The sequence below is a fragment of the Caulobacter sp. 602-1 genome (assembly GCF_003931565.1).
In the GTDB taxonomy this organism is placed as follows: domain Bacteria; phylum Pseudomonadota; class Alphaproteobacteria; order Caulobacterales; family Caulobacteraceae; genus Caulobacter.
The window spans coordinates 280,071-395,413 of sequence record NZ_RRYI01000003.1 but is presented as its reverse complement, the minus strand read 5'-3'; the positions used below and the strand labels follow the sequence as shown (position 1 = coordinate 395,413).

99 protein-coding genes (2 of these 99 cut by a window edge) are annotated in these 115,343 nt (G+C 68.2%); 64 read left to right on the top strand and 35 right to left on the bottom strand.

From position 1 onward, the window contains the following. A protein-coding gene (locus EIK80_RS10765) for a PAS domain-containing methyl-accepting chemotaxis protein (protein WP_125156982.1) crosses the window boundary here: on the bottom strand, window positions 1-345 show its 5' end (the start). 1,347 nt of this gene lie to the left of the window's left edge; 345 of the gene's 1,692 nt are visible here — the first part of the coding sequence; its start codon is at window positions 343-345; the stop codon falls past the left edge of the window. 375 nt (window positions 346-720) lie between these two features. On the opposite strand from EIK80_RS10765, the gene pstC reads away from it, so the two are divergent. The 6 genes from pstC (at window position 721) to EIK80_RS10735 (ending at window position 8,196) form a co-directional block, all read left to right on the top strand. Beyond that, window positions 721-2,154, top strand: coding sequence for a phosphate ABC transporter permease subunit PstC (gene pstC / locus EIK80_RS10760; RefSeq protein WP_125156981.1), 1,434 nt, complete (start codon window positions 721-723; stop codon window positions 2,152-2,154). Then, window positions 2,147-3,445 carry a phosphate ABC transporter permease PstA gene (gene pstA / locus EIK80_RS10755; RefSeq protein ID WP_125156980.1) on the top strand — a complete coding sequence of 433 codons (1,299 nt, stop codon included), beginning with the start codon at window positions 2,147-2,149 and terminating at the stop codon, window positions 3,443-3,445. Before pstC ends, pstA begins: the two co-directional genes overlap by 8 nt. Before the next feature lie 58 nt (window positions 3,446-3,503). Then, window positions 3,504-4,346 carry a phosphate ABC transporter ATP-binding protein PstB gene (gene pstB, locus EIK80_RS10750; protein WP_125157341.1) on the top strand — a complete coding sequence of 281 codons (843 nt, stop codon included), beginning with the start codon at window positions 3,504-3,506 and terminating at the stop codon, window positions 4,344-4,346. Window positions 4,347-4,371: 25 nt separating this feature from the next. Next, a complete protein-coding gene (phoU, locus tag EIK80_RS10745; RefSeq protein WP_125156979.1) occupies window positions 4,372-5,064 on the top strand; it encodes a phosphate signaling complex protein PhoU in 693 nt (230 codons plus the stop codon). Window positions 5,065-5,083: 19 nt separating this feature from the next. Then, complete coding sequence (gene phoB, locus EIK80_RS10740) at window positions 5,084-5,776, top strand: phosphate regulon transcriptional regulator PhoB (RefSeq protein ID WP_125156978.1); 693 nt, start codon at window positions 5,084-5,086, stop codon at window positions 5,774-5,776. A 518-nt stretch (window positions 5,777-6,294) separates the two neighbouring features. Continuing rightward, window positions 6,295-8,196 (top strand): methyl-accepting chemotaxis protein, encoded by a 1,902-nt coding sequence (locus EIK80_RS10735; protein ID WP_125156977.1) that lies wholly within the window; start codon window positions 6,295-6,297, stop codon window positions 8,194-8,196. A 92-nt stretch (window positions 8,197-8,288) separates the two neighbouring features. On the opposite strand, the gene EIK80_RS10730 is transcribed toward EIK80_RS10735, so the two are convergent. Beyond that, a complete protein-coding gene (locus EIK80_RS10730) occupies window positions 8,289-9,101 on the bottom strand; it encodes a LytTR family DNA-binding domain-containing protein (protein WP_125156976.1) in 813 nt (270 codons plus the stop codon). Window positions 9,102-9,124: 23 nt separating this feature from the next. Next, a complete protein-coding gene (locus tag EIK80_RS10725; protein ID WP_233586551.1) occupies window positions 9,125-9,811 on the bottom strand; it encodes a hypothetical protein in 687 nt (228 codons plus the stop codon). A gap of 104 nt (window positions 9,812-9,915) precedes the next feature. On the opposite strand from EIK80_RS10725, the gene purD reads away from it, so the two are divergent. The 3 genes from purD to EIK80_RS10710 all read left to right on the top strand — a co-directional run bounded on the left by purD (window position 9,916) and on the right by EIK80_RS10710 (window position 13,644). Continuing rightward, window positions 9,916-11,199 carry a phosphoribosylamine--glycine ligase gene (purD, locus tag EIK80_RS10720; RefSeq protein WP_125156975.1) on the top strand — a complete coding sequence of 428 codons (1,284 nt, stop codon included), beginning with the start codon at window positions 9,916-9,918 and terminating at the stop codon, window positions 11,197-11,199. A gap of 67 nt (window positions 11,200-11,266) precedes the next feature. Continuing rightward, window positions 11,267-12,349, top strand: coding sequence for a phosphotransferase (locus tag EIK80_RS10715; protein WP_125156974.1), 1,083 nt, complete (start codon window positions 11,267-11,269; stop codon window positions 12,347-12,349). 8 nt (window positions 12,350-12,357) lie between these two features. Beyond that, window positions 12,358-13,644 (top strand): amidohydrolase family protein, encoded by a 1,287-nt coding sequence (locus tag EIK80_RS10710; protein WP_125156973.1) that lies wholly within the window; start codon window positions 12,358-12,360, stop codon window positions 13,642-13,644. Window positions 13,645-13,780: 136 nt separating this feature from the next. Here EIK80_RS10710 and lpxK read toward each other — a convergent pair whose 3' ends face one another. Genes lpxK through EIK80_RS10680 form a run of 5 tightly spaced genes read right to left on the bottom strand, consistent with a single transcriptional unit; the run spans window position 13,781 to window position 19,583 of the window. After that, on the bottom strand, window positions 13,781-14,788 hold the full coding sequence (gene lpxK / locus EIK80_RS10700; RefSeq protein WP_125156972.1) for a tetraacyldisaccharide 4'-kinase: 1,008 nt from the start codon (window positions 14,786-14,788) through the stop codon (window positions 13,781-13,783). Further along, window positions 14,785-16,044: a 3-deoxy-D-manno-octulosonic acid transferase gene (locus EIK80_RS10695; protein WP_125156971.1), complete on the bottom strand. Its 1,260-nt coding sequence runs from the start codon at window positions 16,042-16,044 to the stop codon at window positions 14,785-14,787. Before EIK80_RS10695 ends, lpxK begins: the two co-directional genes overlap by 4 nt. Then, window positions 16,041-17,030 carry a cation diffusion facilitator family transporter gene (locus EIK80_RS10690; RefSeq protein ID WP_125156970.1) on the bottom strand — a complete coding sequence of 330 codons (990 nt, stop codon included), beginning with the start codon at window positions 17,028-17,030 and terminating at the stop codon, window positions 16,041-16,043. The genes EIK80_RS10695 and EIK80_RS10690 overlap by 4 nt, the downstream gene beginning before the upstream one ends. Before the next feature lie 31 nt (window positions 17,031-17,061). Continuing rightward, window positions 17,062-17,763 carry a lysophospholipid acyltransferase family protein gene (locus EIK80_RS10685; protein ID WP_125156969.1) on the bottom strand — a complete coding sequence of 234 codons (702 nt, stop codon included), beginning with the start codon at window positions 17,761-17,763 and terminating at the stop codon, window positions 17,062-17,064. Next, window positions 17,760-19,583 (bottom strand): ABC transporter ATP-binding protein, encoded by a 1,824-nt coding sequence (locus EIK80_RS10680; protein WP_125156968.1) that lies wholly within the window; start codon window positions 19,581-19,583, stop codon window positions 17,760-17,762. The genes EIK80_RS10685 and EIK80_RS10680 overlap by 4 nt, the downstream gene beginning before the upstream one ends. Window positions 19,584-19,727: 144 nt before the next feature. Between EIK80_RS10680 and EIK80_RS10675 the strand changes: the two genes are divergently transcribed. Further along, window positions 19,728-20,393: a tyrosine-protein phosphatase gene (locus EIK80_RS10675; RefSeq protein WP_125156967.1), complete on the top strand. Its 666-nt coding sequence runs from the start codon at window positions 19,728-19,730 to the stop codon at window positions 20,391-20,393. A 142-nt stretch (window positions 20,394-20,535) separates the two neighbouring features. On the opposite strand, the gene EIK80_RS10670 is transcribed toward EIK80_RS10675, so the two are convergent. From EIK80_RS10670 to obgE, 8 genes are all read right to left on the bottom strand, one after another. Beyond that, window positions 20,536-20,769, bottom strand: coding sequence for a DUF4170 domain-containing protein (locus EIK80_RS10670; protein ID WP_199743444.1), 234 nt, complete (start codon window positions 20,767-20,769; stop codon window positions 20,536-20,538). 20 nt (window positions 20,770-20,789) lie between these two features. Further along, window positions 20,790-21,569, bottom strand: a complete 780-nt coding sequence (locus EIK80_RS10665) for a 3'(2'),5'-bisphosphate nucleotidase CysQ (protein ID WP_125156965.1) — start codon at window positions 21,567-21,569, stop codon at window positions 20,790-20,792. Further along, window positions 21,566-22,897, bottom strand: coding sequence for a TldD/PmbA family protein (locus EIK80_RS10660; RefSeq protein ID WP_125156964.1), 1,332 nt, complete (start codon window positions 22,895-22,897; stop codon window positions 21,566-21,568). Before EIK80_RS10660 ends, EIK80_RS10665 begins: the two co-directional genes overlap by 4 nt. Before the next feature lie 58 nt (window positions 22,898-22,955). After that, window positions 22,956-23,357: an MAPEG family protein gene (locus tag EIK80_RS10655; RefSeq protein ID WP_125156963.1), complete on the bottom strand. Its 402-nt coding sequence runs from the start codon at window positions 23,355-23,357 to the stop codon at window positions 22,956-22,958. A gap of 82 nt (window positions 23,358-23,439) precedes the next feature. Next, the gene (locus tag EIK80_RS10650) at window positions 23,440-25,221 is read right to left on the bottom strand and encodes a M14 family metallopeptidase (protein WP_125156962.1); all 1,782 of its coding nucleotides are present in this window, start codon (window positions 25,219-25,221) and stop codon (window positions 23,440-23,442) included. Between the two features lie 54 nt (window positions 25,222-25,275). Continuing rightward, window positions 25,276-26,811 (bottom strand): UbiD family decarboxylase, encoded by a 1,536-nt coding sequence (locus tag EIK80_RS10645; RefSeq protein ID WP_125156961.1) that lies wholly within the window; start codon window positions 26,809-26,811, stop codon window positions 25,276-25,278. Between the two features lie 21 nt (window positions 26,812-26,832). Then, entirely contained in the window at window positions 26,833-27,963 is a 1,131-nt protein-coding gene (proB, locus tag EIK80_RS10640) for a glutamate 5-kinase (protein ID WP_125156960.1), read from the bottom strand. After that, on the bottom strand, window positions 27,960-29,024 hold the full coding sequence (obgE, locus tag EIK80_RS10635) for a GTPase ObgE (RefSeq protein WP_125156959.1): 1,065 nt from the start codon (window positions 29,022-29,024) through the stop codon (window positions 27,960-27,962). The genes proB and obgE overlap by 4 nt, the downstream gene beginning before the upstream one ends. Before the next feature lie 217 nt (window positions 29,025-29,241). Between obgE and EIK80_RS10630 the strand changes: the two genes are divergently transcribed. Further along, window positions 29,242-30,201 (top strand): hypothetical protein, encoded by a 960-nt coding sequence (locus EIK80_RS10630; protein WP_125156958.1) that lies wholly within the window; start codon window positions 29,242-29,244, stop codon window positions 30,199-30,201. 4 nt (window positions 30,202-30,205) lie between these two features. Here EIK80_RS10630 and EIK80_RS10625 read toward each other — a convergent pair whose 3' ends face one another. From EIK80_RS10625 to rplU, 3 genes are all read right to left on the bottom strand, one after another. After that, window positions 30,206-30,739 carry a GNAT family N-acetyltransferase gene (locus tag EIK80_RS10625; protein ID WP_125156957.1) on the bottom strand — a complete coding sequence of 178 codons (534 nt, stop codon included), beginning with the start codon at window positions 30,737-30,739 and terminating at the stop codon, window positions 30,206-30,208. 191 nt (window positions 30,740-30,930) lie between these two features. Next, window positions 30,931-31,200, bottom strand: a complete 270-nt coding sequence (gene rpmA / locus EIK80_RS10620) for a 50S ribosomal protein L27 (protein WP_096052697.1) — start codon at window positions 31,198-31,200, stop codon at window positions 30,931-30,933. Between the two features lie 31 nt (window positions 31,201-31,231). After that, window positions 31,232-31,801 carry a 50S ribosomal protein L21 gene (gene rplU, locus EIK80_RS10615; RefSeq protein WP_125156956.1) on the bottom strand — a complete coding sequence of 190 codons (570 nt, stop codon included), beginning with the start codon at window positions 31,799-31,801 and terminating at the stop codon, window positions 31,232-31,234. A gap of 202 nt (window positions 31,802-32,003) precedes the next feature. Between rplU and EIK80_RS10610 the strand changes: the two genes are divergently transcribed. Further along, window positions 32,004-32,633, top strand: coding sequence for a hypothetical protein (locus EIK80_RS10610; RefSeq protein ID WP_125156955.1), 630 nt, complete (start codon window positions 32,004-32,006; stop codon window positions 32,631-32,633). A 58-nt stretch (window positions 32,634-32,691) separates the two neighbouring features. Further along, on the top strand, window positions 32,692-33,822 hold the full coding sequence (locus EIK80_RS10605) for a GTP-binding protein (protein ID WP_125156954.1): 1,131 nt from the start codon (window positions 32,692-32,694) through the stop codon (window positions 33,820-33,822). Here the strand turns inward: EIK80_RS10605 and EIK80_RS10600 are convergent. Next, window positions 33,819-34,574, bottom strand: a complete 756-nt coding sequence (locus tag EIK80_RS10600; RefSeq protein ID WP_125156953.1) for an EF-hand domain-containing protein — start codon at window positions 34,572-34,574, stop codon at window positions 33,819-33,821. The two genes, EIK80_RS10605 and EIK80_RS10600, sit on opposite strands and share 4 nt — an antisense overlap. 131 nt (window positions 34,575-34,705) lie before the next feature. Then, window positions 34,706-35,155 (bottom strand): biopolymer transporter ExbD, encoded by a 450-nt coding sequence (locus tag EIK80_RS10595; RefSeq protein WP_125156952.1) that lies wholly within the window; start codon window positions 35,153-35,155, stop codon window positions 34,706-34,708. A 263-nt stretch (window positions 35,156-35,418) separates the two neighbouring features. Between EIK80_RS10595 and EIK80_RS10590 the strand changes: the two genes are divergently transcribed. Further along, window positions 35,419-36,450 (top strand): WD40 repeat domain-containing protein, encoded by a 1,032-nt coding sequence (locus EIK80_RS10590; protein WP_125156951.1) that lies wholly within the window; start codon window positions 35,419-35,421, stop codon window positions 36,448-36,450. A gap of 10 nt (window positions 36,451-36,460) precedes the next feature. Here the strand turns inward: EIK80_RS10590 and EIK80_RS10585 are convergent, their stop codons facing one another. Beyond that, a complete protein-coding gene (locus EIK80_RS10585; RefSeq protein ID WP_125156950.1) occupies window positions 36,461-37,123 on the bottom strand; it encodes a nitroreductase in 663 nt (220 codons plus the stop codon). Between the two features lie 119 nt (window positions 37,124-37,242). On the opposite strand from EIK80_RS10585, the gene mtgA reads away from it, so the two are divergent. Further along, complete coding sequence (mtgA, locus tag EIK80_RS10580; protein ID WP_125156949.1) at window positions 37,243-37,920, top strand: monofunctional biosynthetic peptidoglycan transglycosylase; 678 nt, start codon at window positions 37,243-37,245, stop codon at window positions 37,918-37,920. Window positions 37,921-37,928: 8 nt separating this feature from the next. Continuing rightward, a complete protein-coding gene (locus EIK80_RS10575) occupies window positions 37,929-38,474 on the top strand; it encodes a GNAT family N-acetyltransferase (RefSeq protein ID WP_125156948.1) in 546 nt (181 codons plus the stop codon). A 64-nt stretch (window positions 38,475-38,538) separates the two neighbouring features. On the opposite strand, the gene EIK80_RS10570 is transcribed toward EIK80_RS10575, so the two are convergent. Continuing rightward, a complete protein-coding gene (locus tag EIK80_RS10570) occupies window positions 38,539-39,321 on the bottom strand; it encodes a TOBE domain-containing protein (RefSeq protein WP_125156947.1) in 783 nt (260 codons plus the stop codon). A 68-nt stretch (window positions 39,322-39,389) separates the two neighbouring features. On the opposite strand from EIK80_RS10570, the gene modA reads away from it, so the two are divergent. Further along, complete coding sequence (modA, locus tag EIK80_RS10565) at window positions 39,390-40,160, top strand: molybdate ABC transporter substrate-binding protein (RefSeq protein ID WP_125156946.1); 771 nt, start codon at window positions 39,390-39,392, stop codon at window positions 40,158-40,160. A 2-nt stretch (window positions 40,161-40,162) separates the two neighbouring features. Next, on the top strand, window positions 40,163-40,837 hold the full coding sequence (gene modB / locus EIK80_RS10560) for a molybdate ABC transporter permease subunit (protein ID WP_125156945.1): 675 nt from the start codon (window positions 40,163-40,165) through the stop codon (window positions 40,835-40,837). Window positions 40,838-40,894: 57 nt separating this feature from the next. On the opposite strand, the gene EIK80_RS10555 is transcribed toward modB, so the two are convergent. Beyond that, entirely contained in the window at window positions 40,895-41,536 is a 642-nt protein-coding gene (locus EIK80_RS10555) for a TetR/AcrR family transcriptional regulator (RefSeq protein ID WP_125156944.1), read from the bottom strand. Between the two features lie 421 nt (window positions 41,537-41,957). Between EIK80_RS10555 and EIK80_RS10550 the strand changes: the two genes are divergently transcribed. From EIK80_RS10550 to EIK80_RS10535, 4 genes are all read left to right on the top strand, one after another. Further along, complete coding sequence (locus EIK80_RS10550) at window positions 41,958-43,136, top strand: efflux RND transporter periplasmic adaptor subunit (protein ID WP_125156943.1); 1,179 nt, start codon at window positions 41,958-41,960, stop codon at window positions 43,134-43,136. Window positions 43,137-43,298: 162 nt separating this feature from the next. Next, window positions 43,299-46,481, top strand: a complete 3,183-nt coding sequence (locus EIK80_RS10545) for an efflux RND transporter permease subunit (protein WP_125156942.1) — start codon at window positions 43,299-43,301, stop codon at window positions 46,479-46,481. Beyond that, window positions 46,481-47,890 (top strand): efflux transporter outer membrane subunit, encoded by a 1,410-nt coding sequence (locus EIK80_RS10540; RefSeq protein ID WP_125156941.1) that lies wholly within the window; start codon window positions 46,481-46,483, stop codon window positions 47,888-47,890. The genes EIK80_RS10545 and EIK80_RS10540 overlap by 1 nt, the downstream gene beginning before the upstream one ends. A gap of 115 nt (window positions 47,891-48,005) precedes the next feature. Then, window positions 48,006-50,171 (top strand): hypothetical protein, encoded by a 2,166-nt coding sequence (locus tag EIK80_RS10535; RefSeq protein ID WP_125156940.1) that lies wholly within the window; start codon window positions 48,006-48,008, stop codon window positions 50,169-50,171. Between the two features lie 15 nt (window positions 50,172-50,186). On the opposite strand, the gene EIK80_RS10530 is transcribed toward EIK80_RS10535, so the two are convergent. After that, entirely contained in the window at window positions 50,187-50,927 is a 741-nt protein-coding gene (locus EIK80_RS10530; RefSeq protein WP_233586549.1) for a LytTR family DNA-binding domain-containing protein, read from the bottom strand. A 146-nt stretch (window positions 50,928-51,073) separates the two neighbouring features. On the opposite strand from EIK80_RS10530, the gene EIK80_RS10525 reads away from it, so the two are divergent. The 14 genes from EIK80_RS10525 to EIK80_RS10460 all read left to right on the top strand — a co-directional run bounded on the left by EIK80_RS10525 (window position 51,074) and on the right by EIK80_RS10460 (window position 71,419). Then, window positions 51,074-51,634, top strand: coding sequence for a DUF2306 domain-containing protein (locus EIK80_RS10525; RefSeq protein ID WP_125156938.1), 561 nt, complete (start codon window positions 51,074-51,076; stop codon window positions 51,632-51,634). A 33-nt stretch (window positions 51,635-51,667) separates the two neighbouring features. Further along, window positions 51,668-52,114 carry a DUF2141 domain-containing protein gene (locus tag EIK80_RS10520; protein WP_125156937.1) on the top strand — a complete coding sequence of 149 codons (447 nt, stop codon included), beginning with the start codon at window positions 51,668-51,670 and terminating at the stop codon, window positions 52,112-52,114. A gap of 12 nt (window positions 52,115-52,126) precedes the next feature. Then, the gene (locus EIK80_RS10515) at window positions 52,127-53,590 is read left to right on the top strand and encodes a carotenoid oxygenase family protein (protein WP_125156936.1); all 1,464 of its coding nucleotides are present in this window, start codon (window positions 52,127-52,129) and stop codon (window positions 53,588-53,590) included. Between the two features lie 79 nt (window positions 53,591-53,669). After that, window positions 53,670-54,377 (top strand): TetR/AcrR family transcriptional regulator, encoded by a 708-nt coding sequence (locus EIK80_RS10510; RefSeq protein ID WP_125156935.1) that lies wholly within the window; start codon window positions 53,670-53,672, stop codon window positions 54,375-54,377. 198 nt (window positions 54,378-54,575) lie between these two features. Next, a complete protein-coding gene (locus tag EIK80_RS10505) occupies window positions 54,576-56,816 on the top strand; it encodes a TonB-dependent receptor (RefSeq protein ID WP_125156934.1) in 2,241 nt (746 codons plus the stop codon). A gap of 90 nt (window positions 56,817-56,906) precedes the next feature. Further along, window positions 56,907-58,232, top strand: coding sequence for an MFS transporter (locus tag EIK80_RS10500; protein ID WP_125156933.1), 1,326 nt, complete (start codon window positions 56,907-56,909; stop codon window positions 58,230-58,232). A gap of 97 nt (window positions 58,233-58,329) precedes the next feature. Then, complete coding sequence (locus EIK80_RS10495) at window positions 58,330-61,704, top strand: glycosyltransferase (RefSeq protein WP_125156932.1); 3,375 nt, start codon at window positions 58,330-58,332, stop codon at window positions 61,702-61,704. 73 nt (window positions 61,705-61,777) lie between these two features. Further along, the gene (locus tag EIK80_RS10490) at window positions 61,778-63,388 is read left to right on the top strand and encodes an esterase family protein (protein WP_125156931.1); all 1,611 of its coding nucleotides are present in this window, start codon (window positions 61,778-61,780) and stop codon (window positions 63,386-63,388) included. A gap of 61 nt (window positions 63,389-63,449) precedes the next feature. Next, the gene (locus tag EIK80_RS10485; RefSeq protein WP_125156930.1) at window positions 63,450-64,136 is read left to right on the top strand and encodes a hypothetical protein; all 687 of its coding nucleotides are present in this window, start codon (window positions 63,450-63,452) and stop codon (window positions 64,134-64,136) included. Between the two features lie 278 nt (window positions 64,137-64,414). After that, window positions 64,415-65,614 carry an ADP-forming succinate--CoA ligase subunit beta gene (gene sucC / locus EIK80_RS10480; RefSeq protein ID WP_125156929.1) on the top strand — a complete coding sequence of 400 codons (1,200 nt, stop codon included), beginning with the start codon at window positions 64,415-64,417 and terminating at the stop codon, window positions 65,612-65,614. After that, window positions 65,615-66,499, top strand: coding sequence for a succinate--CoA ligase subunit alpha (gene sucD, locus EIK80_RS10475; protein ID WP_125156928.1), 885 nt, complete (start codon window positions 65,615-65,617; stop codon window positions 66,497-66,499). A gap of 173 nt (window positions 66,500-66,672) precedes the next feature. Then, complete coding sequence (locus EIK80_RS10470; RefSeq protein WP_125156927.1) at window positions 66,673-69,636, top strand: 2-oxoglutarate dehydrogenase E1 component; 2,964 nt, start codon at window positions 66,673-66,675, stop codon at window positions 69,634-69,636. 57 nt (window positions 69,637-69,693) lie between these two features. Continuing rightward, a complete protein-coding gene (odhB, locus tag EIK80_RS10465; protein WP_125156926.1) occupies window positions 69,694-70,926 on the top strand; it encodes a 2-oxoglutarate dehydrogenase complex dihydrolipoyllysine-residue succinyltransferase in 1,233 nt (410 codons plus the stop codon). A 148-nt stretch (window positions 70,927-71,074) separates the two neighbouring features. Further along, window positions 71,075-71,419: a DUF3088 family protein gene (locus tag EIK80_RS10460; RefSeq protein ID WP_125156925.1), complete on the top strand. Its 345-nt coding sequence runs from the start codon at window positions 71,075-71,077 to the stop codon at window positions 71,417-71,419. On the opposite strand, the gene EIK80_RS10455 is transcribed toward EIK80_RS10460, so the two are convergent. Next, window positions 71,416-72,102, bottom strand: a complete 687-nt coding sequence (locus EIK80_RS10455; protein ID WP_125156924.1) for an AcvB/VirJ family lysyl-phosphatidylglycerol hydrolase — start codon at window positions 72,100-72,102, stop codon at window positions 71,416-71,418. The two genes, EIK80_RS10460 and EIK80_RS10455, sit on opposite strands and share 4 nt — an antisense overlap. 264 nt (window positions 72,103-72,366) lie before the next feature. On the opposite strand from EIK80_RS10455, the gene lpdA reads away from it, so the two are divergent. Beyond that, a complete protein-coding gene (lpdA, locus tag EIK80_RS10450; protein ID WP_125156923.1) occupies window positions 72,367-73,767 on the top strand; it encodes a dihydrolipoyl dehydrogenase in 1,401 nt (466 codons plus the stop codon). A 74-nt stretch (window positions 73,768-73,841) separates the two neighbouring features. Continuing rightward, window positions 73,842-74,219 (top strand): hypothetical protein, encoded by a 378-nt coding sequence (locus tag EIK80_RS10445; protein ID WP_125156922.1) that lies wholly within the window; start codon window positions 73,842-73,844, stop codon window positions 74,217-74,219. Window positions 74,220-74,341: 122 nt separating this feature from the next. Here EIK80_RS10445 and EIK80_RS10440 read toward each other — a convergent pair whose 3' ends face one another. The 3 genes from EIK80_RS10440 to EIK80_RS10430 all read right to left on the bottom strand — a co-directional run bounded on the left by EIK80_RS10440 (window position 74,342) and on the right by EIK80_RS10430 (window position 78,090). Continuing rightward, entirely contained in the window at window positions 74,342-76,327 is a 1,986-nt protein-coding gene (locus EIK80_RS10440) for a methyl-accepting chemotaxis protein (protein WP_125156921.1), read from the bottom strand. 144 nt (window positions 76,328-76,471) lie between these two features. After that, the gene (locus EIK80_RS10435) at window positions 76,472-77,416 is read right to left on the bottom strand and encodes a tyrosine recombinase XerC (protein ID WP_125156920.1); all 945 of its coding nucleotides are present in this window, start codon (window positions 77,414-77,416) and stop codon (window positions 76,472-76,474) included. After that, window positions 77,413-78,090 (bottom strand): DUF484 family protein, encoded by a 678-nt coding sequence (locus EIK80_RS10430; protein ID WP_125156919.1) that lies wholly within the window; start codon window positions 78,088-78,090, stop codon window positions 77,413-77,415. The genes EIK80_RS10435 and EIK80_RS10430 overlap by 4 nt, the downstream gene beginning before the upstream one ends. A gap of 125 nt (window positions 78,091-78,215) precedes the next feature. Between EIK80_RS10430 and EIK80_RS10425 the strand changes: the two genes are divergently transcribed. After that, the gene (locus tag EIK80_RS10425) at window positions 78,216-80,375 is read left to right on the top strand and encodes a primosomal protein N' (RefSeq protein ID WP_125156918.1); all 2,160 of its coding nucleotides are present in this window, start codon (window positions 78,216-78,218) and stop codon (window positions 80,373-80,375) included. Between the two features lie 10 nt (window positions 80,376-80,385). Here EIK80_RS10425 and EIK80_RS10420 read toward each other — a convergent pair whose 3' ends face one another. Next, window positions 80,386-81,987 (bottom strand): MDR family MFS transporter, encoded by a 1,602-nt coding sequence (locus EIK80_RS10420; RefSeq protein ID WP_125156917.1) that lies wholly within the window; start codon window positions 81,985-81,987, stop codon window positions 80,386-80,388. Window positions 81,988-82,061: 74 nt separating this feature from the next. Continuing rightward, window positions 82,062-82,850, bottom strand: a complete 789-nt coding sequence (locus EIK80_RS10415) for a TerC family protein (RefSeq protein WP_125156916.1) — start codon at window positions 82,848-82,850, stop codon at window positions 82,062-82,064. 130 nt (window positions 82,851-82,980) lie between these two features. On the opposite strand from EIK80_RS10415, the gene EIK80_RS10410 reads away from it, so the two are divergent. From EIK80_RS10410 to EIK80_RS10380, 7 genes are all read left to right on the top strand, one after another. Beyond that, window positions 82,981-84,078, top strand: a complete 1,098-nt coding sequence (locus EIK80_RS10410) for an acyltransferase (protein WP_125156915.1) — start codon at window positions 82,981-82,983, stop codon at window positions 84,076-84,078. Window positions 84,079-84,145: 67 nt separating this feature from the next. Further along, window positions 84,146-84,847, top strand: a complete 702-nt coding sequence (locus tag EIK80_RS10405; protein WP_125156914.1) for a CHAP domain-containing protein — start codon at window positions 84,146-84,148, stop codon at window positions 84,845-84,847. Between the two features lie 141 nt (window positions 84,848-84,988). Continuing rightward, complete coding sequence (locus tag EIK80_RS10400) at window positions 84,989-85,948, top strand: magnesium transporter CorA family protein (RefSeq protein WP_125156913.1); 960 nt, start codon at window positions 84,989-84,991, stop codon at window positions 85,946-85,948. A 122-nt stretch (window positions 85,949-86,070) separates the two neighbouring features. Beyond that, window positions 86,071-87,309 carry a pentapeptide repeat-containing protein gene (locus tag EIK80_RS10395; RefSeq protein WP_125156912.1) on the top strand — a complete coding sequence of 413 codons (1,239 nt, stop codon included), beginning with the start codon at window positions 86,071-86,073 and terminating at the stop codon, window positions 87,307-87,309. A gap of 67 nt (window positions 87,310-87,376) precedes the next feature. Then, a complete protein-coding gene (locus EIK80_RS10390; RefSeq protein ID WP_125156911.1) occupies window positions 87,377-88,138 on the top strand; it encodes a MipA/OmpV family protein in 762 nt (253 codons plus the stop codon). 75 nt (window positions 88,139-88,213) lie between these two features. Then, complete coding sequence (locus EIK80_RS10385; protein WP_125156910.1) at window positions 88,214-89,641, top strand: alpha/beta hydrolase; 1,428 nt, start codon at window positions 88,214-88,216, stop codon at window positions 89,639-89,641. A gap of 270 nt (window positions 89,642-89,911) precedes the next feature. Beyond that, on the top strand, window positions 89,912-91,111 hold the full coding sequence (locus tag EIK80_RS10380; protein WP_199743442.1) for an MFS transporter: 1,200 nt from the start codon (window positions 89,912-89,914) through the stop codon (window positions 91,109-91,111). Here the strand turns inward: EIK80_RS10380 and EIK80_RS10375 are convergent. Continuing rightward, window positions 91,108-92,061, bottom strand: a complete 954-nt coding sequence (locus EIK80_RS10375; RefSeq protein WP_125156909.1) for a LysR family transcriptional regulator — start codon at window positions 92,059-92,061, stop codon at window positions 91,108-91,110. The two genes, EIK80_RS10380 and EIK80_RS10375, sit on opposite strands and share 4 nt — an antisense overlap. A gap of 393 nt (window positions 92,062-92,454) precedes the next feature. Here EIK80_RS10375 and EIK80_RS10370 point away from each other — a divergent pair, with 393 nt between their 5' ends. The 16 genes from EIK80_RS10370 (at window position 92,455) to EIK80_RS10295 (ending at window position 111,499) form a co-directional block, all read left to right on the top strand. Continuing rightward, window positions 92,455-92,547, top strand: a complete 93-nt coding sequence (locus EIK80_RS10370) for a potassium-transporting ATPase subunit F (RefSeq protein ID WP_125156908.1) — start codon at window positions 92,455-92,457, stop codon at window positions 92,545-92,547. 13 nt (window positions 92,548-92,560) lie between these two features. After that, window positions 92,561-94,270, top strand: a complete 1,710-nt coding sequence (kdpA, locus tag EIK80_RS10365) for a potassium-transporting ATPase subunit KdpA (protein WP_125156907.1) — start codon at window positions 92,561-92,563, stop codon at window positions 94,268-94,270. A 40-nt stretch (window positions 94,271-94,310) separates the two neighbouring features. After that, window positions 94,311-96,371, top strand: a complete 2,061-nt coding sequence (gene kdpB / locus EIK80_RS10360; protein ID WP_125157338.1) for a potassium-transporting ATPase subunit KdpB — start codon at window positions 94,311-94,313, stop codon at window positions 96,369-96,371. Between the two features lie 137 nt (window positions 96,372-96,508). Further along, the gene (locus tag EIK80_RS10355) at window positions 96,509-97,213 is read left to right on the top strand and encodes a TorF family putative porin (RefSeq protein WP_125156906.1); all 705 of its coding nucleotides are present in this window, start codon (window positions 96,509-96,511) and stop codon (window positions 97,211-97,213) included. Between the two features lie 12 nt (window positions 97,214-97,225). After that, window positions 97,226-97,804 carry a potassium-transporting ATPase subunit KdpC gene (kdpC, locus tag EIK80_RS10350; RefSeq protein WP_125156905.1) on the top strand — a complete coding sequence of 193 codons (579 nt, stop codon included), beginning with the start codon at window positions 97,226-97,228 and terminating at the stop codon, window positions 97,802-97,804. Further along, window positions 97,805-100,507, top strand: a complete 2,703-nt coding sequence (locus EIK80_RS10345; RefSeq protein ID WP_125156904.1) for a sensor histidine kinase KdpD — start codon at window positions 97,805-97,807, stop codon at window positions 100,505-100,507. It begins immediately after the preceding gene. Between the two features lie 4 nt (window positions 100,508-100,511). Then, window positions 100,512-101,195, top strand: a complete 684-nt coding sequence (locus EIK80_RS10340) for a response regulator (RefSeq protein ID WP_125156903.1) — start codon at window positions 100,512-100,514, stop codon at window positions 101,193-101,195. A 149-nt stretch (window positions 101,196-101,344) separates the two neighbouring features. Then, window positions 101,345-102,175 carry a DUF4118 domain-containing protein gene (locus tag EIK80_RS10335; protein WP_125156902.1) on the top strand — a complete coding sequence of 277 codons (831 nt, stop codon included), beginning with the start codon at window positions 101,345-101,347 and terminating at the stop codon, window positions 102,173-102,175. Between the two features lie 272 nt (window positions 102,176-102,447). Then, window positions 102,448-104,862, top strand: coding sequence for a TonB-dependent siderophore receptor (locus EIK80_RS10330; RefSeq protein WP_125156901.1), 2,415 nt, complete (start codon window positions 102,448-102,450; stop codon window positions 104,860-104,862). A gap of 61 nt (window positions 104,863-104,923) precedes the next feature. Continuing rightward, on the top strand, window positions 104,924-106,228 hold the full coding sequence (locus EIK80_RS10325; RefSeq protein ID WP_125156900.1) for a CynX/NimT family MFS transporter: 1,305 nt from the start codon (window positions 104,924-104,926) through the stop codon (window positions 106,226-106,228). A 24-nt stretch (window positions 106,229-106,252) separates the two neighbouring features. Next, on the top strand, window positions 106,253-107,317 hold the full coding sequence (locus EIK80_RS10320; RefSeq protein WP_125156899.1) for an LLM class flavin-dependent oxidoreductase: 1,065 nt from the start codon (window positions 106,253-106,255) through the stop codon (window positions 107,315-107,317). Between the two features lie 20 nt (window positions 107,318-107,337). Continuing rightward, window positions 107,338-107,982 (top strand): cysteine hydrolase, encoded by a 645-nt coding sequence (locus tag EIK80_RS10315; RefSeq protein ID WP_125156898.1) that lies wholly within the window; start codon window positions 107,338-107,340, stop codon window positions 107,980-107,982. Window positions 107,983-107,985: 3 nt separating this feature from the next. After that, window positions 107,986-109,371, top strand: coding sequence for a peptidase M20 (locus tag EIK80_RS10310; RefSeq protein ID WP_125156897.1), 1,386 nt, complete (start codon window positions 107,986-107,988; stop codon window positions 109,369-109,371). Further along, window positions 109,371-109,865, top strand: a complete 495-nt coding sequence (locus EIK80_RS10305) for a flavin reductase family protein (protein ID WP_125156896.1) — start codon at window positions 109,371-109,373, stop codon at window positions 109,863-109,865. Before EIK80_RS10310 ends, EIK80_RS10305 begins: the two co-directional genes overlap by 1 nt. A 15-nt stretch (window positions 109,866-109,880) precedes the next feature. Next, window positions 109,881-110,693, top strand: a complete 813-nt coding sequence (locus EIK80_RS10300; protein WP_125156895.1) for a TauD/TfdA family dioxygenase — start codon at window positions 109,881-109,883, stop codon at window positions 110,691-110,693. Continuing rightward, window positions 110,690-111,499, top strand: a complete 810-nt coding sequence (locus EIK80_RS10295; protein ID WP_125156894.1) for an NAD(P)-dependent oxidoreductase — start codon at window positions 110,690-110,692, stop codon at window positions 111,497-111,499. The genes EIK80_RS10300 and EIK80_RS10295 overlap by 4 nt, the downstream gene beginning before the upstream one ends. Here the strand turns inward: EIK80_RS10295 and EIK80_RS10290 are convergent, their stop codons facing one another. Genes EIK80_RS10290 through EIK80_RS10280 form a run of 3 tightly spaced genes read right to left on the bottom strand, consistent with a single transcriptional unit; the run spans window position 111,500 to window position 113,721 of the window. Beyond that, a complete protein-coding gene (locus EIK80_RS10290) occupies window positions 111,500-111,985 on the bottom strand; it encodes a VOC family protein (RefSeq protein WP_125156893.1) in 486 nt (161 codons plus the stop codon). It abuts the gene before it with no gap. Window positions 111,986-112,007: 22 nt separating this feature from the next. Continuing rightward, on the bottom strand, window positions 112,008-112,841 hold the full coding sequence (locus EIK80_RS10285; RefSeq protein WP_125156892.1) for an oxidoreductase: 834 nt from the start codon (window positions 112,839-112,841) through the stop codon (window positions 112,008-112,010). A gap of 22 nt (window positions 112,842-112,863) precedes the next feature. Continuing rightward, window positions 112,864-113,721: a TauD/TfdA family dioxygenase gene (locus EIK80_RS10280; RefSeq protein ID WP_125156891.1), complete on the bottom strand. Its 858-nt coding sequence runs from the start codon at window positions 113,719-113,721 to the stop codon at window positions 112,864-112,866. A 272-nt stretch (window positions 113,722-113,993) separates the two neighbouring features. Here EIK80_RS10280 and EIK80_RS10275 point away from each other — a divergent pair, with 272 nt between their 5' ends. Both EIK80_RS10275 and ygiD read left to right on the top strand, forming a co-directional pair. After that, window positions 113,994-115,217, top strand: coding sequence for an aromatic ring-hydroxylating dioxygenase subunit alpha (locus EIK80_RS10275; protein WP_199743441.1), 1,224 nt, complete (start codon window positions 113,994-113,996; stop codon window positions 115,215-115,217). Next, window positions 115,214-115,343, top strand: partial view of a 4,5-DOPA dioxygenase extradiol gene (ygiD, locus tag EIK80_RS10270; protein WP_125156890.1) — the start only. The gene runs 674 nt beyond the window's last position; only the first 130 of its 804 coding nucleotides appear in the window; it begins with the start codon at window positions 115,214-115,216; its stop codon lies off the right edge, out of view. The genes EIK80_RS10275 and ygiD overlap by 4 nt, the downstream gene beginning before the upstream one ends.

Below are 115,343 nucleotides of genomic sequence, written 5' to 3'. Positions count from 1 at the left end.
GAGGATGCGCACGACCTTGCCGCGGCCGTCGCAGATGGGATTGTAGGTGGCCTGGATCCAGACCTCGACCCCGCCCTTGCCCACGCGCAGATATTCCCGGGACTCGAACTCGCCGCGGCCGAGCTTGCGCCAGAAGGCGGCGTAGTCTTCGCTGGCCACTTGGGCCGGGTCGACGAACAGGCTGTGATGGCGCCCGACGATCTCGTCGAGCCGATAGCCCATGGCCGCGCAGAAATTGGCGTTGGCGGAGAGGATCGTACCGTTCGGATCGAATTCGATCGTCGCCAGTGACTTGTCGAGCGCGGCCAGAGTTTCCTGGGCGAGGACATGCGAACGCTTGAACATGACGCCGTCACGCTTCCTTTTGGTTGCGAAGAGGGGCAACTGACGATCACGCGGTCAACAACTCCTGAATGGGCGACCCCGCCAAGCCCCACTTTGAGCCCTCGTCGGCCCCGGCCCATTATGACTTGGGGTAATGGTTTGAATAAGAAGGAGAAATTTTGGGCTCTGGCCGAGCGGGGAGCTCTGCGGCATATCGTCCAACCACGTTCGCAGACCGTTGTTTAGCGGCCAGGACGGTGACGGCTCGCGCACTGTCGTCAAACTGTCATATATTCGTCGCATAAGCTCAGCGCCCGCCCGGCATAGATCGGGGCGGGGGAAGGCGCGCGATCCTGCGGGGCCTTCGACACACTTCGCGCAAGATTAGCCTCACGCATGCTGACCTGGCTCTCGCTCATCGTCCTGACGCTATTCTCCGGCCTGGCTTTCGCCGCCGGGCGTCGTCGCGCCGTGGCCGCCGCCGGAGGCCGCGCCCGCGTCCTCCACTCCTTGCCGGACTACTACGGGACCTACGCGGCCCTGTGGGCCGGCGTTCCCGCCGCGCTTCTGCTGCTGCTGGGAACCGCCTTCGGCGGCCGCGTCGAGGACGCGATGCTGCAGACCACCCGGCCAGCGGCGGTCTCCGCCCTGGACCCGGACCGCCAGAACGTCTTCTTCAGCGACGCCCACGCGATCGCGGCCAAGCAGGCCCCGTCGGAAGTGGCCTACGAAGGCGACTTGAAGGTGGCGCTAGACGCCAAGGTCGCCGAAGCCAAGCGCATCGGGACGATGTTGAACTTCGGCATGCTGGCCGGCGCCGGCGTGCTGGCCCTGGCCGGCTTCCTGCTGGCCTTCCCGCGCATCAACCCCGACTTCCGGGCCCGCAACCGGGTCGAGGGCTGGACCAGTATCCTGCTGATCGGCTGCTCGGTCGCGGCCGTCCTCACCACCCTGGGCATCGTGCTCTCGCTGGTCTGGGAAAGCTGGCGCTTCTTCCAGAGCGTCAACCCGCTGTCGTTCCTGTTCGGCACGGAGTGGAGCCCGCAGATCGCCATGCGCGCCGACCAGGTCGCCTCGGCGGGCGCCTTCGGGGCCGTGCCGCTGTTCGCCGGCACCTTCCTGATCATGTTCATCGCCATGCTGGTGGCGGCTCCGGTCGGCCTCTACTCGGCGATCTACCTCTCGGAATACGCCAGCCGGACCGTCCGCGGCGTGGTCAAGCCGCTGCTCGAAATCCTGGCCGGCGTCCCGACCGTGGTCTACGGCTTCTTCGCCGCCCTGACGGTGGGCCCTCTGTTCCGCGCCGGCTTCAACGCCATCGGCGCGGCCCTGCCGGCCGGCCCGCTGGCCACCTACCTGATGGAAGTCCAGAACCAGATGGCCCTCGTGGCCGGGGTGGTGATGGGGATCATGCTGATCCCGTTCGTCTCCTCGCTGTCGGACGACATCATCAACGCCGTGCCGCAGTCGCTGCGTGACGGCAGCTACGCCATGGGCGCCACCAAGTCGGAGACGGTCAAGAAGGTCGTCCTGCCGGCCGCCCTGCCGGGCATCATGGCCGCCATGCTGCTGGCCGTGTCCCGCGCCGTCGGCGAGACCATGATCGTGACCATGGCCGCGGGCCTGCAGGCCAAGATGACGGTCAACCCGCTCGACACCGTGACCACGGTCACCGTCCAGATCGTCACCCTGCTCACCGGCGACCAGGAATTCGACAGCCCCAAGACGCTGTCGGCCTTCGGCCTGGGCCTCACCCTCTTCGTGGTGACGCTCTGCCTGAACATCATCGCCCTGCGCATCGTCCAGAAGTACCGGGAACAATATGACTGACGCGACCCTCGGCGCGACCGCCTCGCGCTCCGCCGCCTCGACAGCCATGCAAGCCCGGCTGAAGAAGCGCCATGCCGCCGAACGCACCTTCAAGGCCCAGGGTCTGGCCGCGATCATCGTCGCGCTGGTCTTCCTGGTGGTGCTGGTCGGCCGTATCGTGGCCCAGGGCTACACGACCTTCGAGACCCATACGCTGAGCGTGCCGGTCTACCTGAACCCCGAGCGCATCGACCGCTCGGACCTCTCGGGCGTCAACTACGACTACATCGTCGCCGAGGCGATGATGAAGAAGCTGGGCGTGCAGGACGACGACCTGGGCACCACCTCGACCAAGGTCCAGGACCTGCTGTCGCGCGACTTCGGCTTCCAGCTCCTGAACAAGCTGAAGGCCGACCAGTCGCTGATCGGCAAGACGATCACCGTCACGGGCCCGCTGAAGGCCGACGCCGACCTCTACTTCAAGGGCCAGATCAAGCGTTCGACCGCCGAGGGCGACCGCAAGCTCGACAACCAGCAGCTGGACTGGCTGGACAAGCTCGAGAAGGACGGTTCGGTCAAATCGGGCTTCAACTTCGCCTTCTTCACCAACTCCGACTCGACCGAGCCCGAGCAGGCTGGCGTGCTGGGCGCGGTGGTTGGTTCGGCCATGATGCTGATCATCACCGCCCTGATCGCCGTGCCCGTCGGCGTGATGGCCGCCACCTACCTGGAAGAGTTCGCCCCGAAGAACCGCTGGACGGACATCATCGAGGTCAACATCAACAACCTGGCCGCCGTTCCGTCGATCGTCTACGGCCTGCTGGGCCTGGCTCTGTTCATCAACTGGCTGAACGTGCCGCGCTCCTCGCCGCTGGTTGGCGGCCTGGTGCTGGCCCTGATGGCCCTGCCCACCGTGATCATCGCCACCCGATCGGCGCTGAAGGCCGTGCCGCCCTCGATCCGCGAAGCCGCGCTCGGCGTCGGCGCGTCGAAGACCCAGACGGTCTTCCACCACGTGCTGCCGCTGGCCATGCCCGGCGTGATGACCGGCGCCATCCTGTCGCTGGCCCACGCCCTGGGCGAGACCGCCCCGCTGCTGATGATCGGCATGGTCTCGTTCGTGCCCGGCGTGCCGGAAGGCTTCACCGGCGCGGCCACCGTGCTGCCGGTTCAGGTGTTCATCTGGGAGAACGCGTCCGAGCGGGCCTTCCACGAACGCACGGCCGCCGCCATCATCGTCCTGCTCGTCTTCATGATCGTCATGAACGCCGCGGCCGTCATCCTGCGCCGCCGCTTCGAACGCCGCTGGTAGGTTTCACATGACCCAGATCCTGAACCCCAACGCCTCGCCCCTTCTTCGCGGACACGCCATGACCGTCCAAAGCCCCGACGACAACGCCCACACGCCGGTGATCCACACCACCGTCCCGCACGCCCAGGCCGCCGCCTCGGTCGGCGAGGCCAAGATCAAGGCGCGCGACGTCAGGGTCTTCTACGGCGAGAAGCAGGCCCTGTTCGATGTCAACATCGACATCCCGGCCAAGTCGGTCACCGCCTTCATCGGCCCGTCGGGCTGCGGCAAGTCGACCTTCCTGCGCTGCATCAACCGCATGAACGACACCATTCCCTCGGCCCGCGTCGAAGGCGTGATCGAGATCGATGGTTCGGACGTCAACGCCAAGAGCGTCGACCCGGTGGTCCTGCGCTCGCGCGTCGGCATGGTGTTCCAGAAGCCGAACCCGTTCCCGAAAACCATCTTCGAGAATGTCGCCTACGGCCCGAAGATCCATGGCCTGGCCACCGGCAAGGCCGAGCTGGAAGCCATTGTCGAGAGCAGCCTGAAGAAGGCCGGCCTCTGGAACGAGGTCGCCGACCGCCTGCATCAACCGGGCACGGGTCTGTCGGGCGGCCAGCAGCAGCGCCTGGTCATCGCCCGCGCCATCGCGGTGTCGCCGGAAGTGATCCTGATGGACGAGCCCTGCTCGGCCCTCGATCCGATCGCCACCGCCAAGATCGAGGAGCTGATCGACGAGCTGCGCAGCCAGTTCTGCATCGTCATCGTCACCCACTCGATGGCCCAGGCGGCCCGCGTCTCGCAGCGCACGGCCTTCTTCCACCTCGGCAAGCTGGTGGAGAGCGGCCCGACCGAGGAGATGTTCACCAATCCTCGCGACAGCCGCACCCAGGACTACATCACCGGCCGCTTCGGCTGACCAGGCGCGCGGGAGCGACACACAGATGACCGAACATACCGTCAAGTCGTACGGCGAAGAGCTGGCCCACCTCACGGCCGAGGTCACCCGCATGGGCGGCCTGGTCGAGGCCCAGGTGGCCGACTGCATCGCCGCCATCGCTCGCCGCGACGGGCCCCTGGCCCAGGCCGTGGTCGCCGGCGACGAGCGCCTGGACGTCCTCCAGGCCGAGATCGAGCGCAAGGCCTTCAAGCTGATCGCCCTGCGCCAGCCGATGGCTGTGGACCTGCGTCACGCCGTCGCCGCCCTCAAGATCTCGATGAGCCTCGAGCGCTGCGGCGACATGGCCAAGAACATCGCCAAGCGCGCGCTGATCCTGACCGAAGCCGACCCGATGACAGCCCTGACCCGCTCGATCGAGCGCATGGGCCGTCTGGTGCAGAGCCGCCTCAAGGACGTTCTGGACGCCTATACGAGCTCGGATCTGCAGCGCGCCATCGGCGTGTGGAGCCGCGACGAAGAGGTCGACGAGCACTACAATTCGATCTTCCGTGAACTGCTCACCTACATGATGGGCGATCCGCGCACGATCAACGCCTGCGCCCACCTGCTGTTCGTGGCCAAGAACCTCGAGCGCATCGGCGACCACGCCACCAACATCGCCGAAATCATCCACTTCGAGCTGACGGGCGACGAGCTGATCTCGCAGCGCCCGAAGCTGGACGTGCTCTCGCAATAACTCCTAAAGGCGGCCTGAAGTGACTCCGTACGTTCTGGTGGTCGAGGACGAAGACGCCCTGGCCACCCTGCTGCACTACAACCTCGACAAGGAAGGCTATCGCGTCGGCGTGGCCGGAGACGGCGAGGAAGCCCTGATCATGGCCAACGAGCGGGCTCCGGACCTGGTCATCCTCGACTGGATGCTGCCGAAGGTCTCGGGCATCGAGGTCTGCCGCCGCCTGCGCGGCCGGTCGGAAACCCGCAACGTGCCGATCATCATGCTGACGGCGCGCGGCGAGGAGAGCGACCGGATCCGCGGCCTCGACACCGGCGCCGACGACTATGTCGTCAAGCCGTTCTCGATGGTCGAGCTGACCGCCCGCGTCCGTGCGGTGCTGCGTCGCATCCGCCCGGGTCTGGCCGACGATCGCATCACGGTCGGCGACATCATCATCGATCGGGTCGCCCACCGCGTGAAGCGGAACGGCAAGGAGATCCATCTCGGCCCGACCGAGTTCCGCCTGCTGGACTATCTGATGCAGCACCCGGGCCGGGTGTTCAGCCGCGAGCAGCTGCTGGACGCCGTCTGGGGCTCGGACGTCTATGTCGAGGCGCGCACGGTCGACGTCCACATCGGCCGCCTGCGCAAGGCGCTGAACGGCTCGTCGGACGGCGACCCGATCAGAACGGTGCGTTCAGCCGGCTACTCGCTGGATCTCGACGCGGCCTGATTTCGTCCGTGCGCGGTCTGGGCTGCTGAAGCCCCGATCTTATCGCGTTTCGCGCGCGAGCCGCTGTGCTCCGGCGGATCGGTCTGCCCTATCGCATCGCCTTTGGGCCAAGGCGCGCGCCGTTTCGTCGGCGCGCGCCTTGCCGCGTCTGTTTCTCGTGCGCGCCTTCCCTTGAAGGTGGTGAGGCGGAATGTCGCTATCCTGGGGGTTGTTGAATTCACCGTTCGTTAAGCGTGCCCGGAAGAGGTTAGCGAAAGTATTTATCGCTGTCTCTGACCGAAAGTTGGCCGATATTTCAAACCCTGTGGCGGCGATTAACGTGAGAATGCGTATTTCGCTCCTTCGCGGTTTGAAGTTTCACTGATGTTTGCGGGTAAACGTCTCGTGAATTTCTGTGTCTTGAGAGGGCGATTTCAGTATTCGGGAGGTTTTCATCGTGTCTGATTCAGGCGTGCGCGGACCTCTTGTCGTCATTTGTCCAATCGTCCCCCAAGCCTGAACGCGGGCCGGAGTCTCCCATGCGCATGACGATCAAGCTCAAACTTGCCCTGACCATCGGGGCGCTCATTCTGATGATGGCGGGCGCGACCCTGTTCGGCATGCGCGAACTGTGGGTCCTGAACGCGGGCCAGAAGGCCATGGTCGAAGGGCCAGTCGCTCAGCTGCAGCGGAGCCAGTCGATAAGCATCGCGCTGCTGCAACTCGTCCGCGCTCAGAAGAACATGGTTCTCACGGACGACGCCGACGAACTGCGGAGTCAGAACGCCAAGGCTGACGCCAACAAGGAGAAGGTCCGGACCCTTCTGGAAGCGGGGCTTGGCCATGCCACCATCGAGGGAAAAGCCAAGTGGGAGGCCTTGGCGCGGGACTGGGCGCTGTTCGCCGAAAGCGACGATGGCATGCGCGGCGAGATCCTGGCTGGACGTCGTGATCGCGCCATCGAGCAGATGCACACCTCTCAACGCAAGATCACCAACAGCATCACCCGGACCGTCGATGAGCTGGTCGAGACGCAGGCGGCGCGTCTGGTCGCGGCGGAAGCCGCCAGTGACAAGGCCTATGCGGTCTCGCGCAACACCTTGATCGCGGTGGTGCTCGCATCGACCCTTCTGGGCGCGGCGGCGGCCATCTGGATCGGCCGCACCATCGCTCAAGGCTTCTGGAAGATCGATGGCCTGGCCAAGGCGGTGGCCCTCGGCGATCTCAACCAGACCGTGACGGTCAAGACCAATGACGAGATCAAGGACCTCGTCGAGACCATCAACCGCATGACCGAGAATCTGCGGGCCACGGCCGCGCTCGCCGATCAGGTAGCGTCCGGCGACCTGTCGGTCGAGGTCAAGCCGCTATCGGACAAGGACATTCTGGGTCATTCCCTGCGCGGCATGGTCGCCAACTTGCGCGAGAGCGCCAGCGTCGCCGATCAGGTCGCCGATGGCGATCTCACCGTCCAGGTCAAGCCGCTGTCGGACAAGGACGTCATGGGCCTGGCGCTGGAGCGCATGATCGAGCGTCTGCGCGGCGTGGTCTCCGACGCCATCTCGGCCTCGGATAACGTTTCAAGCGGAAGCCAGGAGCTCTCGGCCGCCTCGGAGCAGGTGTCGCAGGGCGCGACCGAACAGGCCTCCTCCGCCGAAGAGGCTTCGGCCTCGATGGAACAGATGGCCGCCAACATCAAGCAGAACGCCGACAACGCCGCCCAGACCGAGAAGATCGCGCGCCAGTCGGCCCAAGACGCGGAAATCTCGGGTCAGGCCGTGGCCAAGGCGGTCGGCGCCATGCAGACGATCGCCGAGAAGATCACCATCGTGCAGGAGATCGCCCGTCAGACCGACCTGCTGGCGCTCAATGCCGCCGTCGAGGCCGCCCGGGCCGGCGAGCACGGTCGCGGCTTCGCCGTCGTCGCCTCGGAAGTGCGCAAGCTGGCCGAGCGCTCTCAGACCGCCGCCACCGAGATCGGCGAGGTGTCTTCGGAAACGGTCAAGGCCGCCCAGTCGGCCGGCGATCTGCTGACCTCCCTGGTGCCCAACATCCGCAAGACCGCCGAACTGGTCTCGGAGATCAGCGCCGCCTGCCGCGAGCAGGACATCGGCGCCAGCCAGATCAACGAGGCCATCCAGCAGCTGGACAGGGTCACCCAGCAGAACGCCTCGGCTTCCGAGGAGATGTCGGCCACATCGGAAGAACTGGCGGCCCAGGCCGAGGAACTGCAGACCTCCATCGCTTTCTTCCGCACCGGCGACGAAGAGCGCGCACGCCGGCCGCGGAGCCGCGCCGCCGCCAAGCGCCCGGCCGCGCCCGTCCGCAAGGCCCCGGGTCGTTCGGTAGCCGCCCAACAGGCCCGCGCCAACGGGTTTGCCCTGGATCTGACCCAGGGCGGGGCGGACGCCGACGACGCCGACTTTCGCGAGTACGCCTAAAGCGGCGCGCGCCGTTCGGCCCTGACCGGCCGGGTCGCGCGCGCGCCACGCCCCGTTTCCGTCCGCGAACGTCGCGGGCGGAAGCGTTGCGTTCAGCGTCCAAGGCGCGCCAGGAGATCGTCGCGGTAGGTGCGGCTGGTCACCACCTCGGCGCCGCTGTCCAGGGTCAGGCGCCAGGAGCCGTCCGACAGCGGCTGCGTCTCGCGCACCCGGGCCAGATTGACCAGGGTCGAGCGGTGGCAGCGGGCGAAGACGCGCGGGTCCAGCCAGCCTTCCAGGCTCTGCAGGGTGGCGCGCAGCAGACCCTCGCGGCCGGCCCAGTGGACGACGACATAGTTGTCGGCCGCGCCGAACCATTCGATTTCGTCCAGGGCCACCGGCACCCGGCGCGACCCGGCCATGACCATCAGCCGCCGGCCCGGGCGCTCGGGCGCGGCCAGGGCGGCCTGGGCCAGGGCTTCCCGGGCTTCCGACAGCGCGGTTTCCAGAGCGCGGGCGCGGGCCTGTTCGTCGCGGACCCGCTGGTGGTTGGCGGCGGCCAGGCCGATGGCGATGATGGCGGTGTAGAGCAGCAGGCAGATCGGCATCCGCGCCAGGACGCGGGCGGGCAGGTTGGCGGCGGGCGAGAACGCGCCGTCGATCAGGCTGGAGACCAGGGCCTCCAGCGGCACGACCAGCACGCCGGCCTGGTACAGCACCAGCAGGCCGATCGCGCCGACGCCATAGCGACGCATCAGCAACCAGACGATCCCCGCCGCCGGCAGCCAGGCGGCGTAGATCCCGCCCTGCCAGACGAGGGAGTCGATCACGCTGACCGCATGCCCCCGGTCCGACGCGAACCGCCGGGCGAACCAGGCTGCGCAGAGCGTGGTCATCGTCCACGCATAGGCGGTGAACCCCCACATCCAGGCCGCCGTCGAGAGACGGCTCAGGCGCGCGCGCGGCGGGGGCGGCGTCGGCGCAGGACCAGGACCGTGATCCAGATCGCGGCCATCGGTTGAAACAGCAAGGTCGGCCAGAGCTGGCTCCAGGGCGTGGGCAGGAAGGTCAGGAAGTTACCTGAAAAGGCGCTGATCACCGCGCCATAGGCGCTCAGCATCTTCACCAGGTGCTCATAGGTCCAGAGATGGGCGGAAAAAGGCCAGGCTGTCGGGCGGGCGAACCGCCAAAGGTCCCAGCCGCCATAGGTGAAGGCCGCATAGACCAGGGCCGCGCTGACGGCCGCCTTGTTTCCCGTCCGGCCGGTGACGACCAGCGCCAGCACCCAGACGCCGATCCCGACCAGCCCCAAGGTGACGGCCCAGTCCAGCGGCCCGGCGCGCTGGCGAGGGTCGAGGTCGGGCCGCTTGCGTCCCAAAACCCGGATCCCCGAGAAGAGCGTGATCGTCGCCGTCGCCGACAGGGCCGCGAAATAGGCGTTGAAGCGCAACGCCGTCATGATCCACGCGGCGGCCAGCAGCAGGCTCATCAGCACGACGAAGGTCCGGCCCGACCAGCGGTGCAGGCGTGAGCCCTTGCGCGTCAGGATCGGGACCAGACCGATGGCGACCAGGGCGAAGCCGCAGCCGACATGCAGGGCGAGGGTGGGGGAGAAGAGCGTGTCCATGGCGGCCATGGGAGACGCGCCGACGGTGACCGCGCCATCGGCGAGGGGCGAATGACGGCGCGGAGGGGCGAACCGCTTGACCCAGGCCCTCGCCCACGCCACACCCCGCGCTCATGGAAAAGCTGACCATCCTCCTCGTCGGGTCCGGCGGGCGCGAGCACGCCCTGGCCTGGAAGATCGCCCAGTCGCCGCTGTGCGGTCGCCTTGTCGCCGCCCCGGGCAACCCCGGCATCGAAGCCGTCGCCGAGCTGCGCGCGGTGAAGGTGACGGACGCCGACGGTCTGGTGGCCCTAGCCCGGGAGATCAGCGCGGACCTCGTGGTGGTCGGTCCGGAATCGGCGCTGGAGGTCGGCCTGGCCGACAAGCTCGCCGGGGTCGGCATTCCCTGTTTCGGCGGCAGCCAGCGCGCGGCCCAGCTGGAGACCTCCAAGGCCTTCACCAAGGACTTCTGCCAGCGCCACGGCCTGCCGACGGCGGCCTATGGCGTGTTCGAGGACGCGGCCTCGGCTGGGACCTTCCTCGACACTCTGGACGCGCCGTTCGTGATCAAGGCCGATGGCCTGGCGGCCGGCAAGGGCGTGGTCATCGCTGCGACGCGGGCCGAGGCCGACGCCGCCGTGCTCGACATGCTGGGCGGTCGCTTCGGCTCGGCCGGCGCACGGGTGGTGATCGAGGAGTTCATGCACGGCGAGGAGGCCTCGCTGTTCGCGATCTGCGATGGCGAGACTTCGGTCTTCTTCGGCGCGGCCCAGGACCACAAGCGCGCCTATGACGGCGACGAGGGGCCCAACACCGGCGGCATGGGCACCTATTCGCCGCCGCCCGTCCTGACCGACGCCCTGATCGACCAGGCCTGGCGCGAACTGATCGTCCCCACGGTCGAGGGCATGGCCGCCGAGGGCAATCCGTATGTCGGCGTGCTCTATGCCGGCCTGATGCTGACGCCCACGGGGCCGAAGCTCGTGGAATACAACGCCCGCTTCGGCGACCCCGAGTGCCAGACCCTGATGCTGCGCCTGGACAGCGACATCGTCCCGATCCTGCTGGCGGCGGCCAAGGGCGAGCTGGCTGGCGCCGAGCCGCCGAAGTGGCGCGACGAGGCGGCGATCTGCGTGGTGCTGGCCGCGGAGGGCTATCCCGACGGCCCCAAGACCGGTGGCCTGATCCAGGGCGCCGAGGCGAATTTCGGCGATGAGGCGGTCGTCTTCCAGGCCGGCACGACCCGCGACGCCGAGGGGAGCCTCCGCGCCTCGGGCGGTCGGGTGCTGAACGTCTGCGCCCTGGGCGTGACCCTGAGCGAGGCCCGCGACGTGGCCTATGCGGCGCTGGGGACCATCAGCCTGGAGGGCGGCTTCTATCGCCGCGACATCGGCTGGCGGGCGCTGAAGACACGCTAGTGGTGGGTTGCGTCGACGGCATGGCGCTCTAAACTCCCCGTTCAAACAAGCGTTGGGGAGAACCGCCATGGCCGAAGCCGCCGAACAGTCCGCCCAGGACCTGAACTCGGGCACCAAGCCGGTCGACCCGCGCCATGCGATCGACGAGGCCAGGCTGGCCGCCTGGCTGGAGGCGAATGTCGAGGGCTATGCCGGTCCTCTGGAGGTCCGCCAGTTCAAGGGCGGCCAGTCGAACCCGACCTATCAGCTGGTCACGCCGGGCAAGAAATACGTCCTGCGCCGCAAGCCGCCGGGCAAGCTGCTGCCCAGCGCCCACGCCGTCGACCGCGAGTACAAGGTGATCTCGGGCCTGAACAAGGCCCACTTCCCAGTCGCCAAGGCCTATGCCCTGTGCATGGACGAGGACGTCATCGGCACGATCTTCTACGTGATGGAGAACGTCGAGGGCCGGATCCTGTGGGATGGGACCCTGCCGGACTATCAACCCGCCGAACGCCGGGCGATCTACGAGGCCCAGATCGACACCCTGGCGGCCCTGCACAATGTCGACTACGAGGCCGTGGGCCTGGGCGACTACGGCAAGCCGGGCAACTATTTCGCCCGCCAGATCGATCGCTGGACCAAGCAGTACCGGGCCAGCGAGACGACCAAGATCGACGAGATGGACCAGCTGATCGACTGGCTGCCCAAGAGCTGCCCGGTCGATGACAAGACCTCGATCGTCCACGGCGACTACCGCCTCGACAACATGATCCTGCACCCGACCGAGCCGCGCGTCATCGCCGTGCTGGACTGGGAGCTGTCGACCCTGGGCAATCCGCTGGCCGACTTCAGCTATTTCCTGATGAACTGGGTGATGCCGTCCGACCAGCGCGGCGGCCTCTCCGGCATCGACGACCTGACCGCCTATGGCGTCCCGACCATTCCCGAGGCGGTCGAACGCTACTGCAAGGCCACCGGTCGCGACGGCCTGCCCGAGCTGGACTGGTATTTCAGCTACAACCTCTTCAGACTGGCCGGCATCTGCCAGGGCATCGTCGGCCGTGTCCGTGACGGCACCGCCGCCAGCGCCCATGCGCAGCTGATGGAGGCGCGCGTGCCGATCCTGGCCAAGGGGGCCTGGTCGTTCGCGCAGAAGGCGGGGGCCTAAGGGGTTACATGAAGAAGCTGCTGACGGGCGTCTGCGCCCTGGCGTTGGCCGGGGCGCTGTCCGGCGTCGCCTGCGCCGAGACGCTGTTCGTGCAGGCCGGCAAGCTGCTGGCCGACCCGGCCACCGGCAAGGTCGAGACCGCCAAGACCCTGGTGCTGGAGAACGGCAAGGTCACGAAGATCGTCGACGGCTATGTCGCCGAACCGGGCGGACGGGTCGTCGACCTGAAGGACAGCTTCGTCCTGCCGGGCCTGATCGACAGCCACGTCCACCTGACCCATGAGCAGAGCCCCAATTCACGGCTCAACGCCGTCACCCGCGGCCCCGCCGACGAGGCCATGGTCGGGGCCGGCTTCGCGCGCAAGACGCTGATGGCCGGCTTCACGACGGTCGCGGACCTCGGGGCCGACAACAAGGCGATCTTCGCCCTGCGCGACGGGATCAAGCGTGGCGACGTGCCCGGTCCACGGATCATCGCGGCCGGCTCGGCCGTGTCGATCCATGGCGGCCACGCCGACGTCAACGGCTATAGTGACGAGGTCATGCACGTGCTGCGGCCGACCTCGGTGTGCTCGGGCGCCGACGACTGCCGCCGCGCTACGCGCGAGCAGGTCTGGCTGGGCGCCGACATCATCAAGATCACCGCCACCGGCGGCGTGCTGTCCAACACCGCTGCGGGTCTTTCCCAGCAGTTCTCCGACGACGAGCTGAAGGCGATCGTCGACGCCGCCCACCGCATGGGCCGCAAGGTCACGGCCCACGCCCATGGCCTCGATGGCGTCAACAGCTTCCTGCGGGCCGGCGGCGATTCGATCGAGCACGGCACCTATCTGGATGGCGACAGCATCGCCCTGTTCAAGAAGAACGGCGCCTATCTGATCCCCACCCTGATGGCCGGCGACTTCGTCTATCGGATCGCCTCGGGGCCCAACAACTTCCTCACGCCCAACCAGACGGCCAAGGCGCTGGAGGCCGGCCCGAAGATGCTGGCCATGGCCAAGCGGGCCCACGAGGGCGGGGTCAAGATCGCGTTCGGCACCGACACCGGCGTCTCGGCCCACGGCGACAACGCCGGCGAGTTCGCTTTGCTGGTCAAGGCGGGCCTGACGCCGCTGGAAGCCATCCAGACCGCGACGGTCAACGCGGCCGACCACTTCTCGCTCAGCAGCGAAATCGGCAGCCTGGCCCCCGGCAAGGCCGCGGACCTGATCGCGGTGAAGGGCGACCCCCTGAGCGACGTGACGGTGCTGCAGCACGTGACGTCGGTGATCAAGGGCGGGGTGGTCTACAGGTAGGGGACGATTAGATGCTCCCCCGTGATACGGGGGAGCTGTCGCGGAGCGACTGAGGGGGCTAATGCGGCCTCGATCCAGCTCGCCCCCTCCGGCCCTCTGGGCCACCTCCCCCGCATCGCGGGGGAGGAGCTGATTTTTACAACCCCGCCTTCGCCAGCAGGTCCTCTAGCGCCGCCTCGTCATCGAAGCGGGCGCGGACCGGCCAGGGCGTGACCTTCTCGCGCCACTTGGCCGGCAGGCGCACCCAGTCCTTTTCGGTGGTGACTAGGCCGGCGCCGTAGGCTTGGGCGCGGCTCTCCAGCATCTTCAGCGTCGCCTCGTCATATTCGCCATGGTCGGGGAATGGCGCGAAGTCGACCAGCTGGCAGCCGGCGGCGGTCAGGGCCTTCTCGACCTTCCAGGGCTTGCCGATCCCGGCGAAGCCGACCTGCGGGCCCTTGGGCGCGGGGGCGGCGGCTTCCAGGCGGGCGACCAGCACCGGCATGTCGCCGAACTGGACCAGCAGGTCGAAGTCGGGCTGGGCCACGTCGATTGGCAGCAGCACGATCACCGCGTCGGCGCGCGAAAGGCCGACCTTCAGCGGCTCGCGCATCGGCCCGGCGGGGAAGACGCGGCCGTCGCCGAACGGCCATTCGCCGCCGCGCGTCTCGCCGTCGACCACGACCAGGGACAGGGTCTTGCGAACCGTCGGGTTCTGGTGTCCGTCGTCCATGACCACGGCCTGGGCGCCGGCCCGGGCGGCGGCGCGGGCCCCGGCGACGCGGTCGACCGCCACCCACATCGGGAAGTCCTGGGCCAGCATCAGCGGTTCGTCGCCGACGTCCCTGGCGGTGTGGCGGGCGGTGTCCACCTGGACCGGCCCCTTCAGCCTGCCGCCATAGCCGCGCGACAGGCCGTGGGCGGCGACGCCCCGACGGGTCAGGATCAGCAGCAGTTCGCGCACGATCGGCGTCTTGCCCGCCCCGCCCATGGTGACGTTGCCGACGCAGATCACCGGCGCGCCGACGATGGCGGGCGTGGTGCGGGCTATCCTGCGGCGCGTGGCGTCGGCCCAGATCCACGACAGCGGGGTCAGCAGGGCGCGGGTCAGCGGGGCGGGACCGCCGCTCCTGACGTACCACCAGCGAGGCGTGCCGAGTTTCATGAGGCTATCTTGGGGACCAGCTCGAGAATGAGGGACAGGCCGGCGCGGGCCTCGGCGTCGCGGGCGTCGACGAAGCTACGAGCGCGGGCGGCGCGGGCCTTGGCGGCGCCGGGATCGGCGAGGTCGGCGGCGATCGCGTCGCGCAGACCTTCGGGCGAGGTCATGACCACGCCGTCGGCAGCTTCCAGGCCGGCGAAGGCCGAGACCCAGTTGTCGACGAACGGACCGCTGATGGCCGGACAGTCCAGCCGCGCGGCCTCCAGCGGGTTGTGGCCGCCGATGTCGGGAACCATGCTACCGGCGATGACCGAGGTTCCGGCCAGGCGGAACCACAGGCCCATTTCGCCCAGGGTGTCGGCCACGAGGATGTCGGCGGGCTCCCGCGACTGGCTGCGCAGGCTGGCGGTGAGGCCTCGGGCCTTGGCCAGGGCGACGATGGCCGGACCCCGCTCAACATGGCGCGGCGCCAGGACGACGGACGGCCGGTCGGGAGGACCGGCGATGGCGTCCAGCACGATCTCGTCCTCGCCCGAATGGGTGCTGGCGATCAGCAGGGGCGGACGCGTGAAGCGGGCGCGTTCGGCGATCAGGGTAGTCTCGTCCGCTGGCAGCGGCGCGGCGCCGAATTTCAGGTCGGCCTCGCCGGTCACCTTGCCGCCCAGGGTCTCGAAGCGTTCGTGGGCGCGCGCGTCCTGGGCCAGGATCAGGTCGAAGTTCGACAGCAGTTGGCGGGCGGCGTCGGGACGTCTTTGCCAGCTCGCGAAACTGCGGTCGGACAGCTTGGCCGAGACCAAAGCGAGGCGCGTTCCGGCGGCCTTGGCCTCCAGCAAAAGGTTCGGCCAAAGCTCGCTCTCGACGAAGATCGCGAGGCTGGGCTTCCAGCGGGCGATGAACCGCCGCGCTGCGCCGGGGGCGTCGACTGGGGCATACTGATGGATCGCGCCGGTCGGCAGGCGCTTGGCCAGCAGGGCCGCCGAGGTGGTGGTACCGGAGGTGACCAGGACCACGACTTCGGGGCGTTCGGCGCGCAGGCGCTCGACCAGGGGCAGGATCGACAGGCTCTCGCCGACGCTGGCGCCGTGCAGCCAGACCAGCGGTCCGTCGGGACGCGTCGTCGGAGCCTTGGCCAGGCGTTCGGCGATCCGCGCCGGGTCCTCCTTGCCCTTGCGGGCCCGGCTGGCCAGCAGCGACGGCGCGAGCGGTTCGAGAAGGCCCGTGGCGGCTCGGTAGAGCGCCAGGGCGGACGGCCGGATCACACCACGCCTTCAGGCGCCAGGGCGCAGCCGTGGGCGCCGGCGCTGGACTCGACCTGGATGGTCACGTGGCCGATCTTGAACTGGCTGGCCAGTTCCGCGCAGGCGTCGTGCAGGAACTGGTCGTGGTCCCCGTCCAGCGGACGGACGACATGGGCCGTGAGGGCCGTCTCGGTCGTGCTCATCGCCCAGATGTGCAGGTCGTGAACCTCGCTGACGCCGGGACGCGAGGCCAGCCAGGCGCGGACCTTGCCGGTGTCGATCCCGCGCGGCGTGGCGTCCAGGGCCATGTCCAGCGAGTCGCGCAGCAGGCCCCAGGTGCCCAGCACGATGACCACGACGATGGCCAGGCTGACCACGGGGTCCAGCCACAGCCAGCCGGTCAAGGTCATGGCCAGGGCGGCGACCACCACGCCGGCCGAGACGGCGGCGTCGGCGGCCATGTGCAGGAAGGCGCCGCGGACGTTCAGATCGTCCTTGCCGCCCTTCATGAACATCAGGGCCGTGGCGGTGTTGATGACGATGCCGATGGCGGCGACGATCATCACCGGGCCGGTCTCGATCGGCTCGGGCGAGGCGAAGCGGCGGACGGCTTCCCAGGCGATGGCGCCGACAGCCAGCAGCAGCAGGGCGGCGTTGCCCAGCGAGGCCAGGATCGTGCCCTTGCGCAGGCCGTAGGTGCGGCGGGCGCTGGGGGCGCGCTTGGCCAGCACCGCCGCGCCCCAGGCCAGCAGCAGGCCCAGAACGTCCGAAAGATTGTGGCCGGCGTCTGCCAGCAGGGCCAGCGAGTGGGTGATTAGGCCCGCCCCGGCCTCGACCAGCACGAAGCCGAGATTCAGCGCCGTGCCGATCGCGAAGGCCCGGCCGAAGTCCTTGGGCGCGTGGCTATGGCCGTGATGCGCGTGCCCATGCCCGTGGCCGTGCTCGTGTGCATGATCGTGGTGATCATGAGCGTGGTCGTGGGCGTGTCCGGAGTGATCGTGCGGCATGGGTCCTACATCCCACCAAGGGCGGGCCGGATCAATCTTGCACCAGCTGTTCGGCGCGGCGGGTGACGGCCGACAGACGATCGGCCCAGCTTTCGACCAGCTGGTCGACGTCGTCGCCCCGCGCGGCGCCGGTCGGCCCGTCCCAGACCATGGCGGCCTTGGCGAAGGGCAGGGGGATCATGGTCTGGTCCCACGAGCCCAGGCGGACGCAGGGCCTGGCGGCCAGGCCGACGAAGATCACCGGCGCGCCGGTGATCCGGGCCAGGGAGGGCGTGCCCTTCTCCATGTGCTCGGCCGGGCCGCGCGGGCCGTCGGGGGTGATGGCGACGCCGCCTCCCCCTCTCACCCATTGGACCATGTCGCGGAAGGCCTGCTCGCCGTTCTTGTTCTTGGCCAGGTCGGTCTTCTTGGCCGACGAACCGCGAATGGACGGAAAGCCCAGCTTTTCGACCGTACGGGCGATGAACTCGCCGTCGTTGGAGCGCGAGATCAGCGCGCGCATGTCCTGGCGCCGACCGGGCGCCTGCGGCCAGCTGAGCGGCGACATCGGGATGCGCGAGTGCCAGAAGCACAGGATCGCGCCGACGCCGGTCTCGCGGCCCTGGGCCCAGACGGCCTCGGCCTGCTCGCGGCCCTCCTCGGTCATCCGCAGGGTGGCGAAAACCAGCTTGGAATATCCGGCGAACAGCGAGGATAGCAGCCAGATCACGAACGGCGAGCGCAGGGGCCTCAAGCGTCCTTCTCCAGGGCGGCGGGGGTCTCCGGAAGATGATCGAGGTCCTGGGCCTTGGCGAGGCGGGCGTAGAGGCCGCCGGCGCGGACCAGCTCGGCGTGGGCGCCGGTCTCGACGACACGGCCCTTGTCGATGACGTAGATCCGGTCGGCGTTCTTCACGGTCGACAGCCGGTGGGCGATCAGGATCGTGGCGCGGCCGGCCATCAGCCGCTCCAGCGCCGCCTGGACCTGGGCCTCGCTCTCGGTGTCCAGCGCGCTGGTGGCCTCGTCCAGCAGCAGGATCGGGGCGTCCTTCAGGAAGGCGCGGGCGATGGCGATGCGCTGGCGCTGACCGCCCGACAGCCGCGCGCCGGCCTCGCCGACGACGGTGTCGTAGCCTTCGGGCAGCTCCAGGATGAAGTCGTGGGCGGCGGCCTGCCGCGCGGCGGCCTCGATCTCCAGCTGGCTGGCGCCGGGGCGGGCATAGGCGATGTTGGCGCGGATGCTGTCGTCGAACAGGAACGGCTCCTGGGTGACCAGGGCGATGCGATCGCGCAGGGAGGCCAGGGTGACCGACCGGACGTCGTGGCCGCCTATGGTCACCGCGCCCTCCGTCACGTCGTGGAAGCGCGGGATCAGGTTGAGGATCGAGCTCTTGCCCCCGCCCGAGGGGCCGACCAGGGCCACGGTCTCGCCCTTCCGCACGGTCAGCGAGACGTCCGACAGGGCCGGGGCGTCCTCGCCATAGGCGAAGCTGACATGGTCGAAGGCGATGGCGCTGTCGCCGGCCGGCAAGGCCCTGGCGTCGGCGGGATCGACGATGGCCGGCGCGACGTCGAGAGCGGCGAAAAGGCGGCGGCCGGCGGTCAGGCCCTCGGCGAACACGGTCTGCAGGTTGGCGACCTGGCGCAATGACTGGGCGGCCATCAAGAGGCTGGTCATGAAGGCGAAGAACACCCCGGCCGTCAGCGGCGCCAGGGCGAAGGGGCCGAGGGTCAGCGCGCCGGTCGTCGCGCGCCAGCCCGCATAGGCGAAGACCACGGCCACGATGAAGGTGGTGAAGGTCTCGGTCGCCGGCGCGGCCATGGCGCGGGCGTTGCTTCCCTTCATCAGGTGGCGCTGGCGACGCGCGACCACGGCGGCGACGCGCGCCTCCTCATAGGCCTCGCGGTTCTCCATCTTGACGATCTTGACCCCGTCCAGGCTCTCCATGATCGCGGTCGAGAGGTTCGAGGTCTCGCCCATGGCGCCCTTGGCGGCCTTGGTGGTGCGCTTGGAAAAACCTCGAATGATCAGGCTGGCCAGCGGCGCGACGACCAGCACGCCGGCGGCCAGGATCGGCTCCAGGCTGAACATCGCCAGCAGGGCGCCGACCACGGTCAGGGCTTCGCGCACATAGTTGACCACGCCGGTGGTCGCCGCCTCGCGGATCAGGCCGGCGTCATAGAGCACCGAGGCGACATAGGAGCCGGAATGGGCCCCGCGCAGGCGCTGCAGGTCCGAGCGGATCAGGCGGCCGAACAGGCGCACCTGCATGTCGCCGACGACGCCGTTGCCGATGCGGTTGATGACATTGGCCTGGATCACCTGGAACACGCCGCGCGCCAGGGCCAGGCCGGCGATGGTCAGCGGAATGGTCCAGATCGCGCCCGCGCGCGGATGGGTGATCAACTGGTCGATGGCCGGCTCGATGATCTTGGCCAGCTTCACCGACAGGGCCGCCACGATCGCGGCGCTGACGATCGAAACCGCCAGGCCCTTCCATCGGGGTTTCAGGAACTCGCGCCACATCCGGCCCATCAGGGCGCGGTTCGAGGGCTGAGCATCCGATGAGGTCATGGCGGAGGGGTCGGATTTGTGGGCGGGGCTGTCAAGGACGTGGCGGACGCACTGCCCATGAAAAGCGACGCCATGAGGGCGGCTTTTGCCTTTCGAGGCCGATACCCTTACCTAGGCTCGGAATTTCCGAAGGATCGCGCCGCCTTGGCCAAGTTCGACCTCGCCACGCCCTGGGGCCGGTTCAAGACCTATCTCCACTATCTGTGGAACGATCACGCCTATCTGCGGCTGGGCTTTTCGAACGCCCACTGGATCAGCCCCGAGCTGGTCCGCGCCAACCAGCCGTGGCCGTTCCAGCTGGCCTGGTGGAAGAAGCGGGGGATCAAGACGATCGTGAACCTGCGGGGCGGCTTCGACGGCAGCTTCTACGCCCTGGAGAAGGACGCCTGCGAACGCCTGGGCCTGAACTTCGTCGACTTCACCATCACCTCGCGCGAGGTCCCCATCCGCGAGCGGGTGCGCGGCGCCAAGGAGCTGTTCGAGAGCATCGAATATCCGGCCCTGATGCACTGCAAGTCGGGCGCGGACCGGGCGGGGATCATGAGCGTGTTCTACGCCCACTACCGCCTGGGCCTGCCGATCCGCGAGGCGATGAAGCAGCTTGGGCCGCGCTACCTGCACATCAAGCACGGCAACACCGGCGTGCTGGACTACGTGTTCGAGCAGTATCTCGAGCGGGGCGAACCCAAGGGGCTGACGTTCAGCGAATGGGTCGAGAGCGACGACTACGATCCCGTCGCGATGAAGAAGACCTTCCGGGCGGGGATGCTGGGCAAGGTGCTGACGGATAGGATTTTGCGGCGGGAGTAGGGGGGCGGCGACTTGCCCCCTCCAGGCCTTCGGCCCTCCTCCCCCGGAGGGGGAAGAAGGCGCGATCCTTCCGCCCCCTCCGGGGGCGGACGACCTGCGGAGCAGGTCAGGTGGGGGCCAGTGACCCGGCCCCCTGCGCACCTTAGCCCTCGCTCGGATCCAGCAGCTTGTGGGCGTGGATGATGAAGTAGCGGGCGTGGGCGTTGTCCACGGTCGCCTGGGCCTTGGCCTTCCAGGCCTTGTGAGCGTCTTCGTAGCTGGGATAGGCGCCGACGAACTCGACCTTGGACAGGTCGCGGAATTCGATGCCGGCGACATCCTTCAGTTCACCACCGACGACGATATGAAGAAGCTGCTTGTCAGCCATTTGGAGCAAGTTCCTGCGAGGAATTGGTTTTATGGCAGCTCGATATGCCCGACGCGTGACAGGATCAATGGCGCAAGCGCGCGATTGGCGCAAACCAGGCTCGGAACCAGCGGAACGGGCCGATTATAGGCGAAATCCCGGCCCTTGTGGTCGCTGAGCCACGCACCGGCGCGGCGGCAGATCAGGTCGGCGGCGGCGACGTCCCATTCGCTCTTGGGCGACAGGGCTATGGCCGCGTCGAAGGTCCCGGCCGCCACCAGGCACATGCGGTAGGCGATCGAATTGCGGCTCTCGATCCGCATGTCCGGCCACGGCTCGCGCCAGGCCGGGTGGGCGAACATCTTGGCGTCGCCGAGCATGGCCGAGCCTTCCAGGCTTTGGGTGGCGCTGGGCTCGATGATCACGCCGTTCAGGGTCGCGGGACCGTCGACCGTGGCGGCGTAGGTCTCGTTCAGGGCCGGCGCATGGACGACGCCGGCGACGGGCTGGCCGTTCTCGACCACGGCGATCGACACCGCGAACCACGGCTTGCCCTTCATGAAGGCGGCCGTGCCGTCGATCGGGTCGACGACGAACTGGCGGGTGGTGGTCAGGCGGGCCGGATCGTCGACCGTCTCCTCCGACAGCCAGCCGTAGCCGGGCCGCTCGGCGCCAAGCTCGGTCTTCAGAAGGGTGTCGACGGCGAGGTCGGCGTCGGTGACCGGCGAGCCGCCCTCCTTGGACCAGATCTTCAGGCCGCCCTCGCGCGCGGCGAGCGCCAGCTCGCCGGCCTCCCTGGCGGCCTGGAGGATCAGGTCCAGGTCGTTCATTTGCCCGCGATCGCCAGCGCGTCGACCAGGAGCGACGGACTGTTGCTGGCGCCGCGGAACTGCAGGTCCGAGCCAGGCACGAGGCGGCCGTAGATGTCGATCAGGTTGCCGGCCACGGTGATTTCGGTGACCGGGCCGGTGCTCTCGCCGTTCTCGAACCAGACGCCCGAGCAGCCCACCGACCAGTCGCCGGTGTTGCCGTTCAGCGAGGGGCCGAACATCGAGGTGACCAGGAGGCCCGTCCCGGCGTCCTTCATCAGACCCTCCAGATCCCGCGCGCCGGGCTGGAGCGTCAGGTTGTGGGTCGAGACGCTGGAGGGGCCCGCGAGGCCGCGCGAGGCGTGGCCGGTGGTGACGAGGCCCAGTTGCTTGGCCGAGCTGGTGTTGAGCAGCCAGGTGGTCAGCACGCCGTCGTCGATCAGGGCGCGGGCCTGCGTGGCCACGCCCTCGTCGTCGAACGGGGCCGAGCCCAGGCCGCGCACGCGGTGCGGGTCTTCCAGCAGGTTGACGCCCTGGGCGAAGATCCGCTGGCCCAGCTTGTCCTTCAGGAACGAAGCGCCCCGCGCGACCGAGGGGCCGGAGATCGCGCCCAGCAGCGGGCCGATCAGGCTCATCGCCAGTCGGTTTTCGAAGATCACCGGCGCGACCGCCGAGGCGATCTTGCGCGGGTTGAGGCGCGCCACGGCCTGGCGGCCCGCCTCCATGCCGATGTCGCCGGCGGGCGGCAGATCGCCGAAGTGGCGGGCCGATCGGCCCTCGCCGCCGCGCTCCATGCCCGCGCCCTCGCCGGCGATGGCCGAGGCCGAGATCGAGTGGCCGGTGGCCGCGTGGGTCCCGTGGAAGCCGGCGGTGGTGACCAGCGCCCAGCGGGACGACGACCAGGTGGCCGAGCCGCCGTCGGAATTGGTCACGCCCTTGACTTCGCGGGCGTGCGCCTCGGCGATACGCGCCTGGGTCTCCAGGGTCTCGGCGGTGGGCTCGTAGGGGTCGACCAGGTCAAGCTCGGGGAACGGACCCTTGGCCAGGCGATCGTGCGGCGCCAGGCTGGCATAGGGATCTTCCGGAGCCAGTCGGGCCATGGCGACGGCGCGCTCGACCAGTTTGGCGCGGGCCTCGGCCGAGATGTCTGAGCCGGAGACGGTGGCGCTGCGGCTGCCGATGAAGACGCGCAGGCCCAGGTCGCGGGCCTCTTCGCGCTCGACCTCTTCCAGCTCGCCCAGGCGCACCGAGACGGAGAGCGACTGGCGCTCGGCGAAGACGGCTTCGGCGGCGTCCGCCCCGGCCTTGCGCGCGGCGGCGACCACGTCATACAGCAGATTATCGTCCATGCGGTCTTATGGACTTTATCGCCGCCCCCGTGCAACGGGGGAGGCGGGTTCGGGTCCGCTACCCGATCGCCGACAGCAGCAGGGCCACGCCCGCGAAGATGTAGGCCAGCCAGGTCGCCACCATGCCGAGGGCGCGAGGGACCGAGGCGCCGCCGCTGTTGTAAAGGCCGACCGCATGGACCACGCGGCCGGCGAACAGGATGACGCCGACCACGTGGATGGCCAGCGGCGAGGCGCCGGCCACGGCCAGCACGGCCAGGGCCGCGACGCCGGTCGGCACATATTCGGTGGCGTTACCGAAGGCGCGGATGGCGCGAGCCAGCTCCGGGATGCCCTCGTCGCCCAGGGCCACCTTGTGCTTCTGGCGCAGGCGCACGACCAGCAGCGACAGGATCAGCAGCAGGAAAAGGTGCAGGCCGGCCCAAAGCGCGGCGGCGTGGCCGGAAGCGAGAGTGTCCATAACGTCGAACCCTAGTATTTACGCTCCCCCCGAGCGGCGGGCCATATGAGGCCTTCCGCCCGGGCTCGGCAAGCAGACCTCCCTATCGCGCGATTTCGCGGGCGATCGGATAGAGCAGGTAGTGATCGTCGTAGAAGGGCGTGCGTTCGTAGAACCAGGCCAGGCGCGCGTCCGGATCGGCGGCGAACTCGGGCTCTGCGGCCAGCTTGGCTTCGAACGCGGCCTTCAGCGCCGGATCGGCGGCCATCATCTTCTCGGCCAGGGGCGCGATGGCGTAGGACTCGATGTACTCGACCCGGCTCAGCACCTCGGGGACCATGCCCCAGGCGAAGACGCTTTCGCTGGACTGCGGTTCCAGCAGCAGCACGACCAGATCGCCCAGCGGCTGGTCGGTGGGGACGCGGACCGAGCCCTTGGGGAAGGTCCAGTCGCGGGTCTCGGTCGTCACCGTGTCGACGCTGATCTGGACGTGACCCTCATTGGCGCGGTCGGCGAGCTTGGGGTCGACGAGACGGATCATCTCGACGGTCACGACCTTGTCGGCCGGCAGGGTCTCCAGTGTCACGCCATGCAGTTCCAGCCGCTCGATGATATCGGCGCGGTAGCTGGGCACGTAGTAGGCGAGCGGACGCTTCAGGCTCAGGGTCGGGTGCGAGCCGTAGAACGGGGCCGGCCAGATCTCCGGATCGGGCTCGCCCAGCCAGCGGATCTCCTTCCGGCCCGAGGCGGGGCTGTCATAGGTCTCGTACTTGATGCCCTTGAAGTGGCGCGTGTAGCTCGGCTTGTCGTCCGACACGAAGTTGGCCAGGACCTCGGCCGGGCGCAGGGCGCTGTCGGCGGCGATGGCTGCGCGCAACTCGCCCCCCTTTTCGGCCAGCAGCTTCAGAGCCGTCTCGATGAAGACATAGGTTCCCAGCACGCGCTGGGCGTGGGGCTTGAGGCTGTGGTTCTCGATCAGGATGGTCGGGACGTGGGCCGCCGCGCCCCAGCCGTTCGAGAACCGCTCGCCCAGGCCGCCGTCGTTGAAGCCGGCCTTGGGGTTCTGGTCGTCTACGCCGAACACCAGCTCGCCCGGGATGTGGCCCTCGGCCTCCAGGCTGGCGTTCATGGTCGGCTTGAGCACGTCGTCCAGCCACTGGGCGATGGCCGGCGAGCGGCTCCAGACGCCGTTCTCGCCGTTGAAGCCGTAGGTGACGTCGTACTGGTAGTCCAGGCCGTCGGTGACGTGGACGTCGACATAGAGATCGGCCTTGTACTTGGCCTGCAGACGCTTCAGCGCCCGCATCTCCGGCTGGTCCAGCTTCATGAAGTCGCGGTTCAGGTTCTGGTTGGTCGCGGTGTTGCGCCAGCCCTGGATGCGCGGCCCGCGCTGGTTGGGGCGCGAATAGGCGCTGGCCCGCTCATGGCCGTCAACCGAGAGGATCGGGATCAGGACGAGGTTGACCTTGTCCAGAAGCGCGTCCTTGCCGTGAAAGGCCATGTCCCGGAGCAGCATCATGCCGGCGTCCTTGCCGTCGATCTCGCCGGGGTGGATGCCGCACTGGACCAGCAGCAGCGGCTTCCTGGGGTCCAGCGTCTCGCCGTCCTTGCTGGCGATCACGGCGAAGATCGCGCGGCCCTGCGGCGACACGCCGAAGTCCTCGACCCGGACCAGCTCGGACGCCGTGTCCAGGCGATCGAACCAGGCGCGGGTGTCGACATAGTTGGGCGAGAAGTCGTGCTCGGCGTCGGCCTCGAACGCCGTCACCCAAGGATCGGACTTGTCGCGGATCAGCCCCTGGCTGGCGCCCTGCCAATGCGGGGCCGGCGGCAGGAAGGCTTCGTCCCACGGGGCTTTCGCCGTCGCCTTACGTTCTTGGGCCATGCTCGTACTCGCTGTCAGGGCGACGACCGGCGCCGCCGGGGAGGCTTTTGATGCTCAGGGCTTCTTCCAGATCGGCGCGCCGCCGCCCGGCAGGCCCAACCGCGACCATTTCTCGGTGACCGCGTCGACCACGCTCTGATCCATGCGGATTTCCTGGCCCCATTCGCGCTTGGTCTCGGGCGGCCACTTGTCGGTGGCGTCGAGGCCGATCTTGGAGCCCAGGCCGCTCTCGGGCGACGCGAAGTCCAGATAGTCGATCGGGGTGTGCTCGATCACCGTGATGTCCCGCGCCGGGTCCATCTTGGTGCTGATCGCCCACATCACGTCCTTCCAGTCGCGGGCGTCGATGTCGTGGTCCACGACGATCACCCACTTGGTGTACATGAACTGGCGCAGATAGCTCCAGACGCCCAGCATCACGCGCTTGGCGTGGCCGGGATAGGCCTTCTTCATCGACACCACGGCGATGCGGTAGCTGCAGCCCTCGGGCGGCAGCCAGAAGTCGACGATCTCGGGAAACTGCTGGCGGATCAGTGGGATGAACACCTCGTTCAGCGCCTCGCCCAGCACCGAGGGCTCGTCCGGCGGCCGGCCGGTGAAGGTGGTCAGGTAGATCGGGTCCTTCCTCATGGTGATCGCGCTCACCTGGAAGACCGGGAACTTCTCGACGCTGTTGTAGTAGCCGGTGTGGTCGCCGTAGGGGCCTTCATCCTCGTAGTCGTCGAGCAGGACGTGGCCCTCGATGACGATCTCGGCGTGGGCCGGAACCATCAGCGGCACGGTCTTGGCGGGGACGAGGTCGACCTTGGCCCCGCGCAGCAGGCCGGCGAACTGGTACTCCGACAGGGTGTCGGGCACCGGGGTCACGGCAGCCAGGATGGTGCCAGGGTCCGCGCCCAGGACGGCGCAGGCGGGCAGGGGCTCCTTGTTGCCCGCCTTCTTGTGGCGGGCGTAGTGCTGGGCACCGCCGCGATGGGCCAGCCAGCGCATGATGCAGCGGTCCTTGCCTAGCACCTGCATGCGATAGATGCCGAGGTTGAAGTCATCCTCGCGATCCTTGCCCGGACCCTTGGTGACGACCAGCGGCCAGGTGATCAGCGGCGCCGGCTCGCCCGGCCAGCAGGTCTGGACCGGCAGCCGGGTCAGGTCGATCTGGTCGCCGGTCAGGACGACCTCCTGCACCGGCGCCTTCTTCACCGTCCCGGGCCGCATGGCCATCACGGTCTTGGCCAGGGGCAGCATGTCCAGGGCGTCCTTCAGCCCCTTGGGCGGCGCGGGCTGGCGCAGGAAGGCCAGCAGTTCGCCGACCTCGCGCAGCTCGCCCGCCGTTTCACGAGGCTCGCCGCCCAGGGTCACGCCCATGGCCACGCGCTTGACCGTACCGAACAGGTTGGCGAGAGCGGGCATCGACGAGCGCGAGCCGTCGGGCAGCAGCACGTGCTCGAACAGCACCGCCGGGCCGCCGGTCGCCAGCAGCCGGGTCTGGATCTCGGTCATCTCCAGTACGCTGGAGACCGGTTCGGAGACGCGCACCAGCTCGCCCTTGGCCTCCAGGACGTCGATGAATTCGCGGAGGGATCGGTAGGCCATGGGGATACTCGTGCGTGCGATCTAGTTGGCCACGGCCAGGTCGTCGGCGTGGATCATCGGGCCTTCGGTGAAGCCAAGTTCGGCCTCGATGGCGTCGGAGCGCAGGCCGGCGATGCGGTGGGCGTCGGCGCTGTCGTAGCGCACCAGCCCCCGGGCGACCTCGCGGCCGGTCTCGTCGCGGACGCGGACGGCGTCGCCCTTCTCGAACGGTCCCTCGATGGCGCGGACCCCGGCCGACAGCAGGCTTTTGCCGGCCTCCAGCGCCTTGGCGGCGCCGGCGTCGACCGTGACCCAGCCCTGCGGCGCGAGGGAGCCGGCGATCCAGGCCTTGTAGGCGGCGGCGGGCGAGGCGTTGGCCTCGATCAGCGTGGCCTTCTCGCCGTCGGCGATGGCGGCCAGCGGATGCGGGCGCGAGCCCAGCGTAATGAGCGTGGCGCAGCCAGCGGCGCGGGCGATGCGGGCGGCGGCGATCTTGGTGGCCATGCCGCCGGTGCCCACGCCGGCGTCGGCGTTGGCGCCCTCGGCCATGCCGGCGATCTCGGCCGTGATCTCGCTGACCAGCGGGATGTGCGCGGCGGCGGGGTTCTTGCGCGGGTCGGCGGTGTAGAGGCCGTCGATGTCCGACAGCAGCACCAGCAGGTCGGCGCCGGCCATCTGGGCGACGCGGGCGGCCAGGCGGTCGTTGTCGCCGTAGCGGATCTCCTCGGTGACGACCGTGTCGTTCTCGTTGACCACCGGCACGACGCCCAGGCCCATCAGGGTCTCGGTGGTGGCGCGGGCGTTCAGCCAGCGTCGGCGCATCTCGGTGTCGTCGCGGGTCAGCAGGATCTGGGCGACGCCGACGCCGTGGGGTTCGAAGGCTTCCTCCCAGGCGCGCATCAGCAGGGACTGGCCGGCGGCGGCGGCGGCCTGTTTCTCGGGCAGGGTGGTCTTTCGGCCGGTCAGGCCCAGGCGACGGCGACCCAGGGCGACCGCGCCCGACGAGACCACCAGCACCTGCTTGCCGGCGTCGCGCAGGGCGGCGGCGTCGGCGCAGAACGCCTCCAGCCAGGCCCGGTTGGCCGCGCCCGTCTCGGCCTCGACCAGCAGGGCCGAGCCGACCTTGAAGACGATTCTGCGGGCCTTCGCGAACGCCCCGGCGGCTTGGCTCACGGAGTCCAGCCCCCGGGGGTCTCCTCGATGTGGTCTTCATCCTCGTCGATCTCTTCCTCGAGATCGCCGCGACGGATGCGGACCTGTCGATAGGCGGCGCGCAGCAGTTCGGTGACGCCCTGGCCAGAGACGCCCGACACCAGGCGCGGCTTGACGCCCGCGACGGCTTCCAGCTCGGCGATCTTCTCGGCGAGGGTCTCCTCGTCGAGGGCGTCGATCTTGTTCAGCGCCAGGATCTCGGACTTGTCGGCCAGCTCGTCGCCATAGGCTTCCAGTTCGCCTCGGATCGTGGTCCAGGCGCCGGCGATGTCGTCCTGAGTGGCGTCGATCAGGTGGATCAGCACCGCCGAGCGTTCCACGTGGCCCAGGAAGCGGGTGCCCAGGCCCGCGCCTTCCGACGCCCCCTCGATCAGGCCGGGAATGTCGGCCAGCACGAAGCGCTCGCTGCTCGACAGGTCGACGACGCCCAGGTTCGGGGTCAGGGTGGTGAACGGATAGTCGGCGATCTTCGGCTTGGCGGCGCTGGCGGCGGCCAGGAAGGTCGACTTGCCGGCGTTGGGCAGGCCGACCAGGCCGACGTCGGCGATCAGCTTCAGCCGCAGCCAGATCCAGCGCTCCTCGCCCTCCTGGCCGGGATTGGCGTATTTCGGCGCCTGATTGACCGGGCCCTTGAAGTGCAGGTTGCCCCAGCCGCCGTTACCGCCCTTGGCCAGCAGCAGGCGCGCGCCCGCGTGGTCCAGGTCGGCGATCAGGGTTTCCTTGTCTTCTTCGAGGATCTCGGTGCCCACCGGAACCTTCAGCAGCACGTCGTCCCCGGCGGCGCCGTGGCGCGCGCGGCCCATGCCGTGCACGCCCGTGCCGGCCTTGAAGTGCTGCTGGTAACGATAGTCGATCAGGGTGTTGAGGCCTTCGACGGCCTCGATCCACACGTCGCCGCCGCGACCGCCGTCGCCGCCGTCCGGGCCGCCGTACTCGATGTACTTCTCGCGGCGGAACGACACCGATCCGCCGCCGCCGTTACCCGAGCGGATGTAGATCTTGCATTGGTCCAAGAATTTCATGGCGCTCTTTAGTCCCAAGGCGTCCCACGCGTCGAGCCCAAAGGGCTCCAAGGCCGTCATCCCGACCCACCGGGCCGGCTCTTCGAACCGTGACGCTCGGCCGCGCGGAAAAGCGTGACTGCTGGCCCTTATCGTGACGAAATGTTAAACCACAGAATGCGACAAAGTGTCTTGGCAGCGTAACCGTCGTTTCTCTCGACGGAGTGGGAGGCTGACCTTGGCTACGGCAGAAGACAGCAACGGCATACTGGCGGGGGATCTGCGCGATTTGTCGACGCAGGATCTTCACCGCAAGTATAGCGCCGAAGCGTCGGTCCACCGCAACATCTTGATCGCCCGCGGCACCGGCGTCGCGCCGCAGTGGCGCGAGTTCAAGACGTTCCTGTCCGAGGTGGGCCTCAGGCCGTCGCCGGAGCACAGCCTCGTTCTGCTGAATCGCTACGAGCGCACCTATGGTCCCGGCCGCGCCAAGTGGATGACCGCCGAGGAGCAGGCCGCCCACGAGATCGAATTCGACCGCCTGCGGGCGGAACAGCAGCGTGAAGAACAGCTGCTGATGCACAAGACCGCCGCCACCAAGCGCGCCAGCATGCCCGGCGCGCCGTCCTTCGGCCAATTCACGCCCCTGGGCGGCAGGCCGGTGGCCTTCACCGATGTGGCCCGCAAGCTGGCCATCCCGGTCTCGGCCCTGTCCAAAGCCATGCCGGCCGGCACGTCCGCCGACGAGCTGGTCAAGCGGTCCAGCACCGCCAACGAGCTGATCAACGAGCAGGCCACCTGGCTGCCGCCGGATCCGGTCCGCAAGGCCGGCTTCTTCGAGGCCTACCGCATCTGGCACCTGCAGGTGCAGCCGCAGTTCGGCCGCGCCGCCACCCCGACCTTCCTGTTCCTCTACATCGCCCTGCCGGTCATGAAGCAGTGCCGCGACGAGCTGATGGACCTGGACCTGTGGAATCCGCTGGGCCAGCGCGCGACGAGCGCGCGCGACGCCCATGTCTCGTGGAAGAAGTACACCGAGTTCATGCCGCGCGCGCAGGTGGCGCTGATGGAGATCCCCATCTACGCGACCTACTCGCTGCTGTCGGACCTGGACGCCTTGTGCGAGCGGATCACCACCGCCGAAAAGCGTTTCCGCGAAGGTCCGCAGAAGGTGATCCACACGCACCGGGCGGCTTAGGAGCTTAGGCTAGCCACACCATCATCCGCGTCGCCGCCGGCTCGCCGCGCGCGATCGAGGGCTTGTGCTCGACGACGCCGGTATAGAGGAAGCCGGCCTTGACCAGCACGCGGCCCGAGGCCTCGTTGTCGGCGAAGTGGCCGGCCACGACATAGCGCTTCCGCCAGGCCGAGCGGGCCCACTCCAGCGCGCTCCGGGTCGCCTCGGTGGCGTAGCCGCGACCCCAATAGGGCCGGCCGATCCAGTAGCCCAACTCGACCCGGTCCTCCGGCGTGGTGAACAGGCCGATGACGCCGATCAGGCCCTCGTCGGCCAGTTCGATGGCGAAGGTGTTGTCGCGCGCGCGATCCTGGGTTCCGCAACGGGCCACGAAGTCCTCGGCGTGGCCGCGGGTATAGGGCGCCGGCATGCGGGTGGTCATGCGCGCGACGTCATGATCGACGCAGAAGGCCGCCACGCGGTCGACATCGGCCTTGGCCGGCGCGCGCAGCGTCAGCCGCTGGGTCTCGATGACGGGTCTTTCTTCGATGACGCACATCGGCGCCTCCCAGAGTTTCCGGCTCCTCTTGCTTGGGAACCGTGACGCCGCCATGGCGAAGCTTTCGATTTTCATGGCGGCAAGACAAAACAAAAGCGGGGAGCCCGGCGTTCCGGACTCCCCGCTAGAGATCGTCTGTCCGGATCGTCTTCTGAGTGAGAAGCACGATCCGAAGAAACTCTGGTTCGTGCTTACTCGGCCGGTTGAGCGGCCGGAGTCACCGTCACGTACGTACGGTTATGCTTCTTGGTCACGAAGCCCACGGCGCCTTGCACGAGCGCAAACAGGGTGTGGTCCTTGCCGATGCCGACATTCGTGCCCGGATAGAACTTCGTGCCGCGTTGACGCACGAGGATGTTGCCGGCGAGAACCTTCTCGCCGCCGAACTTCTTCACGCCAAGGCGCTTCGACTCTGAGTCGCGACCGTTGCTGGACGAGCCGCCTGATTTCTTGTGAGCCATCTTGCTCTCCTACCTTTAGAAGGCGTCGCCCTTAGGCTTCGCCTTCCTCCGTGGTGGCGGCGGCCTTCTTAGGGGCGGCCTTCTTCTTCGGGGCGGCTTCGGCGGCCGGCTCGACGGCGGCGTCAGCAGCCTTCGGAGCCTTGGCGGCCTTCTTCGGGGCGGCCGGAGCGGCTTCCGAAGCGGTCGGGATCGTCGCCGGAACGGCGGCGTCGCCGAGGCCGCGGGCGCGGGCGTTCAGGATGACCTTCGGGGTCAGGTCGATCGCGCCGTCCCACTTGGCTTCCAGGCCAGCGCCGACGACCGACGTGACGCGCACGACGGACTCGAGTTGGCGGTGGCCGCGGGTGCGGCGGTAGCCCTGGCGACGGATCTTCTTGAAGATCTTCACCTTCTCGCCCTTGCGGGTTTCGAGCAGGGTGCCGGAGACGACAGCGCCGTCCACGGTGGGGGCGCCGACCGTCACGGCCTCGCCTTCGCCAAGCATCAGGACTTCACCGAAGGCCACGGCAGCGCCGGGTTCACCTTCGAGCTTTTCGACAACCAGCAGGTCGCCGGCTTGAACCCGGTACTGCTTGCCGCCGGTTTTGATCACCGCGTACATAGGTTAGCGCCTTAAAAACGTGCGTTCGCAAAATAGGGAACGCCCGCTCGGAAACCCGGCGGGCGAAGAGGGCGCGACTTATACAGCCAGAAGGCCGGGAGTCAACGCCGTTGGGCCGGAATCCGACGACCACGGCGCTTAAGTTCGATTAGGCGGATGCGACCCCTGGGATGTTATTTTATAACGCGCTATATGCCGTGACGTGAACTCAACCTTCTTTACCTCCATCGCCGTGACCGGTTTCGCCGTGGCTTTCCTGCACGCGGCGCTGCCCACGCACTGGCTGCCGTTCGTCTTGGTCGGCCGCGCCCAGAAGTGGTCCACCGGCCGCACCCTGGGCGTGACCCTGCTGGCGGGCCTCGGCCATGTGGGCCTGACGATCGCGCTCGGCCTGGGCCTGGTGGTCGCGGGCCTGGCGCTTGAACCCAGGCTGGGCGGCCTGTTCCACTGGGTGGTCGGCGGGCTGATGGTCGCCGTGGGCCTCTTCTATATAGCGCGAGGGCGCCACAACCACGCCCTGCCCGAGGCGGGCCGGCGCAGCTACGCCTCCGACCGCGCCGCGATCATCGCCCTGGTCACCCTGCTGACCTTGTCGCCCTGCGAGGCGTTCCTGCCCTATTACCTGGCCGGGATGCAGCACGGATGGCAGGCCTTCCTGGTGCTGAGCGCGGTGCTGCTGGCCGCCACCTCGGCCGGGATGCTGATCTTCACCAGCCTGTCGCTGGCCGGCTTCAAGCGCCTGGGCCTGCAATGGGTCGAGCGCTACGAGGAAACCATCCTGGGGGTGGCCCTGGTGCTGGTCGGCTTCGCGGTCGCATTCTTCAAGACCTAAACGGGCTTCAAGCCGCAAGCCGCTTTCGCTGGAGCCTCGAGGCTCCTAAATAGCGGCCATGACCCAAGCTCCCGCTCCCCCTCCTCTTGCTGGAAGTGGCAAGATCCCCGTCACCGTGCTGACCGGCTATCTCGGCGCCGGCAAGACCACGCTGCTCAACCGCATCCTCACCGAGGAGCACGGCAAGCGCTACGCCGTGATCGTCAACGAGTTCGGCGAGGTCGGCATCGACAACGACCTGGTGGTCGGGGCCGACGAGGAAGTGTTCGAGATGAACAACGGCTGCGTCTGCTGCACGGTGCGCGGCGACCTGATCCGCGTCCTCCAGGGCCTGATGAAGAGGAAGGGCGGCTTCGACGCCATCATCGTCGAGACGACCGGCCTGGCCGATCCGGGCCCGGTGGCCCAGACCTTCTTCGTCGACGACGACGTCAAGGCCCGCACGGCGCTCGATTCGGTCACCGCCGTGGTCGACGCCAAGCACATCATGCTGCGCCTCTCCGACAGCAAGGAGGCCGTCGAGCAGATCGCCTTCGCCGACCAGATCGTGCTGAACAAGACCGACCTGGTGTCGGAGGACGATCTGCGCCACGTCGAGGCCCGTATCCGCCGGATCAACCCGCTGGCCCCGATCCACCGCGCCCAGCGCTCGAACGTTCCGCTGGACGCCATCCTGGGCAAGCACAGCTTCGACCTGGAGCGGATCACCGAGCTGGAGCCGTCGTTCCTGAACCCGGCCCACGGCGAGGCCGGCCACGTGCACGACGAGCACTGCGGCCATGATCACCACCATCATGACCACGGGCACGACCATGGGCATGTCCATGACGAACACTGCGGTCATGATCACCACCATGGCCATGACCACGGCCACGCCAGCGCCATCCACGACGATGGCGTCAAGGGCGTCTCCCTGACCCTGGACAAGCCCGTGGACGGCCAGAAGATCACCGCCTGGCTGAACGACCTGCTGGCCAAGCGCGGCCCGGACATCCTGCGCGCCAAGGGCATCATCGACGTGAAGGGCGAGAACAAGCGTCTCGTGTTCCAGGCCGTCCACATGATCCTGGAAGGCGACTTCCAGCGCGAATGGACCGACAAGGACAAGCGCTACAGCCGCATGGTGTTCATCGGCCGCGACCTGGACGAGGCCGAACTGCGCAAGGGCTTCGAGGCGACGGCGGCCTAGGCGGCCAGACCGCCCAGGATCTGGGCCAAGAGGCGGCTCGACAGGGTCTGCGTCATCGGCGAGGCGGCGAAATCCGCCGCCGCCTTGTCGCGCAGACCGCCGATCTCGCGCGTCAGGTACTTGATCGTCCCGGCCGGGCCCGACTCGCGCTCGGCTTGGTCGGCGGCGAACTGCTCACGGAGCCTCTGCCGGTCCTCGTCCGTGCGGACCGGGGGCGACGCCACGGTCTCGTCGTCGGGGCCGGAGCGGATCTGGCTCCATTGCGCGGGCTCGACATCGACCCGCAGCGCGCTCGCCGACAGTCTCAGCGGCATCGCCGCGGCCATCTCGTCCTGCGAGCGCAAACCGTCGCCGTCGGCGTCGCGTCCCAGGAACACGGGGCCGGACAGGAAGCCGTTGTCCAGGGTGTCGGCCCGGCGCAGCGCCTTCTCGGCCTCCATTTCATCGTCGGACAGCTTGCCGTCGCCATCGATATCGGCGCGGGCGAACAGGCTGGCCACCGCCTCCGAGGCGGAGCCCGACGGCGGATTGCCGCCCATCGACGGGGCGGCGGCCATTTCCGCCCGGCTGATCTTGCCGTCCTGGTCGGCGTCCAGGCCCTTCATCATCGTGGCGAAGGCGTCGCTGGACCGGGTCGAATCCCCCGCCTTCAGTTCGTCGAGGCTCAGGCCCTGGTCGGTGTCGGTGTCCAGCCGGTCGAAAAGCTTCTGATACAGCTGCTGGGTGAGCGCGCCGCCGCCGATCGTCGTCATCTGTCTGGGCTCCGCCGTTAAGGGATGGCGAAAGGACAAGCAAGGATCGCGCCAAGGTAGAGCTTGGGGCAAACAAAAAGCCCCGGAGCCTGAGCTCCGGGGCTTTCGTGTTTGGCGATCGCCGAAGCTGCTTAGTGCAGGTCTTCGTTGATCAGGCCGACCTTGAACCAGCCCGAGGTCTGGAGTTGGTTCAGGACGCCCATGAAGTCGGCGTACAGCACGTCGGCGTCGGCGCGGATCATGACGCGCTGCTCGTCCTTCGGGCCGGTTTGGCCGGTCGCGGCGAACTTGGCGTTCAGATCGGCTTCCAGGCCGTCGAGGCTGGTCTGCTTCTCGGCGATGAAGATCGCGCCCGACTTCTGGATCGAGATGAAGACCGGCTCCTTCGGCTTCGGAGCGTTCGGGGGCGGCGGAACCGCCGGTGGCAGGTCGATCTTGATCGAGGTCACGGCCATCGGCACGGCGACCATGAAGATGATCAGCAGCACCAGCAGGATGTCCACGAAGGGCGTGACGTTGATTTCGGAATTCTGGCCCAGCGAATAACGGCCACCGCCGCCGCCAGCAAGTTTAGCCGCCATAGCCTGACTGTCTCCCAGAAGGCCGCGCCGACACGGGCGCGCCTGAAATGTCGTTACCTCGCCACGTCTGGCGTAGACGGGCGCGGAAGTAAAGCCCGACGACGCAGCGCAATGGCAACCCCCTTTTCGACTCTTTTTGACCGAACGCCGTTCGAACGTGCAGCTTCGTGGGTACGGCTTCGCCCGAGGCGCGAATTGCGCCTCGCGGGCGGGCTTTCTGAAAGAGTCTGGTCGTCGGCGGCCCGGCGCCTTATCTCGCGCGCATGATCTTTTCTTTTGACGCCTTCGTCACCGACGCCCTGTTCGATCGCTCCGGCCGCGCCGTGTTCGCCCTGGGCGACGGCACCGTCCGCCTTCAGACCGAGGACGGATTCGTCACGGTCGAGGCCCATGGCGGTCCGATGGGCGGGGCCGTCCTGGCCGCGGCCGTCCATCCCAGCGGCGTCGGCGTCGTCACCGGCGGCGACGATGGCAAGGTGGTCTGGAGCCGAATCGAGGGGGGCGAGGTGGTCGCCACCTTGATCGCCGAGGTGAAGAACAAGTGGATCGAGCACGTGGCGACCAGCGCCGCCTCGGGCCTGATCGCCTTTACGGCCGGCAAGGAGGTCCACGTCCGCGACGCCGCCGACCCGGCCTTCGCCCGGACGTTCACGCACGAGAAGACGGTGTCGGGCCTGGCCTTCGAGCCCAAGGGCCGTCGCCTGGCCAGCGCCACCTACGGCGGAGCCCAGCTGTGGTACGCTCGCATCGCCGACCAGAAGCCGACCGTGTTGAAGTGGGCCGGCAGCCATATCGCCGTGGCGTTCAGCCCGGACGGGAAGTTCCTGATTTCGTCGATGCAGGAGAACCAGCTGCACGGCTGGCGCCTGTCCGACGGCAAGGACATGCGGATGGGCGGCTACCCCTCGAAGATCAAGAGCGTGGCCTTCTTCGACAAGGGCAACCTGCTGGCCACGGCCGGCGCCTCGGGCGCGGTCATCTGGCCGTTCGCCGGCGCCAACGGCCCGATGGGCAAGGAAGCCGCCGAGATCGGCTTCTCCCGCGATTCGATGGTCGTCCGGGTGGCGGGGATCGACGCCCAGCCGGTCTGCCTGGCCGCCCAGGACAACGGCAAGATCTGGGCCGCGCACATGCGCAACGGCCGCATCGAGACCCTGAAGGCCGAAAAGGGCGCCCCGATCAGCGCCCTCTCGACCAGCGCCGACGGCCGGTTCTTCGCCTGGGGCGACGAGAGCGGCGAGGCGGGCGTGCTGGAGATTCCAGACCTTTCCGGGCCGCGCCAGTTCGCCGGCTAGAGCTCGCGGGTTAGAACCCCTTCAGCTCTCCCCACTCCTCGAACGGGGCGCGCCGCGAGCGGAAGTTGTTCACCGGCGCGGCCTCGTCGCGGTAGCCCAGGGCCATGCCGGAGAACAGCATATGGCCTTCCGGCAGGCCGACATGGTCGTCGACGATCCTGTTGTAGTGCGACCAGAACTCCTGCGGGCAGGTGTCCAGGCCCCGCTCGACCGCCAGCAGCATGAAGGTCTGCATCAGCATGCCGACGTCGCTCCACTGCGGCGGGCCGCAGCGGCGGTCGATCGAGAAGAACAACTGCACCGGCGCGCCGAAGCCCTGGCCGTTGGTCGAGAACCACTGCAGGCGCTGGATCTTGTCCTCGCGCGGGATGCCCAGCGCGCCGTACATGTCCTCGCCGACCTGGAAGCGGCGCGTACGCAGCGGCTCCCACAGATTGGCCGGATAGACGTCGTATTCGGTCGGGTCGGGCGCGGCCACGCGGGCCAGCATGGTCGCCTTAAGCGTCTCCAGCGGCTCGCCGGCGATGGCCTGGACGCGCCAGGGCTGAAGGTTGCCGCCGGACGGCGCGCGGGCGGCCGCTTCCAACAGTTCGCGGACCAGGGCCCCATCCACGGGATCGGGCTTGAAGGCGCGCACCGACATGCGGCGGTTGACGGCGTCGATCACGTCCATCGAAGGCTCCCTGAAACCCGTGTATCTATGTCGCGCGACAGCGGCGATGCGTCTGGTTAGCATCCGTCCGCAAGGTCAAGACAAGTGGACTTCTCGGTTACGTTTCTTGGGGGCGTTTCGTGCGGCGGCTGTTGCGGAATATCGCGCTGGCTCTGTTCATCGTGCTGGTGGCCGGACCGGTGGTGACGGTGATTCTCTATCGCTTCATCCCGCCGCCGGTGACCCCGCTGATGGTCATTCGCGCCGTCGAGGGCCGGGGGCTGGACCATCGCTGGAGGCCCCTGGACAAGGTCGCGCCGGCGCTGCCGCGCGCCCTGATCGCCGCCGAGGACGCCCGGTTCTGCGAGCACCACGGCTTCGACTTCGACGCCCTGCAGAAGGCCTACGCTAACAACGAGGCCGGCAAGAAGATCCGCGGCGGTTCGACCATCAGCCAGCAGACGGCCAAGAACGTCTTCCTGTGGCCGGGGCGCTCCTATGTCCGCAAGGGCCTGGAGGCCTGGTTCACGGTGCTGATCGAGCTGCTGTGGGGCAAGCCGCGGATCATGGAGGTCTATCTCAACTCCATCGAGTTCGGCTCGGGCATCTACGGCGCTCAGGCCGCCTCGCAGCGCTATTTCGGCGTCGACGCCGACAAGCTGACCCAGGCCCAGGCCTCGCGGCTGGCGGCCATCCTGCCCAGCCCGCTGAAGTGGCGGGTGATCAAGCCGGGCAAGTACGTGGCCAAGCGGACCCAGAAGATCGGCAAGGCCTCGGGCGCGGTGCGCCGCGACGGCCTGGCTGATTGCTTGGGCTAGGAGGAAACATGCCCGTCGCGCCTGGACCCACGCTCGAGACCGAACGCCTGATTCTACGGCCGCCGGCCGATGCCGATCTCGACGGCTGGGCGATGCTGATGGCGGACCCGCAGGCCGCCCGTTTCATCGGCGGCGTCCAGCCGCGCGCCTTGGTCTGGCGCGGTATGGCCGCGATGGCCGGATCCTGGGCCTTGCACGGCTTTGGCATGTTTTCGGTGATCGAGAAGGCCAGCGGGGCCTGGATCGGCCGCATCGGTCCCTGGCGGCCGGACGGCTGGCCCGGCGATGAGGTTGGCTGGGGCCTGCTGCCGTCGGCGCAAGGGCGGGGTTATGCGGTCGAAGCGGCGACGGCGACGATGGACTGGGCCTTCGATCACCTGGGCTGGACCGACATCATCCACTGCATCGATCCGGAGAACATCCCGTCCCAGAACGTCGCCCGGCGCCTTGGCGCGGTCAATCGCGGGCCGGGCAGGTTGCCGCCGCCGCACGACGCCAGCAAGGTCGAGCTCTGGGGGCAGACGGTCGATCAGTGGCGGATGCGTAGCCGCTAGCCGTTCTGGCCGAGAAACGCGTCCGGCGCGCTCCGCATCGCCAGCATGACGCCCACGGGCCGACCTAATCCACCGCCAGGATCACGTCCGACGCCGCGATGTGCGCCTGGACCTTGGCGCCGACCGCCAGGCCCCAGGCCGTGTCGCCTGGCTTCAAGGTCGCCGTCAGGCTCTTTCCCGCCGAGAGCGCGATCGTCACCTCGGCCGACGCGTCGCCGGCCTCGCGGTCGACGATCTCGCCGGGCAGGCGGTTGTCGCCGTCGCCCCCGAGGGGATCGGCGCCGATCCGTACGAAGCTGGACTTGATCAGGGCGATCGCCGCCCGGCCGGGCGCGAGGTTCAGGTCGTCGACGCTGCGCTGGGTGATCGAGGCGCGCAGCGACAGGCTGTCGGTCAGCGCCAGGGTCACGACCGCCGTGACGCCGTCGCCCTCGATCGCCGTCACCACGCCGCGCAGCGCGTTGCGGGCGCTGGTGCGCAGACCCAGGCTCCACAGCGGTTCGGCGTCGCCCGACAGATCCGCCTCCAGCCGCGCGAAGGCCGCGCCGACCTCGCGCTCGGCGGCGCGGAAGGCGCGGATCACCGCTTGCCCGCGCGGCGTGACCTCGGTCGTCCCGCCGCTTCTGCCGCCGGGCGCCGCGCTGACCAGGGGCGCGTCGAAGAGGTTGTTCAGCGCCTGGATTCCGTCCCAGGCGCCCTTGTAAGAGAGCCCCACGTGCTTGGCGGCGGCGCTGATCGAACCCAGACCGGCGACGGCCTCCAGCAGGGCGATGCGTTCCAGCCCCACGCGGGTCAGGCCGCCGCGCTTCAGGATCAGGGAGGCGCTGAAATCGTCTTCGCGAGCCACTGTTTCACCGTTATGTACAGGAGCTACATAACCGCAGCCCGATACCGTTGAGAGGGTAGGACTAACAGATGATCGCGCGCCGTCCGATGCTGATCGCCGCCCTGTCCGGGGCTCTGTCGCTGGTTCTGGGCGGGGCGGCCTTCGCGGGCGAGACCAAGGTCGCCGTGGCCGCCAACTTCACCGAGGCCGCCCGAGAGATCGCCGCCAGGTTCAAGGTCAGGACCGGCCATGACGCGATCTTGAGCTTCGGCTCCTCGGGCCAGTTCTACACCCAGATCGCCAATGGCGCGCCGTACGAGGTGTTCCTGTCGGCCGACGCCGAGCGGCCGGGGAAGGCCGAGGCCGAGGGGCTCGCCGTTCCGGGATCGCGCTTCACCTACGCCACCGGCCGTCTGGTGCTCTACAGCAAGACGCCCGGCCTGGTGGACGGCCCAAATGCCAAGGGCGGGGCCGTGCTCAAGACCGGCAAGTTCGAGAAGCTGTCGATCGCCGATCCCAAGGCCGCGCCCTACGGTCAGGCGGCGGTCGAGACCCTGACCAGGCTGAAGCTCTACGACGCGCTGAAGCCGAGGATCGTGCAGGGGGCCTCGATCACCCAGGCCTTCCAGTACGTCCAGACCGGCGCGGCCGAGCTGGGCTTCGTGGCCCTCTCACAGGTGATCGCCGAGCCGGGCGGCTCGCGCTGGGTCGTGCCGGCCGCCGACCATGCGCCGATCGACCAGCAGGCCGTGCTGCTGAAGACCGGCGCGAACAGCGAGGCGGCCAAGGCCTTCCTGAAGTTCCTGAAGGGCGGCGAGGCCAGGGCGATCATCAAGCGCTACGGCTACGAGGTCCGCTGATCGTGACGGAGGTCCTGTGGCTGACGGGCAAGCTGGCGGGGATCACCACGGTCCTGCTGCTGGCCTTGGCCACGCCCCTGTCCTGGTGGCTGGCGCGCGGCCGCTCGGCCCTGCGCGCGCCCGTGACGGCGCTGGTCGCCCTGCCGATCGTGCTGCCGCCGACCGTGCTGGGTTTCTATCTGCTGATCGCCCTGGGCCCGAAAAGCCCGTTGATGGCGCTGTTCCAGCCGTTCGGAGTCCGCACCCTGGCCTTCACCTTCGAAGGGCTGGTGATCGGCTCGCTGATCTATTCGCTGCCGTTCGCGGTGCAGCCGCTGCGCAACGCGTTCCTGGCGATCGGCGACGAGCCGCTGGAGGCCGCCGCCACCCTCGGCGCCTCGCCTTGGCAGCGCTTCTGGCGGGTGGCCTTGCCGCTGTCGATCCCCGGCTATGTCGCCGCCGCCATCCTGGTCTTCGCCCATACGGTGGGTGAGTTCGGCGTGGTGATGATGCTGGGCGGCAATATCCCGGGTGAGACCGCGGTGCTCTCGACCGAGATCTATCGCCTGGTCGAGGGCATGGAGTGGGGGAGGGCGCACCAGCTGTCGCTGATGCTGCTGGCCTTCGCCTTCCTGGTGCTGTTCACCCTGCTGGGGCTGGAAGCACGCTCGAAGATCCTGCTGCGCGCGCGATCATAGACGGCGCGCGGCTTGGCCGCCGCGCTCCAGGCGACCGAAATCGGACGCGCCTTGCGCTCAGCGACCGTCGAGATGGAACTTGATCAGCGCCTTGGCCGAGCGCGCCACGGCCTTTACCGGACCGCCGGCGCCGAGCGTCACGCGCGCCCCCGAGGCGCCTTCCATCAGCAGCATCAGAGAGTCCGCGAGGTCGTCGTCCTTGGCTCCCGCGGCCCGGGTCAGGGCGTTGATCCGGCGGTACAGCTCTTTCTTGTAGTTGACCGAGACCACCTGGGCGGGGTGGTTCTCCTCGTGCAGTTCGATGGCGGCGTTCGACAGCGGGCAGCCATGGATATCGGCGTTGCAGGCCTTGGTCTCGAAGGCGTCGAAGATCGCCTCCAGCTGGGCGCGGGGTTCGGTGCAGCAGCACGACGTCACCTCTTCCCACCAGGCCCAATAGTCGCGCTCCTGCTCGCGCAGCACCTCGGCGACCAGTTCGTCCTTGGACGGGAAGTTGCGATACAGCGTCATCTTGGTGGCGTCGGCCTCGGACGCGATGGTCTCGACGCCGACCGCGCGGATGCCGTGCTGATAGAACAGCTCGCGGGCGGTCTCGAAGATCCGGTCCCGCGCGGGGCGCTTGGATAGCGGCGCGCTAGGGTTAACCCCCGCCGTTTCCGTGTCGCCCCCGACAACGTCCCCAGAATTTCTCGTCGCCATTTTGGCAGACCTCTCCTTGACGTGCGAGTTACCGGTCAGTATCTCTCGGCTTGTCGATGATACCGAACGGTCTCGTCACATCCTAAATCGTCCTTCCAGTCGCTCGGGTCAAGTAACAGTCCCTGCGACATTTCCTCCCTTAAACCCCAAAAAAGGAGCGCGCGCCAATGCCCCCGCAAACAAACGTTTACGTCGACGCGCCCCAGGCCAAGCCGGCTAAGGGTTTGCTGGGTCTATTTAAATCTCAGGCCGGTCCCAACCGGCGATGGATCGGACAATCCCCCCATGGGCCAACGGTGCGCTCCTTGGGCGACACCTGGTCCTCGAACACCCGACGCTCCGCCCGGCGGCCCGTCTGGGAATGACAACAAGAACCTCCTCTTCCTCCTCCCCGCTTCACCTCCCGACAGGGTCCTCCCCCATGCGTATTCAACCCGTCATCACGTCCTTCGCCGGCCTCGCCGCCGTGGCCGTGCTGGCCGCCTGCTCGGCCCAGGCCAAGCAGGAAGCCGCCGCCCCGCCGCCCGTGCAGGTCACCGTCGCCGACGTCGCCTTCAAGTCGCTCCGCCAGTGGGACGACTTCACCGGCCGCCTCGAGCCGATCGACACCGTCGAGATCCGTCCGCGCGTCAGCGGCTATGTCGACGGCGCGCAGTTCTCCGAAGGCGCTCGCGTCCGCAAGGGCCAGGTGCTCTTCCAGATCGACCCGCGCCCCTACAAGGCCGAGGCTGACCGCGCCGCCGCCGAGGTGTCGCGCGCCAAGGCCCAGCTGGACCTGGCGACCATCAACCGCGAACGCGGCCGTCGCCTGATCGAGCAGAACGCCCTGGCCCAGAGCGAATTCGACCGCCTCGCCTCGGAAGAGCGCGCGGCCCAGGCCAATGTCTCGGCGGCCCAGGCGGCCTACCAGACCGCCCGCCTGAACCTGGAATGGACCAAGGTGACCTCGCCGATCGATGGCCGGATCTCCAAGACCATCATCACCCGCGGCAACCTGGTCACCCAGTCCTCGCTGATGACGACCGTGGTGTCCGACACCCCGATCTACGCCGAGTTCAACGCCGACGAGCAGACCTTCCTCAAATACGCCTCGGCCGAACGCGGCAAGGGCAGCCCGGTCTATATGGGTCTGATCACCGAGGACGGTTATCCGCACGAGGGCAAGCTGTCGTTCATCGACAACGCTCTGGACGCCAAGAGCGGCACCATCAACGGCCGGGCGATCTTCGCCAATGCCGATGGCCGCTTCACCCCCGGTCTGTTCGCCCGCATCCGCCTGGTCAGCGCCGAGAGCCAAACCGTGGCGCTGGCGCCCGACCGCGCCATCGGCACGGACCTGGGCAAGCGCTTCGTCGTGGTGGTCAACGGGAACAACAAGGCCGAGTACCGCCCGGTCGAGATCGGCCCATTGGCCGGCAACCTGCGCATCATCCGCTCGGGCCTGAAGCCCGGCGACCGGGTGATCGTCGGCGGCCTGCAGAAGGTCAAGCCGGGCGACACCGTGGCGCCGGTCAAGGTCAAGACCGACCTCGCCGACCTCTCGCAGCTGGAAGTCGGCGGCCGCCAGATCGCGGTCGGTCGCTCCGCCGGCCAGAACTAGGTTCGTACCTGAAGCGTAACGCCCGGCTCGCGTGACTGAGCCGGGCGTCTTTTTCGAGGGTTTTCGCGGCTTCTTTCGCCCGCCGGATGGCGGGGAGGGGCCCTGCATGCCCGACGCTTACCCCAACGGCTCCTCCCCGGAACGCCCTCTGGAACGACAACCATGTCCTTCTCAAAGTTCTTCGTGAACCGACCGCGTTTCGCGGCGGTGCTCTCGATCATCATCTTCATCGCCGGCCTGGTGTCCCTGCCCCAGCTGCCGATCAGTGAATATCCCGAAGTGGTGCCGCCGACCGTGGTCGTGCGCGCCGCCTATCCGGGCGCCAACCCGTCCGTCATCGGCCAGACCGTCGCCGCTCCGCTGGAGCAGGCGATCAACGGCGTCGAGGGCATGATCTACCAGTCGTCGCAGTCGGCCGCCGACGGGGCGATGGTGCTGACCGTCACCTTCGCGCTCGGCACCGACCTGGATAAGGCCCAGGTGCAGGTCCAGAACCGCGTCGCCCAGGCCCTGCCCAAGCTGCCCCAGGAGGTGCAGCGCATCGGCGTGACGACGGACAAGGCCTCGCCCGACCTGACCCTGGTCGTGCACATGATCTCGCCGAACAACCGCTACGACATGCTGTACCTCAGCAACTACGCGCAGCTGAACGTGCGTGATCGGCTGAAGCGCATCGACGGCGTCGGCGACGTGCAGATCTTCGGCGCCGGGTCTTACTCGATGCGCGTCTGGCTGGATCCCGAGAAGCTGGCGGCCCTGTCGATGACCGCCGGCGACGTCGTCCGCGCCCTGCGCGAACAGAACGTCCAGGTGGCCGCCGGTCAGCTGGGCGCGCCGCCCAACGCCGGTTCGGGCGCCGACTTCCAGCTGTCGATCAACGCTCCCGGCCGTCTGACCGACGAGGAGCAGTTCCGCGACGTGATCATCCGTTCGGGCGACGACGGCCAGATCACCCGCCTGGGCGACGTGGCTCGCGTGGAGCTGGGCGCCAACAACTACGCCCTGCGCTCCTTGCTGGACAACAAGTCCGCCGTGGCCATGCCGATCTTCCAGCGTCCGGGTTCGAACGCCCTGGAGATGGCCGCCAACGTCAAGAAGACCATGAAGGAACTCAAGAAGGAGTTCCCCGAAGGGGTCGACTACGAGATCATCTACGACACCACGGCCTTCGTTCAGGAAAGCATCGACTCGGTGGTCCACACCCTGATCGAGGCCATCATCCTGGTCGTCATCGTGGTGGTGGTCTTCCTGCAGGGCTGGCGCGCCTCGGTGATTCCGCTGATCGCCGTGCCCGTCAGTCTGATCGGCACCTTCGCCGTGATGCTGATGCTGGGCTTCGGCCTCAACGCCCTGACCCTGTTCGGCCTGGTGCTGGCCATCGGGATCGTCGTCGACGACGCCATCGTCGTGGTCGAGAACGTCGAGCGGAACATATCCCTGGGCCTCGCCCCGGCCGACGCCACCCGCAAGGCCATGAGCGAAGTGACCGGACCGATCATCTCCACGGCCCTGGTGCTGTGCGCGGTGTTCATCCCCACCGCCTTCATCAGCGGCCTGTCGGGCCAGTTCTACCGGCAGTTCGCCCTGACCATCGCCATCTCGACGGTGATCTCGGCGATCAACTCCCTGACCCTGTCGCCGGCCCTGGCCGCCGTCCTGCTGCGCAGCCACGACGCGCCGAAGGACCGCTTCCAGAAGCTGATCGACGCGGCCCTGGGCTGGCTGTTCAACCCCTTCAACCGCTTCTTCGCCAAGGCCTCGCACGGCTATGTCGCCACCGTGGCCAGGACCCTGGGCCGCTCGGCCGCGGGCCTGGTCGTCTACGGCGTCCTGCTGGTCCTGACGGTGTTCGCCTTCTCCAAGACCCCGACCGGCTTCGTGCCGCAGCAGGACAAGGCCTATGTGGTCGCCGTCGTGCAGCTGCCCGACGCCGCCTCGCTGGACCGCACGGAGGCGGTGATCCGCCAGATGGGCGAGATTTCCAAGGGCGTGCCTGGCGTCAAGAGCTCGGTGGCCTTCCCCGGCCTGTCGGTGAACGGCCTGATCAACAGCCCCAACTCCGGCGCGGTGTTCTACACCCTCACCGACTTCAAGGACCGTCGCGACAAGGACAAGCAGGCCGGCGCCATCGTGGCGGCTCTGAACCAGAAGTTCGGCGCCATCCCCGACGCCCAGATCGCCGTCTTCCCGCCCCCGTCCGTCCAGGGCCTGGGCACCATCGGCGGCTTCCGTATGCAGATCGTCGACAAGGCCGGCCTTGGCCCCGACGAGCTGAACAAGGCCACCCAGAACCTGATGGACAAGGCGCGGCAGGACCCCGCCCTGGCCGGCATCTTCTCCAGCTATCAGGTCAGCGTTCCGAAGATCCAGGCCGACATCGACCGTGAGAAGGCCCGGGCCCAGGGCGTGTCCCTGACCGACCTGTTCGAGACGATGCAGGTCTATCTGGGCTCGCTGTACGTCAACGACTTCAACCGCTTTGGGCGGACCTACGAGGTCAACGTGCAGGCCGACCAGCGCTTCCGCCTGCAGCCCGAGCAGATGCTGCGCCTGCAGACCCGCAATGCTCAGGGCCAGATGATCCCGCTGGGCGCCTTCGTGAACTTCCACGAGACCACCGGTCCCGACCGCGAGAGCCACTACAACGGCATGCTGACCGCCGAGATCAACGGCGGCCCGGCCCCGGGCTTCTCGACCGGCCAGGCTCAGAAGGCGCTGGAGGACCTCGCCAAGAAGGAGCTGCCCAACGGCATGGGCTATGAGTGGACCGAGCTGACCTACCAGCAGATCCTGGCGGGCAACACGGCGATCTTCATCTTCCCGCTCTGCGTGCTGCTGGCCTTCCTGGTGCTGGTCGCCCAGTACGAAAGCTGGAGCCTGCCGCTGGTCGTCATCCTGATCGTTCCGATGACCCTGCTGTCGGCCCTGGCCGGCGTGTGGATCAGCAAGGGCGACAACAACATCTTCACCCAGATCGGCCTGATCGTGCTGGTGGGGTTGGCCTGCAAGAACGCCATCCTGATCGTGGAGTTCGCCAAGGAACGCGAGGAGCACGGCGACAGCCCGCTCCAGGCGGTCCTGGAGGCCTGCCGCCTGCGCCTGCGTCCGATCCTGATGACCTCGATCGCCTTCATCATGGGGGTCTACCCCCTGGTGGTGTCGCACGGGGCCGGGGCGGAGATGCGCCGCGCCATGGGCGTGGCGGTGTTCTCCGGCATGCTGGGCGTGACCGTCTTCGGTCTGATCCTGACGCCGATCTTCTACTACGTCATCCGCCGCAACACGGCCCGCCGGGCCGCAAGCAAGGCGGTGAATCCGACGGCCCCGGCCGTGGAGGCTCACTGATGTCCGTTTTCGCCAACACCCTGCGCGCCGCGCTGATCGCCGGCGTCTCCCTAACGGCCGCCGCCTGCGCGGTGGGCCCGAACTACAAGGCGCCGGCCACCCCGCCGGCGGCCTTCCAGAACGCCGACCCGGCCGTCTTCACCGCCGCCAATCCGGAAGCCGAATGGTGGAAGGCGTTCGGCGATCCGGTGCTGGACCAACTGGTCGGCCAGGCCTTCTCGGCCAATCTCGACTTGAGGATCGCCGTGGCCCGCGTGGCGGAGGCCCGGGCCCTGTTCACCGAACAGAAGCTGGACCTGCTGCCGCACGTCACCGCCGACGGGACCTATGTGAAGAGCGACCAGCAGCAGCCCGGCTCGAACGGCCAGCGCGTCGAGAGCCAGACCTACCAGGCCGGCTTCGACGCCGGCTGGGAGATCGACCTGTTCGGCCGCGTGCGTCGGGGCGTCGAGGCGGCGGGGGCGGAGGCCGGCGCGGCCCAGGCCGACCTGCGCGACGCCCAGGTCACGGTCGCGGCCGAGGTGGCTCGGAACTATCTCGAACTGCGCGGCGCTCAGGCTCGCCTGAAGGTCGCCAATCGCAATCTGGAGACCCAGCGCGAGACCCTGCGCCTGACCAAGGTGCGGTTCGACGCCGGAGCCGGCAGCCCGATCGACGTGGCCTCGGCCCAGGCGCGCCTGAACGCCACGGAGGCGGCGATCCCGGGCCTGATCACGGCCGAGAAGCGCGCCAACTACCGCCTGGCGGTCCTGACGGGGCAGCGCCCCGGCGCGCTGGACGCCCTGCTGGTCCCGCGCGATGTCGACACGCGGCCGCTGGTCACCGCCCTGCCGATCGGCGACGCCGGCGACCTGCTGCGCCGTCGTCCGGATGTGCAGGCGGCCGAGCGTCGCCTGGCCGCTCAGACCGCGCAGGTGGGGGTGGCCACGGCCGACCTCTTCCCGCGCGTCTCGGTGACGGGCTTCATCGGCTTCCTGTCGGGAACCTCGGCCGGCTTCGGCAACGGCGCAAGCAAGGCCTGGTCGGTGGCCCCCAGCGTCAGCTGGCCGGCGCTCGACCTGGGCAGCGCCCATGCCCGCCTGCGCGCGGCCCGAGCCCGCGACGACGCGGCCCTGGCCAACTACGATCAGACCGTGCTGCGGGCTCTGGAGGACCTGGAGAACGCCCTGGTCTCCTATCGCCAACAGCAGGCTCAGCTGACCAGCCTGACCGCCCAGGCGGCGGCCTCGCGCCGCGCGGCCGAACTGGCCCGCATCCAGTACAAGGAGGGCGGCATCGACTTCCTGGTGCTGCTCGACGCCGAACGCACCCTGCTGGCCGCGGAAGACGCCCTCAGCGTCGCCGAGACCGGCGTCAACACCGACGTCGTGGCCATCTACAAGGCGCTCGGCGGCGGCTGGAAAGCCTGAAACCAAAGGTTCGCCCCGGTCGTTCGACGGCCGGGGCGAACTATTTTCACGGCGCCGCTTGCATCTGTACAGCAAACTCAATACCAACGACGCAACATGTGCCGGAGGTTGAGTTATGGCTACGCTTCAAGTTCTGCAATCCGCCTATAGCGACGTCTCGCGTCTCCCGTTCGCCAACATCCCGGCGGCGGATCTGACCGCGCTGCAGACCCTGGCCGGGCGCGTTGACGCCGCGACCCTGAGTCTGACCGACGCGCGCATCGAGATCGCCAAGCTGGTGACCGCGTCCACCACGGTGGCCAACCTCTCGTACAACTTCTTCACCGGGGCGACACCGACGGCGTTCGGCCTGGACTATCTGATCTCGCCGAACGGCGGGAACCCCAACAACCTGAACTCGGCCTATTACCAGTCGTTCTCGGCCGAGAACCGCTTCATCAATTTCGCGGTCAATCTGGGCAAGAACGGCGCGGGCAAGGACGCTTTCACCGCCGCTTACGGGTCGCTGGACCTGGCCGCCGCGGCGACCAAGGCCTATGGCGAGATCTTCGGCTTCGCGCCGGCGGCGGGCCTGATCGACACCATCCTGACCGCCCAGGTGCCCAACGGCCTGGGCGGGACCTTCACCCGCGCCGAGTACTTCGCCTATTACGGCGGCGACGGCGCGAACGGCCTGGGGACCAAGGGCGCCATGGTCGGCTTCCTGCTGGCCGTGGCCGCGAACGAGCACATCGGCGTCTACGCCAAGGCCAATGACGCCTTCCTCGCCGACCTCGCCAACGATGGCCAGGCGAGCTTCAACACCAGCCTGGTCGGGACCTATGGCGAACAGCCGACCTTCGCCGCCGGCGCGACCATCGCGGTGACCGACACCCAGAGCGTCTCGCCCGACGCGACCAACGCGGCCCTGCGTTCGACGACCAACAACGACACGGTCACGGGAACGACCAACAGCGGCGCGATCCTCGTCAGCGGCGGCCACGACTCCGTCACCTTCTCGGGCGCGGTCGGCGGCTATATCGACGGCGGCGACGGCAACGACACGATCACCGTCGGTCAGCTGAACGCAGCGGTGGACGTGCTGGGCGGCGCGCCGAACGGCAAGATCAGCGGCGGCGCCGGCAACGACCTGATCACGGTCGGCAAGATGATCAACGGCGCCATCGTCGACGGCGGCGCCGGCGACGACACCCTGGTGATGGGCGCCGACACCGACCTGTTCGACAAGACCCAGATCACCAATGTCGAGCACCTGGTGCTCGAGAACTTCAAGCTGTCATTCACCTCGCCGACCCTGGGCACGACCACGGTCATGCCGCTGGTGGCCACGAACTACACTGGCCTGCAGGACGTCACCCTGAAGTCGTCGATCTCGACGCGGATCGACAACCTCGCCCAGAACGTGGCGCTGAAGATGGACGGGGTCACCGGCGGCACGCTGAAGGTCAACTACCACGTCGACCTGGTGATCACCGGCATGTCCTCGACGCAGGTCGGGGCCCCTGTCGTGAACGCCTATCTGAACAACGTCACCAGCAGCAACGCCACGCCGACCCAGCTGGTGGTCACCGGCAATGACGGGGCGCTGGTCGTGCACGTCCAGAGCGACAGCACGCTGGCCCTCATCAACTCGCAGACCGTCAACGGACCTTACTCCAGCGGCAAGGTCGTCGTTGTCGGGACCGGCCACCTGACCGCCAACTTCATCGGCAGCGAGGGCGGCTACAACCTCACGACCCACAACCTGGACGCCTCCAGCTCGGCGGGGATCGACGTCCTCGGGATCGGCGGCTCCGGCGGCGTCCCGAACACCGTCGTGCTGTCGGCCTACAATGACAGCGTGGCCGCCGACCTGCTTGGGGCGTCCGTGTCGACCTTCACCCTGGGCGCGGGCTCGGACGTCTTCAAGCTGTACGAGAACGGCGTCTCCGCGCCGCGCTTCTCGAACCTCGGCGTCGAGAACAACAAGGTGACCGCCTTCGCCACCCTCACCGACTTCGAGAAGGGCGTCGACCACGTCGACCTGGGGACGGTGATCTCGGCGGTGACCACCGGCATCAGCGCCGGCTCCGCCACCACGCTGGAACAGGCGCTGATCAACGCCTCCAGCCAGGTGTCGGCCAACGCCACGGCGGTCTTCGAGTGGAACGGCGACACCTACATCTACCACCAGGACGCCACGGTGGGGGTCAATGTCGGCGACGGTCTGATCAAGCTGGTCGGCGTCGTCGGCCTGACCGTCGGGACTGGCGCGGCCAGCGCCGACATCCACTTCGGCTGAGCGAATGGCGGCTGATCAGAACCAGCCGCTCTCGCGCAACGCCTTGGCGTAGGCGCGGCTGACGGGTGCCTCGACATCGCCCTTCAGCCGCAGGGTCGCCCGGCCGTCGCCGCGCCGGGCGCCCTCGACCGCCGCCTTGGCCACCCACCACGAGCGATGGGTCTGGGCGCCCTCGATGCCCTCCAGTTCGGCCACGGCGTCGGACAGGCGCATCAGGATCAGGTCCTGGCCGCGCGAGGTGTGCAGGCGCAGATAATGGTCGTCGGCCTCGACGGCGAAGAGCTCGGCGCCGCGCAGCTTGGCCGGCAGGCGATCCAGGAAGCGCGGGGCCGGGGCGCCGGTCGGGGCCGAATGGGTCTGGGCGGGTTCGCGCTGGACCAGGAAGTTCAGGGCCGTCATGCCCACCGTGACGACGAACACCGGCGCCAGGTAGCGGGGCAGGGTCTCCATCCGGATCCCGCGCTGGAACACGCTCTCGCTGACGAACCACACGAAGGCCGTGAACGGCAGGGTGATGGCGATGACCGTCAGGGCGCCGTAGAGCCAGGGGTTGCCGTCGGCGCGGCCGTCGCGGCCGATCACCTGGGTGACGCCCGTGCCCACGACCGCGCCGGCGACGCACAGTCCCACCCAGTAGGCCAGCCGCGTGAACAGCGGCGCCTGGCCCGAGCCCAGGGCGCCGATCAGCGCCAGGAACACGCCGGCTCCGCCGGACACCAGATAACCGCGCACCGCCTCGCGCGAGGTCAGCGCCATTCGCGAAGCGTGAACGGCGTCCCCCAACCGCTCACGAAGGGACGGCGGCGATTGGCGCAACGGCGATTGAGACAAGAGAAGGCCCACTCCAACAAGGCTTTCGACGGCGAGACGAACCCGCCGGACCGAACCGGGAGTGAAGGAAGATGGATGCGAACGGCAAGTCAATCGCGCTGGCGGCGCTTCGCAACGACACCCTGAGAAACGCCGCCGTGGGCGTCGCGCTGGCAGTCGGCGTGGTCGGCGTCGCGGCTCCTGGCATGTTCACCGGCATGGCCGGTTTTCTGGCGGAGCGCGGCGTCCACCCCCATGCGCCGAACCTGGCCCTGATCGCCGCCGCGCCGCCGGCCGTGCGGATCCACCTGACGGCCGCCGTCACGTCCCTGATCATCGGGATTGCGCTGATGGCGCGGGTCAAGGGCACGAACCTGCACAAGGTGCTGGGCTGGACCTGGGTGGCGGCCATGGGCGTGACGGCCGTCAGCTCGCTGTTCATCCGCCAGCTGAACCACGGCCACTTCAGCTTCATCCACCTGCTGTCGGGCTGGGCGATCGTCGGTCTGCCCGGCGCCGTTTACGCGATCAAGCGCGGCAATGTCCGCGGCCACCGCAGGGCCATGACCGCCATGTTCGTCGGCGGTCTGCTGATCGCCGGCCTCTTCGCCCTCATCCCCGGCCGCCTGCTCTGGACCGTGTTCCTGGGCTGACCCGCTCACACTTCATCGAAAAAGGACCTCGCCATGTTCAAGACCCTGACTATCGCTCTCGCCGCCGCGGCGCTGATCGCTCCGGCCGCCCACGCCCAGGACGCCACCCCCCAAGCGGGCTTTGCTGACCTGACCCTGACCTTCCCCGCCCTGGCCTCGAAGTCCGGCAAGGTGATGATCGCCGTCTATGACAGCGCCCAGGGCTGGAGCTCCGGCAAGCCGGCCCGCGTCGCCCAGGCCTCGGCTTCGGACGCCGAACCCGCCGCCAAGATCGTCGCCCTGCCGCCCGGGACCTATGCCGTCCGCGCGTTCCAGGACGTCGACGGCGACGGCAAGATGGGGACCAACCCCTTCGGCATGCCGGTCGAGCCATATGGCTTCTCCAATGACGCCCAGCCGAACATGGGCCCGCCCAGCTTCGACGCCGCCGCCTTCGCGGTGAAGGCCGACGCGACCACCCAAGTCCTCCATCTGCGCTAGAGAGCCGAAGCGATGAATCGACGCGACATCCTGCGTGGCGCGGCCCTGCTGGGCGGCGCTTCTCTCCTGACCCCCGAGGCTGTCTGGGCGGCGGCGGCCAACGCCAAGGCCGGGGACTGGATCCTGGGCCTGGCCGATGTCGAAGCCGACGTCGCGCCGACCGGCCTGACCCGCCTGCATGGCAAGGCGCCGGCCGAGCTCTCCGGAACCCTCTTCCGCAACGGGCCGGCCAAGTTCCACCGCCCGGGCGGCGATGTCGGGCACTGGTTCGACGGCGACGACATGGTCCGCAAGTTCCAGATCGGCGGCGGCCAGGCTCGGATGAGCGCCCGCTTCGTCGACACGGTGAAACGCCGCAACGACACGGCCGCGAACGCCGTGATCACGCCCGGCTACGGCACTGCGCCCGGCAAGGGTTCGGTGATCACCGGACCCGACGACGCCAACGCCGCCAACACCTCGGTGCTGATGGCTGGCGGCGAGCTGTGGGCCCTGTGGGAAGGCGGCTCGCCGATCGCCCTGGACCCGGCGACCCTGGAGACCCGGGGCGTCAAGACGCTGCGGCAGGATCTGAAGGGCATGCCGTTCCTGGCGCATCCGCGCGTCCAGCCGGACGGGACGATCTGGAACATCGGCCTGGGCGGCAAGGACGCGGTGGTCTGGAAGCTCGCGCCGGACGGCGCGCTCCAGAAGGCCGAGATGATCGCCTTGCCGCGCGCCAGCTACATGCACGACTTCACCGCCACCGCGCGCCACCTGATCCTGGTGCTGCAGCCCTGGGTGCGGGAGCGGTTCGCCATGCCGTTCAACGCGTCCATGGCCTGGAAGCCGGAGCTCGGGACCCAGGTGCTGGTGCTGGACAAGGACGACCTGAGCCGGCGCCGGGTGTTCGAGCTGCCGCCGTTCTTCTTCTTCCACCTGGGCGACGCCTGGGAGGACGCCGACGGGACCCTCCGCTTCGACGCCTGCCTGGACGAGAACCCCTTCGGCACGGCCGCCAACGCCGGGGCGCTTCTGCGGGGCAAGGCCATCCGCGCCGCGCCGCCGAGCCGGGCCCTGATCACCCTGCGCGCCGACGGCCGGGCCGAGCTGGCCCGCGAGACGGTGAGCGCCGAATTCCCCCGTTCGGACCCGCGCTTCGCCGGCCTGGCGCGTCGCTACTCCGTTCACGTCACCAACGAGCGGCCCGACCGTCCGCTGTTCCAGAGCGTGGCCGTCCGCGACTGGAAGAAGGACAGCGACCAGGTGTTCGACTTCGGTCCGCGCCACCTCGTCGAGGAGATGGTGTTCGTTCCGCGCCCAAGATCTTCCGAGGAACTGGACGGCTGGCTGGTCGGCACGACGGTCAATCTCGACGCCAAGGCCACAGAGCTGCACGTCTTCGACGCGCGCCTTGTGCGGCAAGGCCCGGTGGTCTCCTGGCGGGCGCCCGTGGCTCTGCCGGTGACCTTCCACGGCGTGTTCGCCCAGGCCTAGATAACGCCGGTCCCTTGCCAGGTCCGCCGGGATGCGCCTATCCGAGGACGGAGCGCAACCACGGCGGACCTCCCACTCCATGACCGCAGCCAAGCCCCCATCCCGTAACGGGGTCCGCGCCAGCGGGCGGGGCCGACCGTCGAAGGCCAAGGGCCTGGACCTGAAGGAAACCATCCTCGACGCCGCGGAGGGGCTGTTCGCTCGTCACGGTTTCCATGGCGTGACGACGCGGCAGGTGGCGGCCGAGGCCGGCGTCGACACGGCGCTGATCCACTACTATTTCGGCGCCAAGCGGGAGCTGTTCGACGCGGTGTTCGTGCGTAGGGCGCAGATCCTGAACCAGGTGCGCGAGGCGTCGATGAACGCCTACGTGGCGGCGCATGACGCGTCCACCATGACCGTCGAGGGCGTGATCGAGGCCTTCATCGATCCGCTGCTGCGCATCTCCCAGGACGGCGGGCCCGGCTGGAAGAGCTACTTCGCCCTGGTCGCCCAGGTGAACAACACCCCGGCCTGGGGCGGCGAGACCATGGCCCGGTTCTTCGATCCGGTGGTCCATCAGCTGGTCGAGACCCTGAAGATCGTCCGTCCCCAGGCCGAGTACCGCGACCTCTACTGGTGCTACCAGTTCCTGACCGGGTCGATGATGCTGTCGCTGTCCGAGACCGGGCGGATCGACTCGCTGTCGGAAGGCGAGTGCCGCTCCAGCGACCTGGAGGCGGTGCGCCGGCGCCTGTTCTCATACTGCGCGGCTGGCTTCGAAGCGGTGATCGCCAAGGCCCTATAGCAAGATCCTCCCCGCGTGCGGGGAGGCGTCATCCGTCCCCGATCCTTTTTCATCACCTGATGAAAAAGTGCTGGCGTCCGGCGCCGGTTCGGGTGATGGTGCCTTCAATTCGCTGTTCGATGAAATGGCGAACCCCGAGCACGCGTCCGCACAAGACGGATCCGGCTCGGACGGGCGGAACGCAAGGGAGGGAACCCCATGACTTCGATGTGGAAGGCTGCGCTGTTGGCTGGCGCGGCGTGGAGCACGATCGCGGGCGTCGCGTCGGCGCAAGAGGCTCCGGCGGCGAGCAATGATGTCTCGGTCGACGAGGTGGTCGTCACCGCCCGTCGTCGCGAGGAAAATCTCAAGGACGTGCCGGTGGCCGTCTCGGCCTTCTCGGCCGAGAAGCTGGAACGCTCGGGCGGCACGGACATCACCGTGCTCTCGCAGACGACCCCGAACATCACGGTGCAGACCGCCCGTGGCTCGAACTCGACCCTGATCAGCTACATCCGCGGCGTCGGCCAGCAGGATCCGCTGTGGGGCTACGAGCCCGGCGTCGGCCTCTATGTCGACGACGTCTACATCTACCGTCCGCAGGGCGCGGTGCTGGACATCTTCGACATCGAGCGCATCGAAGTGCTGCGCGGCCCGCAGGGCACGCTGTATGGCCGCAACACCATCGGCGGCGCCATCAAGTACGTGACCAGGCGCCTGGGCGACGAGGCCGGCGCCAAGGTCCGCGCGACCTATGGCAGCTACAACCAGACCGACCTGATGGTCTCCGGCCAGACGCCGGTCGGCGGCGGCCTGTCGGTCGGCGGCGCCTACGCCCTCTACAAGCGCGACGGCTATGGCAAGAACCTGACCACGGGCGCCGACCAGTACGATAAGGACGTCCAGGCCTATCGCCTGAGCGCCGAGTACAAGCCCACGCAGGATCTGTTCTTCCGCCTGGCCTATGACAAGGTCGTGGACAAGTCGAACCCGCGTCACGGTCACCGCGAGACCCTGCCGACCGTCGGCAATTATCCGATCCTCGACATCTACGACACGCAAGCCGGCCTGGGCGACAAGAACCGTGTCCAGACCGAAGGCCTGTCGCTGACCGGCCAGTGGGACGCCACCCAGAACCTGACCTTCAAGTCGATTACCGCCAACCGCAAGGGTCACACCCAGACCCTGATCGACTTCGACGGCACCCCGCTGCCGACGCTGGACGTGCCGGCCACCTATGACGACCGCTCGTTCTCGCAGGAGCTGCAGGCGGTCTATTCGGATGAGAACGTCCAGGGCGTCTTCGGCCTGTACTACATGAACAGCCAGGCCTCGGGCGAGTTCGACACCATCGCCGGCAACCTGGGCGTCTCGATCGCCGACGGCGGCAAGGTCAACACCCAGAGCTTCGCGGCGTTCTTCGACTTCAGCGCCAATCTGACCGATCGCCTGAAGGTCTCGCTGGGCGCCCGCGCCACCCGCGACCACAAGCGCGCCAACGTGTTCCGCTTCTTCTATCTCGGCGCCACGCCGTCGCCGTATCAGGGCGGCGCCAACCGTCCGATCCTGCAGGTGCGGACCAACTATGACGCGGCTCGCACCTTCGAGCAGTTCACGCCGCGCATCTCGGTCTCGTACGAGCTCAGCGACGACCTGAACACCTACGCCTCGTTCTCGAAGGGCTACAAGTCGGGCGGCTGGGACATGCGCGGCGACGCGTTCATCACCCCGCAGACGACCCAGGGCTACCTGCCGGAAATCGTGAAGACCTACGAGGCCGGCCTGAAGGGCTACGCCCTGGACCGCCACGTGTCGTTCTCGTCGGCGATCTTCCTGTCGAAATATACCAATCAGCAGGTCACGACCCAGGTCGTGGTGCCCTCGGGCATCGCCAGCTCGGTCGACAACGCCGGCGCCTCGACCCTGTACGGGGCCGAGTTCGAAGCCACCGCCAAGTTTAGCCAGCACCTGACCGGCAATGTCGCGCTCGGCTATATCCACGCCAAGTACGACACCTTCAGCCGCTTTGTGCCGGCTGGCGCGCCGAACCCGCTGAACCCGTCGACGACCCTGGCCACCGGCCAGGTGGTCAACGTCGCCGACCTCTACGGCTTCCAGAACACGCCGCAATGGACGGGCAATGTCAGCCTGACCTGGCGCGCGGATCTGGCCGGCGGCGACATCGCCATCACCCCGATGGTCAGCTACCGCGACAAGTACCAGCAGTTCGAACAGCCGCTGCCGGCCCTCGACCAGAAGGCCTTCACCCTGGTCGACCTGACGGCGATCTGGACCGCGCCGGGCGGCAAGTACAAGCTGGCCTTCACCGGCAAGAACCTGACCAACGAGAAGTACCGCACGGGCGGCTACAACTTCGGGGCGCCGACCTACAACAACTCGGTGATCGGCTTCTACGGTCCGCCGCGCACCTTCGCCGGCTCGATCGAGGTGGCGTTCTAATTATCTAGGCGACCTAGCTCGGGCGGGACTTGCTGCAACAAGTCCCGCCCTTTCTTTATGTAGACAGAGGCAGTGGCGTAGGGGGCGAGCATGAGCGAGCAGCAGCAGGCGGAAGCGAAGACGCAAGGGTCGGGTTATCGCTACCTGGTCCTGGCGATGCTGATCCTCGCCTACACCTTCAACTTCCTGGACCGGCAGATTCTCGGCATCCTGGCCAAGCCGATCAAGGACGAGTTCGGCCTGACCGACGCCCAGTTCGGCCTGATGGGCGGCCTGGCCTTCGCCCTGCTCTACACGACCCTGGCCATCCCGATCGCCTGGCTGGCCGACCGCTTCAGCCGCGTCTGGATCATGACGGCGGCCCTGACCCTGTGGAGCGGCTTCACCGCCCTGTGCGGCGTGGTCGGCAGCTTCTCGCATCTGTTCCTGGCCCGCATGGGCGTGGGCATCGGCGAGGCGGGCGGCGTGGCCCCGGCCTATTCGCTGATCTCGGACTATTTCCCCAAGCATCAGCGCGCCCGGGCCCTTGCGGCCTACGCGTTCGGCATCCCGCTGGGCACGGCGGCCGGCACCTTGGTGGGGGGGCTGCTGGCCGTTCACTACGGCTGGCGGACGGCCTTCATCGTCGTCGGCGCTCTGGGCGTCGTCCTGGCCCCGATCTTCCGCCTCGTCGTCCGCGACCCGCCGCGCGGCGGCGCCGATCGCGCGCCGAACGCGCCGCCGGTCGCGCCGGCTCCGGCCGCGCCGCTGGGCGAGGTGGCCCGCCTGCTGGCGGCCAAGCCCAGCTTCTGGCTGCTCGCCCTGGGCGCGGCCTCTTCGTCGGTCTGCGGCTATGGCGTCGCGGCCTGGCTGCCGTCGTTCTTCATGCGCAGCCTGGGCCTGACCCTGGCCCAGACCGCCTGGTACTATTCGGGCATCGCCTTCCTGGGCGGGGTGGTCGGCATCTGGATGGGCGGCGTGATGGCCGACCGCCTGGGCGCCAAGTCCAAGGCCGGCTATCCGCTGACCCCGGCCGTGGCCTTCCTGATCTCGGTGCCCTGCTTCCTGCTGGCCATGAACAGCGGATCGCTGGTGGGCGGCCTGGGCGGGACCGCGTCCCTGGCCCTGGCCTTCGTGATCTTCCTGGTCCCCACGGGCCTGAACCTGGCCTGGCTGGGCCCGGTCACCGCCGCCGTGCAGCACCTGGCGCCCGCGCCCATGCGGACCACGGCCTCGGCCCTGTTCCTGCTGATCAATAACCTTTTGGGCATCGCCGTCGGAGTCTATTATTTCGGTGCGATGTCCGACCTCCTGAAGCCGACCTTCGGGGCGGAATCTCTGCGGTGGGCGATCTATACCGGCATGGGCTTCTATTTGCTGGCGGCCCTGCTGTTCTTCCTGGCCTCGCGCCGTCTCGACCAGGATTGGGTGGAGTAGGGCGCGGCGACTAGCCGCATCCCCCAAACACACGCAGGCATAGCGCCACTGTTCGGTCAATTTCGGGTATCAAAGGGCGCTAAACCAGAGCGCCAGAATGACCCCCGAAGACCGCCACATCTTTCACGACCCCACCGGCAAGCGCGAGCGCCGGGCCAAGCTGGTGCTCGGCGTGATCATCTCGCTGATTGCGGCGATCGTGGCGGGCTTCGTCGCCACCCTGGCCTTCGCCCCGCGCCTGCCCGACGCGCCGCTGAAGGACCCTCACGTCCTGACCTCGCTGCACCAGGAGACGCCGCGCAAGACCAAGATCGTGAAGTCGTGGCGCCGCGTGCCCCGGCCCCCCACCGCAAAAGGCCAGGCCGCGCCCAACGCCGCCGCCCATCCGCTATCGGTCGGCTTCTACGTCGCCTGGGACGAGGACAGCCGCGAGTCTCTGCGCCGCAACATCGACAAGCTGGACGTGGTCTCGCCGCAGTGGGTGGCGATCAACGGCGCCAAGGGCGACATCAGCCTGGTCGACGACGCCGAGGGCGTGGCCCGCATCGCCAACGCCCCGAACAAGCCGGCCGTCCTGCCGCTGGTCCACAACTCGGCCAACGCCGCCTTCAACGGACCGCTGGCCGACGCGCTGCTGACCAACCCTGCCGCCCGCGCCAAGCTGATCGACAACCTGAAGGTTCTGGCCGACCAGCACGGTTACGGCGGCTATGTCTTCGACTTCGAGGCCCTTTCGGCCAAGGGCCTGGCCGCCTATCCGCTGTTCCTGAACGAGGCCCGCGCCGCCCTGGCGGCGACCGGCCGCGAGGTCTGGGTCACCGCCCCGTTCGACGGGGAAGGCTGGCCGCTCAAGCGCCTGGAGCAAGCCTCCGACACCCTGGTGCTGATGGCCTATGACGAGCACTACGCCCTGGGCGATCCCGGCCCCAACGCAGGCCAGGACTGGTACGAGACCGAGCTGGAGAAGCGCTTCGCCCATCTCGATCCGAACCGCGTGGTGCTGGCCCTCGGCGCCTACGGCTACGACTGGACGCTGAACAAGGACGGCTCGCGCGCGTCCGGCGCGCCGGCCACCTTCCACGAGGCCATGCGCAACGCCCAGGACGCCGGGGCGACGATCCGCATGGACGACAACGCCCTGAATCCGACCTATCAGTACACCGACGACAGCGGCGACGAGCACGTCGTCTGGTTCCTGGACGCGGTCACCCTGTTCAACCAGATCAAGGTCTCCGACGCCTGGAAGCCGCGCGGCTATGGCCTGTGGCGGATGGGCATGGAGGATCCGGGCGTCTGGTCGCTGCTGGGCAAGCCCTACGGCCAGGCCTCGACCAGCGGCCTCACCACCCTGGCCAACGGCCAGGGCGTCGACTTCGACGGCGGCGGCGAGGTGCTGCGCGTGGCCCAGCTGCCCACGCCCGGCAAGCGCAGCCTGGAGTTCGATCCCGACACCGGCCTGGTTTCGGGCGAGAGCTACGACGTCATTCCCAGCAGCTATGTGATCGAGCGCTATGGCGAGAAGAAGGGTCTGGTGGCCCTGACCTTCGACGACGGCCCCGATGGCCGCTGGACGCCGAAGATCCTGGACATCCTCAAGCAGAAGAACGCGCCCGCGACCTTCTTCGTGATCGGCCAGAACATGCAGCGCCGCCCCGACCTGGTGGAGCGCGAGGTGGCCGAGGGACACAATGTCGGCGGCCACAGCTGGACCCACCCCAACATCGCCGAGACGCCGCTGCCGCAGGTGCAGGTCGAGCTGAACGCCACCCAGCGCCTGTTCGAGGTGCTGACCGGCCGCTCGATGCGTCTCTTCCGCCCGCCGTTCTTCGGCGACGCCGAGCCCTCGACCCCGCACGAAGTGGCCCCGCTCGTGATCGCCCAGACCCTGGGCTACATGACCGTGGGCCTGCGCATCGACCCGGACGACTGGCAGAAGCCCAGCCCGCAGACGATCATCGACCGCACGCTGGAGCGCCTCGACAACCCGGGCGATCGTCCGGGTCAGGTGGTGCTGCTGCACGACGCCGGCGGCGACCGCAGCCGCACCGTCGCGGCCCTGCCAGGGCTGATCGACCAGATCCGGGCCCGCGGCTACCGCCTGGTCACCATCGGCGAACTGGCCGGCATGACCGCGCAACAGGTGATGCCGCCGACCTCGCGCACGGCGGCCGATCTGTTCCTGGACCGCCTGGGCTTCGACTTCTTCCGCTGGGCCCAGGCCACGATGACCTGGCTGTTCATCACGGCGATCTTCCTGGGCGTCGCGCGGCTGGTGTTCCTGGCCAGCCTCGCCCTGGTCCACCGCTTCTGGACGCATGAGGAGCCCGCCGATCTCGATAGCGAGAACGGCCCGCTGGTCTCGGTGCTGATCCCCTGCTTCAACGAGGAGAAGGTGATCGCCGCCTCGGTGGCGCGGATCCTGGAGAGCGACTGGAAGAACCTCGAAGTGCTGGTTCTCGACGACGGCTCCAAGGACCGCACGGCCCAGGAGGTCCGCGACCACTTCGCCAATGATCCGCGCGTGACGCTGCTGTCGTTCGAGAACGGCGGCAAGGCGCGGGCGGTCAATCGCGGCCTGGCCGTGGCCAAGGGTGAATATGTCGTGGCCCTGGACGCCGACACCCTGTTCCCGCCCGAGACCATCGGCCGCCTGGCCCGCTGGTTCCAGGATCCGGACATCGGCGCGGTGGCCGGCAACGCCATCGTCGGCAACCGGGTCAATATCGTCACCCGCTGGCAGGCGCTGGAATATGTCACGGCCCAGAACCTGGAGCGCCGGGCGCTGTCGGCCCTGGGCGCGGTCACCGTGGTGCCGGGCGCCGTCGGGGCGTGGCGCAAGAGCGTGCTCGACGCGCTGGGCGGCTATCCGTCGGACACCCTGGCCGAGGACCAGGACCTGACCATCGCCTGCCAGCGCGCCGGCTGGAAGGTCGCCTTCGACCCCGAGGCGCGGGCCTATACCGAGGCCCCGGACACGGTCGGCGGCCTGCTGAAGCAGCGCTTCCGCTGGTCGTTCGGCACGCTGCAATGCGTGTGGAAGCACCGCAAGGCGATGTTCAACACCAAGACACCGGTGCTGGGCTTCGTGGCCCTGCCGCAGATCTGGCTGTTCCAGATCATCCTGGCGGTGGCCGCGCCGCTGGTCGACCTGGCGGTGGTCTGGAGCCTGATCGCCGGTCTCTACGGGGCGGTGGCCCACCCGGTGGAGTGGCGGCCCGACGACATGCTGCTGGGCCTGGCCTACTGGGCGGTGTTCATCGCCGTCGACCTTTCGGCCGGCGCCCTGGGCATGGCCCTGGAGAAGCGCGCGCCTTGGGCCGACCTGCCGTTCCTGCCGGTGCAGCGGTTCGGCTATCGCCAACTGATGTACTATGTCGTGGTCAAGTCGGTGGTCATGGCCGTTCGCGGCGGTCGGGTCGGCTGGGGCAAGCTGGAGCGGCGCGGCTCGGCCTTGGTCGGCAAGGGCGGCTGATGACCGCCTGAACTGCTTGCCAGCCTCGCGTCGGCATGGCCAATTCCCGGCCAAGTTTTTTGGGGGAGCGACCATGCGGGCGATGATCACGGCGGCCATGCTGCTGGCGGTAGGCGGACCTTCGGCCTGGGCGGCCGACGGCCATCCGATCCTGCAGGTCCAGTTGGGCTCGCAGATCGCGGGGCCGGTCTCGGGCCGACTGCTGGTCTTCGCCCAGCCCCTGGCCGCGGCCAAGGCGGGCGCCAAGGACGGGGTGATCGAGAGCGTCGAGGCCAATCCGTTCGAGGGCCAGGGCCAGGTCGCCGCGCGCGAGGTCGGCACGGTCCAGGCCGGCGCCACGGTCGAGATCGACCTGGATGGCGTCGCCGCCCCCCAGGTGTTCTCCAAGTTGCCGCCGGGCGAGTACGCGGTCCAGGCCGTGCTCGATCAGAACCACAGCTACAACTACGGCGGCCGGGGCGGCGGCGACCTGGTCAGTCCGGTGACGACGGTGACCCTGCCGCTGGCCGCCGGGACCAAGCTCATCCTGGACAAGGTCGAGCCGGCCTACGACCCCTTCAAGCTGCCGGCCGAGGCGCCCAAGGCGGCCGTCGATCGCCTGGCGGCGGCCAAGCCGCATATCGCGCCGGTGAACTTCGTCAGCCCCGCGCTCAGCGGCTTCTTCGGCCGGCCGATCGCCATGAAGGGCTGGGTCCTGACCCCGCCCGGCTACGAGACCGGCAAGGATCGCTATCCGACGGCCTACTACACCCACGGCTTTGGCGGCTCGAACGACTACCTGGTCAGCCAGGCGACCCGGATGTACGACCTGATGGCCAAGGGCGAGGCCCCGCCGATGATCTGGGTCTATCTGGACGAAAGCAGCGCCACCGGCACGCACGAGTTCGCCGACAGCCTCAACAACGGCCCGTGGGGCAAGGCCCTGACCGAGGAACTGATCCCGGACCTGGAAAAGCGCTGGCGCATGGACGCCAAGGTCGGCGGTCGCTTCCTGAACGGCCACTCCTCGGGCGGCTGGGCGACCCTGTGGCTGCAGACCCGCTATCCGAAGGTGTTCGGCGGAACCTGGTCGACCTCGCCCGACCCCAGCGACTTCCACGACTTCACGGGCGTCGACCTCTACGCTCCCAACGCCAACGTCTACTACAAGCCGGACGGCTCCTTGCGTCCGATCGCCCGCGACCACGACAAGGTGCTGGCGACCCTGAAGGACATGGTCGCGCTGGAAGAGGTTCTAGGCGAGTACGGCGGCCAGTTCGGCTCGTTCGACTGGGTGTTCTCGCCGCGCGGTCCGGCCGGCCGGCCCGTGCCGATGTTCGACCGGGCGACCGGGGCGGTCGATCCCGCCGTCGTCGCCTACTGGAGCCAGCACTACGACATCGCCGCCCGGCTCAAGCGAAGCTGGCCGGCGCTGAAGCCCGACCTGGACGGCAAGGTCCGCCTGATCGTCGGCACGGCCGACACCTTCTATCTGGACGGTTCGGCCCGGAAGCTGGAGGCGGTGATGAAGAGTCTCGGGGCCAAGACCGACTTCCGCTACCTGAAGGACAAGACGCACGGCGACCTCTACCAGGTCGGCGACGACCGCCAGGCCCTGATGAAGCAGATCGCCTGGGAGATGTACGCCGTCGCCCGGCCGGGCGCGAAGCCGCCCGCGCCGATTCCCACCGCGCCCAGAGATTGAGATAACGCCGATCTGTGGCAAGCTCCGCCGTGGCGCCTAGCCGACGCTCGGGGAGCTTGCCATGAAGTCTTTCGCTATCGCCCTTTCGTTCGCCGTGGCCCTGGTCGCGACCGCCCCGGCCCAGGCCGCGCCGCCGGCTGGGACCGAGAAGGTCAAGCTGTCGGGCAAGAAGGGGCCCAGCCTGTTCCGGCCCGGTTTCCAGCTGGGCGAGTACGACGGCGACGCCACGGTCAAGAGCAGCAAGAGCTCGGTCACCGGCGTCTTCGAGGGCGGCAAGGCCAGCGTCGAGATGACGGTCAACGGCCCGGGCCTGGGCCCGGTCGAGGTGGCCTGCGGCGGCGGCCAGAGCCGGCTGGGCCTGGGCTGGATCACCTTCGACCGCGACAAGCTGCAGTTCTTCTGCACGCTCTCGGGCCCCGGCGCGGGGGCCGACGCGAGCTTCGCCCTGGCCAGCGCCAAGGGCGGCGGCCTGCTGAAGACCCTGCAGCAGCCCCAGCGCGCCGCCGAGCTGCGCTTCGGCGGCCTCAACATCCGGGCGCGCACGGAACAGGTCGGCGGCCTGCCGGTCGGCGGGGGCGCGACGATCGGCTACGTGTTCAGCCGCGACGGGATCGACATCGGCGGGGTGGACCTGGCCGCCATGCAGCCGACCGCCTACCTGCCGCCCAAGGGCTCGAAGGATCGAGACGCGGTCGCGGTGCTGGCGCTGATCCTGATCTTCTTTAAGGACCCCGGCCGCCAGCGTTGATCTCGGGCTGAGCTGACGATGATCGAGGCGTCAACGGTATCGCCAATCTCTGACACCGGTAGACAGCTGTTCAGGCGTGAGAATTTGTGACCGGTAACAGTTGCGCGCTGTCAAAGGTTTCCCGTGCCTTGAGCGTGCAGATGCCCGGTCCGGGTGTCTCGTCGGACAAGATAAGCACGCAAGCCTTCACCTTATCGCCCTCACGCGGTTGCGCCTGCGAAATAGCGCTCCTATAACCCGGCCACATTTCAGAAAGCCGTCGTCGAGACCGGGCCCTCATGAACATCCACGAACATCAAGCCAAAGCCGTACTCGCCGAGTTCGGCGCCCCCGTGCCGCGCGGCTTCGCCGCCTTCACCCCGGATGAAGCCGCCGCCGCCGCCGAAAAGCTCGGCACGCCGGTCTTCGTCGTGAAGAGCCAGATCCACGCCGGTGGCCGCGGCAAGGGCAAGTTCGAGGGCCTGGGCCCCGACGCCAAGGGCGGCGTTCGCGTCGTCAAGTCGGTCGAAGACGTCCGTACGAACGCCGAGGAAATGCTCGGCCGCGTGCTGGTGACCCACCAGACGGGCCCCAAGGGCAAGCAGGTCAACCGCCTCTACATCGAAGAAGGCGCGGCGATCGCCAAGGAATTCTACCTGTCGCTTCTCGTCGACCGCGCCTCGAGCAAGGTCTCGGTGGTCGCCTCGACCGAAGGCGGCATGGACATCGAGGACGTCGCTCACTCGACGCCCGAGAAGATCCACACCTTCACCATCGACCCGGCGACGGGCGTGTGGCCGACCCACCAGCGCGCGCTGGCCAAGGCCCTGGGCCTGACCGGCGGCCTGGCCAAGGAAGCCGCCGCGCTGCTGACCCAGCTCTATACGGCGTTCATGGCCAAGGACATGGCCATGCTGGAGATCAACCCGCTGATCGTGACGGCGGATGATCACCTGCGCGTCCTGGACGCCAAGCTGTCGTTCGACGGCAACAGCCTGTTCCGTCACCCGGACATCAAGGCGCTGCGCGACGAGAGCGAAGAAGACCCCAAGGAAATCGAAGCCAGCAAGTACGACCTGGCCTATATCGCCCTGGACGGCGAAATCGGTTGCATGGTCAACGGCGCGGGCCTGGCCATGGCCACCATGGACATCATCAAGCTGTACGGCGCCGAGCCGGCCAACTTCCTGGATGTCGGCGGCGGCGCCAGCAAGGAGAAGGTCACCGCGGCCTTCAAGATCATCACCGCCGATCCGGCCGTGAAGGGCATCCTGGTCAACATCTTCGGCGGCATCATGCGCTGCGACATCATCGCGGAAGGCGTCATCGCCGCCGTGAAGGAAGTCGGCCTGCAGGTTCCGCTCGTTGTCCGCCTGGAAGGCACCAACGTCGAACTCGGTAAGAAAATCATCTCGGAAAGCGGCCTGAACGTCATCGCCGCCAACGACCTGTCTGACGGCGCCGAAAAGATCGTCGCGGCCGTGAAGGGTGCTCGCTAAATGTCGATCCTCATCGGTTCTGAAACCAAGGTCATCTGCCAGGGCATCACCGGCGCCCAGGGCACGTTCCACTCCGAACAGGCCATCGCCTATGGCACCAAGATGGTCGGCGGCGTCACGCCCGGCAAGGGCGGCCAGACCCACATCGGCCTGCCGGTGTTCGACACGGTCGGCGAAGCCAAGGAAGCCACCGGCGCCGACGCCTCGGTGATCTATGTCCCGCCGCCCTTCGCGGCCGACTCGATCCTGGAAGCCATCGAAGCCGAGATCCCGCTGATCATCTGCATCACCGAAGGCATCCCGGTGCTGGACATGGTCAAGGTCAAGAAGGCGCTGCAAGGCTCGCGTTCGCGCCTGATCGGCCCGAACTGCCCGGGCGTCCTGACGCCCAACCAGTGCAAGATCGGCATCATGCCGGGCTCGATCTTCTCGGCCGGTTCGGTCGGCGTCGTGTCGCGTTCGGGCACCCTGACCTACGAAGCCGTGTTCCAGACCACCAATGCGGGCCTGGGCCAGACCACGGCCGTCGGCATCGGCGGCGACCCGGTCAAGGGCACCGAGTTCATCGACGTGCTGGAACTGTTCCTGGCCGACGAAGCCACCAAGTCGATCGTCATGATCGGTGAAATCGGCGGCGCGGCCGAAGAAGAAGCGGCGCAGTTCCTGAAGGACGAAGCCAAGCGCGGCCGCAAGAAGCCCATGGTCGGCTTCATCGCCGGCCGCACGGCCCCTCCCGGCCGTCACATGGGCCACGCCGGCGCCATCGTTTCGGGCGGCAAGGGCGGCGCCGAGGACAAGATCGCGGCGATGGAAGAGGCGGGCATCCGTGTCTCGCCGTCGCCGGCCAAGCTGGGCGAGACCCTGCTGGAAGTCCTGAAGGGCTAACTAGACACCGAAACCCCGCCTCGCGCGGGGCCCAGGTTTTTTGCGACCGCCAGTCGACGATCCGAAAAAATCACCTGGGCCCCGCCGTTCGACGGGCGCCCGGGCGATTGAGAGACTATATTTACGGGCTTGCGATAGCGCTCCCGTAAGCAAGCGGATCTAAGGCGACAACGATGGCGGACGACGCAGGCATCATCAACCAGGTCTTGACCGAGACCAGCTTCCTCTACGGCGCCAACGCGGCGTTCGTGGAAGACCTCTACGCCCAATGGGCGGAGAACCCCGGATCGGTCGAACCCTCGTGGAACGCCTTCTTCGCCAGCCTCGCCGAGCAGGCCGACCAGGTTAAGCGCGCCGCGCAGGACCCGGCCTGGACGCCCAAGAAGGTGGCGACCGTCCGTCCGGACTGGCTGTCGGCCCTGGACGGCCAGTGGGCCAGCGTCGCCCCCGCCGTCGAAGCCAAGGTCGCCAAGGCGATCGAGGGCAAGGCTCCCGGCTCGTCCGCCGAAGCCGTCCGCGCCGCCACGCTGGACAGCCTGCGCGCCATCATGATGATCCGCGCCTACCGGATGCGCGGTCACCTGGCCGCCAATCTCGACCCGCTGGGCCTGGATCCGCCGAAGGACGCCAGCGAGCTGGACCCGGCCACCTACGGCTTCTCCGAGGCCGACTACGACCGCCCGATCTTCCTCGACTTCGTGCTGGGTCTGGAGACCGCCACGATCCGCGAGATCCTGTCGATCCTGCGTCGCACCTACTGCGGCAATGTCGGCGTGCAGTACATGCACATCTCCGACCCGGCCGAGAAGGCCTGGCTGCAGGAGCGCATCGAGGGCCGCGACAAGGAAATCACCTTCTCCAAGGAGGGCAAGGTCGCCATCCTGAAGAAGCTGATCGAGGCCGAGGGTTTCGAGAAGTTCCTGCACAAGCGCTTCCCCGGCACCAAGCGCTTCGGCCTGGACGGCGGCGAGGCCATGGTCCCGGCCATGGAGCAGATCATCAAGCGCGGCGGCGCGCTGGGCGTGAAGGACATTGTCCTGGGCATGCCGCACCGCGGTCGCCTGAACGTGCTGGCCGCCGTGATGGGCAAGCCCTACCACGTCATCTTCCACGAGTTCCAAGGCGGCTCGTCGGTGCCTTCGGACGTCGAGGGCTCGGGCGACGTGAAGTATCACATGGGCGCCTCGTCGGACCGTGAGTTCGACGACAACAAGGTCCACCTGTCGCTGACGGCCAACCCGTCGCACCTGGAAATCGTCAACCCGGTCGTGATCGGCAAGGCCCGCGCCAAGCAGGCCTTCCTGCTGCGCGAGACCCCGGACGCGGGCCGCGGCCATGTGCTGCCGCTGCTGCTGCACGGCGACGCCGCCTTCGCCGGCCAGGGCGTGGTGGCCGAGTGCTTCACCCTGTCGGGCCTGAAGGGCTACCGCACGGGCGGCACGATCCACTTCATCGTCAACAACCAGATCGGCTTCACCACCAGCCCGCGCTACTCGCGTAGCTCGCCGTATCCCAGCGACATGGCGCTGATGGTTGAGGCCCCGATCTTCCACGTGAACGGCGACGATCCGGAAGCCGTCGTCTTCGCCGCCAAGGTGTCGACCGAGTACCGCCAGAAGTTCGGCAAGGACGTGGTCATCGACATGGTCTGCTACCGTCGCTTCGGGCACAACGAAGGCGACGATCCGACCATGACGTCGCCGATCATGTACGCCAAGATCAAGGGCCACCCGCCGACGCGTGAGCTCTACGCCAACCGCCTGATCGGCGAGGGCGTGATCAGCCAGGAAGAGTCGGACGGCTGGGTCAGCGACTTCGAGAAGTTCCTCGACGCCGAGTTCGACGCCGGCAAGACCTACAAGGCCAACAAGGCCGACTGGCTGGACGGCAAGTGGGCCGGCCTGACCCTGCCGGGCGACGAGGATCGCCGCGGCAAGACGGCCTTCCCGAAGACCCGCCTGCTGGAGATCGGCCGGCAGATCACGACGATCCCGGACCGCATCGACGCTCACAAGACCGTCAAGCGCGCCATCGACAACCGCCGCGAGGCGATCGAAAAGGGCGAGGGCATCGACTGGGGCACCGCCGAGCACCTGGCCTTCGCCACCCTGCTCGACGAGGGCTATCCGGTCCGCCTGTCGGGCCAGGACTCGGTGCGCGGCACGTTCACCCAGCGCCACTCGGACGTCATCGACCAGAAGACCGAAGAGCACTACACGCCGCTGAACAACATCCGCGCCGGCCAGGCCCACTATGAAGTGATCGACTCGGCCCTGTCGGAAGAGGCGGTGCTGGGCTTCGAATACGGCTTCTCGCTGGCCGACCCGAACACCCTGACCCTGTGGGAAGGCCAGTTCGGCGACTTCGTGAACGGCGCCCAGGTGGTCATCGACCAGTTCATCAGCTCGGGCGAGCGCAAGTGGCTGCGGATGAGCGGCCTCGTCATGCTGCTGCCGCACGGCTACGAAGGCCAGGGCCCCGAGCACAGCTCGGCTCGCCTGGAGCGCTTCCTGCAGTCGTGCGCGGAAGACAACATGCAGGTGCTGAACTGCACCACGCCGGCCAACTACTTCCACGCCCTGCGCCGGCAGATGCACCGCGAGTTCCGCAAGCCGCTGATCGTGATGGCCCCCAAGAGCCTGCTGCGCCACAAGCGCGCCGTCTCGAACCTGGACGACTTCGCCGAGGGTTCGGGCTTCCACCGCGTGATGGTGGACGGCGCCGAGGCCGGCTGCGACGTCGGCGGGATCACGCTGAAGAGCGACGACCAGATCAAGCGCGTCGTCCTCTGCTCGGGTAAGGTCTATTTCGACCTCGTGGACCATCGCGCCAAGACGGGCCGCGACGACGTCTATCTGCTGCGTCTGGAGCAGTTCTATCCGTGGCCGATGAAGTCGCTGATGAACGTGCTCGGTCGGTTCAAGAACGCCGACCTGGTCTGGTGCCAGGAAGAGCCGAAGAACATGGGCGGCTGGACCTTCGTCGATCCGTGGCTGGAGCTGACGCTCGACAAGCTGGACATCAAGGCCAAGCGCGCCCGCTATGTGGGTCGTCCGGCCTCGGCGTCCACCGCCGCGGGCCTGATGAGCCGCCACCTGAAAGAACTCGAGACGTTCCTCAACGAGGCCTTCGCTTAAGCGTCGGACTTCGTCTTTAATTTCGCCGGACCAAACAAGAGAGACCTGGAAAGCCCCATGGCCGACATCATGACCCCCGCCCTCGGCGAATCCGTCACGGAAGCGACGGTCGCCCGCTGGACCAAGAAGGCCGGGGAGGCCGTGAAGAAAGACGAGATCCTCGTCGAGCTGGAGACCGACAAGGTCAGCCTCGAAGTGGCCTCGCCCGCCGACGGCGTGCTCTCGGCCATCGGCGCCGAAGAAGGCGCGACGGTCGTTCCAGGCACGGTCCTGGGCGTGGTGACCGAAGGCGCGACTGCTGCGGCCGCTCCGGCCGCCGCTGCTCCCGCCCCGAAGGCCGCCGCTCCGGCGCCCGCGCCGACCCCGGCTCCGGCCGCTGCTGCTCCGGCCCCCGTCGCCGCAGCCCCGGCCGCCGCGCCGCTCAGCCCGGCGCCGGCCCGCGTCGCCGCCGAGAACAACCTCAACCTGTCGAAGGTCGCGGGCACCGGCAAGGACGGTCGCGTGACCAAGGGCGACGCCCTGGCCGCTCTGGAAGCCCGCGCCGCGGCTCCGGCCCCGGCCGCCGCTCCGGCCGCGCCGCGTCCGATCCATGAGCGCGAGGAACGCGTGAAGATGACGCGCCTGCGTCAGACGATCGCCCGTCGCCTGAAGGAAGCCCAGAACACCGCCGCCATGCTGACGACCTTCAACGAGGTCGACATGAGCGCGGTGATGGCCCTGCGCGCCCAGTACAAGGACATCTTCGAAAAGCGCCACGGCGTGAAGCTGGGCTTCATGTCCTTCTTCACCAAGGCCGTGGTGGCCGCGCTGAAGGCGATCCCGGACGTCAACGCCGAGATCGACGGCGCGGACATCGTCTACAAGAACCACTACGACATCGGCGTCGCCGTCGGCACCGACAAGGGCCTGGTGGTTCCGGTCGTCCGTGACGCCGACGCGCTGAACCTGGCCGAGATCGAAAAGGCCATCGGCGTCCTGGGCAAGAAGGCCCGCGACGGCCAGCTGTCCATCGAGGACATGCAGGGCGGCACCTTCACGATCACCAACGGCGGCATCTACGGCTCGCTGATGTCGACCCCGATCCTGAACGCGCCGCAGTCGGGCATCCTCGGCATGCACGCGATCAAGGAACGCGCCATGGTCGTCAACGGCAAGATCGAGATCCGTCCGATGATGTACCTGGCCCTGTCCTACGATCACCGGGTCGTCGACGGCGCCGGCGCCGTGACCTTCCTGGTCAAGGTCAAGGAAGCCCTGGAAGACCCGCAGCGCCTGCTGCTGGACCTCTAAGAGACTTTGAGAAGCCCGCCCTTACCGGCGGGCTTCTTCGCTTCAAGCGCGCCAGGCGAAAGTGTGTGCGGTTTCGCCGCCCGGTGCGCGCTGCTCAAAGAGGCCCTGGCGTTCCGCGCCGGGGCCGTTTGCTTTGCGGGAGGCCGCCATGGCCAAGGACACCCTCTATCTGCTGCCGATGGGCTTCGACAAAGAGGGCCAGCAACGCTTCTGTCCCGACTGCGCGATGATGGAAGGCTACCTGGCCGCCTATCCGCGACTGCGCGACGTCCTAGACATCGTTCGCGTCGACTACGTCCGGCCGCGTCCGGCCCTGGTCGAGCGCCTGGGCGAAGCGCATCAGAACGCCCCGACCCTGATCCTCAGCGACGCCGCGCCGGACGCCGGCCCGTACGGCGAGATTCAGTCGGCCAACGGCCTGTCGTTCCTGAGCGACGCGCGACCGATCACGCGCTGGCTGGCGGCGAAATACGACCTGCCGGCCCCGCTCTAGCGGCTGGCCTTCAGCACCGCCGCGCCCAAGGCCGCGTAGTCGCGGTTGAAGTGGTGGTCGCCGGGCAGACGGACCTTGGCGACCTCGCTGTCGGGCAGGCTGGCGCAGATGTCGGCCTTTTCCTGGTCGCCGTAGACGCACGTGATTTTCAGGCCGTTCAACGCCGCGATGGCGGGGCGGACGGGATAGGAGTCCGGCGTGGCGATGTTGAGCCAGCTGGTCGGATGGAACTGCAGGTCGCCGTTGGGGCCCGCGCCGATCAGCACCAGGCGGCCGATCTGGCCGCGGACGTCGGCGGGCAGTTGCGGGATGATCGCCGGCAGGGCGTCGGCCCCGAACGAGTAGCCGATCAACGTCACCTTCGAGCGGCCCCAAAGGCGCTCGTACGACCGCAGGGCCTGGGCCAGGTCCGCGGCGGCGCCGGCGGGCGAGCGCTTGGTGGTGAAATAGCTCAGCGAATTGACGCCCAGCGTCGGCACGCCGTTGTCGGCCAGATATTGGGTCACGCCCTGATCCAGGGCCGCCCAGCCGCCGTCGCCCGAATAGAACACCGCCAGCGTGTCGCCGGCCTTGCCGCTGGCGACCGGGATCTGGTCCAAGCCAGACGCCGAGGCGGCGAGGGGCGCCGTGGCGCCGAGCAAGATGGCGGCGAGGGCGGCGATGAGGCGGGCGCGTGGGGTCATGCTGCTATGACGCCACCGACCCGTGGCGTTCTCCGGGCGCGCTGATGTCAAGCTTGTGGCGGTCCCCGCGGCGAGGTGTCGCGGCGGGTTTGGACGAACCGACCATTCTCCTTGGTTTTCAAGGCCGCGCGCGTCGAAAGCGGGTTCCGTTTTGGGCCGCATGCCTCTAAGGAACACGCGCCTCCAGAGGTCTGACAATATGGCCGGCGAGGCCCTATATTTTGTCCGGCGCCGCTTCCGGCGCGTCCTTGAGGCGGTAGACCCATGGCTCAGTACGACGTCGTCATCATCGGTGGCGGTCCCGGCGGCTACAACGCCGCGATCCGCGCGGGTCAGTTGGGCCTGAAAACCGCGATCGTCGAGTCACGCGGCAAGCTGGGCGGCACCTGCCTGAACGTCGGCTGCATGCCGTCCAAGGCCCTGCTGCACGCCTCGGAGATGTACGCGGCCGCGACCGGTCCCGAGTTCGCCAAGCTGGGCATCGAGGTCAAGCCGAAGCTGAACCTGCCGCAGATGATGGCCCAGAAGGCCGAGAGCGTCGAAGCCCTGACCAAGGGCGTCGAGTTCCTGATGAAGAAGAATAAGGTCGACTACGTGAAGGGCTGGGGCCGCATCGACGGTGTTGGCAAGGTGGTCGTGAAGGCCGAGGACGGTTCGGAAACCGTGCTCGAGACCAAGAACATCGTGATCGCCACCGGCTCGGAGCCGACGCCGCTGCCGGGCGTGACGATCGACAACAAGCGCATCGTCGACTCCACCGGCGCCCTGTCGCTGCCGGAAGTGCCCAAGAGCCTGATCGTCGTCGGCGCCGGCGTCATCGGCCTGGAGCTGGGTTCGGTTTGGAAGCGCCTGGGCGCGGAAGTCACCGTCGTCGAGTATCTGGACCGCATCCTGCCCGGCACCGACACCGAGGTCGCCAACGCCTTCCAGAAGATCCTGACCAAGCAGGGCTTCAAGTTCTCGCTGGGCGCCAAGGTGACCGGCGCCGAGGCTTCGGCCAAGGGCGTCAAGCTGACCCATGAGCCGGTCGCCGGCGGCGCGGCCGCGACGATCGAGGCCGACTATGTGCTGGTCGCCATCGGCCGCCGTCCGTTCACCCAGGGCCTGGGCCTGGAGACGGTCGGCATCACGCCGGACAAGCGCGGCATGATCGCTAACGACCACTTCAAGACCGGCGTCGGCGGGATCTGGGTGGTCGGCGACGTGACCTCGGGTCCGATGCTGGCCCACAAGGCCGAGGACGAGGGCGTGGCCTGCATCGAGCTGATCGCGGGCAAGGCCGGCCACGTGAACTACGACATCATCCCGGGCGTCATCTACACCAGCCCCGAAGTCGCCACGGTCGGCAAGACCGAGGAGGACCTGAAGGCCGCGGGTGTGGCCTACAAGGTCGGCAAGTTCCCGTTCCTGGCCAACAGCCGCGCCAAGATCAACCACGAGACCGACGGCTTCGTGAAGATCCTGGCGGACGCCAAGACCGACCGTATCCTGGGCGCCCACGCCGTCGGCCCGAACGTCGGCGACATGATCGCCGAGGTCTGCGTGGCCATGGAGTTCGGCGGCGCCTCGGAAGACATCGCCCGCACCTGCCACCCGCACCCGACCCGCTCGGAGGCGATCCGCCAGGCGGCCATGGGCGTCGAAGGCTGGACGATGCAGGCGTAACGCGCCCTTACGATAGTTGATACCCACGTTCATCAATCGGACGTAGAGTGGCGGGGTTCCTTGGGAGCCCCGCCATGCTTTTGTCCGCGTTGACCCTCGCCGCTGCTTTGCAGTCCATGCCGTCCGCCGAGTTTCCGGCCACGCCGCTGGCCAAGCCGCCGATCAAGGCGCGGCCGCACCATGCGCCGCCCGAGACCTTGCTGAGCGATAGGCAAGTCGAGGCCTGGAAGGCTCGTCTAAATCGCATCGCCCACTGCGGCGCCAACGGTCTTCAGAACGCCCAGGGCGCGCCGGACGAGGCCTTCGCTTCGCCCAAGGCGCTGGCCCGCCGGCAGGCGGTGAAGGCCACGCGATTGGGCGATTTGCCGATGGCCAACCATACGCTGACCGTACTGCGCACGGAGGACGGCTGCCCCGTCTCCTCGACCGTCCGCTTCAACGTCGGACGCTGATCGCCCCGAATGAAAAAGCCCCGCCGGCGGACCGGCGGGGCTGTACGCTTTTCGAGGGGAGGAACGCCCGCGAGGGGAGCGGGCGGGTACGCTTACTAAGCTTGTTGGCCGTTGGGCCGGTCTCAGAACTCTTCCCAGTCGTCGCTGGCGCCGACGGCCTTGGCCAGCTTGGCCTGGGCGGCGGCGACGGGGTTGACGCCCGGACGGCTGGTGGCTGTGGCGACGGCCGGACCACGGCTCGGGGCCGGAGCCGCGGGACGGGGCGCGGGGGCGGCCGGGCGGTGCGTCGGGCGCGTTGAGCTCTTGATGGCGTGCGTCGCCGCGCCGCCGACGCGGAAGCGGCTGATCATCTGCATCAGGTTGCCGGCCTCGCCCTTCAGCGAGTGGCTGGCCGCGGTCGATTGCTCGACCATGGCGGCGTTCTGCTGGACGGTTTGGTCCATCTGGTTGACGGCGGCGTTGACCTGGTTGAGGCCGGTGGCCTGCTCCTGGCCCGAGGCCGCGATCTCGCCGACCAGGGCGTCGATCTCGCCGACCTTGCCGACGATGGCTTCCAGGGCTTCGCCGGTCTGGCCGACCATGCTCACGCCTTGGTTCACCTGCTGGCTGGAGGTCGAGATCAGGGTCTTGATCTCCTTGGCCGCGTCGGCCGAGCGCTGGGCCAGGGCCCGCACTTCCTGAGCGACGACCGCGAAGCCGCGGCCGGCCTCGCCCGCGCGAGCGGCTTCGACGCCGGCGTTCAAGGCCAGGAGGTTGGTCTGGAAGGCGATCTCGTCGATGACGCCGATGATCTGGCTGATCGACTGAGACGACTTTTCGATCTCGTTCATGGCGTCGACGGCGTTGCGGACCACGACGCTGGAGCGTTCGGCGTCGGTGCGGGTCGAGCCCACGACCTTGGCGGCTTCCAGGGCGCCGGCCGACGAACGCTTCACCGTGGCGGTGATCTCGTCAAGGGCGGCGGCGGTTTCCTCCAGGCTGGCGGCCTGCTGCTCGCTGCGGCGCGACAGGTCGTCGGCGGCCGAGGCGATCTCGTCCGACCCCGCGCCGATGCTGTTGGCGGCGTGGACGATGGTGCCCATCGCCTCTTCCAGCTGCGCGATGGCGCCGTTGAAGTCGTTCTGCAGGCGCTTGTAGGCCTCGGGGAACTCCTGGTCGACGCGGTAGGTCAGGTCGCCGTCCGACAGGCGGTTCAGACCCGTTGCGATGGCTTCCATGACGAAGGCCTGCTCCTTGGCGGCGGCCTCGGCGATCTCCTGGTTGCGTCGACGCTCGGCTTCCGTCTCGGCGTTGGCGCGCTGTTGGGCGGCCTCTGCGGTGCGCAGGGCCAGGGCGTTGTCCTTGAACACCTGGACCGAGCGGGCCATGGCGCCGACCTCGTCCTTGCGCTCGGCGCCCTTGACGTCGACGTCGACGCTGCCCTGGGCCAGGACTTCCATGGTCTTGGCTGTGGCGGCCAGCGGGGCGGCGATCTTCTTGGCGCCGATCCACAGGGCCAGCACCAAGGCGGCGCCGGCCGCGATCAGGCCGAACAGGATCGAGAACACGGTGCCGGCGGCGGCTTCCTTGGAAGCCTTTTCGACCATCTTCTTGGTCTCGGCGGTGTGGGCGTTGGTGTAGGTGTTGACGTCCGCGGTCAGCTTGGTGATCTGGGGGTCGATCTCGACCATCACCATCTTGGCCGCGTCGTCCATGTCCTGCTGGCCGAGGTCCGCGCCGCTGCGGGCGCTGGCGTAGATTTTGTCGAGGCGCGCCTTGTAGCCGTCAACGGTCTTGGTCGCGCTGGGCTCGGCCTGCTTCACGCCGGCCAGCAGTTCGGTGGCTTGCTTGTAGGCCCTGTCCAGATCCGCGCTGGCGGTGTTGCTCTCGGTCGAGCCGCCATCATAGGCGATCGTGCGGTAGGCCGAGTAGCCGATCGTCGCGACGCGGCGGCTGAACCGGGCGATATTCAGTTCGGCGGGCGCGCGCTGTTCGACCAGGATCTTGGTGTTGACCTCGACCTTGCGCGCCTGCAGAGCGCCGAGCCCGACGATCACCACGGCGATCAGAGTCAGGATGACAGCGGGCAGGGCCACCTTCGTGGAGATCTTCAGATCATCGAACTTCATCGGAGCCTCATGGCGGCGCGCTTCTTGCACCCAGGGGGAGCGCGTGTTTTCACGTCTAGAAGACCGTACCCGCGTAAAATCGGGGTTAATGCCCAGCTTAAATCGAGTTTCGCGACTTTCCGCCGCAGCGGTCGCGCGCGAGGTTCAGGCCTTCGGATGGGCCGCCGCGTAGGCGGCCAGCAGGCCAGCCGCGTCGACCTGGGTGTAGCGCTGCGTCGTCGATAGCGAGGCGTGGCCCAGCAGATCCTGGATGGCCCGCAGGTCCGCGCCCGCGCCCAGCAGATGGGTGGCGAAGGCGTGGCGGAAGGCGTGCGGCGTCACTCTATCGGAGAGGCCGAGACGTCCGCGCAGGGTCTGAACAAGGGCCTGGACGTGGCGCGGCGACAAAGGCCCGCCGCGCTTGGCCCGGAAAAGGGGCTCGTCCGCGGTCAGCACGAACGGCAGCTCATCCAGATAGACGTCGACGGCGGCGCGGACGGCGTCCAGCACCGGCACGATGCGGGTCTTGCCGCCCTTGCCGGTGATGCGGATGGCCTGCCCTAGCGGGGCCTGGGCGAAAGTCAGGGAGAGCGCCTCGCTGATCCGCAGGCCGCAGCCCCACAGCAGGGTCAGCACCGCTTCGTCGCGAGCGGTCTCCCAGGGCTCGCGCTCGGTGTCTTCGGCGGCCTGCGTGATCAGGTCGCGGGCCTGGTCCTCGGAGACGGGCCGGGGCAGGCCGATCTTCAGGCGCGGGCCGCGCACCAGCTCGACGGCGGCGTTGGCCACGCCGTGGCGCTGGTCCAGATAGCGGTGGAAGGCGCGGATCGACGACAGGGCCTGGCTGATCGAGCGGGGGGCCAGGGCGTCTTCACCCAATTCCCCCTGTCCCTGGCGGCGGAAGGCGAGATAGCCGCGCAGGTCGGCGGCCGAGATCTCGCCCATGGCCGACAGGCTCACCGCCTCGCCCCGATGGCGTTCCAGGAAGTTCAGATAGGCCAGGACGTTGTCGCCATAGGCCCGCACCGTGCGCGGCGAGGCCCGGCGCTCCAGCGTCAGGTAGTCCAGCCAGGCGGCGTAGGCCTGGCGAGCGCTCCCGACGCCCGAGGTCACAACACCGGCCAGCGTTCGGCGGTGCGCTCGACCACGCGGGCCAGGAAGTTGACCAGCTCCGTGCCCATGTCGGGGGTGAAACCTTCCGGGTCGGTCGAGCCGAAGGCCACCAGGGCCTCGCGGCGCGGCTCCCAGATCGCCATGCGGACCAGGGCCATGCTGCGGATGGTCTCGGCCTTGTCGCCGAACAGCGGCAGGGCCGGAGCGAAGAAGCCCATGCGGGCGATCGGCGCCTCGCCCAGGATCATGTCGACCTGACCCTCGGCCAGGACATGCCAGCCGGCCGGCACGCGGTGCGGGCCTTCCAGGGCGATGGTCCCGGCGGCCAGACCGAAGCGCAGCTGGGTCATCTCGTCGACGCGGCGGGCGAGATCGGAATGGTTGCGGGCGTCCAGCAGGTCGATGACCGCCGCGTGGGTCTGGGCCTGGGCCGAGTAGTTGGCGCGGGCGTTTGCCTCGATCGCCTGGCGGACGCTGGCCTCCCGCCTGTGGGCGGCGGCGGCCCGGGCCAGGGCGCGCGGACCGAAGTCGACGACATTGGCCGCGTCCACCCGCAGGCCCAGCTCGCCCAGCAGGTCTTCGTCGTGGCGCAGGAATTCCGGCTGGACGCGCAGGAAGTCGCGCACGCTCTCGGCGTCGACCGGTTTCCTGCTGGCGTTCGTCGCGTCGCTCATCGTCGTCCCCACGGTAAAAAGCACTCCCTCCAGATGAAGCGGGCAAGACGGTTAATGTCCGCTTGATGACGACCTCGTCGGCTGCTCTCGACCTGGGGACGGTTTGGCGGCAAAAGCATGCCGTCATGTCCCGTATCGCCTCCGTTCTGCTGCCGATGCCGTTGCCGGAGGCCTTCGACTACGCCGAGCCGGACGGACTCGATCTGAGCATTGGCGACCATGTGGCCGTGCCCCTGGGGCCGCGCGTGATTCGCGGCGTGGTCGTCGCCCTGCGCGACGGGACGGGCGGCAATCGGCCGCTCAAGGCCATTCAGGGCCGGCTCGACGATCCTCCGCTGCCGCCGGGCGTGCTGGCCTTTATTGCTTGGGCGGCGCGCTATTCGGTGGACCTGCCCGGTTGGCCGCTGGCCATGGCCCTGCGCGGCCTGCGCCATCCGCCGCCCAAGCCCGACAAGGTGCTGGTCCTGACCGGAACCCAGCCGGCCCGGATGACGCCCGCGCGCCTGAAGGTGCTGGCCGCCGCCGAGGGCGTCAAGCTGTCGAGCGCGGCGCTGGCCTCGGCCGCCGGCGTCTCGGCGGGCGTGGTCAAGGGGCTCGTGGACGAGGGCGTGCTGGCGGTCGACTATGTGGAGCCGGAGCGTGGCCTGCCGCGGCCGGACCTTTCCCTGCCGCCGCGCGACCTGAACCCCGGCCAGGCCGCCTGCGTCGCGGTCATGAAAGAGATGCTGGACGCCGGCGGCTTTCAGGCGGCGCTTCTGGATGGGGTCACTGGCTCGGGCAAGACCGAGGTCTATCTGGAGGCGGTCGCGGCCGCGCTGGAGGATCCTAAGGCCCAGATCCTGGTGCTGCTGCCCGAGATCGCCCTGACCCAGGCCGTTCTCGCCCGCTTCGAGCAGCGCTTCGGCGCCCTGCCGGCCGAGTGGCATTCCGGCGTCTCGCCGCCGCGCCGCCGGCAGGTCTGGGAGGCGGTGGCCAGCGGCGACGCCCGCATCGTGGTCGGGGCTCGCTCGGCCCTGTTCCTGCCCTTCCGCAAGCTGCGCCTGATCGTGGTCGACGAGGAGCACGACAGCTCGTTCAAGCAGGAAGAGGGCTTCATCTACCACGCCCGCGATCTTGCCGTGGCGCGGGCCAAGATCGAGGGTGCGTCCGTGCTGCTGGCCTCGGCGACGCCATCGCTGGAGAGCCTGTTCAACGCCCAGGCCGGCCGTTACCGCTGGCTGAGGCTGTCGGCCCGCCACGGCGCGGCGCAGCTGCCCGATATCGACCTGATCGACATGCGCCAGACGCCGCCGGAACCCGGCCGCTGGCTGTCGCCGCCGCTGATCAAGGCCATGGCCGTGACGCTGCAGCGCGGCGAACAGGCCATGCTGTTCCTGAACCGGCGGGGCTATGCGCCGCTGGTGCTGTGCAAGGCCTGCGGCGAGAAGATGAAGTCGCCCGACACCGACAGCTGGCTGGTCGAGCACCGCTACACCGGCCGGCTGGTCTGCCACCTGACGGGCTTTTCGATGAAGAAGCCCGAGGCCTGCCCGCACTGCGGGGCCAAGGACTCGCTCGTGTCGATTGGCCCCGGAGTCGAGCGGGTGGAGGAGGAGGCGCGGCACATCTTCCCGGACGCGCGGATCGCGGTGTTCTCGTCCGACACCGTGATGGACGCCGAGGCCGCCAGGACCCTGGTGGCTAGCATGGCGGCGGGCGAGATCGACATTCTCGTCGCCACCCAGGCGGCGGCCAAGGGCCACAACTTCCCGAACCTGACCCTGGTGGGCGTGGTCGACGCCGACCTTTCCCTGAGGGGCGGCGACCTGCGGGCCGGGGAGCGGACCTTCCAGCTGCTGGCCCAGGCGGCGGGTCGGGCCGGGCGTCACGAGAAGCCGGGGCGGGCTTTGCTGCAGACCTATTCGCCCGAGCACGCGGTGATGCAGGCCCTGAAGGCCCAGGACCGCGACGCCTTCGTCGAGGCCGAGATGGCCATGCGCCAGGACGCCGGCCTGCCGCCCTATGGACGGCTCGCGGCGGTGATCGCCTCGGGCCCCGACGCCGCGGCCCTGGACGCCTATGTCGACGCCCTGGCCGCGGTGATCCCCAATGCCGAGGGGGTCGAGGTGTTCGGCCCCGCCGACGCGCCGTTGGCTTTGGTGCGCGGCCGCCGCCGCAAGCGGTTCCTGGTCAGGGCCGAGCGCAATGTCGACCTGCAGGGGTTCATGGCCGCCTGGCGGGCGCGGGCGAAGGTCCCGAATTCGGTCCGCGTGGTGATTGATATCGACCCCTACTCGTTCCTGTAGGCGGCTTTCTCTAGCTGTTCGTCGGCTCGGCTTTATCCAGCGTCGGCGCGCCAGACGCCGGCTGGTGCGAGCGCAGGGGCAGGGCGGGGATGAACAGGATCGTCACCAGGCCCGCCAGGATCACGAACAGGGCCGCGACCATCACGCCGCTGACGGCGTTGATCAGCGCGCCTTGCAGCACTGGATCGGCGTGGGCGGCCTGACCGCTGGCGGCGGCCTTCACCGCCATGCCTTCCAGCTTGCCCAGATCCAGGCCCCCGCCGGGCAGGTTGGCCAGGCGCGCGGTCAGCATGGTCCCGGCCAGGGCCGCGCCGACCGTCGAGCCGATCTGCCTGAAGAACTGGTTGGAGCTGGTGGCCACGCCGATGTCGCGCGGGGCGACGGCGTTCTGGGTGGCGATGTTGAACAGGCTCTGGCCGGGACCCAAGCCCAGGCCGACGAAGGCCAGCAGCCCGCAAAGCAGCGGCAGGCTGTGGATCTTCGACAGGTCATGCAGCAGGAACACCGCGACCAGAAGGATGACCGCGCCGCCTAGCATGTAGGGCTTGTACTGGCCGGTCTTGGAGACCAGTTGGCCCGCGACGGTGCTGCCGATGATCAGGCCGGCCATCAGCGGCAGCATGGTCATGCCGCTGACCGTGGCCGGCACGCCCCGGCCCAGCTGCAGGAACAGCGGCAAGAACATCACCACGCCCATGAACGCCATGGAGATCAGGAAGCCGGCCAGGTTGGCCGTGGTGAACACCTTGTTCTGGAACAGGTGCATCGGCAGGATCGGGTTGGAGACTTTGGTTTCGGCCACCACGAAGGCGGCCAGCGACGCGACGGCCAGGGCGAACAGGGAGAGGCTCTGGGGCGAGCGCCAGGCGAAGTTGTGGCCGCCCAGGCTGAGCGCCAGCAGCAGCGGCACGAAGGCGGCGATCAGCAGGGCCGCGCCCAGGAAGTCGATCTTGCCGGCCCGGCGATGCTCCAGCGGCGGCATCTTCACGATGACCATGAACAGCGAGAGCAGGCTCAGCGGCAGGTTGACGTAGAACACCCAGCGCCAGCCGGCGACGGTGTGGGTTCCGACCTGCACCGTGCCATGGTCGGTGAAGTAGCCGCCGATGATCGGCCCCAGCACGCTGGCCAGGCCGAACACCGAGCCGAAGACGCCCGCGAACTTGCCCCGCTCGCGCGGCGGATAGAGGTCGGCGATGATGGCGAAGGCGGTGGTGAAGAGGGCCCCGCCACCAATGCCCTGCAGGGCGCGGAACACGATCAGCTGCACCATGCCCGGCATGCCCAGGATGGTCCCGAACTCACCCGCCAGGCCCGACAGCCATGAGCCGGCCAGGAAGATCGAGATGCCGGTGATCAGCACGGGCTTGCGGCCGAAGATGTCGCCCAGCTTGCCCCAGATCGGCACCATCACCGTCGAGGTCAGCAGGTAGGCCGTCGTCACCCACGAATAGAGATTGAGGCCGTTCAGCTCGGAGATGATCCGCGGCATGGCCGTGGAGACGATGGTCTGGTCCAGCGCGCTCAGCAGGAACACGATCATCAGCGCCGCCAGGGTCAGGCGGCGCTCGGCGCCGGAGAAAGCCTGGGGGGTGAAGGTCTGCGAGGTCATCGGGGCCTTGGGAGCGTGATAAGCCGGGTGGCCGACCTATCACGCCCCAGGGCGCGGATGTAGGGGGAGGGGACCTAGTGGTCCTTCTTCGACCCACGCTTTCGGGCCAGCATGTTCAGGCCCTCGACCCCGGCCGAGAAGGCCATGGCGGTATAGATGTAGCCCTTCGGCACGTGGGCGCCGAAGCCTTCAGCGATCAGCACGGTGCCGATCATCAGCAGGAAGCCCAGGGCCAGCATGACCACGGTCGGGTTGTTGTTGATGAAGTTGCCCAGCGGGTCGGCGGCCAGCAGCATGGCGGCCACGGCGATGATCACGGCGGTGACCATGATCGGCAGGTGATCGGTCATGCCGACGGCGGTCAGGATCGAGTCGATCGAGAACACCAGGTCCAGCAGGATGATCTGGAAGATCGCCGCGCCGACGTTGGAGATCACGACGGTGACCTTGTCCTTCTCCAGCACATCGTCGCTCTTGTCCGGATCGACGCTGTGGTGGATCTCCTTGGTCGCCTTCCAGATCAGGAAGGCGCCGCCGGCGATCAGGATCAGGTCGCGCCACGAGAAGGCGGTCTCGAAGCCGGGCTCGCCGTGCGAGCCGACGGGGCCAGTGATCCCCAGGTCGAAGACCGGCGCGGTCAGGCCGACGATGAAGGCGATGGTCGACAGCAGGACGAGGCGCATGATCAGCGCCAGCGAGATGCCGATGCGGCGCACCCGCGTGCGGTGCTCGGGCGGCAGCTTGTTTGACAGGATCGAAATGAAGACCAGGTTGTCGATCCCCAGAACCACTTCCATGACCACAAGGGTCACCAGAGCGGCCCAGGCGGCCGGGTCGGCGACCAGGTTAAGGAGTTCGTTCATTGGTCCTCTCTAAGGTTATCGGCCAGGCCGTCGTTTCGCGTACGCATACATGTAACACAGCGAGATGGGCGGGTAACGCTGATCTTTCCACCGTGGGGGCGGAAGGATGGGCCCTTAAGGATCGCTGTGGATGCAGGACGCCGCCCACATCAAGCCCCTGACCGCGCTGCGGTTCTTCGCCGCCTTCTGGGTGGTGCTGTACCACTATTGGCCCAAGCTGGACGTCGCCTTCACACCCGCGATCGCCCAGAAGGGCTATCTGGGGGTCGAGGCGTTCTTCATCCTGTCGGGCTTCATTCTCTGCCACGTCTATCTGCGCGGTTTCGGCGAGGGGCGGTTCCGCTATGGCGACTTCCTGTGGAACCGGCTGGCGCGGGTCTATCCGCTGCACCTGGCCACCCTGGTCGGCGTCGGGGCCATGGCGTTCGCCGGGACCATGGCGGGCCTGAACGTCGATCCAAACATCCTGTCCTGGAAATCACTGCCGGCGAACCTGCTGCTGGTCCATGCCTGGGGCTTCGCGCCGGTGGCCGGCTGGAACCACGCCTCGTGGTCGATCTCGGCCGAGTGGTTCGCCTATCTGAGCTTCCCGGCCTTCGCCTTCGCGGCGTGGAAGCTGCGCGAGCGGCCCGTGGTCGCGGTGCTGGGCGCCCTGGCGGTGATCGCCGGGCTCTATCCGACCTTCCAGGCCCTGGCCGGCTTTTCGCTGACCGACGCCACCATCGAATGGGGCGCTCTGCGCATCGTGCCCTGCTTCGCCTTCGGCTGCGCCCTGCACGCCCTGTGGCGTTCGGACCGATTCCCGACCCGACTCGGCGGCTACGGCGCCGCTTTATTGGGCATGGCTGCGCTTGCGGCGATCCAGTTTTCCGCACCCGATCCGGTGATCGTCATGCTTCTGGGCGGGCTTATTTTCATGCTCGCGACCCTCGCGAAGGGTGGTTTCGAGTTTGCTGGACAGTCAGTCTTCGTCTATCTTGGCGAGATCAGCTACTCGACATACATGATCTGCATCCCGTGGAAAATCCTGGCGATCAATGTAGCGACCAAGCTGTTCAATATCGGTGGCGACAAGCTGCCGCCCCTGGTCTGGATCTTGATTGTCGGCGCGCTGATCCCGCTGTCGGCGATCTCCTACCATTTCATAGAGAGCCCGTGTCGGGAGTGGATGAAGTCTCTGGCCGCGAGTCGCAAACAGCGCCGCTTGGCGCTCGCGGGCGCGGCATAAACACTCTTTTCACCAGTCTCTGGCAGGGTTATCCCTTAGCCCAGTGACGCGGGGGAGTACCCACAGCATGACGAAACGGACCAGGGCCCTTCTGGGTTCCCTGCTCGCTGCCGCCATGATCAGCTTTGCGCCGGTAGCGGCCAATGCTGACGGTTATTGGCAATGCGTGCCGTTCGCCCGTCTGATGTCGGGTATCCAGATTTTCGGCGACGCCCGCACGTGGTGGTCGCAAGCCGCCGGCAAGTACGACACGGGCTCGGTCCCGAAGATCGGCTCGGTTCTCTCCTTCAAGCCTACCGCCCGCATGAACCTCGGCCACGTGGCCTTCGTCAGCCAGGTGCTCACCGACCGGGTGATCCAGGTCACCCACGCCAACTGGTCGATCATCGAGGGCGATCGCGGCCAGATCGAAAAGGACGTCACCGTCGTCGACGTCTCGCCCAATGGCGACTGGACCCAGGTGAAGGTCTGGTACGACCCGATCCGTGACCTCGGCTCCAGCGTCTATCCGACCAACGGCTTCATCTATCAGGACGCCCAGGCGACGAAGATCGCCATGGCCACCAGCAAGATCGCCATGGCTCAGAACGCGGTGGTCTCGGCCGCCAAGCAGGCCGCCAACCAGGTCGCCAACTCGGTTCGTTCTTCGCCGCTGGACATCATCGGCCAGGCCGCGGACTCGACCGATCGTATCGCCGCCCTGATCGAGGCCGCCGCTGGCGGCGGTTCGTCGAGCGACACGAGCAACAAGCAGAACGCGCCCCGCTGATCGTGAGCACGTTGACCTAGAGCGCGGGCCGGGGCACACCCGGCCCGCAGCGCGTTAGGCGAAGGCGTACTCGGTTTTCGCCGTTAAAACGCGCGTCTGATAGGGCAAGCCTGCCCATGGGCAGGCTTGGGGGACGCGCCCATGCTTAGAATCCTCCGTCACGGCGCTCCGGGCTTCGAATCCGGCGGTCTGTCGCCCGACTGGCGGGTGCCGTCCGACGCCGTCTGGATCGAACTGGTCGACCCCACCCGGACCGAGGAAGTCGCCGTCGAGCAGTCGATCGGCCTCCTGTTGCCCACCCGCGAGGAGATGGCCGAGATCGAGGCCTCCTCGCGCCTCTACCAGGAGGATGGCGGCACGTTCATGACCGCCACCGTCCTGATCAATGCCGATGGCGACCTGCCGACCGCCGCCCCCGTCACCTTCGTGCTGGCCGGCGCGCGCCTGATCACCATTCGCTATGTCGAGCCCAAGGCGTTCTCGGTGTTCGCCGCCCAGGCCGAGCGTCAGCCCAGCCTGTGCCCCAATGGCCTGCAGACGTTCCTGGGCCTGCTGGACGCCATCGTCGACCGCACCGCCGACATCCTCGAGCGCACCGCCGCCGAGGTCGAGGTGCAATCGCGGGCCATCTTCAGCCGCCCGCGCGGCGCGGCGTTCGAGAGCATCCTCAACCGTTTGGGCCGGGCCCAGAACGTCAATTCCAAGGCCCGCGACAGCCTGGTCAGCCTGGCCCGCCTGCTCAGCTTCGCGGCCCTGGCCGACCAGTTCGAAGGCTCCAAGGAACTGCGCGATCACCTCAAATCGCTGCAGCGCGACGTCCAGTCGATCACCGACCACTCCAGCTACGTAGCCAGCAACATAACCTTCCTGCTCGACGCGGCCCTGGGGCTGATCAACATCGAGCAGAACTCGATCTTCAAGGTGTTCTCAGTGTTCTCGGTGATGTTCCTGCCCCCGACCCTGGTGGCCGGGATCTACGGCATGAACTTCGTCCACATGCCCGAACTGAACTGGCTGGAAGGCTATCCGATGGCCATCGGCATGATGATCCTGGCCGCCGTCGCACCGCTGCTGTGGTTCCGCCGCAAGGGCTGGCTGTAGATTTCGCGCGTCCCCCGCGACAATTCACCGCGCTCTAAACGATGGCTTAAAGCTGATCTGGCAGGTTGGGCGACGGTTCCCAGTTCCCCGCGTATCCGCCAGAGAGCGCTCTTCGACCGCCCATGCCCGCCGCCGCGTCTTCACGCCCGAGCCTGATCCGCAACCTGCACGCCTCCGTAGTGCGCGAGGTGCTGGAGGCTCATGCGCGCTACATGAAAGGCCTGCCCAAGGGCCGCCGGGCGGTGCTGCAGTACGTCAACCTGAACAATTACGAGCTGGACGGGGTCGATCTCTCGGAGGCCGACCTGACCGGGGCGCTGCTGGGCGGGGCCTCGCTGCGGCGGGCCAAGCTGACCCGCGCCACGCTGTATGGGACCGACCTGCGCGACTCCGATCTGCGGGACGCGGATCTTTCCCGCTGCGACATGCGCGGGGCCTGCCTGCGCGGGGCCAATCTCGGCGGGGCCAATCTCTCCGGCTGCGATCTGCGCGAGGGCGTCACCGCCGTGCAGGACGACGAGAAGGGCCTGCGGATCCTGGAGCATTCCAAGCGGCCGGGCGAGCTGGACTACGCCATGCTGCAGGGCGCCAACCTCAACGGCGCGCAGATGTCCGGCGCCTTCGCGCGGCAGGCCGACTTCACCGACGCCGATCTCTCGAACGTCACCCTGCAGGGCGCCAAGCTGACGAACGCGGTCATGGACGGCGCGGACCTGTCGGGCGCCAACCTGCACAATGCCGAGATGTCCAAGGTCTCGCTGCGTCGGGCCATCATGGTGGGGGTCGACGTCAGCGGCGCGGACCTGACCGACGCCGACATGACCGAGGTGCTGCGCGCCCCGCCGCCGATCATCTATGTCGACGACCTGCCCCTCAACGAGGTGCTGGAGAGCCACGAGCTGTTCTGCAAGTCCGACGGCCGCGACGGCAAGGCGGCCAAGGCCGCCGAGGTCGACTTCCGCCCCTTGCGCCGCCTGAAGGATCGCCGTCTTTCCGGCCTGTTCGCGCCCCGGGCGGTGTTCTTCGGCATGGACCTGGACGGCGCCCAGTTGCAGGGCGCGAACCTGGCCGGCGCGGACCTGCGGGGCGCCAAGCTTCGCGGGGCCGATCTGCGCGGCGCGCGTCTGGTCGACGCCCAGCTGAGCCGCGCGGATCTCACTGGCGCCAAGCTCGGCCCGCTGAAGATCGCCGAGGACCGGGTCATCCGCACCGATTTGACCCGCGCCGTGCTGCGTGGGGCCAATCTGAAGGGCGTCAGCGCGCCTCGGGCCCGGTTCATCGAGGCCGACTTCAGCCGCGCCCGCCTTGACGGCGCGGACCTGACCGGCGCCGAACTGCCGTCGGGTTTCGGCGGGGTCTAAGCATCTGTCTTCGCATTGAGGTCGTATCTGTGTCGATGATCGGACGCGGCATTCTATAGGAGGCAGTATGATCCATGCCCTGACGCCAATCGCGCTGCTCTGCGTGCTGACCGCCGTGAGCCTCGCCACCAAGGCCAGCGCCCAGGATCGCGCGCCTGACCGGACCGTCGTCGGCGGGGCGGTGATCTACGCGCCGGCTTACCAGGGCGCCAAGGACTACCGCGTTCTGCCGTTCCCGGTGATCGACCTGAAGCACGGCCGCTTCTTCGCCGGCTCGCGCCGGGGGCTCGGCGCCAACCTGGTCGACGGCGACACTGTTGATGTCGGGGCCGGTGTGACCTTCGTGCCAGGCTACCGCCGCCGTGACGCGCCGGCCGGCATCGGCCGGGTGTCGGGCGGCGCCGGGGCGCGGATCTCCGCCGACGTAAAGGCCGGCAGGGTCATGGCCAGTCTGGGCGCGACCAAGGTTCTCTCCGGCGACCTCGACGGCGTCCTGGTCGACGCGACCTTGGCCATGCCGCTGCGGCCGTCCGGACGCCTGACCTTGATCCCCAGCGTTTCGACCACCTGGGCCGATGGCGCCTATAACCGCAGCTATTTCGGGATCAGCGCCAGCCAGGCGGTGGCCTCGGGCCTCGCGGCCTATCGTCCCGGCGGCGGGATCAAGGACGTTTCAGTTTCGCTGACCGCCAGCTATCGTCTGACCGATCGGGTCAGCCTGGGCGCGACCGGCTCGGTCACCAAGCTGACTGGCGACGCCAGGGAGAGCCCGATCGTCTTTGACCCGATCCAGCCCTCGGCGGTGCTGTCGGCCGCCTACCGGTTCTAGCGGACGGTCGCATGTTGAAGCCTTGCGGTGAGCATTAACCTTGGTGTTGATGCACGAAAGCCGTGGGAGTCTTCGATGTCGCGTTTGTCCTGGATCGCCGCCGCTGGCGCCTTCGCCCTGGCGGCTATCACCGGATCAGCTCACGCGGCCGCGCCGACGTTCGAGAAGACCGCCTGCGCCGGCGACTACAAGGCCACCGGCCTGAAGGTCGACTGTGGCAATCTGGTCGTCGACGAGACGCGCGGCGATCCCGGGACCCGCCGCATCAAGGTGGCGGTCGCCATCGTTCACGCCAGCGAGCCCAAGGCCGGCCTGCCGCCGGTGATCTATCTGCACGGCGGCCCGGGCGGTTCGGCCCTGAAGGGCCTGCCGCGCCTGCTGGCCAGCAAGGCCTCGCGCGAGTTCGTCGCGCTCGACCAGGACTGGGTTTTCATCGACCAGCGCGGCGGCGGCCAGTCCGTCCCCAATCTCGACTGCCCCGGAACGCACCTGACCGACGCCGGCCCGCCGACCGATCAGGACGCGCAAGGCGTCGTCGCCTGCCTGAAGGGTTTCCAGGCCAAGGGCGTGAACATCGCGCGCTACAACGCCGTCGAGGTGGCCAAGGACGTCCAGGACCTCCGCCAACTGCTGGGCTTCAAGCAGATCGACCTGTTCGGCGGCTCCTACGGCACCCGCATCGAGGCCGCCATCCAGGCTCATCAGCCGCAGGGCGTGCGCGCGGTGGTCCAGGATTCGCCCTGGCCGCCCGAGGCCGACTGGACCGTCGGCGGGCCGGCCATGGTCTCCAACTCGATCGACATCGTCATGGCCAAGTGCGCGGTCGTGGCCGAGTGCGCCAAGCGTTATCCCGACCTGAAGGCCAAGCTGGCCGTGGTCGCCGAGCGCTGGCTGGCCGGCCCCCAGACGATCAACGGCAAGACCTACGCCGCCGACGACCTGGGCGGCTGGCTGATGGACGCCAGCTACTTCACCGCCGGCGTGCTGCCGCGCGACCTGTGGAAGGTGATCCAGGGCGACGTCGCCCCGGTCGCCGACTTCGTCGAGAGCCGCGACTACTACAGCGAGGGCCAGTTCATGACCCACCTGTGCAAGGAGGAGATCCCGTTCGAAAGTCGGGCTGACGTCGCCAAGGGCACGGAGAACGATCCGATCGCCCGCCTGATGGTGGCGCCAATGCAGCGCATCCACGATGTCTGCAAGGCGATCGACGTCGGCCCGATCTCCAAGGCCGAGCAGGAGCCGGTCAAGACCGCGATCCCGACCCTGTTCCTGGCCGCCGAGATCGATCCCGGTTGCCCGCCCGAACTGACCAAGGCCGCCGCCAAGGGCTACGAGGGTTCGCAGGTGGTGATCGTCACCAACGCCACCCACGGCGTCAGCCGCGCTAGCCCCTGTACGCGCAAGATGATCCGGTCGTTCTTCCAGGATCCGACCAAACCGGTCGACCGGAGCTGCCTGCCGGCGGCCGACACGCCGATGGCGTTCACGTACACGGGGTAGATTTCCCGCCCCTTTGGGGCATGTGCGCCGATCCCGCCGCGGCCAAGGCGGGGGTGCGGTCGCCATGTCCGCGTCGCGCCTGGGCAGGACCGGCCGCATCGATTTTTGCGTAGCACGCAAAGCAGAGCGGCAAATTCGTCCAATTATTTTCGTTCCGGCTCGACGCTAAATAGTGCGGCAGGATTCTTGCCGGAGACGGCGCTGCCCGCGGCGCGCGTCTCGCCCTTTCCCAGACGCCAGGCGCCGGCTTCCGGCGCGAGGAACGCGATTATGTCCGCAGACGCTCCCAACGCACCGGCCCGCAAAGGCCTGTCATCCTCGATGACCTTCGCGATGTCCGCCGCCGCCGGCGTCGCCGTCGCCAATATCTACTACAACCAGCCCATGCTGGGGCTGATCGAACAGGATCTCCCTGGCCCTTTGACCGGTCTGATCCCGACCGCCACCCAGCTGGGCTACGCCGCCGGCCTCTTCCTGCTGGTTCCGCTGGGCGACATCATCGATCGCCGAAAGCAGATCGGCGTCCAGTTCGTCGTCCTGGCGCTGGCTCTGGTGCTGGCGGCCCTCGCGCCCAGCGCGGCCCTGGTCGTGGTGGCGTCCCTGGCGGTGGGCCTGGCCTCGACGGTCGCCCAGCAGATCGTACCCTTCGCCGCGCATCTTTCCTCACCGGAAAAGCGCGGGGCGACGGTGGGAACGGTGCTCTCGGGCATCCTCACCGGCATCCTGCTCAGTCGCACGCTCGCCGGCTTCGTGGCCACGCGCTTTGGGTGGCGCGAGATGTTCTGGCTCGGCGCGCCGATGGCCCTGATCGCCGGAGCGGTCATGTTCATGACGCTGCCGCGCGTGGCGCCCGACTCCAAGCTCGGCTATGGCAAGCTCCTGGCCTCGATCGGCGACCTCTGGAAAGAGTTTCCCGCCCTGCGCCTGGCCGCCTTCACCCAGGCCCTGATCTTCGCGGCCTTCACGGTGTTCTGGACGGTGCTGGCCTTCCGGCTGCAGTCGCCCGCCTACCGTCTGGGCGCGGATGTCGCCGGCCTCTTCGGTGTCGTCGGCGCGGTGGGCATCTTCGCCGCCCCCCTGGCCGGCCGGTTCGCCGACCGGCGCGGCCCCAAGCCGGTGGTCATGCTCGCCTCGATCCTGATCCTGGTCTCCTGGGCGCTGTTTGGCGTCTGGACCTCGGTGGCGGGACTGGTCGTGGGCGTGATCGTGCTCGACTTCGCCATGCAGTCGGCCCTGGTCTCCAACCAGCACATCGCTTTCGCCCTGCGTCCCGAGGCGCGCGCGCGTCTCAACACCGTGCTGATGGGCTCGATGTTCCTGGGCGGCGCCTTCGGCTCGGCGGCCGGTTCGGCGGCCTGGCAAGCGGGCGGATGGACCGCCGTGACGGCGCTGGGGGGCGCCCTCGGCGTCCTGAGCACCGCCCTGCAGGCGCTTGATTTCAGCCGCCGCGCCCGCGCGACGCAGGCCTAGCCAGAGGGGATGTCTTCGGCGCCCGGCGCCGGAGCGTCCCGATCCCAATAGGCCGGCGCGCCAATGTGGCGCGCCAGGGCGTCCAGGAAGCAGGCGACCTTCTTCAGGCCGCGACGGTTCGGCGGATAGCAGGCCCAGATCGCGCCTTCCTCGGCGCTCGGGCTGGCCGTCCAGTCGTCGAGGACCGGAACCAGAGCCCCCGTGGTGATATCGCCGCCGATCAGCCAGGTCGGCAGCAGGGCAAGGCGGACGCCGCCGAGCGCGGCTTCCCGCAAGACCTCCGATCCGCTGGAGCGCAGAGGACCCTTGACGGTCACCTTCTCGCGCTCGCCGCCCCGCGCCAGGGTCCAGGTGCTGTCGCCGTTGAAGTACTCGTAGACGAGGCAGCTGTGACTCATCAGGTCGGATGGCGTGCGCGGCGCGTCATGCTCGGCGAGATAGGCGGGGCTGGCGCAGACCGCCCGCCGATGCGGCGCGAGCTTGCGGGCGATCAGGCTGGAGGCGTTCATCGCACCGAGCCGCACGGCCACGTCAATGCGGTCCTCGACGAGATTGCTGACGGCGTCGGTGGCCAGCACCTCCAGGCGCAGCTCGGGATATCGCCGCAGGAAGGCCGGCAGCATCGGGGCGACGTGGAGCCGCCCGAACGCGACGGGCAGTGTCAGCCGCAGAAGCCCGCTCGGCGGCCCGCCGCGCTCGCTCACCGTGCGGTCGGCGTTGTCGAGGTCATCGAGGATCCTGCGGGCCTCGTTGAGGTAGAGGGCGCCGGCGTCGGTCAGGGTGACGTTGCGGGTCGACCGGTTGAGGAGCAACGCCCCCAGGTGCTTCTCGAGCGCGTTGACCTGCCGTGTCAGGGAGGAGGGCGCCACGCCCAATCGTCGGGCGGCTGGCGCGAAGCCGCCATGGTCGACGACCGTGACGAAGGCGCTGAGGGTCGCGAACCTGTCCATGTCCCACCTTTGCGTCAGTCGCAAGCAAGCTTCCGATATTGGCCTGATCGCACGCGAATTTGTCCATAATGATCGGGTTTCTTTCCAGAGGGCGCTGACCTCCGGTCGGTAGGGCCCCTGGCGCTCCAGGCCCCTTCAGCATCCCGCCGACGGCCGTGAGCGCTCCATACGAAGTCAGACGGTTTGGCGGGATCGGCATGAGCCGGCGCAAGTCCCCGGCCTTTATGCGGCGCTTATGCGCGGCTCCAGATTCCCGAATGGAGCCCTTACGCGCCTCCATGGTCTGTTCCGCGCAACTTAGCAGGAGGCTGTCATGGCCGATCTTATCTTCCTGGCGCTGGGGACGGGGCTGTTCGTGGCCTTCGCCGCCTTCGCCGCCGCGTTGAGGCGCCTATGACCATGCTGGTGAGCGCGCTTTGGGGAGCCGGGGCGATCGTCGTCGCGGTCTACATGGTCGTGGCGATGCTGCGGCCGGACAAGTTCTGACGGATCACATCCCATGAATTGGCAAGGTTGGGCGGAAATCGCCCTGACGCTCGGCTTGGCGGTCGCGATCGGCTGGCCGCTGGGCGTCTATATGTCTCGCGTCTGGAACGGCGAGCGCACTTGGCTCGACCCGGTAATGCGGCCGGTCGAGAGGTTCTTCTATGCCGCTTGCGGGGTGGACGCGAAGAAGAACCAGACCTGGTGGAGCTACGCCGGCGCGCTGCTGGCGTTCAACCTTTTCGGCTTTCTCTTCGTCTACGCGGTGCTTCGCCTGCAGGGCGTGCTGCCGCTGAACCCGCAAGGCTTTCCGGGTCTGTCGGAGCACCTGTCGTTCAACACGGCGATCAGTTTCGTCACCAACACCAACTGGCAGAGCTATGGGGGCGAGACGACCATGTCGACGCTCAGCCAGATGCTGGTGCTGACGACCCAGAACTTCGTTTCCGCCGCCACCGGCGCGACCGTGGCCGCCGCGCTTGCTCGCGCCTTCACGGCCAACCGCGGCGAGGGTGTCGGCAATTTCTGGGCCGACCTGGTCCGCACCACGCTCTATGTGCTGCTGCCGATCTCGTTCGTCGTGGCCGTGCTGCTGGTCGCCCTGGGCCTGCCCCAGACCCTGTCGGCGGGCGTGATCGCCCACACCATGGAAGGCGCCGAGCAGAAGATCTCGCTCTACGCCGTGGCGTCGCAGGAAGCCATCAAGATGCTGGGCATCAACGGCGGCGGCGTCTTCAACGTCAACTCGGCGCACCCGTTCGAGAACCCGACGCCGCTGACCAACCTGATCACGGCGATCTCCATCAACGTGCTGGGCTGGGCGGCCTTCTTCGCCTTCGGCCGCTCGGTCCTGGCCAAGAAGGACGTCCGCGCCCTGGTCCTGGCGGCCGCCGTGCTGCTGTTCGCCGGCGCGGCGACGATCTACGCCACCGAGACCATGACCCCGCCGGCCCAACAGGCCGCCGGCGTCGAGACCGCCGTCAACATGGAAGGCAAGGAAGTGCGCTTTGGCGCGCCGGCCACGGCCGCCTGGGCCGCCGCCACGACCGGCGCCTCGAACGGTTCGGTCAACGGCATGCACTCCAGCTTGATGCCGCTGGGCGGCGGCATGGCGATGTTCCTGATGCACCTGGGTGAGATCCTGCCGGGCGGCATCGGCTCGGGCATCGCGGTTATGGTGGTCATGGCCATCCTTTCGGTCTTCGTCGCCGGTCTGATGGTCGGTCGCACGCCGGAGTACCTGGGCAAGAAGATCGAAGCCCGCGAAGTGCAGTTGTCGATCCTGGCCGTCCTGGCCATCCCGGTCGCCACCTTGGGCTTCTCGGCCATCGCCGCGGTGCTGCCCGAGGCGCTGAAGGGCCTGATGCACAGCGGTCCCCACGGGATGTCGGAGATCCTCTACGCCTACACCTCGGCCACGGCCAACAACGGCTCGGCCTTCGCCGGTCTGACCGCCAACGCGCCCTGGTGGGACGCCACCCTCGGCGTGGCCATGGCTCTGGGCCGCTTCCTGCCGATCGTGGCCATCCTGGCCATGGCGGGCTCACTGGTCGCCAAGCCCAAGCTGGCGCCGTCGGCCGGGACCCTGCCGACCCACGGCGGCCTGTTCGTCGGCCTGCTGGTCGGGGTGATCCTGATCCTGGGCGGCCTGCAATTCTTCCCTGCTTTGGCCCTCGGTCCGATCGTCGAGCACTTCCAAGTGCTCGCCGTGACCGACGGCCACTAATCGCAAAGGCGATTACATCATGACCACCATTGAATCCCCCATGGGGAACGGCGCCGGGGAGGGCCGGCGCAAGGCCGGCGCCCTGGCGGGCGGGCTCTCTCCGGCCATCATGACCCGGGCGGCCAAGGACGCCTTCGTCAAGCTGGACCCGCGCAAGTTGACCGGCAATCCGGTGATCTTCGCCACCTGGATCGTGGCTTTGCTGTCGACGGTCTCTGCCGTCGCGGCGGTCGCCAGCCATCAATCAGCCGGCTTCGCCATTCAGATCGCCGGCTGGCTATGGGCCACCGTGCTATTCGCCAACCTGGCCGAAAGCGTCGCCGAGGGCCGGGGCAAGGCCGCGGCCGACAGCCTGCGCGCCACCCGGGTCACTACCAACGCCAAGCTGATCACCGACGAAGCCACCGGCGCCGTCACCCCGACCCCGGCCCACAAGCTGGTCCCCGGTTCGCTGATCCTGATCGAGGCTGGCGACGTCGTCCCGACCGATGGCGAAATCGTCGAAGGCATGGCCAGCGTCAACGAGGCCGCCATCACCGGCGAGAGCGCGCCGGTCATCCGCGAAAGCGGCGGCGATCGCTCGGCCGTCACCGGCGGCACCACGGTGGTCTCGGACTGGATCAAGGTCCGTGTCACCGCCCAGCCGGGCTCGACGTTCCTGGACCGCATGATCGCCATGGTCGAGGGCGCGGACCGTCGCAAGACGCCGAATGAGATCGCCCTGGCCGTGCTGCTCGCGGGCCTGACCCTGATCTTCCTGATCGCGGTCGTCACCCTGCTGGGCCTGGGCAAGTTCTCGGGCGTCAATCTGGACCCGATCGTGCTGGGCGCGCTGTTCATCACGCTGATCCCGACCACGATCGGCGGTCTGCTGTCCGCCGTCGGCATCGCCGGCATGGACCGGCTGATGAAGCACAACGTGCTGGCCACCTCGGGCCGCGCCGTAGAGGCCGCTGGCGACGTCGACACCCTGCTGCTGGACAAGACCGGCACCATCACCTTCGGCAACCGCATGGCCACCGAAGTGATCGCCGCCCCCGGCGTGCGTCCCGAAGCAGCGCTGCGCGCCGCCATCAGCGCTTCGTTGGCCGACGAAACCCCGGAAGGCCGCTCGATCGTCGAACTGGGTCGCAACCAGGGGATCGTCATCGAGGCGCCGCAGAACGCCACGTCGATCGCCTTCAGCGCCACCACCCGCCAGTCGGGCCTGGACGCCAATGGCATGTCCTGGCGCAAGGGCGCGGTCGACGCGGTCTATCGGAGCCTGGCGCTGGATCCGAAGATGGTTCCGGCGGAGGTCACCGCCGCCGTCGATCGCATCGCCCGCTCGGGCGGCACGCCGCTGGCCGTCAGCGAGAATGGCGTCCTGGTCGGGGTCATCCACCTGAAGGACGTGGTCAAGCCGAACGTCAAGGAACGCTTCGCCGACCTGCGCCGCATGGGCCTGCGCACCGTGATGATCACCGGCGACAATCCGGTCACCGCGGCGGCCATCGCCTCCGAGGCCGGCGTCGACGACTTCCTGGCCGAGGCCACGCCGGAGGACAAGCTGCGGCTGATCCGGGAAGAGCAGGGCAAGGGACGCCTGGTGGCCATGTGCGGCGACGGCGCCAACGACGCCCCCGCCCTGGCCCAGGCCGACGTCGGCGTGGCCATGCAGACCGGCGCCCAGGCCGCGCGCGAGGCCGGCAACATGGTCGATCTCGACAGCGACCCGACCAAGGTCATCGAGATCGTCGAGGTCGGCAAGCAGATGCTGATCACCCGCGGCGCCCTGACCACCTTCTCGATCGCCAACGACGTGGCCAAGTACTTCGCCATCATCCCGGCGATGTTCGTGGTCTCGCTGCCGGCGCTCGGCGCCCTGAACGTGATGAAGCTGCACAGCCCGCAGAGCGCGATCCTGTCGGCGGTGATCTTCAACGCCCTGGTGATCGTCGCTCTGATCCCCCTGGCCCTGAAGGGCGTGAAGTATCGCGCCATCGGCGCGGGCAAGCTCCTGTCGCGCAACCTGATGGTCTACGGCCTGGGCGGCCTCGTGGCCCCGTTCGCCGGCATCAAGCTGATCGACCTGATCGTCTCGACCCTGGGATGGGCCTGATGCGCGGCCCGATCGCCCCAAATCCAATGGTCAGGGACCTGATCTTCGGGATCGTGGCGATCGGGCTGGTTTTCCTGGCGGCTTACGCCTCCGCGTAGCCTCAACACACTCTATCCTGTTCTGAAAGAACGACTGCCATGACGAAGTTTGCTTTCCCCGCCCTGATCGCCGCCACCGGCGCCCTGGCCCTCTCGGCCGGAGGCGCCTCGGCCCAGGACGCGGCTCAGAAGCCCTTCACCCTCAGCTACAATGTCGGCGCCGCCTCGGACTACGTGTTCCGCGGCGTCTCGCAGACCCAGGAAGATCCGCAGGTGTTCGGCGGTGTCGATCTGGCCGCCGGCAAATTCTACGCCGGGACCTGGGCTTCTAACGTCGACTTCGGGGACAAGACCGATGCAGAGGTCGACCTCTACGCCGGCTACAAGCCGACCCTGGGCGCGGCCTCGCTGGATTTCGGCGTGATCTACTACGGTTATGTCGGCGCGCCAAAGGGCGCCGACTACGGCAATGTCGAGTTCAAGGCCGCCGGCTCGATCCCGGCCGGCAAGGGCGCCCTGGGCGCGGCCGTGTTCTACAGCCCCGACAGCTTCGGCGCCGCCGACGAGGCCGTCTATTACGAGCTCAACGGCAGCTATCCGGTCATCGATAAGCTGTCGGTCTCGGCCGCCGTCGGCCGCCAGACCTACAAGGGCTCGGGCGACTACACGACCTGGAACGTCGGCGCGGCCTACGCCCTGAACAGCACGCTGACGCTCGACCTGCGCTACCACGACACCGACGAACACAGCTTCGGCAAGATCTACGGCAGCCGCGCCGTGATCTCGCTGAAGGCCGCCTTCTAAGGAGACGCCACCATGCTCTCGCATCTTCGTCCGGCCATCGTCTCCAGCGTCCTGTTCATGGGACTGCTGGGCCTGGCCTACCCCCTGGCCGTGACCGGGGTGGCCCAGGCGGCGTTCCCGGCCCAGGCCAACGGCAGCCTAGTCAAGGACGCCAAGGGGACGGTGATCGGTTCCTCTCTGATCGCCCAGGGTTTCGCCAAGCCCGAATATCTGCACCCGCGTCCCTCCGCGGCCGGCAACGGCTATGACGCCTCGGCGTCCAGCGGCTCCAACATGGGCCCGCTGAACGACAAGCTGATCGAGCGCGAGAAGACCGACGCCGCGGCGCTGCGGGTCGAAAACCCCGGCGTGGCGATCCCGGCCGATGCGGTCACCACCTCGGCCTCGGGCCTGGATCCGGACGTCTCGCCGGCCAACGCCCGGTTCCAGGCCCCGCGTGTCGCCAAGGCCCGCGGCGTGCCCGTCGGCGAGGTCCTGGCCGTGATTGACGCCCACACCAAGGCGCCGCTACTGGGCTTTATCGGCCAGCCGGCGGTGAACGTCCTGGCCGTCAACCGGGCGCTCGACGCGCGTTTCCCGAAGGACGGTTAGTTGCCGACCGAGGATCGCTCCCACACCGAACCTGGGCGTCCCGATCCCGAGGCGCTCCTGGCCGCCGCCAACAAGGCGGGCCGGGGGCGCCTCAAGGTGTTTCTGGGCATGGCCCCGGGCGTGGGCAAGACCTACGAGATGCTGCGCGCGGCTCGCCGCCGCAAGGCCGAGGGCGTCGACGTCCTGATCGGCGTCGTCGAGACCCACGGACGACGCGAAACCGAGAGCCTGTTGCGCGGCATGGACGTCCTGCCGCGCAAGCCGATCGAGCATCGCGGGCGCGCCTATCTGGAGTTCGACATCGACGCGGCCCTGGCTCGCAAGCCCAAGGTGCTGCTGGTCGACGAATACGCCCATTCCAACGCGCCGGGCTCGCGCCACCCCAAGCGCTGGCAGGATGTCGAGGAACTGCTGGCCGCGGGGATCGATGTCTGGACCACCCTGAACGTCCAGCACCTGGAGAGCCTAGTCGACGTCGTTCTGCGCATCACCGGCGTGCAGCAGCGCGAGACGGTGCCCGACAGCGCCCTGTCGCGGGCCGACGACATCGAACTGGTGGACATCACGCCCGACGAACTGCGCGAGCGGATGGCGGCGGGCAAGGTCTATGTGCCCGAGACCGCGCGCCTGGCGGCCGACAACTTCTTCAAGGTCGAGAACCTCACCGCCCTGCGCGAACTGGCCCTGCGCCGCGCCGCCCAGACCGTCGACGACCAGCTGGTCGCCGCCATGCGCGAGAAGGGCGTCGAGGGGCCCTGGGCGGCGGGCGAGCGGATCCTGGTGCTGGTCAGCGGCGACCCGATGTCCAACACGCTCGTGCGGGCCGGCCGCCGGCTCTCTGACATGATGATGGACGCGCCTTGGACCGTGGCCCACGTCGAGCGCACCGACCGCGCCCCGCCGCCGGCCCGCTGGAGCGCGCGCCTGCGCGAGGCGCTCAAGCTCGCCGAGCAGCTTGGCGGGCTCACGGTGGCGTTGAACGGCCATGACATCGTCGCCACGGTGATGGCCTACGCGCGGCGCAACAACGTCACCCAGATCGTCATCGGCAAGACCGTCGAGCGCAACTGGCGCGAACGACTGGGGCGCTCCCTCGCCGCCGCCCTGCTGCGCGAGGCCAGGGGCGCGGCGATCCACGTCGTCACCGAGGCCGTCCGCGATACGACGGATGTCCCTGCGGTCAAGAGGGAGCCTTTCGCCTGGGACAACTGGAAGGCCTATCTGACCGGCGCGGGTTTTGTGGCCATCGCCACGCTCGCGGCCTGGGGATTGGACACGGCTTTCGACCGCGTGGACCTGGGGATGATCTTCCTGGCCGCCGTCCTGGCGGCGGGCGTGCTGCATGGCCTCAGGCCGGCCCTGGCGGCGGCGACGGTGGCGTTCCTCGTCTACAACTATTTCTTCCTCGCGCCGCGCTACAGCTTCCAGATCGGGGCGCCGACGGATTTCCTGACGCTCTTCGTGTTCTGGGCCGTGGCCTTGGCGACCGGCGGCTTGGCGGGGCGGGTGCGGGATCAGGCGCGAGGCTCGCAACGCCGCGCCGCCGCCGTCTCCACCCTCCTAGCCGCCGCCCGCACCCTGTCGGGCGCTTCCGCGCGGGAGCCCGTGGCGCGCGCGCTCGCCGAACAGGTCGCCGCCGCCGCCGGCGCGCGCGCCATCGTCCTGCTGTCGCGCGACGGCGAACTGGAACCCGCCGCCGGGGCGCCGAGCCTCGAGCCGCTGCAGGCCGCGCCCATGGCCGCGGCGCGTTGGGCGTGGGAGAAGGGCGAGGCCGCCGGCGCCGGCACCAGCACCTTGCCGCACACGGCCTGGACCTTCTGGCCCATGCAGGGCGCGCGCGGCCGGATCGGTGTCGCCGGTGTCGAGGCGGGGGCGATGGCTTCGGGATCCGACGAGGAGCGTCTGGTCCTGGGCCTCCTCGACCAGGGCGCCACCGCATTGGAGCGCGCCGAGCTTGCCGCCGAGGCCGTCGAGACAGAAAGTCTTCGGCGCGCCGATCGTTTCCGCTCGGCCTTACTGAGCTCGATAAGCCACGATCTTCGCACCCCGCTCTCGACCGTGCTGGGCGCGTCCTCGACCCTGCTGAGCTACGGCAAGGCGATGGATCCCGATACGCGCGACGACCTCCTGGTCAGCATCGGCGAGGAGGCCGAACGTCTCAATCGTTATGTCGGCAACCTTCTCGACATGACGCGGCTCGAGGGCGGCGCCCTGCGCCTGCGGACCGACTGGATCGACGTGCGCGACGTCCTGGCGGCCGCCGCCGAACGGGTCTCGCGACGTCTTGGCGGTCGCGCCTTGACCCGGGACTTTCCGACCGACCTGACGCTGGTCCAGGCGGACGCCAGCCTGCTCGAGCAGGTGGTGGTCAATATCCTCGAGAACGCCATCGCCTACAGCCCGCCAGGGGCGGCGATCGAGATGGCCGCCTACGAGGACCGGGGCAATGTCGTGATCAGCATCGAGGACGAGGGCAGGGGCATCCCGCCGGCCGAGCTCGAACGCGTCTTCGACAAGTTTCAGCGCCTGGAAGAACCCACCGATCGCACCCAGGGGGTGGGCCTGGGGCTCTCCATCGCCAAGGGGTTCATCGACGCGATGGGCGGCCGCATCGCCGCCGCCAGTCCCATTCACGACGGGAAGGGCACGCGGATGCTGATCAGCCTGCCCAAGGCCATGCCTACCCATCACAATCTGCTGTGAGACCATGCGTCCGCGTATTCTGATCGTCGACGACGAGCCGCAAATCCATCGCTTCCTGGCGCCGGCGCTGACCGCCGCCGGCTACGATCCTCTTCGCGCTGACGACGGCGCCTCGGGCCTGAAGGGGATCGCGGTCTGGTCGCCGGACGCGGTCGTGCTCGACCTTGGCCTGCCTGACATGGACGGCAAGGCGGTCCTGGAACAGGCGAGAGCGTTCTACGACGGACCCATCATCATCCTCTCGGCCCGCGACCGCGAGATCGAGAAGATCGACTCGCTCGACCGCGGCGCCAATGACTATGTGGAAAAGCCCTTCGGCGTGGGTGAGCTGCTGGCGCGCCTGCGCGTGGCGCTGCGCCAACGTCAGCGTTTCCCCGGCGGTGAGACCGTGATCCGGGCGGGCGGGGTCGAGATCGACCTGGAGCGCCGGCTTGTCAGGCGGGATGGCGAGATCGTCAAGGTGTCGCCGCGCGAATACGACCTGCTGTCGAGACTGGCCCAGGGCCACGGCAAGGTGCTGACCCACAAGGAGCTGCTGGTCTCGGTCTGGGGACCCGCGCATGTGCACGACACGCAATATCTGCGGGTGTTTATCGGCCAGCTGCGTCAGAAGCTCGAAACGGACCCGGCCCATCCCAAGCTGATCTTGACCGAAGCGGGCGTGGGCTACCGCTTCTACAGCCCGTGACCGACCGGCGGGCCAGCCGCCTGGGACCCCGCGAGCAGGCCCGGCCGACATAAGGGCTCCATTGGCGCGAGGCGGGGCCGAAATCCATATCGATCCTTTATGCGCAACGGCCGTAGGCTCTTGTTTTGTTGGCCTTCAGGACGCTTCCGATGCTCAGCAAGTCGATGGATCTTCAAACGCCGCTGTCCCCATCGCCGCCAGCGCCGGCGCTCCCCGCCCGGCCAGGTTCGCTCCTGGGCTATGTCGTGGCGCTGCTCGCCGTGGGGCTGGCTTCGATCTTCGCCTTCCTCGCCGAACACATCATCGCCGCGCCGAACCTGGCGCTGGTCTTCGTCATTCCCGTGCTGGTGATCGCGATCGCCTATGATCTGGGCGCGGCATTGCTCTCGGTCATCGCCTCGGTCGCGGCGTTCGACCTGTTCTTCGTCACTCCGCGCTATTCCTTGGCGGTCGCCTCGCCGACGGATCTCTGGGCGATAGCCCTTCTGGGTCTCGTCGCCGTCTTGACCAGCGGCCTTGCCGCGCGCTCGCGCCGTCGCGGACTCGACGCCGAACGCGAGGCGCGCCGCGCAGAGGCGTTGAGGAGCCTGGCGCACAAGGTGGTGGAGGGCGCGCCTAGCTCGGCGATCACGATCGCGGCCGCCGAAACCCTGAGCCGCATTTTCGAGGCGCCGGCGATCGTCGCGATCGCGCGCGACGGCGATCTCGGCGCCCGGGCCAGCACGGACGCGGCCAAGCTCTCCAAGGCCGATGAGGAGGCGGCGCGCTGGGCTCTGCAAAATGGTCTGCCGACCCGCGCGCAGTCCTTCCCGTTCGACGCGGCGCGGTTCGACTTCTGGCCCGTCAAGACGTCGGGAGGGCAGGCCGCGGTGCTGGGCGTCGAAGACCGCCCCCGCGAACAGGCGCGCGCGGCGGCCGAGCGCTACGTCGAACTGGTCGGCGCCTATTTGCTGGCGGGCGTGGTCCAGTCCAAGGCTTAGCCGAAGGGGCCAGGTGCGCGCCGGGGCGGCTGGCCACATCAACGGGTGGACGCTTTAGGGCCCGTGTGGTTCGCCTTCAAGCAAGTTTCCCGGTCAGCGAGCGGTCTTTAATCGCGCGGATGGCTCAACATCCATGCGAGCGCGACATTTTCAGTGAAATGTCACGCGCCAGACCTCGATGACGGCCAGGACCGGCGGATGATCGTTCCGAGGCGTCGACCTGGGGATAACCGCCGCAGGCGGTGGGCGCGACGGCCTCGAATGAGGACCGCATGTCGACCTATCGGCTACTGATGGCGGGTTGTTCCGCCCTAGTCCTGCTGGCGCAGACGCAGGCTGCTTTCGCTGACGAAACCACCACGCCGTCCGACACCGTCGACGAGGTGATCGTCAAGGCGCGTGACAAGGCCGGGTTGCTCGAGAAGCAGCCCAACAACACCGTCTTCGGCATCGACAAGCCGTTGCTGGAAACGCCACGCTCGGCCAGCTTCGTCAGCGACGTGACGCTGCAGCGCTATGGCATCGAGACGATCGACGGCCTGACCGCCGTCTCGCCCGGCACCTACACGGCCAGCTTCTACGGCGTGCCTGGCGCGCTGAACATTCGCGGCACCCTGGCCGAGAACTATTTCCGCGGCTTCAAGCGCATCGAGAACCGCGGGACCTACTCGACCCCGATCGGCGCGGCCGACCAGATCCAGATCGTGCGCGGCCCGCCGACGCCGATCTACGGCTCGGGTAAGGTGGGCGGGATGCTCAACTTCATTCCGAAGTCGGGCCGCAACGAGGGCGGCTATCTGACCGAGCCGACCGGCGAGGTCACCCTGACCTATGGCTCGTACAACAAGAAGAACGCGACCGCCCAGCTGGGCTTGCCGGCCAATTTCGGCGCGGTCACCGGCGGAGTCTACTTCTATGGCGAGGTCGAGGACTCCCACAGCTATTACAAGGGGATCTATCCGCGCCGGCAGACCGGCGAGGTCTCGGCCGACTTCGACCTGGGCAACGGCTGGACGACGGCCTTTGGCGGCATGCTCTACCACTCCGACGGCGACGTTCAGACGCCCGGCTGGAACCGCCTGACCCAGAACCTGATCGACAACCAGACCTACATCACCGGCCGCGACACGACGCTGAGGGACACGGACGGCAACGGCCGTCTGACGCCGAACGAGATCGGGTTCTACCCGTACTCCAGCGCCATGTACCTGGCCTATTACGGCTTCCCGTCGACCAACGATCTGCACACCCTGGACACCGGCGTCGGCACGACCAAGCTGGATCCGCGCACGGTCTATATCAGCGGGGCGGACTTTTCGAAGACCAACACCAACACCTTCTATTTCGACCTGGCCAAGGAGCTGACGCCAGACAGCGCTCTGAAGCTGCAGCTGTTCTACGACGACCAGGAGAACAAGCGCTTCGTCAGCTACGGCTATCCGGCGTGGTTCGACAGCAAGGTGTGGGAAGCGCGCGCGACCTACAACTTCGCCTACGATACCGGGATCGTCACCTCCAAGTCGTTCGTCGGCGCCTCCTATCGCAGCTTCGAGGGCCGCCGCCGGGAGAGCTACAACAGCGGCCTGATCGCTCTCGACCGTCGCGACATCAGCTTCGGCGCGACGCCCACCGACATCATCGACAGCCCGTTCTCGACCGAGACCGGCGCCGGGGTGCAGGGCCTGCTTTGGGAGAACGACAACAAGAGCGAGTGGCAGCAGGCGGGCGTCTTCGCGATGACCGACATCATGGTCGGCGAGAAGCTGAACCTGATGCTGGGCGGCCGTTACGACGACTACGACGTCAAGTCGAACGACACGGGCTATCTCAGCTACCAGATCGCCGGCCAGCAGAAGGCTAGCAAGGGCAAGTTCACCTACAGCGCTAGCGCGACCTACAAGGCTCCGGGCGGCGTCATGCCCTATATCACCTACGCCAAGGCCTCGGCCCTGGAGATGAGCCAGGCGGGCGATATCGCGCCGGGCCTGGTGGCCGATCCCAGCGACGCCTGGCTGTCCAACAGCGACCTGGCTGAAGCCGGTTTCAAGTTCCAGTGGCTGAAAGGCACGCTGGTCGGCTCGCTGGCGGGGTATCGCCAGAACCGCACCCAGCTGACCGGCATCACCGGCACCCCGACCGGCACGCGCGCCAAGGGCGTGGAGCTGGAAGTGCGCTGGCTGGCCAGCGAGAACTTCAGCTTCACCTTCTCGGGAAACACCCAGCACACGACCGTCAAGGGGCCCGACAACTCGTTCCAGTACATCCCGGCCTACACCGCCGGCGTGCCGGGCGCCCAGGCCTATGGCGGCACCTATGTGGTCTGGGCGTTCAGCAGCCTGCCGGGCCGCTCGGGCGACTATGACTACACCCTGATCCCGAAGTCGGTGGTCAGCCTCTATGGCGCCTACACCAGCGACGACCACGACTGGGGCAAGGTGGGCGGCACGCTGGGCGTCACCCACGTGACCAAGACCGCGGGCACCGTCCAGAACGCCGTGACCTATCCCGCCTACTGGCTGGCCAGCGGCAGCGTCTATTACGAATACGGTCCGTACACGGCCACGCTCAATGTCGATAACCTGTTCGACAAGCTCTACTTCACGCCCGACGCGGACAGCTACGCCAACCTTGGCGCGCTGCCCAGCAAGGGCCGCGAGTGGCGCGTGACCCTGTCCCGGAAATTCTAGTTCCCCGCGCGGCGCGTCTCGCGAGGGACGCGCCGCGAGCTTGCACGGAGGCTCGATGGCGATGTCGACGATCCAATGGCGCTCCTGGACCCTCCTGGGCGCTCTTTCCCTTCTGCTGTTCCTGATCACCGCCTCGACGTTCTCGTCGTTGGGCGTGGTGTTGCCCGCCATGATCAAGGAGCAGCACTGGAGCTTCGCCTCGGCCTTCCTGGGCTTCACCTTGCTCGGCGCCTTCTGCGGCGGCTCGTCCTGGCTGCCGGCCCTGCTGATCCGCAAGATCGGCGTGCGGGCCACGATCATCGCCGGCTCGGCCGTGATGATCGCCGGCTTCCTCTGCCTGACGATGGCCCACGGCCTGCCGGTTTATCTAACCGGTACGGCGCTGCTGGGCGTCGGCTACCAGATGATGGCGCTGATTCCCGGCACGCACCTGCTGTCGATGCTGTTCAAGAAACGCGCCCTGCCGTTCGGGATCTACTTCACGATCGGTTCGCTGGGGGGCGTGGTCGGACCCTGGATGGCCCTGGCCGGCATGGAGATCGCCGGCGGCGCCTGGCGGCCTTACTGGGCCTGGCAGGCCATCGCCTCGGCGGTCGTCGGAGTCCTGGCCGCGGCCCTGGTGGGCGGCAAGGCCTGGCTGGAGAGCGCGGCGGTCGAGACCGACAAGGCCGTGGCCGAGGAGGCCGCCGCCCAGCCCGCCAACGCCCGCGTCTATCGCACCACCGTCGACTGGACGGTGAAGGAAGCCATCCGCACCCCGCAGTTCTACGTGATCCTGGCGGCCTATTTCGCCCACCTGCTGGGCGGGGTCACCGCCGTCAGCCTGGCCCCCAGCCACTTCGGCGAACTCGGCGTGGCCTCCACCGTCGCCGTGGCGGCGCTGAGCCTGGAATCCCTGATGCAGGTGGCCGCCCGCATGAGCGGCGGCCTGCTGGGAGATCGCGTCGATCCGCGCTGGCTGCTGGCGGGCGCGCAGGGGATGATGGCCGTCGGCCTGCTGGCCTTGGCCGGGGCCACGACTTGGCCGATGATGGTGGTCTTCGCCCTTGGCGTCGGCGTCGGTTTCGGCATGACCGTGCTGGCCGTCAGCATCCTTCTGCTGAACTATTATGGTCGTAGGAACAATCTGGAGCTCTTCTCGATGGTCTGCCTGGTCGGCGCGGTGTCGGCCCTTGGCCCCGTTATCGGAGGCTTCATGCGAGACCGACTGGGCGGCTTCGCGCCGACCTTCCAAGTGTTCGCCGCCGTGATCGGCGTGATCTTCGTGGCCGCGCTGTTCATGCGTCCGCCGCGCAAGGCCGTCGATGAGACTACGGTCGCGCCGGTTCCGGCCCCCGCGCCGGTCCTGCTGCGCGACGCCGCCTAGAGTTTAGGGATCAGGAGACAAGTCATGTTCCACCGTCCTTCCCAGCACAAGGATTTCGGGGTCTTCCTGCCCGTCGCCAACGGCGGCTGGATCATCTCCAAGACCGCGCCGACGCTCGACGGCCTCTATGCGCAGAACCGCGCGGCGGCCGTGAAGGCCGACGAGGTCGGCATGGATTTCGTCATGTCGATGGGCAAGTTCCGCGGCTTCGGCGGCGAGACCGACCACTGGGGCACGGCCCTGGAGTCCGTCACCATGATGGCCGGCATCGCCGAGGCCACCAAGAACGTGAAGATCTGGGCGACCATCCATCCGCTGCTCCAGAACCCGGCGGTGGCGGCCAAGATGATCGCCACCCTCGACCACATCAGCGGCGGCCGCGCGGGCCTCAACATCGTCGCCGGCGCCTACAAGGGCGAGTTCGATCAGATGGGGGCGTGGGACGACTCCATGACCCACGACGACCGCTACGCCCTGACCGAGGAATGGACCGCCATCGTCAAGCGCCTGTGGTCGGAGGACAGCGTCGACTTCCAGGGCAAGTACTTCACGATGAAGGATTGCCAGTCCAAGCCCAAGCCGTTGTCCAAGCCGCGTCCGGACCTCGTCTGCGCGGGGATGAGCGATCGGGGCTTCCAGTTCTCGGTGCGCGAGGCCGACATCTGCTTCATCGGCGGTCGCACGCCGGACGAGCGCCGCGACGCCTCGCTGCGGGCCAAGAAGGCGGCCGAGGGCATGGGCAAGACCATCAAGACCTTCGCCATGTGCACGGTGATCCACGGCGACACCGACGCCGAGGCCGAGGCCAAGGTCGAATACTACAAGAGCGGCGCCGACATGGGCGCCATCCTGGCCATGCTGGAAAGCTGGGGCGTGCCGGCCGAGAAGCTCTCGACCGTGGCGGCGGCCCAGGGCGCGTTCATGACCCACACCGTGGTCGGTTCGCCCAAGACCTGCGGCGACCAGATCGAGGAGTTCCTGCGCTACTGCGAGCTGGACGGCCTGATGATGATCTTCCCCGACTATGTCGAGGGACTGACCATGTTCGGCGCCGAGATCCTGCCAGGCCTGCGGGCGGTGTTCTCGTGAATGCCCAGAGTTCGCCAGAGGTGACCTCCGTCGCTGCGGCCGGGGAGGGGTTGGCCGTCTGGATCGCGCCGTCGCGTACGGCGGTGCTGGTCATCGACATCCAGGTGGACTTCGCCTCGCCCGACGGCGCGCTGGGGCAGTATGTCGACATGGCCGCGGTCCAGCCCGCCGTGGCCGCCGCCGAGCGTCTGGTCGACGCGGCGCGGCAAGCGCGGGTTCCGGTCATCTTCGTTGGCCTTTTCACATCGCCGGAGACGGACTCGCCGAGCTGGAAGGAGCGCATGCGCCGTCGCGGCGGCGATCCGGACAACGAGAGCGCCTTGTGCCGCGAGGGCGAGGTCGGCTCGGACTTCTACGGCCCCAAGCCCTTGCCGGGCGAGACGGTGGTGAAGAAGACGCGCTACAGCGGCTTCGGCGGCGCCGAGCTCGACGCGCGGCTGAAGGCGCTCGGCGTCGACACCCTGGTCGTGGCGGGCCTGACCACCGAGTGCTGCGTCGACAGCACCGTCCGCGACGCCTTCAGCCTGGACTATCACGTCTTCGTCGCCGCCGACGCCTGCGCCGCCTACGAGGCCGACATCCACGCCGCCTCGCTGAAGGTGATGGAACTGAACAGCGCGATCCTGACCGACACGAACGCGATCGCGCGCGCCTGGAGCGTCTGACCCATGGCCGATGGATTTCCGAACCTGGGCGCCAGCGCCCCCTACCAGGTCACCGAGGTCGATCGCGCGGCGATCGCCGCCGCCATCGACGAGGCCGAGATCGTCGAGCTGGCCCTGACCCTGGGCAACATTCCCGCGCCGTCCGGCAAGGAACTGGAGGTCGCCAACTACGTCCACGACTGGATGGCGCGCGAGGGCTTCTCGCCGCGCAAGGTCGGGGCGACGCCTGAGCGACCCAACATCATCGGCACGCACGGCGGCAAGGGTGTCGGCAAGAACCTGCTGTTCACAGCCCACCTCGACACCGAGGCGCCGACCTGGAACCCCGACCTCGACGCCTACAAGTACAGCCCCGACACCCTGGCCAATCCCGAGTGGGAGAAGTGCTGGCTGGAGGACGGCAAGCTCTATGGCTACCCGATCGCCAACGACCGCGGGCCGATGAGCTGCTTTCTGATCGCGGCCAAGGCGCTGAAGAAGGCCGGCTATGAGCTGGCCGGCAAGATGTACCTGACCGCCTGCCCCGGCGAGATCGGCCCCGAGCCGATCGAGGAGCACCGGGGCGTGGCCTATATGGGCAAGGACATCGGGGCCCACTACCTGTTCCATCACGGCGGCGTCGCGCCCGACTACGCCATCGCCGCCGAGGGCTGCGACTTCGGCCTGACCTGGGTCGGCTGCGGCTATGCGGTGTTCCGGTTCCAGGTCTGGGGCGAGGGGGTCTTCACGCCGCTCCTGGAGCATCCGGCCACGGCGGCCCAGCACCCCAACCCGATCTACAAGATCGGCAAGCTGACCGAGGCGATCCATGCCTGGAGCGGCGAATACGAAAAGAAGAGCCGCTACGACAGCCCTGGCGGCGTGGCCCAGCCCAAGTCGCAGATCGCCTCGATCCGGGGCGGCATTCCCTATGCCTTCGGGGCGGGGACCGAGCTGGTGAACCTCTATCTGGAGGTGGGCCTGACGCCCAAGCAACGGGTGGCCGATGTCCAGCATTCGCTGGAGGCCATGGTCCGCGAGGCGGGCCTCGGCCGCATCGACATCGAGCCGGTCGTGGTGCGCCACGGCTTCGAGGCCGACGCCGCCGAGGTGGCCCCTCTGGTCGGCGCTGTGGACGTGGCCACCCAGCTGGGTCTCGGCCATCCCGTCGCCCTGGCCAATCCGGTCTATTCCAGCATGTGGCGAGACCACAACGTCTTCAACATGCACCGGATTCCGGCCATCACCACCGGCTTCCGCCGCTGGCGGCCGACACCGAAGGACCTGGTCGACAGCGCTCTCATCTACGCCCTGACGGCCCTGGCGATCTGCGGGCGCGCGGGCCCCGACGAGGCCGCCAGGCGACCGGCGTCGGCGGTCTATCCCGACAACCCGTTCGGGGACGCGTGATGAGCGCCGCGCCTCGACACCACGCGCCGGAGCCGGCCGATTTCCGCAGGGCCATGGGCAGTTTCGCGGCGGGGGTGACGGTGGTGACCACTTGCCATGACGGCCGCCTGGTCGGCACGACGGTTAGCGCCTTCAGCTCGGTGTCGATGGACCCGCCGCTGATCATGGTCTGCCTCAAGCGCGACAGCCGCACCCTGGCGGCGCTGAGCCAGGCGCGGACGTTCTGCGTCAACATCCTGGCCCGGGAGCAGGGCGACCTAGCCTACCGCTTCGCCAAGAGCGGGGCCGACGATCGCTTCGCCCTCACGGCCGTCGAGGCCGGGATGTGCGGCGCGCCGCTGCTGGCCGGCTGCGTGACGGCCATCGAGTGCGAACTGCGCGACGCCCACGACGGCGGCGATCACGAGATCCTGGTCGGGCGCGTGCTGCGCGTGGTCACCGACGAAACCAAGACGCCGCTCGTCTACGTGCGCGGCGGCTTTCTGAACGCATAGTTGGAGTTGCGCCGCATGGCCTACGACGTGCTCGACGTGAAGCCCATGACCCGCCGGATCGGCGCGGAGATCTTCGGCGTCGACCTGGGCAAGCCGCTCTCGAACCGTCAGTTCGAAGAGATCCACCAGGCCCTGACCCAGCACCAGGTGATCTTTTTCCGCGACCAGGAGATGTCGCACGACGCCCACAAGGACTTCGGCCGCAAGTTCGGGAACCTGGCCATCCACTCGGGCGTGCCGGGCCTGCCCGACCACCCCGAGATCGTCGCCATCCACGCCGACGCCAATTCCAAGTTCGTGGCGGGCGAGAACTGGCACTCGGACCTGACCTGCGATCCCGAGCCGCCGCTGGGCAGCATCCTCTACATGAAGGTCCTGCCCGACGACGGCGGCGACACCTGCTTCGCCAGCATGTACTGGGCCTATGATACCCTGTCGGACCGGATGAAGGCCTATCTGGAAGGCCTGTCGGCGGTGCACGACGCCAATCCCGTCTACAAGGCGATCTTTCCGGACATCGACCGTAAGTACAATTGCTCCACCCACCCGGTCGTGCGCACCCACCCGGTCAGCGGCCGCAAGAGTCTGTTCGTCAATCCGTCCTACACGACCCACATCGCCGGCCTGTCCAAAGCCGAGAGCAACGCGATCCTGAACTTCCTCTACCAGCACGCCAGCAATCCGGACTTTCAGGTGCGCTTCCGCTGGAAGCCGAACTCGGTCGCCTTCTGGGACAACCGCTGCACCTGGCACCAGGCGATCTGGGACTATTTCCCCGACACCCGCACGGGCTATCGGGTGACGATCGCCGGCGACAAGCCGGTTTGAGCGTTCTTCTGCTGGGCGCGGCCGGCGGTATCGGCTCGGCGCTCCGGGAGGGGCTGGCCGGCCGCTACGGCCTGATGCGACTGGCCGACATCGCGCCGCTGTCGGTGGCGGGCCCGGGCGAGGAGATCGTGCGGGTCGACCTGCTGGATCTCGACGGTCTGGTCGCCGCCATGGCCGGGATCGACTGCGTCGTCCACATGGCCGGCGTGCCCGTCGAGCCCGAGACCAACGCCTGGGCGCGGGTGCTGCCGGCCAACATTGTCGGCGTCCACAACCTGTTCGAGGCCGCTCGGATCGCGGGCGTGAAGCGGGTGCTGTTCGCCTCGTCGCATCACGCGGCCGGTTTCCATCGGCGCGAGACGCCGACCGCCGAAACGCTGGTCCCGCGCCCAGACAGCTACTACGGCGTCAGCAAGGTGTTCGGCGAGGCGATGGGCCGGATGTACGCCGACAAGTTCGGCCTGCAGGTGCTCTCCCTGCGCATCGGCGCCTATCGCGAGCGGCCGGCGGACGCGCGCCAATTGGCCGTGTGGATCAGCCCGCGCGACATGGTCGAACTGGTCCGTTGCGGGATCGAGGCGCCCGATTTCGGCTACGCGACCGTCTACGGCGTGTCGGCCAATACGCGGACCTTCTGGGACAATTCGGCGGTCGCCTTCCTGGGCTATGAACCCCGCGACAACGCCGAGGACTGGGCGGAGGCGGTCATCGCCTCCAGCCCGCCCGAAGCCTCGGCCGCAGCCCCGTTCCAGGGCGGCTGGTACTGCGCCAAGGACTTCGTCGGCGATCCCAGGCGCGTCGACTGACTATTCCCGCGTGAAATCCGCCGGCACTTGCGGATCCGGACCCGCCTTGCCCCACAACACGATCTCGTTGCCCCAGGGGTCGCGGAAGGCGTGGTTGTAGCCGTTGAACTCCTTCCAGTAGTGGTTCTTCCACAGCACGGTCGCGCCCAGGTCCTCGGCGGTCCCGAGGATGCGGTCGGCGCTGTCGTCGTCGCTGATCAGCACCCAGACGCGTGGCTTGCGGCCTTCGGTGCTCAGCGCGCGGGGTTCGACGCCTTCGGGCTCTGGATGGGGGCGGGCGTTCGCGGCCTTGAAGATCCCCAGGTGCAGGTTGCCGATCTCGCTGTCGGTCCCGTCGGGCTTCTTAAAGAAGCCGCCCGGCACCATGCGGTGATAGACGCCCTCGGGGCGGGCGTCGTTCTGCCAGCCGAACACCTTGGCGTAGAACTCGCCGGCTTCGGACGGGTCTTCGGAGGCCAGGTCGACGAAGATCAGGGTGTTGGTCAAGGCGTGCGCTCGCGTTCGGGTTTCAGGCGTCAAAGCTGGTGGAGAGGCTCAGGGTCTTCCAGGCCTCGATATCGGCGGCCAGGCCCTGGGCGGCGTAGCCGGCGTATTTCAGGGCGTCCTCGCCCAGCAGCAGGTGCATCGGCGGGTCCTCGACATCGGCGATCGTCAGGATCGCCTTAGCGGCCTTGGACGGGTCGCCGGGTTCCTGGCCGGCGTGGTCGGCCATGATCCGCTCGGCGTCGCGGGCCAGGCCGTCATAGTCGGAGAGCTTGTCGGCCACGATGACCTTGGAGCCCGTGGCGAAGTCCGTGCGCAGCCCGCCGGGGGCGACATTGACCACCTTGATTCCCAGATCGGCGACCTCCTGGGCCAGGGTTTGGGTCAGGCCTTCCAACGCCCATTTGCTGGCGCAGTAGACGCCCGTGCCGGCCCAGACGGCCAGGCCCGAGACCGAGGTGATGTTGATGATCCGGCCCGCGCGACGCGCGCGCATGGCGGGCAGGACGGCCTTCAGGACCGCAAGAGGTCCGAAGACGTTGACCTCGAACTGGGCGCGAACCTCGTCCAGGGACGCCTCTTCGACCGCCCCGACCAGGCCATAGCCGGCGTTGTTGACCAGCACGTCGAGGGTCCCGGTCACGCTCTCGGCCTTGGCGACAGCGGCGGCTATGGCCGCCGTGTCGGTGACGTCCATGACGACGCCATGGGCGCGGCCGGGCGCCAGGGCTTCGAACGCGGCGACGGCCTCGGGCCTGCGCATCGCGCCGACGACGATATCGCCCCGCTCCAGAGCGGCTCGGGCGATTTCTCGGCCCAGACCGCCGGAAACGCCGGTGATCATCCAGGTCTTGGTCATGCCAACTCCACCGAAAGGGGGATCAGTAAGGCTTGTCGCCCTTCACCCAAAGGCGGTGCATGGTCCGGATGTACTTGGTGTCGTCGTACAGCGTGCCGGTGTGCAGGGTGCAGCGGTTGTCCCACATCAGCAGGTCGCCGACCCGCCATTTGTGGCGATAGACGAACCGCTCCTCGGTCATGAACTCGACCAGCTCGTCCAGCAGGGCCAGGCCCGCGGGGCCGGGCATGCCGATCACCTCGGTCACCGTGCCGGTCGAGGGCCACAGCGCCTTGCGGCCGTCGGCGGGGTGGGTGCGGATCAGCGGGTGCTCGACGTCGGGATTGGCCGCTTCCAGTTCGGGCGACAGGGTCTGCTGCTGGCCGAACTGGCGGGTGGCCATGAAGTGCTTGTAGCTGTGGTGCAGCCGCAGGCCCTCCAGCATGGCCTGCTTGTCGGCGGGCAGGGCGTTCCAGGCCGCGCAACCGTCGGCCAGCAGGGTGTCGGAACCTTCGTCAGGCACCTCCACCGCGTAGAGCATGGTCAGCATGACCGGCTCGGGCTTGTAGCTGTAGTCGGTGTGCCAGCCCACGCCGTCGTTGTGGGCGCCGATCGGCTGGCCGTCCACCAGGCGGTTGCTGAGGATGAAGATCTTCGGATAGCCCGGCAGGGTGAAGCGGGTCTGGGTGTGGTCCTCCGGATCGCCGAACCGTCCGATGAAGCGCATCAGGTCGTCGGGCGTCATCTTCTGGTCGCGCAGGGCGATGGCGCCATGGCGGTGGAAGGTGTCGACGACCTGGTCGAGGGCCGCGTCGGGGGCGGAGGCCAGATCGATGCCGGAGATCTCGGCCCCGAAGCCCGGCTTCAGGTCCTTGATGGCGATGTCTGCGGTCGGCGTCATGGCGTCCTCCGTGGGCGATGTCCACGAGATGACCCTAGGCGCGGCGAGGGTGGCGGTCTTGTCTCAACGCGCACGACAGCTTTCTTGCCGGGGCCAGGTGTGACCCCGGATTGGGCGCCGGAGGCGTCGCCGGGGCGCCGAGCGCCCGCAAACTCGGCGTCGCGCCGTGGAGGGCGGTTGCTGACCAACTCTTCGTGCGCGCTGAGGCAAGACCGGCTCACGGTGCGGACCTAGCGTGATGGTCGACTTCCGCCCTTGCAGAGCGCTTCACAATGAGCCCGCGGCCGCCCCTTCTTAGCGACGTCTTCTTCGAGGGTCTTTCCCGCTCGATGCGGAACGTCGACACCGCCGAGACCCTGCCGCCCGCCTGCTATGTCGACGCCGACTTCTACGAGTTCGAGAAGGAGGCGCTGTTCAATCACGAATGGCTGTGCGTGGGCCGCGTCGACTGGGTGAAAGAGCCCGGCGACTTCTTCACGACGCGGATCATCGGCGAGCCGATCATCGTCACGCGCAACCGCGACAACCAGATCAAGGCGATGTCGGCGGTCTGCCAGCACCGCGCCATGCTGGTGGCCGAGGGCCGAGGCAATACGCGCGGCTTCGTCTGCCCCTATCACCACTGGGTCTATTCGCTGAACGGCGACCTGGTGAACGCCCCGGCCATGGAGCGGACCTGCGACTTCGACAAAAAGGCCATCAAGCTCCCGACCTTCAAGGTCGAGGTCTGGCTCGGCTTCATCTTCATCAACTTCGACGCCGAGGCCCCGCCGCTGACGCCGCGCCTGACGGCCGTAGAGGCGGCGGTGGCCAACTACGACCTTTCGAACGCCGATGGCCTCTCCCCGCCGATGACCGGTCAGTTCGCCTGGAACTGGAAGGTCATGTTCGAGAACAACAACGACGGCTACCACGCCAGCAAGCTACACCGGGGCCCGTTGCACGACTTCATCCCGAGCGAGCTGTGCAGCTTCCCCGAGGCGGGCGAGGGCGACGCCGGCTTCCTGCGCTACAACGGCACCCTGCACGCCGACGCCAGCTTCAACCCAACGCAGAAGGCGGTGTTGCCGGTGTTCCCGAACCTGACGGACGAGGACCGCAACCGCGCCACCTTCGCCAACATCCCGCCGACGCTGTCGCTGGTGATGACCAGCGACATGGTCATCTACCTGATCCTGCGTCCGACCGGTCCCGAGACCATGGAGCAGGACACGGGAATCCTCGTGGCCCCCGGCGCCACGGAGAGCCCCGGTTTCGAGGAGCGCCTCGAGATGATCATGACCTCGGCCGGCAAGATCATCGCCCAGGACATGCATGTCGACGAGCTGGTCCAGCAGGGCCTGCGCTCGCGCTTCGCCATCCGCGGCCGCTACTCGTGGCAGGAGGGCGCGCAGGTGCAGTTCAACCGCTGGCTCACGCCGCGCTACCAGAAGGCCTGGGCCGCCCTGAAAGCCGGCGACGCGCCTGCCCCGGCCAATACGGAGGCCGCCGCGTGAGCCGTCTGCCCGTCATCTTCTTCGGTCACGGCAGCCCGATGATCGCGCTGGAGACCAACGACACCACGCGGGCCTGGAAGGCCATGGGCGACGCGGTCGGAAAGCCCAAGGCGATCCTCTGCGTCT

Bases quoted from the DNA above. Each gene is read 5' to 3' on its own strand.
- pstC (WP_125156981.1), top strand. From the start codon at position 721: ATGCTGACCTGGCTCTCGCTCATCGTCCTGACGCTATTCTCCGGCCTG.
- pstA (WP_125156980.1), top strand. From the start codon at position 2,147: ATGACTGACGCGACCCTCGGCGCGACCGCCTCGCGCTCCGCCGCCTCG.
- pstB (WP_125157341.1), top strand. From the start codon at position 3,504: ATGACCGTCCAAAGCCCCGACGACAACGCCCACACGCCGGTGATCCAC.
- phoU (WP_125156979.1), top strand. From the start codon at position 4,372: ATGACCGAACATACCGTCAAGTCGTACGGCGAAGAGCTGGCCCACCTC.
- EIK80_RS10735 (WP_125156977.1), top strand. From the start codon at position 6,295: ATGCGCATGACGATCAAGCTCAAACTTGCCCTGACCATCGGGGCGCTC.
- EIK80_RS10730 (WP_125156976.1), bottom strand. From the start codon at position 9,101: ATGTGGGGGTTCACCGCCTATGCGTGGACGATGACCACGCTCTGCGCA.
- EIK80_RS10725 (WP_233586551.1), bottom strand. From the start codon at position 9,811: ATGGCCGCCATGGACACGCTCTTCTCCCCCACCCTCGCCCTGCATGTC.
- purD (WP_125156975.1), top strand. From the start codon at position 9,916: ATGGAAAAGCTGACCATCCTCCTCGTCGGGTCCGGCGGGCGCGAGCAC.
- EIK80_RS10715 (WP_125156974.1), top strand. From the start codon at position 11,267: ATGGCCGAAGCCGCCGAACAGTCCGCCCAGGACCTGAACTCGGGCACC.
- EIK80_RS10710 (WP_125156973.1), top strand. From the start codon at position 12,358: ATGAAGAAGCTGCTGACGGGCGTCTGCGCCCTGGCGTTGGCCGGGGCG.
- lpxK (WP_125156972.1), bottom strand. From the start codon at position 14,788: ATGAAACTCGGCACGCCTCGCTGGTGGTACGTCAGGAGCGGCGGTCCC.
- EIK80_RS10690 (WP_125156970.1), bottom strand. From the start codon at position 17,030: ATGCCGCACGATCACTCCGGACACGCCCACGACCACGCTCATGATCAC.
- EIK80_RS10680 (WP_125156968.1), bottom strand. From the start codon at position 19,583: ATGACCTCATCGGATGCTCAGCCCTCGAACCGCGCCCTGATGGGCCGG.
- EIK80_RS10665 (WP_125156965.1), bottom strand. From the start codon at position 21,569: ATGAACGACCTGGACCTGATCCTCCAGGCCGCCAGGGAGGCCGGCGAG.
- EIK80_RS10660 (WP_125156964.1), bottom strand. From the start codon at position 22,897: ATGGACGATAATCTGCTGTATGACGTGGTCGCCGCCGCGCGCAAGGCC.
- EIK80_RS10655 (WP_125156963.1), bottom strand. From the start codon at position 23,357: ATGGACACTCTCGCTTCCGGCCACGCCGCCGCGCTTTGGGCCGGCCTG.
- EIK80_RS10650 (WP_125156962.1), bottom strand. From the start codon at position 25,221: ATGGCCCAAGAACGTAAGGCGACGGCGAAAGCCCCGTGGGACGAAGCC.
- EIK80_RS10645 (WP_125156961.1), bottom strand. From the start codon at position 26,811: ATGGCCTACCGATCCCTCCGCGAATTCATCGACGTCCTGGAGGCCAAG.
- obgE (WP_125156959.1), bottom strand. From the start codon at position 29,024: ATGAAATTCTTGGACCAATGCAAGATCTACATCCGCTCGGGTAACGGC.
- EIK80_RS10625 (WP_125156957.1), bottom strand. From the start codon at position 30,739: ATGTGCGTCATCGAAGAAAGACCCGTCATCGAGACCCAGCGGCTGACG.
- rpmA (WP_096052697.1), bottom strand. From the start codon at position 31,200: ATGGCTCACAAGAAATCAGGCGGCTCGTCCAGCAACGGTCGCGACTCA.
- rplU (WP_125156956.1), bottom strand. From the start codon at position 31,801: ATGTACGCGGTGATCAAAACCGGCGGCAAGCAGTACCGGGTTCAAGCC.
- EIK80_RS10605 (WP_125156954.1), top strand. From the start codon at position 32,692: ATGACCCAAGCTCCCGCTCCCCCTCCTCTTGCTGGAAGTGGCAAGATC.
- EIK80_RS10600 (WP_125156953.1), bottom strand. From the start codon at position 34,574: ATGACGACGATCGGCGGCGGCGCGCTCACCCAGCAGCTGTATCAGAAG.
- EIK80_RS10595 (WP_125156952.1), bottom strand. From the start codon at position 35,155: ATGGCGGCTAAACTTGCTGGCGGCGGCGGTGGCCGTTATTCGCTGGGC.
- EIK80_RS10590 (WP_125156951.1), top strand. From the start codon at position 35,419: ATGATCTTTTCTTTTGACGCCTTCGTCACCGACGCCCTGTTCGATCGC.
- EIK80_RS10585 (WP_125156950.1), bottom strand. From the start codon at position 37,123: ATGGACGTGATCGACGCCGTCAACCGCCGCATGTCGGTGCGCGCCTTC.
- EIK80_RS10575 (WP_125156948.1), top strand. From the start codon at position 37,929: ATGCCCGTCGCGCCTGGACCCACGCTCGAGACCGAACGCCTGATTCTA.
- modA (WP_125156946.1), top strand. From the start codon at position 39,390: ATGATCGCGCGCCGTCCGATGCTGATCGCCGCCCTGTCCGGGGCTCTG.
- EIK80_RS10555 (WP_125156944.1), bottom strand. From the start codon at position 41,536: ATGGCGACGAGAAATTCTGGGGACGTTGTCGGGGGCGACACGGAAACG.
- EIK80_RS10550 (WP_125156943.1), top strand. From the start codon at position 41,958: ATGCGTATTCAACCCGTCATCACGTCCTTCGCCGGCCTCGCCGCCGTG.
- EIK80_RS10545 (WP_125156942.1), top strand. From the start codon at position 43,299: ATGTCCTTCTCAAAGTTCTTCGTGAACCGACCGCGTTTCGCGGCGGTG.
- EIK80_RS10540 (WP_125156941.1), top strand. From the start codon at position 46,481: ATGTCCGTTTTCGCCAACACCCTGCGCGCCGCGCTGATCGCCGGCGTC.
- EIK80_RS10535 (WP_125156940.1), top strand. From the start codon at position 48,006: ATGGCTACGCTTCAAGTTCTGCAATCCGCCTATAGCGACGTCTCGCGT.
- EIK80_RS10530 (WP_233586549.1), bottom strand. From the start codon at position 50,927: ATGGCGCTGACCTCGCGCGAGGCGGTGCGCGGTTATCTGGTGTCCGGC.
- EIK80_RS10525 (WP_125156938.1), top strand. From the start codon at position 51,074: ATGGATGCGAACGGCAAGTCAATCGCGCTGGCGGCGCTTCGCAACGAC.
- EIK80_RS10520 (WP_125156937.1), top strand. From the start codon at position 51,668: ATGTTCAAGACCCTGACTATCGCTCTCGCCGCCGCGGCGCTGATCGCT.
- EIK80_RS10515 (WP_125156936.1), top strand. From the start codon at position 52,127: ATGAATCGACGCGACATCCTGCGTGGCGCGGCCCTGCTGGGCGGCGCT.
- EIK80_RS10510 (WP_125156935.1), top strand. From the start codon at position 53,670: ATGACCGCAGCCAAGCCCCCATCCCGTAACGGGGTCCGCGCCAGCGGG.
- EIK80_RS10505 (WP_125156934.1), top strand. From the start codon at position 54,576: ATGACTTCGATGTGGAAGGCTGCGCTGTTGGCTGGCGCGGCGTGGAGC.
- EIK80_RS10500 (WP_125156933.1), top strand. From the start codon at position 56,907: ATGAGCGAGCAGCAGCAGGCGGAAGCGAAGACGCAAGGGTCGGGTTAT.
- EIK80_RS10495 (WP_125156932.1), top strand. From the start codon at position 58,330: ATGACCCCCGAAGACCGCCACATCTTTCACGACCCCACCGGCAAGCGC.
- EIK80_RS10490 (WP_125156931.1), top strand. From the start codon at position 61,778: ATGCGGGCGATGATCACGGCGGCCATGCTGCTGGCGGTAGGCGGACCT.
- EIK80_RS10485 (WP_125156930.1), top strand. From the start codon at position 63,450: ATGAAGTCTTTCGCTATCGCCCTTTCGTTCGCCGTGGCCCTGGTCGCG.
- sucC (WP_125156929.1), top strand. From the start codon at position 64,415: ATGAACATCCACGAACATCAAGCCAAAGCCGTACTCGCCGAGTTCGGC.
- sucD (WP_125156928.1), top strand. From the start codon at position 65,615: ATGTCGATCCTCATCGGTTCTGAAACCAAGGTCATCTGCCAGGGCATC.
- EIK80_RS10470 (WP_125156927.1), top strand. From the start codon at position 66,673: ATGGCGGACGACGCAGGCATCATCAACCAGGTCTTGACCGAGACCAGC.
- odhB (WP_125156926.1), top strand. From the start codon at position 69,694: ATGGCCGACATCATGACCCCCGCCCTCGGCGAATCCGTCACGGAAGCG.
- EIK80_RS10460 (WP_125156925.1), top strand. From the start codon at position 71,075: ATGGCCAAGGACACCCTCTATCTGCTGCCGATGGGCTTCGACAAAGAG.
- EIK80_RS10455 (WP_125156924.1), bottom strand. From the start codon at position 72,102: ATGACCCCACGCGCCCGCCTCATCGCCGCCCTCGCCGCCATCTTGCTC.
- lpdA (WP_125156923.1), top strand. From the start codon at position 72,367: ATGGCTCAGTACGACGTCGTCATCATCGGTGGCGGTCCCGGCGGCTAC.
- EIK80_RS10445 (WP_125156922.1), top strand. From the start codon at position 73,842: ATGCTTTTGTCCGCGTTGACCCTCGCCGCTGCTTTGCAGTCCATGCCG.
- EIK80_RS10440 (WP_125156921.1), bottom strand. From the start codon at position 76,327: ATGAAGTTCGATGATCTGAAGATCTCCACGAAGGTGGCCCTGCCCGCT.
- EIK80_RS10430 (WP_125156919.1), bottom strand. From the start codon at position 78,090: ATGAGCGACGCGACGAACGCCAGCAGGAAACCGGTCGACGCCGAGAGC.
- EIK80_RS10425 (WP_125156918.1), top strand. From the start codon at position 78,216: ATGTCCCGTATCGCCTCCGTTCTGCTGCCGATGCCGTTGCCGGAGGCC.
- EIK80_RS10420 (WP_125156917.1), bottom strand. From the start codon at position 81,987: ATGACCTCGCAGACCTTCACCCCCCAGGCTTTCTCCGGCGCCGAGCGC.
- EIK80_RS10415 (WP_125156916.1), bottom strand. From the start codon at position 82,850: ATGAACGAACTCCTTAACCTGGTCGCCGACCCGGCCGCCTGGGCCGCT.
- EIK80_RS10410 (WP_125156915.1), top strand. From the start codon at position 82,981: ATGCAGGACGCCGCCCACATCAAGCCCCTGACCGCGCTGCGGTTCTTC.
- EIK80_RS10405 (WP_125156914.1), top strand. From the start codon at position 84,146: ATGACGAAACGGACCAGGGCCCTTCTGGGTTCCCTGCTCGCTGCCGCC.
- EIK80_RS10400 (WP_125156913.1), top strand. From the start codon at position 84,989: ATGCTTAGAATCCTCCGTCACGGCGCTCCGGGCTTCGAATCCGGCGGT.
- EIK80_RS10395 (WP_125156912.1), top strand. From the start codon at position 86,071: ATGCCCGCCGCCGCGTCTTCACGCCCGAGCCTGATCCGCAACCTGCAC.
- EIK80_RS10390 (WP_125156911.1), top strand. From the start codon at position 87,377: ATGATCCATGCCCTGACGCCAATCGCGCTGCTCTGCGTGCTGACCGCC.
- EIK80_RS10385 (WP_125156910.1), top strand. From the start codon at position 88,214: ATGTCGCGTTTGTCCTGGATCGCCGCCGCTGGCGCCTTCGCCCTGGCG.
- EIK80_RS10380 (WP_199743442.1), top strand. From the start codon at position 89,912: ATGTCCGCAGACGCTCCCAACGCACCGGCCCGCAAAGGCCTGTCATCC.
- EIK80_RS10375 (WP_125156909.1), bottom strand. From the start codon at position 92,061: ATGGACAGGTTCGCGACCCTCAGCGCCTTCGTCACGGTCGTCGACCAT.
- EIK80_RS10370 (WP_125156908.1), top strand. From the start codon at position 92,455: ATGACCATGCTGGTGAGCGCGCTTTGGGGAGCCGGGGCGATCGTCGTC.
- kdpA (WP_125156907.1), top strand. From the start codon at position 92,561: ATGAATTGGCAAGGTTGGGCGGAAATCGCCCTGACGCTCGGCTTGGCG.
- kdpB (WP_125157338.1), top strand. From the start codon at position 94,311: ATGGGGAACGGCGCCGGGGAGGGCCGGCGCAAGGCCGGCGCCCTGGCG.
- EIK80_RS10355 (WP_125156906.1), top strand. From the start codon at position 96,509: ATGACGAAGTTTGCTTTCCCCGCCCTGATCGCCGCCACCGGCGCCCTG.
- kdpC (WP_125156905.1), top strand. From the start codon at position 97,226: ATGCTCTCGCATCTTCGTCCGGCCATCGTCTCCAGCGTCCTGTTCATG.
- EIK80_RS10340 (WP_125156903.1), top strand. From the start codon at position 100,512: ATGCGTCCGCGTATTCTGATCGTCGACGACGAGCCGCAAATCCATCGC.
- EIK80_RS10335 (WP_125156902.1), top strand. From the start codon at position 101,345: ATGCTCAGCAAGTCGATGGATCTTCAAACGCCGCTGTCCCCATCGCCG.
- EIK80_RS10330 (WP_125156901.1), top strand. From the start codon at position 102,448: ATGTCGACCTATCGGCTACTGATGGCGGGTTGTTCCGCCCTAGTCCTG.
- EIK80_RS10325 (WP_125156900.1), top strand. From the start codon at position 104,924: ATGTCGACGATCCAATGGCGCTCCTGGACCCTCCTGGGCGCTCTTTCC.
- EIK80_RS10320 (WP_125156899.1), top strand. From the start codon at position 106,253: ATGTTCCACCGTCCTTCCCAGCACAAGGATTTCGGGGTCTTCCTGCCC.
- EIK80_RS10310 (WP_125156897.1), top strand. From the start codon at position 107,986: ATGGCCGATGGATTTCCGAACCTGGGCGCCAGCGCCCCCTACCAGGTC.
- EIK80_RS10305 (WP_125156896.1), top strand. From the start codon at position 109,371: ATGAGCGCCGCGCCTCGACACCACGCGCCGGAGCCGGCCGATTTCCGC.
- EIK80_RS10300 (WP_125156895.1), top strand. From the start codon at position 109,881: ATGGCCTACGACGTGCTCGACGTGAAGCCCATGACCCGCCGGATCGGC.
- EIK80_RS10285 (WP_125156892.1), bottom strand. From the start codon at position 112,841: ATGACCAAGACCTGGATGATCACCGGCGTTTCCGGCGGTCTGGGCCGA.
- EIK80_RS10280 (WP_125156891.1), bottom strand. From the start codon at position 113,721: ATGACGCCGACCGCAGACATCGCCATCAAGGACCTGAAGCCGGGCTTC.
- EIK80_RS10275 (WP_199743441.1), top strand. From the start codon at position 113,994: ATGAGCCCGCGGCCGCCCCTTCTTAGCGACGTCTTCTTCGAGGGTCTT.